Here is a 115,343-nt window from a genome sequence, read left to right as displayed (position 1 = left end):
CTTCTGGATCGATCCTGTCCGGGGCATTGGCGGTGTGTACATGACACAGATCTTGCCGTTTGCCGACACGAAATCATTGCCATTGTTCGAGGCGTTCGAGACGGAAGTGTACCGCGCACTGGGTTGAGCGCACGCAGGGTTTGTTCTGTCTCATACGCCCGTGCGCATTATCAGGTATGGAGGGCCGTCAATTGTCTAAAGAGCCGATCAGCCTGGCCAGCCATTCCGTGGCACGCGCTCATAGAGATTGAGCATTGGATCCGGTATGCGTCTCGTGCCGTCGGGCTCATGGAGATTGAGAATTATAGCGAAATGCAAAATGATTGAGCCACGTGCATGCCGGGTGCGCGGGCGTCCCGCTCGCATGACCGTATGAGGCGCGCAATTCCGGCGGTCAACTGTTTTGCGCTTCGCTATAAATCCGGTACGCGCCTCGTGCTGTCAGGCGAAAGCCCTCGGCTATGGAATGCGAAGCCCGCCTGCGCAGGCGCGACCAACAGGCCGCGACAGCGGCCTTCGTCCTGGCAGCCGAGCCCTTCAGGGCGACGGCCTGCCGCAGGACTGATGGAGATTGAGCATTAAATCCGCTACACCGCGCTAGCCGTGGGGCTGATGGACTTTGAAAAAATATTCCGTTATACTGATATCCATCCGTGTCAAGCCTTTCTCAGGAGGTTGCGATGCCGGCACGCCGGACCCTTCACGTGTCCGTCGAGGAGCGGGAGACCCTCGAAGACCTGCGCGATCACGCCCCCACGCCCTATGTGCGTGAACGGGCGGCAGCGTTCCTGCTCATCGCGTCCGGCGTGCCGCCCGCTGTCACGGCGCGCGCACGCGTGCTGCGTCCGCGCCATCCGGAAACCGTCTCTCGCTGGCTGAATCGCTGGGAAGCCGAGGGCATCGATAGCCTCCCCATCCGGGACGGACGCGGGCGCACGCCCGCTTGTTCCCCCTGACCGCCATGACCCTGAGACGGCGGCTACTGCGGGAGAGCATCTGGTCCGCCGTGACCCGCGGCAGTGCGGGCTGACCCAGACGCGCTGGACCCTGGACGCCATCCGCAGCCCGTTGGTGTGGGGACGCGACGCCTCGCTGAGCGGGATCGCCCGCATCCTGGATCGGTTGGGCCTCACCTGGCAGCGCGCCCGCAGTCATGGGCCTAGCCCTGATCCTCACGATCAGGCCAAACTGCAGGAGATTGCGGACGTGGTGGAGGATGCCCGCGCGCACCCCAACCAGGTGGTGACCGTGTATCTGGATGAAGTCACGGTCACCCGGCGCCCGACCCTGGCCAACGGGTATGGACGGGCGGGCGCCGATCAGGTGCGGGCGGAACGGAGTCGGGCGACCGATGGTGACCTGCGCATCGTGGGCAGTTTGGACGTCGTGACGGGCCAAGTGGTCACCCGGCGGGCGACGACGATGGGCCTGGCGACGCTGGCGCCGTGCTTCCCGGACCGGCGCGCTGCCTATCCTGAGGCTGAGCGCATCGATGTCATTCTGGATAATTGGCCGGTCCATGGTCATCCGGATGTCCTGGTGGCGCTTGAGCCGCAAACAACCCGCTGGGCGTTTTCCCGTCCTGGCAATTGGCCGGCCACCCCCAGTGTGCGGGCCGTGCGCCGGGCTGGAGATGTCCGCCGGCCCATCCAACTGATGCCGTTGCCGACGTATGCGTCGTGGCGCCGCTTGATTGCGAGCAGCTGGGGCGGTGGATGCGTCAGGAGGTCACCCGCGTGCACCGCTGGGCGACGGATCGCGATCAGGTGCGCAGCCATCTGGATGCTTTCTTCGCGTCGTTTGCAACCGGCTCGCCAAAGCTTGTACCGTATGTCGGTCTCGGATAGCGGATTATTTATTCAAAGACCATCAGCCCTCGGCCAGGCAAGGCAAAGCCCGCCTGCGCGGGCTATTCCCGACAAACCGTCATCCGCGCCGATCCGCGTTCTATTCCGGCGTCCGGGACCTGCGCGGACCGGATTGGGGCACGGCGATGCCACGCCGAAGCGGCGCCGTTAGGGCACGGCATGCCGTGCCCCGACCTGCAACCGGAAGCGGACGCCTCGCGCAACACGGCAGGCCCAGACTATTCCAGACAAAACTTATCAACATCCGCGCCCATCCGTTGCATCCGTGCCGATCCGTGTTCTATTCTGCCATCAACACCCCCTTGCAGCGCGAAACCGGCACAGCTACGGCAGTACAGCGGGCGCAGCGCAACACACAGCGACACACAATGCGCAGGTTCTCAGTTCTCAGTTCTCAGTTCTTGGTTCTCAGTTCTCAGTTCTTGGTTCTTGGTTCGTAGTTCTTGGTTCTCGGTTCTCATCCCCTTCGCATTGTGTGGACGAACGCAGCGAGTCTGTGGTACTATACCAGCACTATGTTGTGCTTTCATTCACAAGCTCAACGGTGGCTTGCAGTCGGTGCGCTCGTCGCACTCCTGGCATTGACCGTCGCGCCGCCCGCCTCGGCGCACGTCGGCGACGCCGGTCCGGTGCAGACGATTGTGATGGATGCCGGTCCCTACGAACTGGCAGTCACAATGACCATTCCGCCGGCGCTTCCTGGTCCGTTGCTGGTCGATATTGCGCCGGACGGCGAACCATTCCCGGAGACGGCTGAGGTGCGCCTGACGCGCTACGGCAGTCCGTTTCCTGAACAACCCGCCGCGCAAGTGTCGTTCGCCGGTGTGCTCAGCGCAACCACGCGCCTCGACATCGACGCTCCCGGTGATTGGGAAGTGGAAATCATTGCGCGAGGCGTTCCTGGCGAGGGGAGGATGCGCATCCCCGTCACCGTCTTTCAGCCGCCGTTGCCGCCGACAACGATTCCGCTGGCGGTGGCGCTTGGCGTGCTGATCATCAGCCTGCTGGCTGGCGCCGCAGTCGGGGCTGGCGGTCGCCACACCCGCCCTGGCTTCGCCGGAGCACTGCGGTTGCTGAATTACACTGCATTTGCGTCGGCGGTTGCGTCGGCAGTGCTCGCCTGGTTGCAGTTCACACCGCTTGAGGCGTCATCCCCGTCGGTTCCCATGTACAGCGGCGGCGCTCCGCATGTCAATCTCCTGCTGGCGACGGAACCGCCAACGTTGACAGCAGGCGAGCCAATGATCCTCACTCTCGATCTGCGTGATGGCGCTACCGGTCTGCCTGCTGATGATCTCTCGCCGCACCACGATGCGCTGCTCCACCTGGCGGTAGTTGATGAGAGCGGCGGCTTTTTTGCCCATGTGCATCCTGCCCGTCTCGCGCCGGGATTGTACGTTGTCACGATAACGCCTGATCGCCCCGGTGCGTACACGGCATATGCCGAATTGATGCGGCATGGCGGCAGTTTGCAGGTCGTCGCCGGGCGTTTTGCGGTTGGCGGGGTGATGCAGGTGCGCGACGACCGGGCGCCTGGGCTGGGGGTGCGAACCGTGGATGATCTGACGGTCGAGGTGCACGCGCAGCCGGCACCGTTGCGCAGCGGTCAGTTGACGACCCTCTCATTGATCGTGAGCGATGCGAACGGTCCGGTGCGCGATCTGGAACCCTGGCTCGGCATGGGCGGGCACCTGATGATGCGCCACACTGAAGCAGCGCTGTTCAGCCATATCCACGCCGCAGCGCCGATAGCGACGCCGGGCAGCGGGGTGCGCTACGGTCCCGAGTTGCGCTTCGTACACAGTTTCCCGCGCGCTGGCGTGTATCAGGCGTGGTTCCAGTTTCGCCGCGCCGGTCGGGTCATAACCGTGCCGGTGACGCTGGATGTGGCTGCAAACCCGGGCCGTTGAGGAACGGAGCAGGACTGCCCATGATCCACCGTCTGTCACGCTGTCGCACATTCATCGCTCTCACACTCATCGCAACGCTGATCCTCGCGGCATGCGCTTCTGGCGGTCCTTCGACCGTTCAAACCTTGAGTTATAATGTCACGCTGACCCTGGACGAGCGTCGGGTTGGCGAGTATCCTGCCATCATCACCATCGAGCGTCGTGAGGGAATGCAACCCGGTCCCATCGAATCGGTCAGCATCGTCCCAATGATGCGTCAGCATGGCATGGCATCACCGGAAGTCGTGGCGCAGCCGTTGCCGGACGGACGCTACCGGGCGGAGGGGTTGCTCTTCTCGATGGATGGCGACTGGCAGATCGAAGTGTATATTGACCGGAGCGATGCCCGCGAAATTGCTACGTTTCAGGTGCGAATCTGGCCCTGAGCGACTGGTTCCTTGCCCGATCAGGGTTTACAGGTCGGGCAAAGGCGCGCCGGAACGCAGAACGTCGCTGATCGCTCCCAACTAACGCTCCCCTTGAACAGAGACCTGTCTTCCTAATCTCCGTCTGATCTGGAAAGGCTCGACCTATGACCAGGACCGTCGTACTTGCAGGCGCACTGGATACCAAAGGTAGAGAGTTCGCATTCGTGCGCGACCTGATCGCGCAGCGCGGGTTACAGACACTGGTGATCGATTTCGGCGTCATGGGTGAACCGGCATGTTCGCCTGATATTTCGCGCGCCGAAGTAGCAGCGGCGGGGAATGGCGATCTGGCGACGCTGGCGGATGGCAACCACAAAGATGAAGCCATGCGGGTGATGGCGGAAGGGCTGGCAAAGATCGTGCGGCGTCTGTATGACGAAGGGCGGCTGCACGGTATGCTGAGCATGGGCGGCTCGGGCGGCACATCGATTGCAACGGCTGCAATGCGTACCTTGCCGGTCGGCGTGCCCAAGGTGATGGTTTCGACCGTCGGCGGCGGTGATGTGTCTGCGTATGCGGGCACGAAAGATATCACCTTCATGCCCTCGGTTGTCGATGTAGCAGGCATCAATCGTATCAGTCGCACGATTTACACGAACGCTGCCGGCGCCATCAGCGGTATGGTGAGTATGGAAGCGCCGCAGACGCAGCGTGATGCGCCGTTGATCGTTGCGTCGATGTTCGGCAACACCACCGCAGCAGTGGATCACGCCCGCAGCCTCCTCGAAGAAGCCGGGTATGAAGTCCTCGTCTTCCACGCGACCGGCACAGGCGGCAGAGCAATGGAAGGTTTGATTACTGATGGGTATATTACTGCATCACTTGACATAACAACGACAGAGCTTGCCGATGAAGTCTGCGGCGGTGTATTGAGCGCCGGACCGCAGCGCTGCCTGGCTGCGGCGCACGCTGGCATTCCGACGGTGCTGGTTCCGGGGTGCGTCGATATGGCAAACTTCTGGGGCATCGACACAGTTCCTGAAACGTATCGTGGGCGCAGACTCTACCGGTGGAACCCGAACGTTACCCTGATGCGCACCAGCGTCGAAGAAAATGTCGCCATTGGCGCCATGATTGCCCGTGCCGCGAATGAGTCGCGTGGCCCGGTGGCAGTCCTGATCCCGCTCAAAGGGGTCTCGATGCTGGATAGTCCCGGCGGCGAGTTCTGGGATCCTGACGCCGATCAGGCGTGTTTTGCGACGATCAGGAAGAATCTCAGACCCGACATTCCGTATATCGAAATCGATGCGAATATTAACGATCCAGCGTTTTCCGGTCAGGTCGCGCGAACGCTGCTGGACCTGATCGCACAGAGCCGTCAGGAGGCATAATAATGGCATTCACACGTGAGGAAATTCTCCAGCGCTTGCGCGCACAGATCGCTGCCGGTAAACCGATTGTCGGCGCAGGCGCTGGTACAGGGATTTCTGCCAAATTCGCAGAAGCAGGGGGCGCGGATATCATTATCATCTATAACTCAGGGCGCTATCGCATGGCGGGACGGGGATCACTGGCAGGGCTGATGCCGTATGGTGATGCGAATGCCATTGTGGTTGAGATGGCAAACGAGGTGTTGCCGGTTGTGAAGCATACGCCTGTGCTTGCGGGGGTGTGTGGCACCGATCCGTTTCGCCTGATGCCGGTGTTTCTCAAGCAGTTGCGTGAGATTGGCTTTTCGGGCGTGCAGAACTTCCCCACCGTCGGGCTTATCGACGGCAATTTCCGCGCGAACCTGGAAGCCACCGGGATGGGATACGACAAAGAGATCGAAATGATCCATCTGGCGCACCAGATGGACCTGTTTACGTCACCGTATGTGTTCGATCCCGATCAGGCGCGCGAGATGGTGCGCGCCGGCGCTGATCAACTGGTGGCGCATGTCGGGTTGACCACTTCAGGAAGCATTGGCGCTGGCGTTGCTCTGACTCTCGACGAAGCCATCGAGCGGGTGATGGAGATCGCTGAGGCTGGCCGTCAGGTGCGATCCGACATTATTGTGATCTGTCACGGCGGACCGTTCGACGAACCCGAACAGGTCGGCATGGCACTGCGCCGCATGCCGGGGATTGCTGGATTCTTCGGCGCTTCGAGCATCGAGCGCCTGCCGACGGAACGCGCCATCCGCGCGCAGGTCGAGGCGTTCAAGCATCTGACTCTTGCCCGGTAAAACACGCTCAATCCAACGGCAGGTGATTAATGAAACATCTCACTGCTCTCGTCGTGTGCATCGCTCTGTGTATCAGTGCGTGCGGATCGCTTCCATCGCCCCTCTCCCAACCGACCGCAGCGCCGGTTAGAGGATAATGTCGGATCATTCACCTAATGAGATGCGATCCGATCAGCCAGTCACGTTGTTACCATGAATGTTCCGTATTCTGCCGCGCCCGTATCCCTTGTTCTCCAGCACCCTTCTCCTACAAGGGGAGAGATCTTCTATCCGAGGCGAGGGGGTGAGGGTCGCTTTTCTGGTTGCTTTCGTCGTGTTGAGCGACTTGACAGATAGAGAGGCAGCAGTGTATAGTAGACACCGCGCTGACCCCGGCACAACTGAATAAGCGTGTATGAGGGAGCTCGGAGGACCGGGCTGAGAGGATGGTCAAATCCACCATCGACCTCATGAACCTGATCTGGGTAATACCAGCGAAGGGAATACACGGTAGTAAAGCCAGCTCATGTCTGGCATTCACGCCACCCTTCGCAGGTGGCGTTTTTAGTTGGAGGAAGAGTATGTCACTACAAACTCGTTTCTACAAGTGGCTACCGCGTCTGCAAGCTCCACCAACATGGGGAATTGATCCTGTTCCTGCCGAACATCGTCGCCTGCGATGGTTTGACATCTTCGTATTGTGGTCGAGTCTTGGCGTCGGATTGCTAGTGTTGGAAGCCGGTGCACTGTTGGTTCCTGGCTTGAGTTTGCCGCAAGCACTACTTGCTATTTTAGTCGGTACCGCAATTGGCACACTCTTGTTGGCATTAGTTGGGGTGTTAGGGAGTGATCACGGCGTGCCTACAATGGTTTTGCTCCGCCCCGTGCTTGGGCGACGAGGTTCTTATCTGGCGACAATTTTCAATATCGTGCAGTTAATTGGCTGGACGGCCTTCGAGCTGTGGGTGATCGGTTTGGCTGCCGATCAGGTGGGTCAGGCGCTATTTGGTTTTAGTAACCATTATCTCTGGGTGGCGGTCTTCTCAGTCTGGTGCACTCTGTTGGCCCTTGGCGGACCGCTGGTGGTCGTGCGGGAGTGGCTCGAGAAATTTGGGATTTGGATCGTCTACAGTGTGACCATTTGGATGACAGTCTACCTTTTTACCCGCTACGATATCATTGCGCTGCTTAATCGGCCAGGAACGGGAGAGATGCCGTTTTGGCTCGGAGTGGATTTGGTAGCGGCAATGCCAATCTCGTGGCTCCCGCTCGTTGCCGATTATAACCGGTTTGTGCGTCGTTCGCGGGATAGTTTTTGGGGCACATATTTCGGCTTTGCCCTGACCAATGTCTGGTTTTATACGCTTGGCGCTCTCTTCTTGTTAACGGCGAATGTAAGCGAACCTACGCCTGATCATCTCATCACCGCAATTATGACCATGACCGGTGGCATTGTAGCACTTGCGGTCATCCTGGTTGATGAAACCGACAATGCGTTTGCTGACATCTACTCGGCGGCTATTTCGATTCAGAACATTTTCCCACAAATCGGTCAACGTCTCTTGATCGTGATTATTGGTGCAGTTGGCTTCTTATTTGCAACATCTCTCACAATGGGTGAATACTTCAACTTCTTGCTCCTCATCGGTTCGCTCTTTGTGCCGCTGTTTGGCGTTGTACTGGCCGACTATTTTGTCATTCGCCAGCGGGCGTCGGATCAGACTGCCCTTGTGGGTGATCGGCGCCTGGAGTGGCAAGGGGGCGGATTGGCGGCGTGGCTGGTTGGGATACTGGTCTATCAGGCGATTACACAATGGGCACCACAGATCGGGGCAAGCATTCCGAGTTTTGTCATTACCTTTCTGCTTTACACGGGTTTGCGCCTGGTTCGACAACAGCGCCTGACTCGCGTCCCCTATTGAGTGGCACAGGAGGTTCGGATGTTTCGCAGATGGGTTTTGATGCAGGCGATTCTTCCGGTAGTGATGGTGGTGGCGCTGGTGGCGTGTGGTGGTTCTCAACAGCCCCAGGTTCAGCAACCCACGGCGCCAGCAGTGCAGGCAACCGATGTACCGCAACCAACTGTAGCGCTGGCTCCAACGAACGCGCCAACCGCAGCCCCCCGGACTGGAGGGAAACTCACAATTCTCTCCTGGCAGGCGGTAACGACGCTTAACCCGCATCTGGCGACCGGCGTCAAGGACTTTAACGGCGCTACGGTTATGCTTGAACCACTGGCTCGCTACAATGAGCGGGACGAACTGGTTCCATTTCTGGCGGCTGAAATTCCGACCATCGAGAATGGTGGTATTGCCGCCGACGGTACCAGCGTGACCTGGAAGATCAAGCCGGGCTTGAAGTGGTCAGACGGCAGTGATTTCACGATTGACGACATCATCTTCACCTGGCGCTACTGTGTTGATGAAGCGACTGGCTGCACCAACAAAACATCATTTGACTCGATTGCCAGTATCGAGCCAATTGATGCTACGACCTTCAAGATCACGTGGAAGGAACCGAACCCCAATCCATACATCTCCTTTGTTGGTTCGTCGGGTATGATTCTGCAACAGAAGCAATTTGCGAACTGTATCGGCTCTGCTGCGAATACCAGTGCCGAGTGTCAGGCGGCGAATCTCGCTCCGATTGGGACCAATGCCTGGAAATTACGCGAGTTCCGTCCCGGTGATACGGTGATCTACGAGCGCAACCCCTTTTATCGCGATGCCGATAGCGTCTTCTTTGATACGGTCGAGATCAAAGGGGGTGGCGACGCCGCCTCGGCAGCGCGTGCCGTCTGTACGACGGCGGAAGCCGATTTTGCCCTGAACCTGCAAATTCCCAAGGCGGTCCTGGAGCCGATCCTGGCCAGTGGCAACTGTGATGTGATTGCCGGTGGTTCGACCGGCGGTGTGGAGCGGATTGTGATCAACTTTGCCAATCCCGATCCGGCGTTGGGCGATAAGCGCAGCGAGCCTGATCAGCCCCATCCGTTCTTGACCGATCCGGCGGTACGGCGGGCGATTGCCCTGGCGATTGATCGCAAGGCGATTGCCGAACAGCTCTACGGTCCAACCGGTGCGCCGACCTGTAACCTGCTCGTTGTACCCGCAAGTGTCAATTCGCCCAACACGACGTGTGAGCGCAATGTCGAAGAAGCAAAGCGCATTCTGGATGAGGCTGGCTGGGTGCTCAAGGGTTCAGTGCGCGAGAAGGATGGTATCAGGCTGATCGTTACTTTCCAGACCAGCGTTAATACCTTGCGTCAGAGCACGCAATCAGTCATTAAGGCGAATCTGGCTGAGATTGGGATTCAGGTTTACCTCAAGGCTATCGATCCTGCCGTCTTCTTCAGTGGTGATCCGGGTAATCCTGATACCCTGAACAAGTTCTACGCCGATCTCCAAATGTATACCTTTGGCCCAGCCTCACCTGATCCGCAGTCATATCTGGAGGGTTGGATCTGTGCCCAGGTTTCATCGGCGGCTAACCGCTGGAACGGTAACAATGTCAGTCGCTATTGCAATCCGGCATACGATGCGCTCTTTGAGCAACTGAAGACCGAGTTCGATCCACAACGTCGGGCGCAATTGGCTATTCAGATGAACGACCTGTTGGTGAACGACATCGTAGAAATCCCGTTGATCAACCGGTATACGCCAGCAGTCAAGCTGAAGAACCTGACCGGTCCAACGTTCAACACCTTTGACAGCAGTCTCTGGAATATTGCTTCCTGGAGGCGAATACCGTAAGCAGGCGCATGTATTGTTTCTCGAGTCGAACGCCAGCAGACCGCCTGCCAGTCCCCACTGTGGAGGCTGTTGTCTCTTGCGGGAGCAGGTTTTTGGGAAGTCCCTGTGTTTCTTCTTTCGTTTTGGGCTTCAGGACGCTCAAACGCCCCCTTCTCCCCTTGTGAGGGAAAGAGGTTGGGGGATGCTCACAGGGGCAGGTTTTTTGGAAGCCCCTGCGTGCCATCTCCCGTTTCAGGCATCGGGACGCACAAACGCCCCCTTCTCCCTGTGTGGGAGAAGGGGGTTGGGGGTATGAGAGGCAAAAGCGCATAGGAATGCAGAAAACCGCTCATCTCAGACAAAGGCAGGCGCCTGCCGGAAAAAACCGCCTCTGGAAGCATTCCTTCCAGAATCACAACCTGAACGTCACCGTCAGGCGTCCGAACTGGAGGCGTGCGCCATCTTTCAGCGGATGCGGCGCCCCCGGCTCGATCCGCACGCCATCGACCCGCGTATAGTTCGTGCTGCCGAGATCAACAATGGACCACTGTTCGCCGCTTCTGATCAGCCGCGCGTGCTGACGGCTTACGCCGCCGCTCTCGCCGCCAAACGGAGTCAGGTCGATCTCCGGGTGGATGCCGCTGATCGGGTCTTCCCGCCCGATGGTGATCTCCGGTCTGTCCATGGGAACCGGAATTTCGCCTACCCCGTTATCGAAAACGAGGCGTGGTCCGGCTGGAGGGATATGCATTGTCGCGCCTGGTAGAAAATCAGCCGGAGGCGAGGTCACCGTTGCAGCCGTATCGGGTGTGGCGGCGGGAGCAACCGGCGGCGGAGCGACCGGTTCTGCGGTGAACGGTGGCGGGGCGGCGATCTCCATTGCTGCTGGCGCAGGCGGCGCAATGGGCGTCGGAGGTGGCGGTGCAACCGGTGGAGGCGGTGCAACCGGCGCAGATGGTGCAGCGGATGGCGCCGGTGCAGCAGCAGGTGAAACGCCAAGCGCTGCCAGTTCCGCTTCGGCTTTGGCGAGCGCCTCACGCGCTTCCGCCAGGGCAAGCGTGACGGCGTGGGGCGTCGCAGCGCCGAAGGTCGCCTGCAACTGCTCCAGTTGCTCGATAATCTTCTGCTGCTTTGCGATTTCATCGTTGAGCGCCGCAACGACCGCCGGATCGACGGGCGGCGGCGGTGGTTGCAGAGCGTCGAGTTCCGTCTGCGCTCTGGCGAGCGCCTCACGCGCTTCCGCCAGGGCAATGGTGACGGCGTGGGGCGTCGCAGCGCCGAAGGTCGCCTGCAACTGCTCCAATTGCTCGATAATCTTCTGCTGCTTTGCGATCTCGTCGAGCAACGCCTGGCGTCTGGCTTCATACTCCGCCTGCGCATCGGCGGGGGCAGGCGATGGCGCTGCCACTTCGACCGGCGGCGCAGGTGGAACCGGCGCAGGGGCTGCTTCGACCGACGGCGCGGGTGGAATCGGTGCGGGCGCTGCTTCGATCAGCGTTGGCGGCGGCGCAGGTGGCTCGGCAGGCGGGGGCGCAGGAACCGACCACGGCGGTTCAGGCGCCGCAGCGGTCGGTGCATCGGCGATTGCCACTGATGGCGCCGGTGCGAGCGTTGCGCCGCACGCATCACAGAACCGGTCGCCCGGCATGGTTTGATGACCGCAGGATGGGCAGATCGAACCCGCAACCGGCATCGACGCAGGCGCGATCATGGTTGGTGCATCCACACTGACCGGCGCTGCTACAGGAGGCGCCGCTGCCGCAGGAGGCGCCACTGCGGTCAGGGCTGCGCCGCACTCTTCACAAAACGCCTGTCCGGGGAAGACGGTTGCACCGCAGTTGGGACAGGTCTGGGCTGTCGCTACGGGTGGCGCCTGAAACGTGGGCGCTGATGCCTGCGGAATCGGACCACTCGGTTCGAGCCGCGATCCACACTGGTCACAGAAACGATTGACCGGGTCGTTGAGAGCGCCGCACGTTGGACACGTTATCATACCGATCCTCCGAATGCTTCAAGAGGCTATTCCTCGAGTTTTTGCGTCAGGCGACGGGTTGCATAGCGCAGTTCTTTCTGATTTTCGGCGCTGATCGCCTGCCCCTGTTCGAGATGCGCCGCCTGCTCGGAGACTTTCTGCGCCAGTTCAAGTTCTCCAAGATCGAGCAACCGTGTCGCAGCCGCGCGCAGTTTTTGCGTCGCGCCCGACAGGTTGCCGGCTTCTGCTTCAGCCAGCGCGCGTGTTTGCAATTTGAACGCCGTCACCTTTTCGACCAGATTCATCACACGCGGATCATACGCCGACGCAGTCGGGTCGGTCACGAACTCGAGCAGCAGGTCCTGTTTGACGACCTGTTCTGCGCCGCCAACCGGCGTGTAGTGAAGTTCCGCCTGGGCGATGCGAAAACTCCCCGCGTCGCGCGCCGGAACCATCAGATCGACAACGATGCTCGACGGTGTCTCCGCCTCGATGGCGCCGAGCCGCACGGCAATCTCACTGTCGCCGATTGGCTGGTAGCCAAGATTGGCGATCACAGGACTGGCGCGATAAACCGCGCGCGGCGTTGCGTCACGCACCAGACGCAACAACAGACGTGCGTCGCGGGCAACCGTTCCCTGTGCTGTGCGGACTGCATGCTGGAAGAACGTCGTGATCTGCGCCGGATCGGCGATGTAGTCTGAAATGCCGCCGGTCGCTTCGGCAATATCGTCGAGCAACGCTTCGTTCCATTCAGCGCCGAGACCCAGGGCCGTGATCCGCACCCCATCACGGGCGAGTTCCTGGGCGAGTGCGCGGCAACGATCCTCATCACCCCATGTCTGCCCGTCGGTCAGCAGCAGCATCGCCCCGACACGTCCGGGGTCATGGTTCTTGCGCAGTTCCACAATACCCGCCGCCATCCCGCCCGACATCGCCGTGCCGCCAGCTTCTTCGATGGCATCGACCTGTGCAATCAGCGTCGCTTTGTCGGTGGCAAACGTCGCAGGAACCAGCGTTTGCACGGTGTCGTCGAACAGCACAATCGCAACAATGTCCTGCGGGGTCAGGGTTTCGATCACCCGTTTGACGGCATCCTTCAGCGCCGCAAGTTTGGCGCCCTGCATCGACCCGGAGCGGTCGAGCACCAGGCAGAAATTGAGCGGCATTTTCTCGGCAATTGCCGCAGCCTGCGCTTCGATAAGCAGATAGGCGACCTGTGGAACCTTGCTGGCAACCAGCGGTGCGCGTCCCCAGGTGCACGTAAGCGTTATGCCGGTATTCATCGTCCTTCACTCCCTCTCCGCAACGTTAACCGCTTAGACGCCATGCCATTCTGAATCGTTGCACCCCTAGCCATCGAGTGCGGTTTAGCTGCTTCCCCCTCCAACGATGAAAATGACGCAGCAGAGCAAGCCGGTCGCCAGTCCAGTAGCGACAGCAATTGTTGCGTGTTGCCGCCCCTTGAGCGTTTGTGCTGTCGCAGGGGAGAACAACGCGATCAAACCGAGCAGGAAGGCAATCGGTCCCGTTGCAAATGGCAGGAACGCCATCAGAACGCCAAAACCTGTAAGCGCGCTATCGGAATCTTCGGTTGCAGCGCCGGCGACCACAATCACGGTAGCCAGTCCCATCATAAGCACACTGGCGATGCCGATCCAGCGCCCGACATTCGCAACGCCGGTTGTCGGCGAAGGGACGGCTGGCGGTTGCACTGCGGCTGAACCGGAAATTGGGGAAGACACTGGAATCGTTTGCCCGATCGCCTCTGGAATCGCCATTCTGGATTGCACTGCCTCTGTCACCGGTGTCTGAAGGATCACCGGTTGCCCGCCGAGCAGCGCATCACGGAAGGCCCGCACGTTGGAGAAACGAGCGTCAGGGTCCGGGTTGACCGCCCGGGCGATGGCGTCGGAGATATGCTGCGGGATCGATGGGTTCACCTGGTTGGCTGGCGGCAGGCGGAAGGGGGTGCTGGTCGGGTCGTAGCCGGTCAACAGTTGATGCAGCAGGACGCCGAGTGAATAGATATCGGATCGCGGATCGGTCTGACTCTGCCCATACTGCTCCGGTGCGCTGTAGCCGAGCGTACCGAACGCCTGCGTGTCGCGCTCTTTGCCGGGCTTGAACAGGCGCGCAATGCCAAAATCGACCAGTTTGATGCGTCCTTCAGGCGTGAGCATCACATTTGCCGGTTTCAAGTCGCGAAAGATGATGGGCGATGGTCGGCTGTGCAGGTAGTCCAGCACCTCGCAGATCTGTTTTGCCCAATCGAGGACGCGCGGCAGGGGGAAGGGCAAACCCTCACGGCGCGCCAGCGCAAGCAGCGATGAACCCGGCACGAACTCCATCACCAGGTAGGCTTTTCCATCCTGCTCGAAATGATCGACGACTTTGGGCAGCCCCGGATGCGAAAGACCGGCAAGCAGTTCGGCTTCATGCCGGAATGCCGCGCGCGCCTGCTGGAGTTCCAGCGATCCGGTGATCTGTGCCTGGCTCATCTCTTTGATCGCCCAGTTCACCGTGCTGAGCCGCAGATCACGGGCGCGATAGACGGCGCCCATGCCGCCCTGCCCGAGTTTTTCCTCGATAATATAACGACCCTGCAGAATGGTTTGCTGCAAAGGCGTGCCAGTGGGTGGTGCAACCGATGGCGACGTGAGGGTATCGGTCAGGCGCACGCCACATTCAGCACAGAACGGAGCGCCGTCGGGGTTGGATGCGTTGCAGACAGGACACCGCATAATGATACTCAGTATGCTTCTACATGCACCAGAATCACGGTAATGTTATCATCGCCGCCGGCGGCATTCGCAGCGTCGATTAACGCCTTGCACGCCGCCTGCGGATCGTGGTGCGCAGCGATGATCTCTGCCATCCGCTCATCGCGCACCATTTCCCACAAACCGTCGCTCATCAGTAGCAGGGCATCGCCTGGACGCAACCGTTCGACGAAGATATCAACCTCAATGTCGCGTTTGTCGCCCAGTGATCGGAGGATTGCATTGCGCTGCGGATGCGTGTACACGTCGTCAGGCGTAATCTGACCGAGATCAACCAGGCGCTGCACCAGCGAGTGGTCGCGACTGACGCGCCGCAGTTTTCCTTCCCGCATCAGGTACGTTCGACTGTCGCCAACGTTTCCGATGATTGCGCGATCACCTGCGACCAGCGCCATCGTTATCGTCGTGCCCATGTCGTTCCCGCGGCTGCGCGCCTCGCGCACCACATACTCATTTGCCTGGAGAATGGCGCGGCGAACGACGTCGCGGAGATTCTCCTCTTCATCATGCGCATCGGTATCAACGGTTGGCATCAGGTATTCGCGTTGCACCACTTCCAGCGCGCCGCGCAACGCCAGATCCGAGGCTACCTCGCCTGCGCTGTGACCGCCCATCCCATCGGCGACAATGAACAGACTCCAGGTACGCGGTTGGTTGCGGCGGATCAGGCGGAGATCGAGCGCCAGCAGACTATCTTCGTTCAGATCACGCACCATGCCAGTGTCGGTGGCTGCGCCAAACCGGACGCGCAGCGGCGCAGGCGCGGTATGGTACGCAATGAGGAGATCAAACCGTTGCGCCAGTTCTGCCGGATCGGTCAGGCGCCCTGTGCGTACTTCGCGCAGCAGATCGGCAAGGTTTGGCATTACGTCCAGGGTGATGTCTTCCTCATCGAGCCGCCTGGTCGTGCGCGGCGTTGCCGTCAGCGCTTCGAGCAATGTTGCCAGGTGGATCAGATCGGTGGTCGTATCGCCTTCTGCGGCCCGGTGCAATCCAGGGGCATTACGCAGCCGCACAGTGTGCGCCGGTGAGATGTCGAGATCGTCCGGTTCGAGCGCGCCAAGCGCAAGCCCCTGACCGTGCAGAAGGGTCAGCAACCGCGCCAGATCCCGTCCGATGACGAGCGCCTGAAGTTCGCTGAGTGGCAGCGAAGGAGGCGTCGAAGGGATATCCGGGGTGAGGGTCAGCGTTTGATCACCGTCGCTGACCTGATCCCAGATCGGCGGGAGGAAGGCGCGCGCAGCAGGATCGGTCACCTGCGGAACGAGTGCAAGCCCGGCAGGCGTGGCGCCTGTCAGCAGACCACGATAACGACGACCGTCGAGCGCGGCGCCGCACTGGGTGCAGTATGCCTCGCCTGGTTCATTCAAGGTTGTATCGCACGACCAGCAGCGTCGCCAGGGCTGGCGATCCAGCGCCTCGACCGTTTCGCCGGACGCAGCGATGATTTCGTACCGTCCTGCAAACAACGACGGCGTTTTCGGGTCAACAGGCGGCGCATTCATAGCAGACTCCTCATCTAAGCGCACCGGAGCGGCGAGGACTGGAACATCGTACACGTGCGCGGAAGATAGCGTTACGCCAGGGGTGGGCATATCCGCTGGCGGTGAGACTGAAACGGACGGATCGGCGAGCAATCGCGCCGTCAGCCAGGCCTGATCATCGGGTGACGGGCGGGCGGGTGCAAGCGGTTGCGCGCAGTGCAGACAGTAACGCGCGTTATCACGGTTGACTGCGCCGCACGACTGGCAAATGACAGGCATGGTTACGTTACCATCACACGCAGAAGCCGAACCAATACGCATTTACCGTTCACCCGAGACGCGCACCATCACGACGCTGATATTGTCGCGTCCGCCGCGCTCATTTGCCAGGCTGACGAGACGCATCACCGCACGATCCAGGTCGGTTTCGCCAAGTGCGATCTGAGCGATCTCTTCATCGCTGACATGGTTGACCAATCCATCGGAGCAGAGCAGAACGATGTCACCCGGTTCGAGCGCTTCCGAGCGTGTATCAACATCGACCGACGGATCGGTGCCAATCGAGCGATACAGGATATTCCGTTGCGGGTGCACCCGCGCCTGCTCCGGCGTCAACTGGCCGATATCCACCAGCCGCGCCACCAGGCTATGGTCTGATGTCAACTGGGCAGAAGGAGCGCCATCGTCGGTCACGCCGTCGGTATTCAGCAAATATGCCCGCGAGTCGCCAACCGATGCAATATGCAGGCGATCACCGACCAGCAGCGCAATGGTCAGCGTCGTTCCCATCCCGCGTCGCGCCGCATCAGTGCGCGCGGCATTGTAGATCTGGCGGTTGGCGGCACGCACTGCATCGCGCAGCAATGCCTGCCAGGCTGCATCGGTCGCAGGCGGATGACTGGCGGATTCCTGTTCCAGGTAGGCGCGACTGACATCGGCTGCCAGTCGACTGGCGTACTCACCGGCGGCTGCGCCGCCCATTCCGTCCGCAACCAGGCAGAGATACGCCTGTTGACCGTCGGGTAGCGGGATCACGCCGGTATACACCGAATCCTGATTCTGGTGGCGCACGCGACCAGTGTCGGTGCGCGCTGCAAATGTGAATGTAAGTGTGCGTGATTGCACGTGCCCGGCTCCATACCCTGGCGCTGTGTTGAGTAGCGCGCCGCAACGCTGGCAGAAACGTGCGCCAGCCCGATTACCGCTGCCACACGATGGACAGGCGATATCGAATCGGCGCAGCGCCGGCAGTCTTCTCGTGATGCGGATGGTCGAACGTCCATGCGCCAGTTGCTGAGAAAGGCTGCGCAGAATGTGCGACAACTCGTCAATCGCGTGCGCCGCCTGATCGCGAGTCATCGCGTCGCTGCTCTTCAACCCGCGCTGCCACCATCGCACACTCGATTCTACCACGTTTATCAGCTCACGCAGATCAAGTGCATCGCCGGTGACCTGCAATCGCTTTCCATTGGCTAATGCACCCTCGACTGGCCAGTTGTCGATAGGTGGCGGCGGAGATGCAGCAGGCAGGGAAGATGGCGGCAGCAACTGCCCGCACATCGAGCAGAAGCGTGAACGCATCCCAACTGGTGCGCCGCAGAATGGACAGTGCGTGTTCAATACGTCCTCCGTCCTGACGCATACAGTCCAGGCTCCAGTATAGCATGTCGGTCTGGTTTTGACATCTCTTGGGCACCGGCTACAATGGGGAAACCTGTTTTCGGTGAATCACAGGAAAGCCAGGTTGAGTATGAGTGCAAAGCGACATGTCTACATTGGCACCGATGGCGGCGCCACCACATCGAAAGTCGGCGGCGTATGGGACGATGGAACGGTGATTTCCACACAATTGGTGCAGCGTCCGACCGGTGCGCTCAACGGACCGGTCGCGGTTGTGCGCGGGTGGGTTGACGCGATCACCGATTATCTGGCGCTGCACGGGTTGGAATGGGATCAGGTTCAGGGCGTTGGTCTCGCCATTCCTGGTCCTTATGAACGCTTTGGCGTACTTGGACGTTCGCCAAACCTGCCGGAGAGTTTTGCCGGCTTCGACCTCTATACCGCCTATTGCGACGCGCTTGCCGATCGCGCCGGTCGTCCAATCCCGCTGGCATTCGGCAACGATGGGAATATGGGAGGGGTTGCCGAGGCGCAGCATGCGCGCGGCGATCAGAGCGCTACCGTCGTCATGCTGGCGCCGGGCACCGGGCTTGGCTGTGCGTATGTCGGGCGCGATGGCTTGCCGCTCGACGGTGATTCACTGAACGGCATGGAGGGCGGGCATATGCCCGCGCCGCTGCATCTGCTCGGCGCACAACCGTACCCCTGCGGATGTGGTCGGACGTGGGGATGCTTCGAAGTCTATACGACGCTCTCCGGTCTGCCCTATCTGCTGGAGGAACGATTGCCGCGCTATCCGGATCACGAGCTGGCAACCTCGCCTCTCAGCATGCGCGAGCGCGCGTTTCGGTTGCGCGGTCTGGCGCAGAAGGGCGATCCACTGGCGCTGGAGATTTTCGACTTTCAGGCGCGGGCGCTGGGGTTGCTCGTGGCGACGCTGGCAATGGCGCTGGATATGCAGTACGTCGTTATCGGCGGCGGGTTGATGGATCCCGAAGCGACGACAGCATCGTTCCGCGAGCGTTACCTTCGTATCGTGCGTGAGACCGCCGAACCCTATCTCTGGTCGCCGCAGCGTGGCTTTTTGACGATTGTTCCGGCAGCATTGGGCGATCTGTCGCAGGCGATCGGGGCAGCGTTGACGATCCTCTACCAGCAACGCGCGCGCCATGCCGGATGATGGTTGTGACATGTTCTCGCTCAGTTTCTTGACAGTCATCATCGATAATGCTATGCTATGAGCACGATCTTCGGGGCAGGGTGAAATTCCCGATCGGCGGTGATGTGCAGCATGCTGCACCAGCCCGCGAGCCGAAAGGCAGGAGACCGGTGCGAAGCCGGCGCCGACGGTTACAGTCCGGATGGGAGAAGATCGGCGAGCATAGCGCCTGAGGTTGATCGCGATGATGCGCGCGTCATCGCAGTCGTCCTCTTCAAGGCGTTGTTATAGGCGTCACGCTCTGCGTGAACGTCTTGTTCGCTGTCATACATGCCCCGAAGCCTGCTGGCTTCGGGTTTTTTGTGCGGCATGACCGGCCGGCATGCTGCGTGCATGATCGCCTCCCATCCCCCCTGCCTCGCGTCAATACGCGAGGTGCCTTATGGTCAACGAACAGGGTTTTTCGCTCCGATCCAATCAGGCGATTCGTCCATACAGGAGAACGGTGCGTCGCCTCTCACTGCGTCTGCCATCGTGGCTAGGCCTGACTGTGTCGCTGGCGCTGGTGCTGCTCGTCTGGCAGACGGTGGTCATCGTACAGGACTACCCGCCGTTCATTCTTCCTGCGCCAACGCTGGTGATCCAGCGCCTGGCGACTGAACTTGCCGGTGAAACACTCCAACGTCACATCACGATAACGCTATCTGCCGCCTTGAGCGGCTTCAGCATCGCGCTCGCGCTGAGCCTGTCGCTTGGTTATCTGCTGGCGCGCACACGAACGTTCGACCGTGTGCTGACCCCGTTGCTGGCAGCGAGTCAGGCGGTGCCGATCGTGGCGGTTGCGCCGCTGATTGTGCTGTGGGTAGGAGTCGGGCTTGAGTCGCGGGTGCTGGTGGCAACACTCGTGACCTTCTTTCCAATCCTGAGCGCTACCATCGTCGCCTTCCGCAGCGTACCGCGTGAATTGATCGATATGGCGCGCATCAGTGGGGCAAACCGCTGGCACCTGCTGCGCTATGTTGAGGCGCCGCTGGCGCTGCCGGGCATCTTTGGCGGCGTAAAAGCCGGGCTGGCGCTGGCAACAACCGGCGCCGTGGTTGGTGAATTCATCGGCGGGCGCGACGGTCTTGGCGCGCTGATCAACATCGCGCGCGGTCTGTTCGATACGCCGCTGATGTTTGTGGCGCTGACCGTCCTGGCTGGAATCACGTTACTCCTGTTCCTTCTCGCCCTGTTGATCGAACGTCTGCTGATCACATGGGAGGCATAACCATGCGTCGTCTGTCGCTACTCCTCGTGCTTCTGACCGCCCTGATCGGCGCCGGATGCGGCGCGACGCCGGCGGCAACGCCGACGCCTGCCGCCGGACCCGGACAAACCGCGCCGACGGGGCTGCGCCCGGTCATAATGGGCTTTCCGTACATTCCGAATGTTCAGTTCTCCCACTTTTATCTAGCGCATGCCAGGGGGTACTATGCCGACGAAGGGCTGGACGTGACCTTCGACTACAACTTTGAGACCGATGTCGTTCAGCGGGTGGCGCAGGGCACCCTGCAGTTCGCGCTGGCGTCGGGCGACTCGGTGTTGCTGGCGCGTGCCCAGGGATTGCCGGTTGTCGCCGTGATGACCAATAGCCAGCGCTTTCCAACTGTCTTCTTCAGTAAAACCGAAGCGAATATCACCACGCCGAAGGACCTGACGCGCGACGGAGTGACCGTCGGTATTCCCGGACGCTTCGGCGCCAGCTGGATCGGTCTGCTGGCGCTGCTGTATGCAGAAAACATCCCGCGCGAAGCGGTGAATGTCCAGGAGATCGGGTTCACCCAGGTGGCGGCGATCAGCGAAGGGAAAGTCACGGTTGCCGCCGGGTACGGCAACAATGAGCCAATCCAGCTCGAACGGCAGGGCATACCGGTGAACGTCATCCGTGTTTCCGATTACTTCCCGCTCGCTTCCGACAGTGTGATTGCGAGCGAGCAGTTGATCGGCAGCAATCCGGATGTTGTGCGCCGCTTCGTGCGCGCAACACTGCGCGCCATGGCGGAAGTCATCGCCGATCCCGACACAGCCTTTACCGTTGCGCTCGATTACATTCCCGAACTCAAGAGCGCCGATCAGCCCACCCGCGATCTGCAACGCGCCGTGCTCCAGGCAACGCTGGATTACTGGCAGAGCGACAAAACCAAAACCGAGGGGCTGGGTTTCTGCGACGAAGCGAACTGGCGTGAAACCCACACCTTTCTGCGCGAAAGCGGACTGCTGACGACCGATGTGGACGTGATGAAAGCGTTCACGAACCAGTTTCTCAAGGATTGAACAGCTGGCGTACCCCGGGGGTTTGTGAAGGAGAAGAGCAAACCCCCAGTCTTTCCTGGCGTGCACGATGTATTATCGTTGACACTTTCCCCGCCTCAGTGTAGGATAGTGCAGCAATGACCGCTGTGGATGGATTGCTGAGTCGAACGAGCGAGCAGAGCGCACTATGGCAGCACGACGAACTGAGGCATTCACCAGCGCCGATGCCGCGTGGCTGCGGATGGAAGACCCCACCAACCTCATGATGATCACCGGCGTCCTGATGTTCGATGAGCCGATCAACGTCGCACGGCTGCATCGGGTCATCGAGGAGCGGTTGCTGGTCTTTGATCGTTTTCGGATGCGGGTGAAACCAGGGCGAACGTCCAATGTTCTGCCGGAATGGGAGATCGATCCGTATTTCAATCTCAACGCGCACATTCATCGAATTGCACTGCCGGCGCCCGGCGGCAAGCGTGAACTGCAGGCGCTCGTCAGCGATCTGATGAGCACGCCGCTCGATTTCAGCAAGCCGCTGTGGCATTTTCACATTGTCGAAAATTACAACGGCGGCAGCGCTGCGTTGTGCAGGTTGCACCACGCCATCGCCGACGGTATTGCGCTGGTGCAGGTGCTCCTCTCGCTGACCGATGAACAACGGGATGCGCTGTCGGCTGCCGGTGGCGTCAGGCAGGATACGCGCGCTGCAAATCCGATCGAGTCCTTCCTCCTTCCCGCAGTCAGGTCGTTGAGCAATGCATTGACGAGCGCAGGGACGATCATCGATGAAGGTCGTGAACTGCTCAGCGATCCAGCGCGCGTGATCGATGTGGCGCGCACCGGAGTGAGCGGGGCGCAGGCGTTGAACAAACTGCTCTTCATGCCGTCCGATCCGCTGACGCTCTTCAAAGGGGCGCTGGGGGTCCAGAAACGCGCTGCCTGGTCAGAACCCATTCCGCTCGATGACGTCAAGCGGGTTGGCGGCATGTTTCGCTGCACGATCAACGATGTGCTGCTCAATGCGGTTGCAGGAGCGTTGCGACGGTACATGATCAACCGTGGCGCGGTCGTCGAGGGTCTCAACATTCGCGCCGTTGTGCCGGTGAATCTCCGCCCGCCGGGACCGATCACCGAACTGGGCAACCGCTTCAGCCTGGTCTTTCTTGATCTGCCGATCGGCATCGAGGATCCGTTCGATCGGCTGCTGGAGTTGAAGCGCCGGATGGAAGGGATCAAGAGTTCGCCTGAAGCGCTGATCGCCTTTGGCATCCTGAATACGATCGGCGTCATGCCGCAGCAGATGGCGGAACTGGTCGTTGATATCTTTGGCAGCAAGGCGACCGCAGTAATGACCAATGTTCCCGGTCCGCGACAGCGTATCTATCTTGCCGGCAGCCCGATCCGCCAGATCATGTTCTGGGTACCGCAGGCGGGTCACCTGGGTCTGGGGGTCAGCATCTTCAGTTACGCCGGTGATGTGTTGATCGGTATTGCGGTCGATGCGGGGCTGGTTCCCGATCCGGACACGATTGTTGCCGCCTTCCATACCGAGTTCAACGATCTCTTACGTCTGGCGTGCATTGTCACCGGCGATGCGTCGGAGCGTGCACGCGCTGCGGGGGGATAACGCGCTATGCGTCGATGGCGAAGGGTGAACGACTCCGTGCGCGTGGTATCCTTGTTTCTGTTGCTGATCGTTGCGATGGCGTGCGGTCAGCCCCAGAGAAATGACCGCCCCATCGCCACGCCGGCAGGTGCAGGCGCCCCTGCGCCGACGGTGATCGTCGCTGCGCCGGAACCATATCCGGCGCCGGGCGGAGCATATCCGACGCCGGGAGAAGCATATCCTGCGCCGGTTGCGACGGCGGCTGCAACGTTGGGGGCGCCGGAAGCGACCGTTGTTCCTGATGCGACGATCGATATCGTGATTGGAACGCACCGCCTTGAGGCGGAGGTTGTTGCCACGCCAGAGAAACGCAGTGTCGGGTTGATGTTTCGGGATGCGCTCCCTGAAAATCGCGGCATGCTCTTCGTTTTTGCCGGTCCGTACACCGGCACGTTCTGGATGCGTAACACCCGTATTCCGCTTTCGATTGCGTTTATCAGTAAAGAGCGGCGTATTCTCAATATCGAAGATATGCAGCCGTTTGATGAGATCACGCAGCATGCCCCGCGCGGCGAGGCGTTCTACGCGCTCGAAGTGAACCAGGGGTGGTTTGCCGCGCGGGGCATCAAGCCCGGCGACGAGGTAATGTTCGAGTTGCCGCCAGACCTGGTGATCAGATGAAGCGGAGGTGGAGCAGTGACGCAGAAAGCGGAAGACAATGAGAAAGAAAAAGCCAGCGTTGTGCGTCGCATGGTGCAGTCGGGCGCCGATCTGCCGGATGACAGGCGTGAGGCGCTGCTGCGACTACGGCAGAAGGTCGAGCAACTCTGGCAAAAACGCGAGGGATCACAGACAAAGCAGTCCGGTGAAAATACCACGACCTCTGCGCCGAACTCGTGACCTCTCCTCTCACTCCTCTGCCACACGTCGACTGATCACGCGCTAATTTGTCTGCCGCCCGATAGCCCCGGATCTGATCTTGTGCTCCAGTTCCTCGTCGGGCGTCTGGCGCAGTAACGTTATCAGGCGGTCGGCGGTGATTGGTCCTTCTTCAAGCAACGAGCAGATCAGCGTCGCCCGTAACTCACGCACATCACGCGCGACCACGCGAAACATTTGCGCAAATTGCGCGTGGTACCAGTCGTTGTGGCGCCGCAATTCCGCCAGTTCGTCCTGGAGCTGGGCGATGAGGATTGTCTGATGATTGAGCGCACGTTGCATGTCGAGCAATGCAGATGCGATCAGGCTCATCTGGTCGTCGGTCAACGAGTGAGACCGGGGTGGATGACTGTTGCAGGATGATGCGGATTGCATAGGCTGCTCCGGCGGAAATTGGGCAAACGCGCCCCACCAGGGCGTTACATCTGTAGGATATACCCCCTGTCGGGGCATAACAATGTGACTATAGTACTACTTTGTGAGAAACTGGTTAAGAAAATGACATGCCCATTATCGTGGGATGCGCCCATGCGACGCAAGCGCATCAGCGGCGCGGGTCGTCTCCGGCAGTCGATAGCGCGTAACACACGCCATCACGAAGCGGATCGCCGTCTCCAGCGCCACGCGATGACCAATGGAAACGTACACCGGGCGCACTCCCGGACGGGTGCGCAGCGCTGCTCCGACAACTTCCCCCTGGTCGTGCAGCGGCGTCCAGGCGCCACGCACATCGGGCGGTGGTTCGTGCGTGCCGACCAGCAACGATTTTGCGCATCCGATCGAGGGGAGATCGGTGAGGACGCCAAGATGGGAAGCAATACCGCAACGCCTGGGATGGGCAAGACCGTGGCCGTCACAGATCAGCAGATCAGGCGCAATGCGCAGGCTGGCAAGCGCATCGAGCACTGCGGGCGCTTCACGGAACGAAAGGTAGCCAGGGACATACGGGAAGTCGATCTGCCGTCGCGCCACTGCATAATCGAGCACCTCCAGCGACGGAAATGCCAGCACGACAACGGCTGCGAGCGCGCTATCACCACTGTACCCGGTATCGACACCGGCAACCGTGCGGATCGGTCCGTGGGCATCGTGGGTAATGATTCGTGTGCGTATGTGTTGCTGAATGGCCCGTGCCTCTGCCAGGCTTGTGGGCCACGGTTGGTCGAATGATTGGTCCATGAGCCTGGTATCACCAGCGGCGCAGATCGTCCGGCAGGCGTTCAAGCCAGCCTATCTCCAGCACGCCCCATAAGCCGATCAGGATCGCCTCGGCTGTATCGTGACGCAACGCGGTTGGGCGGGGCGCGCCCGACCACGCAATTACCCGACGTGCCAGTGTATCCGCGACACGCTTCGCCTGCTCGCCGTTCCGCTGCTCACGCTCGTAGAGGATGGCGCGTCGCCATGTTTCGGCGCTGACCAGACGGGCGGTTATGCCGCGTCGTTCGGCTTCACGCATCCAGATATCCGCCAGCGGTCCGCCGCCTTCGATATAGACCCATTCCAGGTCGCCTGGTTCAGCCAGCACGGCGGGGGCGCCGCGCCGCAGGCGGGCTGCGCTGCCAAAATTGTGCGATCCGTAACGGCGTAATCGTCCATCGCCGCCATACAACGCCAGACCGGTTCGCAACCCAAGATCGACTGCCAGAAGTGCAGGCATGGCGACATTATAGACGCAAATCAGCAACAATGGATCTTGACACACATGTTTCGATGTGGTATACAGAACATAGAGGGTTCATATTCCTGGTTCTCTGTTCTCCGGTTCTTACAGGTAAGAGGCGAGCATGCTGGCGACGAGTGATATTCCCCAGGCGGACGTGCTGTGGCACGTTGCGCGCGTACCGGAGGCAATTGTGCGCGGGCACGCTACCCACGAAGCAATCGGCGCCTACCTTGGTGCGAAAGGGCAACGGCAGGGGCTGTACTATGCACAGGCTGCGCGTGTGCTCGGTCTGGTTGGCGAGCCAGAGGCGGATGGAACGGTTCCGCTGACGCCCTACGGTCGGGCGTTTGCGCAGTATGATCGTTCGGCGCAAAGCACTGCGTTGCGTCGTCTGCTGCGCGAACAGGAGCCGACACGCTCGGTTTTACGCGCAATTCGCGAGCGTGGCGGTCTCGATTATGATGGGATCGCCAGCGTGTTGCAGCAACTGGCGCCGCTGGCGGAAAGCACGGCGCGGCGGCGTGCACACACGGCGGCGGCATGGCTGGTGTCTGCCGGTCTTGCAGCCTGGCGCGATGGGAAACTGGTGGCTGCGAGCGCGCCGCCGGAGAGCATGGGATGGGCAATCGTGCGTCGTCGTGCTGGTAACGCCGCACGCTAGCAGGGGCGCAGCAGCGCTGCGCCCTTACGGGTTTATCTGATCACCGGTGGCGGGTTCTACGGTGCAGGGGCGCAGGGGCGCAGTAGGGGCGCAGCTGCTGCGCCCTTACGGGTTTATCTGATTACCGGTGGCGGGTTCTACGGTGCAGGGGCGCAGGGGCGCAGTAGGGGCGCAGCAGCGCTGCGCCCTTACGGGTTTATCTGATTACCGGTGGCGGGTTCAACACCCGGCGGTGGTGGCGGTTCGGTCGGTTGTTCTGGCGGCGGCGCGGGTGTGGGCGCCGGTTGATCGCCCTGTGGGAACGGAATCAGCGGCTTACCGTCGGGACCGATATCGGCAGGGTTCAGGGTATAGATGTTAGGCCACGGGCGAAAACGGGTGCGGAACAACTCCGGCGGGCGCGGAGCGCCATTTTCCACAACCAGACGATACACATCTATCGTCATACCACCGCGTGCTTTATCGGTATGTTTGATCGTTCCGCGTGGCACTTTCGGATCGGCGACGAATACCGGTTCCGAGGGTGCAGGCGTGTGATCGTACACTTTATGCGTCAGATCGACCGTGCGATTGGGCTTCGTGCCGTATAGCTCAATCTGCGCCACACCGGTCTTCGGGTTTGACCATGCCTGGATCAACAGCCACGCACCGGTGTCGTTGATAAACTTCAGGTCTGGTCCGCCGGTGAAGATGGTGGCATCGAGTCCAGGACCGTTGCCGCGAGGACCAAGCGCGTACTTGTCGTACCAGCTGATATAGAACGAGTGCCCCCATCGCTCGGTAATCGGTAATCCGGCCCAGAATGCAGCGCGGAACAGGGTCGTTGAGTCCTGGCAGATGCCGCCGCCGAACTCCTGTTGCGTCCGGTTCTGAATAATAGCCGCGCCTTCGACGAACCCATTGGCCGCGTTGATCTGCCCGATATTCTTATTGAAGGAAAACTCCTCGCCTGGCGCAATCAACAAACCGTTCAGCAGTTGCATCCCAACGCCGATATTGTGGATGCGATAGGCTGCTGAGCCGGTAAAGTCGCTTTTGCCAATGCTGACCAGTTCACGAATGCCAAGTTGATGGAGGTTTGCTTCAGTCACCGGCGGATCGGTAGGAACCATTGGCAGTTCGAGCGTTCGATCACGCCCCATCACTGCGGCGATCACCATATCGCGCGCGCGCACTTCGTCGAGGCGCAGCCCCGGCTTGCCGGGCTTTATGATCTTGAGATCCCCGTTGTTCCATGCCACCCGTGGTCGCGTTCCCGGTTTTTCCGTCTCGTCGGCAATCTGGCGAATACGGCGCGCGATCATGTCCTGGTCGAGGGTCACCGCGATACGGTCCCCTTCTGCGGAAGGAACACGGTTTATGATGATCATGTCCGCAAGATCGGCGACCGTCCACTCATACTCATTCTTACCCACCCGCAATGTCAACGGACCTTGCAGGATGGTTTCGATCTGCGCACGCGCCGCAGCGACGGTGGCATCGTCGAGGCGGGGCGGGATCTCGCGGGTTTGCAACGGGATCGTGGCGGGAACGAAGGCTTGTAACTGCTGCGACACGTGCGCCAGGGTTGCGTCGACCAGCACCTGCCGCCCAATGACAGCGCCAACAATCGCAATCTGTGCGCCATCGAGTCGTACCTGCGCATCGGCGGGCGCACGCTCGATCTCACGCGCCAGTTGCGTCAGGTATGCCTGCGCGCGCGTTTCATCGTAGGACACGTGCAGCGGTACATCGAGACCGTGCTGCCATATCGCGGCAAGTTCACGGACGTCATCGACCACTCCACGACCACGACCGGCATTGTATGCCGCATCGACCGCGCCACGAAAATCGAATGTCATCCCCAACTCGTCAAGCGTCGGCGTCCACTGACGGTCACCATACGTAATGACCACCGGTTGACGGAGGAATGCCGCATAGCGCGAGCGCAGCGCAGACTCGGCCTGTTCGGGCGTCATTTCGCCAACGGCAATGCCCTGGATCGAAACATTGGGATAGATCCGCCCTTCGTATGACCGGTAGAAGGACGTGATCCCGCCTGCAACGCCCAGTGCGACAAGCGTAATCACTGCCAGTGCAAACCAGAGCCACCCATCACCACGACGGCGCGGCGGTCGCACGCGTGTACGTGCTGTGACCGGAAAACCTTCACGCTCCGCCGCATCGGCTACCGACGAAAAGTGAACCTGTTCAGCCGACACGCAAACCTCCAGCGCAACAATGGTGCCAGGAATGGATAGAACCCGGCATGGGACGTCTGAGGAACCTGTTTAGAATGCGCGAAGAGATGCGTGATTACATCTCAGAGCAACGCTGTACCACTATACTGCAAACAGATATGCGCTGTCAATGATCAGTGACTGATAGATGTGGTATACTCCTCGCACACCTGGAAAAACAGGGGCGATGCGGAGCATGTTGTTCGGTGAGGAGCGGTGCGTCTTCACTCCAACCGGCGGATCCGCTTGCTGGATGCATGAGCGGCGCTACTGCAAAAACTCACCGCTGGCTCCCCGGAAACGCGGCGTTTTCCATCAATCGCTCACTGCGCTGCTGTGGTGAAATGGCCTCCTGGACGTGTATTATCGTAAAGGACGAATGGATATGCCTGACAATGGAATGACCGAACTGGACCTTCTGGTTGGGTCGATGTTTACCGCTCTGCCCGACGAGGACCGTGAGCGCTACGAAGCGGAGCGGGCATGGTTGATCGATGTGCAGCGTCTGCTGGCAGAAGAAGGTGTCGAGGTGGATCTGCTGGCCAACCCAGGCGCCGAGATCTGGGAAGGGGGCATCGAGCGCTATCACGATCTTTTTCTGCTGCGTCTCATCGCTGCATACCTGGAGCAGGGGCGGGATATTCAACCCCTGCTGGCGCCCGATTTCGAGTTCGATGAAGAACCAGACCCATTGCTGGCAGCCATCTGGGAGGACGAGCAATCAACACGTTTTCCGCACCTGATCAAGCATCAGGGCGAGGGCGGGTACTATTTGCCGGTCGATTTCCCCGAGCCGATCTGGATCGAGGAGGAACCGGAAGGTGATGAAGACGAGCCGATCGAAGAGACCGTCGTCAGTTTCGGCTCGTCACCGGCGCTTCAGCGCGAACTGACGGATCTGGAGGCGATGATCGATCAGGCTGGCATCAAACCCGGGCACCCGGTTCGGCGTTGTCTGAGCGTCCTGCGCGAAGCTGCCGATGTCAGTGTCGCAAATGGCTTGCCGATCATTGTGTGGTAGCCTTACCCGGTATTCATCAGCCCTGCCGCCAGCCCGCTGATGCTGAGCAGGATGGCATCCTCGATGGCGGCATGCTGCGGTCCGTCGGGTGCGGCACGCAACCGGCGCAACAGTTCGATCTGCAGGTAACTCATCGGATCGATATACGGGTTGCGACGCTGGATCGAGTGTTGCAGCACCGGGCTATTGTCGAGCAGGCGTTCGATCCGGGCGATCTGGCGGATCATCCGGTCGGTGCGTCCATACTCGTCGCGGATGGCGGCGAAAATGGACGCCGCCGCTTCTCGATCCGGCGCAAGTTCGGCGTAACGTGCAGCAATATGGAGGTCGGCTTTGCCCAGAATCATCTGGGCATTGTCGATCATGACCCGGAAAAAAGACCACCTGGCGTACATCTCCTGCAGCAGCGCGAGACGGTCGATGGCTGACCCCACGTGGTCGGTCGTTCCGTCGCCGGTCACGTTCCCGCTGTCGCCGCTCATGTCCAGATCGATGCCATCCCCTTTGTACACGAACGTTTCGAGTGCAAACCCCATACCGTACCAGCCCGGAAGGGTGTGGCGACTCTGCATCCAGCTGAATACCCACGGAATGGCGCGCAGGTCTTCGATGCGCCCGGTATTGCGGCGGCTTGCCGGGCGACTGCCAATGTTGAGGCGGCTGATTTCGGTGATCGGGGTAACGTTGTGGAAGTATGGAACGAAATCGTTCCGTTCATACACAAGCGCGCGATAGTGGCGCTGCGACAGGTCTGCCAGACGTTCGAGCGCCTGCATCCACTCCGCCGGAGGGTCGTCACGCTGCAGCAGACCAGCGCGCAGAACGGCATTCATCACCTGTTCGATATGACGGTGCGCCAGCAGGGGCAATCCGTACCGGTCGGCGATGACTTCGCCCTGCTCGGTGATTTTGATCTGGTTGCCAATGCTGCCGGGCGGTTGCGCCAGGATGGCGTGGTTCGCCGGTCCGCCGCCGCGCCCAATGGCGCCGCCACGCCCGTGGAACAGGCGCATGTGGATGCCGTACCGTCGCCCAAAATCACGCAGTTTGCGCTGCGCCTGGTAAAGCGCCCAGTTGGCGGCGACATAGCCTACGTCCTTGTTGCTGTCGGAGTAGCCGATCATCACTTCTTGCAGGTTGCCGCGCAGCGCCAGATGATCGCGGTAGACCGGCAAACTCAGACATGCTTCAAGTATCGTGTCGCAACACGTGAGGTCGGCGCCGGTCTCGAAGAGTGGCGCGATGTTCAATCGGCTGAAACGGAAGGGGCGGAACAATCCCGCCTCTTTTGCCAGCAGGAGTGGCGCCAGCAGATCGCTCGCACCGCGCGTCATGCTCACGATGTACGTCTCGATGGCTTCCGGGCTGAGGCGGTTGAGGATCGCTGCGATGGTGCGGAATGTTTGAATGACTTCGACCGTGTCGGGTGAGTAGTCGAGATGAGCGGGAATGAGTGGACGCGGGTTTCCGATCTCGCGTGACAGGAGATCGATCCGTTCAGTCTCGTTGAGTGCTGTGTAGTCGGCGCATACGCCTGCGGATGCCAGCACCTCGGCGAGCGCAGCGGTATGCCGCTCACTATGCTGGCGAATATCGAGGGTGGCTGTGTGCAGACCGAAGACTTCAACCTGGCGGATGAGGTCGCGCAGTGCGCCATCGGCGACCACTGCGGCATTATTGGCGCGCAGACTCTGTTCCATCACCCGCAGATCGGCGAGCAGATCGTCGCTTCTGAGATATGCGCCGTTCGGCGGCGGATCTGATCGTCCCCAATCGAGCGAAGCGGTATTGGCGTCATTGAGGGTGCGCAGCAGTTTTTCGCGGATGTAGGTGCATTTCTGACGGTAGAGTTCGTAGGGATTGCGTTGCGTGAGCATATCGGCGACATCGGGGAAGAGGGCGGCATCGTTCGCCAGCGATGCGCGCAGTTCCTCGCTGACAGGCGCCTGTCGCGTCGATTGACCAAGACGATGGCTGAGTTCTTCGATGGTGGTTATGTGGCGCTGCACGGCGGCGGCGCGCAGCAGGCGAACCGTCTGAAGGGTCACGGCGTGGGTGACGTTCGGATTGCCGTCACGGTCGCCGCCCATCCACGCTCCGTAGCGCAACAGAGGCGGCACACGCCACTCGTGATCCGGGTACGCTGTGCGTAACGCATACTCCAGTTCGCGGTAGAGGCGCGGGATGAGATCGAACAGTCCGCTTTCAAAGTAGAACAGGCCGTTCTTGACTTCGTCGATCACGGTTGGCTTCACGACCCGCACCTCATCGGTCTGCCACAATGAGACGATCTCTTCACGAATGCGCAGCGTGTTCTCTTCAAGTTCAAACCCTTGTAAACCGCCTGATCGCCGGTCGAGCAGGGTTGCCAGGCGACGAACCTTTTCCAGTGCGGTGCGGCGGCGCGCCTCGGTCGGGTGGGCGGTGAATACCGGCTGAATACGCGCGGTTTCGAGCCACTCCTGCACCGTGACTGCGGACACGTTGTGGGCGTGGATCTCCGCAATTGCGGCAGCAATCGACTCGGTGCGTGGCGCCGTCGGGCTTGCTTGCTCGCGGTCGCGCAGAATCCAGACGCGCTGCATCTGTTCGGCAAGGTTCACGAGGAGAAAGTAGGCGTTGAACGCCTTGATGACTGTCTGAACATCGGTGACGGTCATCTGCGACGCCAGTGCGCGGAGAGATGCGTCGGCGCGATCAGGTTCGCCGTTGCGCAGTTCTTTCCCCAGCGTCCGCAACTGTTCGACCAATCGAAACGCCTCTTCGCCTGCCTGGTTGCGAATGACTTCGCCGAGCAGGTTTCCCAGAAAACGGATCGTTGCTGAAAGACGCTCGTTTTCACGACGGGTCACGTGTGACATAGTCTATCCATTGGGCTATGCTGCGGGGTGGTGATGGCGCCTGGAATTAAAGCGGCGGGGTCATGCCTGCAACTCATTATACTCTGTTTGCCGTATCAGTTCGCCAACCGACTCGATGACATAATCTGGTTGAACAGGCGAATTGATCAGCGCACAGCGATCAGTTGCGCCGGTGAGGGTCAGCGCCGTTGCCATCCCGGCGGTGCGCCCCATTACAATATCGGTTTCGAGTCGGTCGCCAACCATGAGGCACCGTTCAGGCGGCAGTTGCAGGATATCGGCAACGGTTCGCGCCATGATCGGCGATGGTTTGCCGACCACCACTTCGACCGGATGTGAGGTGCACGCTTCAATGGCGGCAATGATTGCTGCAGCGTCAGGTTCGCCGCCGGTTGGCGTCGGACAGTAGCGGTCGGGATTCGTGGCGACGAAGCGCGCTCCGGCGCGAATGGCATCGAATGCGATCTGCAACTTGCGATAGGTGAAGGTGCGGTCGAATGATGCAATGACGAATTGAACACCGCCAGCATCTGTCGCCAGGTCGAAACCGGCGGCAGCCAGTTCGTCGCAGAGCGGTTGCTCTCCAATAACGAAAATCCGGCTCCCTGGCGCTTCTGCGCGTAACCAGCGCACCATCACATACGATGAGTTGATCACCTCGTCCGGCGTTGTCGGAATGCCGAGCGCGGTCAATTTTGCCGCGTATTGGGCGCGCGTGCGGGTCGGATTGTTAGAGAGGAACAGAACCTTCGATCCGCCAGTGCGCAGACGGGCGATGGTTTCGGCGGCGCCGGGCAGGAGCGCGTCACCCAGGTAAATCGTTCCATCAAGATCGAAGACGTATGCGCTGTAGCGTGGGAGTGGCATCGTGCTGTGTTTCACCGTTTACCCTCAACCTTCCGCCTTCAACCCCTGCTGCACCGGAGCTGGCGTCAGGTACCAGATGAAGACGGCGATGTTAATCGCCAGGGCTGCACCAAAGGCGGCGATGTAGGCTTCCACAGGATAGCGTCCTGCCTCATCCGGCGTGAATGCGCCGATAATGACGCCCATCCCCCACTGGATCGCCGTGGCGCCGGTGAAGCCGAACAGGTTGACGGCCGTCACGGCGCGCCCGACCATGGATGGTGGAAACAGGATGCGTACTTCGGTGAGCATCAACAGGTTGAATGCTCCGGTGAACCCGAACATGAAGAACGCGACCGCAAGCGCAGGCGGCGGCAGTGGTATGGGTAACAGCAGAGGTGTTTGCGATGCGAGAAAGAGCGCCATGCCCCCCTGCACTGTGCGTCGCACGCCAAAGGTGTCAGCCAGCGCGCCGCAACTCGCATACCCGGTCGCCACACCGGCGCTGATGAGCAACAGGAGGTTGCCAGTTTCGATCTGCGGCAGGCGCAACACATCGAAGAGGTAGGGTCCCGCCCATAGGGTCTGGACTGCGAGCACCGTGCCGAGCCAGACAAAGTTGAGCAGTGCAATGCGCCAGAACTGGCTGTTTCGGAAAATCCGGCCAAATCCATCATCGGCGACATCGGACGTTGCGCGCCAGACCACGCCTGGCGGTGCATTTTGGGCGCCGAGGGCGATGCCTGCTGCACTCAGCAGAACGACGCCAGCGCCACCGAGAAACACAGCCCGCCAGCCAAACTGCTGGTTCAGCCACGCGAGCGGCGTTGCCGCCACCAGTGCACCCAGCGCCCCAATGCCAACCATCAGGCTGGTGAATGTCGCCACCCGGTTTGGTGGGAACCAGACGCCAAACGCCTTGACAGCGCCCATCAGGTTGCCTGCCATGCCGATACCGATCAGGGTGCGCCCGACCGCCACCTGTGGCAGCGCCGTTGCAGTGGCGAATAACAGGCATCCAACGACGGTCATCAGCATCAGGGAGGGCACAGCGATGCGCGGACCGATGCGATCCAGAGCAACGCCAAGGGGCAGTTGAACCGCAGCAAATCCGGCGTAGAACAGACTGGTCATCATTCCCAGGTCAGCGGCGCTCAGTCCCAGGTCACGCATGAGGTCGCCAGCAATGACCGCATTGGCGGCGCGGAAGAAGTTCGAAAGGAAGTAGCCGATGCCAAAGAGGATAAAGACCGCAAGTGCGCGATTCATGGCGTCTCGTTCTCAGAGCGGATGGCAGTATCGAGGTCGTTGATCAACCGCGCCAGTCCTTCTGGTCCGACACCGCGCGCTGCCGCTGCCTGATTCAGCGGCTCCCAGAACGGAACCTCCACCGTTTCCCACGGGATGCCGTATGCGTCGAGGACGGCGCGGGTTGCGGGCCAGGCTGCGGCGATAGCGGCGACCGGCGTGGTTGCTGTGACGGGAAGGTGCGGCAGGGTTGGGGTTTTCTGGTGTGGTGCGGGGTTTTCCGGTGATCCGCCGGCAGGCGGCATCAATCCCAGCAGGCGGGCGGCATTGCGCCCAAGAAGATCATCCCGGATGTCAGGGGCGATGTCCAGTGCCATGATTTCGTTGAGAAAGGCGGACATATCGGGTTCACGCGATCGGCGCGGATAGAGCGGCAACGGATAATCACTGCCAAACAGGATTTTATGGGGCGACAGGCATCGCAGCGCCACCGCCACAACATCGGCAGTCGGATAGAGAAGCGGCGATGCTGCCGTATCGTACCAGACATTGCGCAGTGCGCGGCGCACCGACGGTATCAGTTCGTAGAAGAACAGCCCGCCGCCCCAGTGCGCCAGAATGAGTTTGAGTTCCGGATAGCGTACCGCCAGGTCGTAGTACTGCACCAGGGGCGTGACGGCTTTGCCGGGGTAGTAGCGTCCAACCGGTTCGTTCACGTGGAGCAGGATCGGCAGATTGAGGTCGATACAACGTTCCGCCAGGCGCAGGAACGCTGGTGAGTCGAGCCGGAAGCCCTGCGCGTATGGGTTGAGTTCGCCAATGCCGACTGCGCCTGCCGCAGCGCAGCGTTGCACTTCATCAAGCGCGCGTTCATCGGTGGGCTGTACGGTTGCAAAGACCAGCAACCGTTCAGGGTATCGGCGTTGCAGCGCCAGCGCGCGGTCGTTGGCGGCAACGCACGACTCATGCTGACGGTAGTATTCGCCCTGGATCACGGCACGATCAATGCCAGCGTGATCCATATCGACGAGCATGCGATCGGCGTCAGGAGCAACAGGGGGGCGCCCCGTTGTCGGGTCGGGCGCCAGCAACAGCGCCCAGTAGGGTTCACGTCCTGCGTGCGTTGCCAGGTACGCGATCAATTCAGGCGGTTGAAAATGGATGTGGACGTCGATGCGCACGGCTACCTTAATGCAGCAAGCAACTTCTCCACTTCCGCAAGGTCTTCGGTGCGCCCCTGTATGCGGTACAACTCGGCGGCACGCTGATAATCCGCCCGTGCCCTGGCGACATCGCGCAGCGCCTGGTGCGCTCTGCCCCGTTCTCGATAGGCATCGGCGTTGTCGGGGTCGCGCGCAATGACGACATCGAGATCGGCGATGGCGGTGCGATAATCTCTGAGGGCAACCGCCGCTCTGGCGCGGCAGAGGTAGGCGTCGATCTCGGTGGCGTCGATTTCGATAGCGCGCGAACAATCGCTGAGCGCGCCGCGTGCATCGCGCTGTTCCAACCGCAACAGTCCGCGACCGACGAACGCCAGGCGATACTCTGGTGCGATGGTCAGTGCACGGTCGAAATCGGCGCGCGCGCGGTCGAGTTTGCCGGTCGCCTGGAACAGCAGCGCCCGGTGGTAGTAGGTAAAACTGACATCCGGGTTCAGTTGCAGCGACTGATCAAAATCTGCCAGCGCCTCGTCGTACTGTCGATTGTCGCGGTAGGCAACGCCACGCCGCATCAGAATGACATCATTGTTGGGGTCACGCTCCAGCGCCTCGGTAAAGTCGCGAATAGCTGCATCGTACTGGTTCAGACGGTAGAACGCGCGGGCACGCTGATGGTACGCTTCGACATTGTCCGGATCGAGAGCAAGCGCTTTGGTGAAGTCATCGATGGCGCTCTGAAAGAGCGACAGGTTGAAGTTGACCTGAGCGCGTCCGAAGTATGCCTCGAAGGAGGATGGATCGGCGCGAATCGCCTCGGTGTAACGTTCAGCCGCCTGCCCAAGGCTGCCGATCGCAGCGAGTTCGCTGGCTTCGCGGATCAGTTCGCGGACGTCCGCTGGCGTTGGGGTTGGAAGGGGCGTTGCTGTTGGAATGCTCGTCGGTGTGGGAACCGGTGTGGGTGAGGCTGGTTCGGGTTCCGCAGTTGGTGCGGACGCTTCTTCAGGTGATCGCAACAGCGCGAGCAGTTCGGGATACAGATACACACTGCCGACAATCAGGAGCGCAACCACCACCAATACACCCAAAAGGGCGATGATAAGTGTGCGCGAGCGTTTCTTCGGCTGAACGGTCGTTGTGTCTGTCGGTGTTGCGCTGGTCTCAATCTTGCCGGGTACGCCGGGACGACGCAGCAGCGAGCTGCGTTTTGCGCCTGAACCGGGACGCAGCGATGCCAGCGGATCGACGGGTGACGCCGCAGGGGGCGACTCTGGCAGGCGTTGCCGTGGTTCTGCTGGCTTCGGCGTTGCAGGGGGAGCGCTGCCAGGAAGGGGGTGCGTGCTGGCAGCGCGTCTGGCGCTTTCTGCCGACTCTTGCGTTCCGGTTGCAGCGCTGCCGGTTGCCTGAGCAGATGGTCGCGGCGCGGGGGGAGGCGACGAAGCAACGGATGCAGCTGGCGAGGGCGCACTGGTTGGTCGGTCGCGTTTCGCCGTAACATCTGGCGCGAGCGGGTCGAAGACGGGTTGTGAGCGCGGAGGCGTGACCGGTTTCGGTGCACCTGCAGACGGCGCTGCCGGTGGAGCGGCGGACGTAAGGCTTGCCAATCCGCGTTTTGCCACTTCGTTCTGCGGATTAATGGCAAGCACGCGCTCCAGGCAATAGCGGCGCTGGGCGGCATCCGGCAGTGCACCGGAAAGCCATAACCATCCACGTTCGTTCTGTGGGTCGAGTTGCACTGCCTGGCTGAGCAACTGGCGGGCGCGCGTCTGGTCGCCAGCGCGGATCGCCGCAATTCCTTCGTCGATCAACTGCGCGGCGCGTTGGCGGGGGTTCGCAGGTTCACTCATGGTCGTTCGGACAACAGCGGGCATGCTTCAGCCCAGGATCGGATCGCAGTATAGCACGATCCCGGCAGTGAAACAATAGGACAGGTTGTGTAACTGTTCACACCTGGGGGAACACACGCGCTTCGGGATGAGGGCGTCCCGCCCTCTGATGGGTTGCACCGCTGTGTGCAGGCGCGACGCCTGCGCACCCGGCATGCGGGCACGACGCCTGCGCACCCGGCATGCGGGCTGGAAGCCCGCGCACCCAGGCGGTGCAGGGGTGATGGGGTGTATTGCTGTATGCGGGCGCAATGCCTGTACACCCGGCATGCGGGCTGGAAGCCCGCGCACCCAGGCGGTGCAGGGGTGATGGAGTGTATCGCCGTATACGGGCGCAATGCCTGTGCACCCGGCATGCGGGCTGGAAGCCCGCGCACCCAGGCGGTGCAGGGGTGATGGGGTGTATCGCCGTATACGGGCGCAATGCCTGTACACCCGGCATGCGGGCGCGACGCCCGCGCACCCAGGCGGTGCAGGGGTGATGGGGTGTATCGCCGTATACGGGCGCGACGCCCGCGCACCCAGGCGGTGCAGAGGTGATGGAGTGTACGCCGTATGCGGGCGCAATGCCTGTGCACCCGGCATGCGGGCGCAATGCCTGTACACCCGGCATGCGGGCTGGAAGCCCGCGCACCCAGGCGGTGCAGGGGTGATGGAGTGTATCGCTGCATGCGGGCGCGACGCCCGCGCACCCAGGCGGTGCAGGGGTGATGGGGTGTATCGCTGTATGCGGGCGCAATGCCTGTGCACCCGCACCCGGCATGCGGGCGCGACGCCCGCGCACCCAGGCGGTGCAGGGGTGATGGGGTGTATCGCTGTATGCGGGCGCAATGCCTGTGCACCCGGCATGCGGGCGAGACGCCCGCGCTCCCAGGCGGTGATGTTCTCTGGGGCGATAGGTTCAGATTGTGGTAGAAGCGGTGCGACGCTCGTGTTCTCAGGGGGGGTTGAGATTGTGTGATCCGGCACACTACATCCGGCGGCATGCCGGACGCCCTGTGATGTCACAACGAACATTTCGGGCATTCTTCGTCGGCGTATGGTCCGTGATCGGGGCAATCGCCACCCGGTGCATCGTCTGGCAGATCGTCGTAGTCCATGGCGCTGAGTCCTCCCTTTGACTAATCACATGTGGGAGTACCATACGCGCCGGGGAGGATTACGACCAAGATCAGGACATGACCGGAAGATTATCAGGACATGACAGGAAGATTAATGGTGGTTAACTGGAAGATGTCACGCTTCTTCCCATCATTCGTCGCATAAGCGCCCGCTCTTCAGGTCCAAACGCACCAAGCGCCCAGAGCGCCGCGAAGTAGACCGGCATCCCGACTACGATCGCCGCTACTGGCGAAAAGGGGAGCGTCACCCACATTGATGCCCCCATGACGCAAGAGGCAACTGCCGGGCGCCAGGCAAGGCGCAGCAGTGGCAGTGCAACGCCTTCGCGTCGCAATGTGCGCAAAAACGGCAACAACAGGACTGCCTCGGTTGCCACTGTGACCGTCGCAGCCGCCAGGTAGCCATACACGGGGATAAGCGCCAGGTTCATGCCCAGATTGAACAGCGCGCCGGTCGCAAATGCAACCGTGATCGATTGCTGGCGTCGGAGGGCGATCAGGACGTACTGAGTTACGCCGTTGGCATACGAAAGCGGCAGGTACCAGATGAGGATCGCCAGCGCCAGCGCCGCCCCCGGCAGGAACGCCTGCCCGCCGATAATGGTGATAATCGTTGGCGCCAGCAGCGTTCCGCCGACTGCGCCGGGCCAGGCGAGGAGTTGCAGGAAACTGAGCGCGCGGTGATACATTCGTTCGAGTGCAGCGCGATCCATCACCGCATACCGCGCCAGCAGCGGAAACAGTGCTGCCACGAAGTATGGCGGAATGATCTGGGTCATATTGATGACTTTATAGGCTGCATCGTATAAACCGAGCGCTTCGGCGCCAGCCTGCGCCCGGAGCAGCACGACATCGAAACGAAAAAAAACCGCCAGCAGCAGGCTGTTCAACAGTAGTGGAAACCCCTCGCGCAGCAGTTCGCGTCCGGTGGGCCAGTCCCACACCAGCGACGTGCGAAACAGCATGCGCCGTTGCAGGACGAAGAACACCGCAGCATTCAGGGTTGTCGTTCCCAGCGCCACTGCTGCCAGCGCCACCACCCGCGCGGGGATGTCGGGCGCGATGATCAACGCTCCGACGCCGACGAGCGTCTTCACCACGTTCGTCAACAGCAGAACCAGCGCCGTCACTTCCATTCGCTGATATGCCTGAAATGACGCCGAACACGCTGCGGCGAGCGCTGCCGGGTAGAGGTGGATCATCAGCAGCGCCAGTGCGAGCATTTCAGCACTGCTTAACGGGCGTTCGATCAGCGAGTATCCGATCACCAGGATCGCAGCAACCGGCATCAGCAGCGTGGCGATGCCAAGGCGGAGGAGGAGCGTGATGCTGAACAGACGCGGCGCGCGTGCAAGATCAGGGGCTGCCTCGCGCACCGCCAGGTCGTTCAACCCCCAGTTGGTGATGGTCAAAAAATAGAGACCGGCTATCAGGGCGACGAACGCATACGCGCCATTCCCTTCCGGTCCCAGAAAGCGGAGTGCGACGACCGCAAAGCCAAAGTCGACGACCTTGTTGATCAGATTTGCGGCGATGGGCAGCAGGCTGTTTTTAGCAACCGTGCGCGCGGGGTCGGTGTGATCATCCCGGTAGAATCGACGCCATAGCCAGGCTGCAATCAGCAGCAGAGGGATCAGGGCGGCGACGACGACCAAAAAAATCCGTGCATTTGCACTCAGCATGCGGCATATGATACCACACCCGTGCGCCTGCCCCCGATAGCATTATCGCCGCACAACGGCAACCGCCAGAAAGGTTGCGCCAGCAGCGGCATCCTCGGTATGGGCGATTGCGAGGAGTTGATCACCGTTGCGCCACCCGGCGTAACTGATCGTATCTCCTTCGACCAGCAAGCGGGCGTCGGCGCGCCACCCGTTGGGTTCGAGGCGTCCGGCGTAGAACTGTTTGACCTGATCCCAGGCGATGCTGCCCGGCGCCCGGAAGAGCCGGATTGCGGAAGCGTTGCGCTCGCCGACGATTTCGGTTGTGAAGCCGCTCATCATCGCATCTGCCAGCGGCGACTCGCCGCGCGCGGCAGGTGTGGCATCAGGATAGACAGGCGGTTCCGCCAGTGGCGCGCTGCCGCACGCAGCCAACACAAGCGCCAGGAACACGAGAAGTAATCGAGCGTTCATGATCGATCCCGGAATGTATGGTTATCATTCGTGTGAACTATACGCAGGCGGGTGGAAGGAGGATGTTGGCTGTGTTGGACGAGTGCAATACAGCTCTCGCCCGCGCAGGCGGGCTTCGCCTTGCCTGGCCGAGGGCTTATGGTCTTTGAATAAATAATCCGCCATAGCCCGCGCAGGCGGGCTTCGCCTTGCCTGGCCGAGGGCTTATGGTCTTTGAATAAATAATCCGGTATAGCCCGCGCAGGCGGGCTTTGCCCTGGTTAGCCGAGGGCTTCAGCCCCACGGCTAGCGCAGTATAGCGGATTTAATTTTCAATCTCCATTAGCCCGACGGCACGCGGCGCATACCGGATGTATTTCTCAATCTCCATTATTTCGGTCGCCGCGTGGGACGCGGGGAATGACCGGCAAAGGCGCATAGCGGCGGATGCTCTTCGATGAGGATACTTCCTCAGGTTAACTCGACGGGTTCGAGAGCCGCCTGTTCCCTCCCATAATCGATGATAACAGTGGCAAAACGGGAGAGGAGTTGCATCCCGATCGTTGCGCGCGAGCGTCGCCCCAGATCGCCAGCCCACGTCAGCGGCGCATCGATATCGACATCCTTCAGCGTAAACGGTCCCAACCGCACCTGATCGAAACGACGACGCACGACTTCTCCGCCGCCGCCAAATCCTTCTCCGTGCACAATCCGCACATCAGTCCCATCCCGATGCAACCCCAGACGCATCGCCAGGTCTGGTCCGACGGTGATAGCAGTGTTCGAGCCGGTGTCGATCACCGCCGTGGGAAGCGTCACACCGTCGATGACCAGATCGCCGATTGCCGGGAAGTGTTCGAAGAATGAGACAGGAATGATGGCGCCTGAATCGCCAACCGGCGGAAACCCCAGGTCGGGATGCGCCAGTGTCAGCGTGCGCGCCCGGACATCGATCCGCAGGGTCAGGTGGCGGAGCACGCTGTAGCCGATCACCACGTCGACCGCAAAGGGGAGGCTGCTGAGGTCGAGAGCCGGAGCGTAGAGATCGCGGATGGTCAGCGCCTGATTGCCAGGGGCGTCCGGGTTGCCCAGGCGCAACCAGGGGAAGATGGTCTCGGTAAAAGCGACGGTATCGCTGGCAGCGCCATGCCCGACGCCGCTGCCGCCGGTGCGCAGCGCCAGACGACGCGCGAGCCGGGCATCAACGGCCGACGGGTCGGTGCCGGTGTCGATCAGGACGCGCAACGGGTGACCGCCGGGACCGGATGCGCGGCAGCACAGAACGCCAAATGGCTCACACAACGCGATTGTGGTGACGCCTTGCGGCGGAAATTCGATCTGGGTGCGATCCTCGACCATACCTGCGGTTCAGAAGAACAGATCGGCTCACCCGCGCGCGACGGATGAGCCGACACAACCCCTTCGGACTCAGACAAGCAAGCGATGCTCAAGCGATAGACTTCTGAAAGCATGCGCGATGATGGTACGTCTTGTTGCGCCGCCGCCCATCCATCACAACCACCATCTCGCGGTCATTCATGATGCGCTCTCCGCAGTTTGCGCAGTTGTGGTTGGTCGGCTTGCCGCTCTTATCGCGCGCCGTAACGTCGGTTTTCGATTTCTTCTCTGCCATGATTCTGGTCTCTCCGTTGCCTGATGCCAGGTTGTGGATTGTTGCTGTTCCTGTGCGTATTATAGCATACCTTGCATCGGTGCGCGCCGTTTCGCGTATTGAACGGACGTCGGCAACCTGCTGCTCGTCATCTTGCCAGGTCTTTGCACGGGTTACATCCATTACTTGCACAGAATCGTAATGTATGGTATGTTGCAGATACACACCCTTTGCAACCTCACTACGTGCAACGCTCGTCGTATTCGTGGCGATGGCGGCAGCCCGCCGCATGGAGGCGCACAATGAGCATGGTTCGACCCGGTGATCTGACATGGAACAAGACGAAAGAAGCAGCGACCAGAGGCAGTCTGGTGGTGACTGTCGAGCGGAGCCGACACATTGCAGCGAGCGCGAGTCGCGTTTTTGCGACGCTTTCCGATCCGCAGACTCTGGCGGGGTTGTTGCCGCGCGTGAAGAGAGTCGAGGTGTTGCAGCGTGGTGAGTCCAGTGCGCGCGTCGCTACCCATATGGCGATGGGTCCGTTCGCTACCATTCGCTCTGAGGGAGATGTGTTCTGGCAGCAGGACCAGGAAGTAGTCTTCACCTCGCGCCATCCGGTCAGTGTCGAGTCGCGCTGGTCGTTTGTGCCGGATGGCAAAGGAACCGATCTGCGGGTGATGTTGACCATCGATCTTGCACCGATGCTTGGACCGTTCGCGGCAATGGTTCCGTCAGATCAGGTCGCTGCAATGATCGGACCGGACCTCGACCAGGCTTTGACTGCGATTGCCCGGCGGATCGAGGGAATGCGCTGATCCTGTGGTATGATGGATGGCGTCTCGATCCTGCCATCTGTCGTTATGGTTGATATTCCTCGTATTGCTGCCGGATTGGTGTTGAGCGCCTTCATTGGGGCTGTGGCATACCGACGCCATTCGCTTGATCGGAGCGGATGGCTGGGCGCCATCATCACCGGGACGGCGACCTTCGGTTTTGGTGGTTGGACCTGGGGAAGCGTACTGATCGTCTTTTTTGTGACGTCCAGTGCGCTTTCTCATTTTCGTCAGGCGCAGAAGCAGCGCATTGCCGGTGAGAAGTTCGAGAAGGGTGGGCGACGCGATCTCTGGCAGGCGCTTGCCAATGGCGGCGCAGGTGCGGCGCTTGCCCTGGTCTATGGGTTGACCGGTGAGCCGGTGATGCTGTTAGCGGCGTATGTCGGTGTGATGGCGACGGTCACTGCCGATACGTGGGCAACCGAAATCGGGGTTCTCAGTCCGCATCCGCCGCGCCTGATCACCTCCGGCAGGATCGTCGCGCCGGGCACATCGGGCGGGGTGACGCTGTACGGGATTGGCGCATCGGCTGGCGGCGCACTCCTGATTGGCGCTACAACCCTGCTGTTCATGGTTGCTGAACGCGGGGTCTGGCTGGTTGCGCTGCTGCCAGCCGCACTCGTCGGCGGGGTTGTCGGAAGCCTGGTCGATAGTCTTTTGGGGGCGACGGTGCAGGCGATGTACCTGTCGCCGACCGGCGAAACCGAAAAGCGCGCCTCCCGCGATGGGGTGCGCTATCCGCTGCTGCGCGGCTGGCGCTGGATGAACAACGATACGGTCAACTTCCTCAGTTCACTGGCGGGCGGCGCCGCTGCTTTCGGCGTGTATGCTCTGACGAGTGGCGGGTAAGCACTATACCGCCGGAACCTGCTGCGTCAGACAGTGCCAGGCGCCAAGTCCCCACACCATGTCGGTGCAATCGATACCCACGATGTCACGGGTTGGAAACAGTTCCGCCAGGATTGCCGCTGCGCGTTCGTCATTCGGATGGTTGAAGGTGGGCAGCAGCACAACGCGATTGGCGATATAGAAATTGGCGTAGGACGCTGGCAGACGCCGTCCTTCATACACAATCGCCGGCGGCATCGGCAGTTCGACGATCCGCAGCGCGCCGCCGCGTAGATCGGTCATCCGCTTCAGACGGCGCAGATTCTCCTGGAGTGCGTCGTAGTTTTCGTCGGTGGGATCGCTTTCAACAACGGTCACAACAGTATCGGGAGCGACGAAGCGCGCCAGATCGTCGATGTGCCCGTCGGTATCGTCACCCACGATGCCATCGCCAAGCCAGAGGATGTTCGAGACACCAAGGTAATCGCACAGGCGCTGCTCGATCTGTTCACGGGTCAGATGCGGGTTACGGTTGGGGTTGAGCAGGCATGCCTCGGTGGTGAGCAGCAACCCTTCACCGTTGACGTCGATCGAGCCGCCCTCCAACACCATGCCGCCGTCGAAACAGGGCACGCCCAGCGCCTCCGCCATGCGCTGCGGTATCTGGTTATCCAGGTCGTACGGCGGATATTTGCCGCCCCATGCGTTGTATTCCCAATTGATTGCAGCCAGGGGATCATCGCCTGCGCGCACGACGAAGATCGCACCGTGATCACGGCACCAGGCATCGTTGGTTGGAACATGGTGGAAGCGAATGTCGCCCTGCGCCCCGGCTGCGTGCAGCAACCGACGCGCCTGTTCTTCCATTGCTTCATCGTTGACATTGATATGCACGGTTTCGGAGCATGCCAGCGCCGCGACCATGCGGGCATAGATCGGCAGGATGATATGCAGTTTGCCGGGCCATGACTCCTCGTTGTGGGGCCAGGAGAGCCAGGTGGCCTGGTGCGGCGCCCATTCTGCGGGCATGCGGTATCCGAGTTGCGTCGGTGTTGGTTGGGGCGTTGTCATACTGCTCTATCACTCTTCATCAATGTAGCGGCGGGTGATCTCGCCATACGCATCGATCCGTCGGTCGCGCAGGAAGGGCCAGTGGGTGCGTTGCTCGTCGATGCGTGCCAGATCGATCGGCACAACCAGGATCTCCGGTTGATCGACGGCCGCCTTTGCCAGAATTGTTCCCCCTGGATCGGAAACGAAACTCTGCCCCCAAAACTCGATGCCGCCATCGGGATCGCCTTCGTGACCGGTGCGATTGACGCTGACGACGTAGCACCCGTTGGCGATACCATGAGAACGCTGGATGATCTCCCAACTCGCATGCTGCGCCGTGCCGTACTTCTCCTTTTCTGCGGGATGCCAGCCGATGGCTGTCGGGTAGAAGAGAATATCGGCGCCGCGCAGTGCGGTGAGACGCGCCGCTTCGGGGTACCACTGATCCCAGCAGATAAGCACACCGACCCGCGCATAGCGCGTGGCGAACACTTTGAACCCCAGATCGCCAGGTGTGAAATAGAACTTCTCATAGTAGAGCGGATCGTCGGGGATGTGCATCTTGCGGTACTTGCCCAGATAGCGCCCATCGGCGTCGAGTACTGCGGCGGTGTTGTGGTACAACCCTTCGGCGCGCTTCTCGAACAGACTGGCAATGATTACAACGCCGAGTTCGCGCGCCAGTGCGCCCAGCGCCTCGGTTGAAGGACCGGGGATTGGTTCCGCCAGTGCGAAATGCCGGTGATCCTCGCTCTGGCAGAAGTAGAGTGACCGAAACAGTTCAGGCAGGCAGACAATCTGCGCGCCACGTTTTGCCGCTTCACGGATACCCTCGACGGCAACAGCGAAGTTCCGCTGCGGGTTGTCGGTCATTCGCATTTGTACGAGACCGAGAGAAACAATACGTGACATTGAATGCTCACTTTCGTGGAATGATGTTCAGGGCAACAGGTCGCGCACCGGGAGACAGGCAACCTCCACGCCATCGAGCACAACCGGGATCGTGCCGTCTTCAGCGACTTCCTGACGCTGTGCATAATCGGCTTCCCCTTCAGCCGCGAAAGGCTGCGCGTACCATTCGATCGTACGCTCGACAAGGTTGATGATCCAGTAGACCGGAATCATTGCGCGGGCATACATCCGCTTCTTCAGTGTTCGGTCACGCTGGAGCGTCGTATCAGCCACCTCCACAACCAGTGCAACATCCTGCGCCTGCGGGTGGCGGTCGTGATACTGACGGCGCTCGCCGCGGACTACCAGGACATCCGGTTCTGGCTCGCTGTCGGCGGTGGTGAATGGTTCCTGCGCATCGACATACCACTGCGCTGGCACAACCCGCGCAAGCGCGTCGCGTGTCAGATGGGTCGCAAGGCTGTGCGGCGGATTCTTGGGCATTTTTGTCACCAGCAACCCTTCGAGAAACTCGACAGGATCATCGTCGGTCAGAATGCCGGTCTGGATCATCCGGTGGTACTGTTCGAGACTCAACCGCCAGACCGGTGCGCCTGGAATGGTCATTGCCAGCGCAAGACGCTGATCGGTATCGATTGCCATAACCTACCTCGTTTGTCTGGAGCGAAGCCACTCATCGCGCAGCGTTGCAATATCCTGGCGCCACGCCGCCACCAGCGAGTCGGTTGCCGGGTTGCCGCCTTCGCGCGCGACGTGCCATTTGCGAAACGCCAGTTCGTTCTGCGCCAGCGCGAGACGCCAGGGTATGCCACGGCTGCCGAGCGCACCAAACATGCGGTCGTTCACAATCGCGGCATACTCCTCAGGGGTAATGCTGATCCCGACTTCGTCCGCCAGATAGGTGCGGATCACATCACGTTCCCAGCGCGAACTGAGCGCCAGCAGCACCAGCAGGGCAATATACAGCACACCCTGCACCACGATATTCATTGCCGCTGCCGCTCCCCATAGCGCAAGCGGCGGGATGCTCTCCAGTCCGCGCTCGACATCATACCCCATAAGCACCACGAAAATGCCGAGCAGGAACACCCCGACCGAATTGTTGAGCGCGTGTCCGAAGGTTGCCGCCAGGTACCCGGCAACCGGTGCACCGAGCCGGGTGCATCCTTCGCGCGACTGACGGGCAAAGCCAACGCCGGCGCCGCAGATTGCGCTCCAGAGCATATGCCCGTTGAATCCCAGAAAGACGAAACGCCCGGCAAACTGCTGAGCGAACGGAGCAACGCCGGTTTCGGCGTACCCCTGCATCACGTACAGCGCATACTCAGCGATGTTGAAGCCGATGCCGACCAGCGCCCCGTAGATGATTCCGTCGCGCACATTATCGAACTCGGCGCGCAGAAACCAGAACAGCACCAGAACGGCAAGCCCCTTGAAGGCTTCCTCGACCGGCGGCGCGATCAGCGCAGCAGCGAGCAATTGCCCGATGAGTTCGCTATCGACGCCGCCGACGATCTCCAGGCTGACAGCGACGAACCCGAAGCCAAGCGCGTTGAAAATGGCGGAAAGACCGGTGCTGATCACCGCCCCCCATACCACGGCGCCGATCGCCAGCCAGAGCGACTCGCGCTCGCGCCGATCCAGCCAGCGCAGCAACGCCAGGAGCGGCAGTGATGCGACCGTACCGATCAATGCAGCGGTCAGGAAGATGCCGATACGCGCAGCTGGCTCCAGGACCCAGAGCGCCAGATGCCCCAGAAACGCAAAGCCAAGGAGCAGCAGCATGCCGCCGACGAACAGACATCCGCCGAAAGGGCGCGCAATTGGCGACCCGACCATGGCACGCGCGACCAGTTTTGCCGAAGCAGGCATAGCAACCTCTTACATATCCCACGTAGCATCACCGAAGAAATCAGCCGGCGCGTGCGCCAGAAAGCGTTCAATCGCCGCGCGGCGGTCTCCCAGGCGGAAGGAAGGACCATGGCCGGGGTAACAGATCGTGGCGTCGCTCCAGGTCAGCGTGATGGTGCGCAGCGTCGTCAGGGTGGTGCGAAAATCCTCCGCCGACCAGGTGCGCCCCGGTCCCCCATCGAACAGCGTATCACCCACAATTGCAATTGGTGCACCGTCGACCAGGTAGGAGATCATGTCTGCGGTATGACCGGGCGTATGCCAGGCGCGGAGCGTCGAAGCGCCCACTGTGATAACCTCTCTATGCGCCAGTGTGCGATCAACTGGCAGCACAACGCCGCTGGCGTGCGGTCCGGCATGGGCGAACACCGGGACACCGAGCCGGTTGCGCATCTCGTCGAGTGCGCCTATATGGTCTGGATGGGTGTGGGTGAGGAGAATGGCAACCGGCGTTGTACCGTCGAGCATTGCTATCAGTTCGTCTGGCTCTGCCCCTGGATCGATCAGGACGCTATGGCGGGTCGTCGGGCAGACCAGCGCATAACTGTTCATGGGCCAGGGACCAACAGATCGCATGCGTAGTTCCATGGGCGCTCATTCGCTCCCCGGTGATTGAGCCTCGCGCTCTCGCAAGCGTTCGATGTGCGTCGTGCACCGGCATACTGCCGTTTGTGAGCTTCTGTTTGCATCTTAGCGCACTGTGATAAGGACTGTCAAACTTCAGTATTCGCATTCAGGATTGTTTTGCCGGATGCATTGGTAACAGATGTGGCAATGGTGTAGCGTTCCCCATCATTGCGGTGCAGCGCTGCGCTCCTGGATTGTGCCTGCGCCATCGCTGCCAGGCGCGCTCACTTCCGTTGCTGGCAGGAACAGGCGCACCTCGTGCCGCAGCCCGTCGTCGTGCAGCGGGATGGTCAGTTCGCGCGCAGGAACGCCGTCGATTGTCAGCGCATACCCATCGCTGCCGCGCTCGACGACGATATGGCACTCACTCGAACCGTAGCGGTACCACGCCTCATAACCTGGCCAGTCGGGCGGCAGGCAGGGCGTCAGAGTCAGGTGATCGCCGTGGCGCTGGATACCCAGGATACGCTCGATGCCAAGCCGGTAGAACCATGCCGCCGAGCCGGTGTACCACGTCCATCCGCCGCGCCCCAGGTGCTGCGGCGCGCTGTAGATGTCTGCCGCGATGACATACGGCTCGACGGCGTAGACGCGACCACGGGATTGTGCGTGGTGAACTGGATTGAGCATCCGCAGCAGTTCACCCGCGCGCGCGTATTCACCCAGCATTGTCCATGCCCAGGCGACCCAGATTGCAGCGTGGGTGTACTGCCCGCCGTTTTCACGGACACCGGGCACATACCCTTTGATATAGCCGGGATTGCGCGGCGTCTGGTCGAACGGCGGCGTGAACAGTTTGATAATGCCATTGTCACGGTCAACCAGGTGGCGGTCGACTGCCTCCATCGCCTGCCGCGCCCGCGTCGGATCGGCGGCGCCGGCAATGACCGCCCACGACTGACTCAGGGAATCGATGCGGCACTCATCGTCACGCGCCGAGCCGAGCGGCGTGCCGTCGTCGTAGAAGGCGCGCAGATACCAGTCGCCATCCCAGGCGTGGCGATCAATCGCCTCGCTCAACCGGCGCGCTTCGGCGCGATAGCGCGCTGCGCGCTCGATGTCGCGCCGCTGTTCGGCAATCGGAGCGAAGCGGTTCAGGATAACAATCAAAAACCAGGCGACCCACACGCTCTCGCCGCGTCCGCCGTGTCCTACCAGGTTCATACCATCATTCCAATCCCCCGATCCCATCAGTGGCAGCCCATGCGCGCCTGTGCGCCTCAACGCACGATCAATCGCGCGAATGCAGTGGTCGTAGATACTGCCCGCCTCGTTCGCCTGCTCGGGGAGATCATAGTATTCGGCTTCGTCCTCCGCGAGCGGTCGCCCTTTGATGTACGGCGCAACTGCATCGAGCAATGCCCGGTCGCCGGTCGTTTCGACATAGTGACACACAACGAAGGGCAGCCACAGGTAATCATCGGAGAATGCGGTACGGATGCCGCGACCGAGCGGCGGGTGCCACCAATGTTGCACATCGCCTTCGACGAACTGGCGCGCTGCGGCGCGCAGGATATGGTCACGTGCAATCGATGGCTCGATCATGGTCAGTGCCATCACATCCTGCAACTGATCGCGGAAGCCGTAGGCGCCGCCCGACTGGTAGAATGCCGAGCGCCCCCAGATACGGCAGACGAGGGTCTGGTAGATCAGCCATCCGTTGAGCAACACATCGAGCGCCGGGTCGGGGGTGCGCACCCGCAGCGTGCTGACCAGGGTGCGCCAGCGTGCGATGGTCTCTTCGATGGCGCCGGTCGCAGCGGCAGGATCACGGTAGCGGTCAATCAGGGTAAGCGCCTCAGCCTCATCTGTTCCCTGACCCAGCAGGAAGAACAGGTCGCGTGTTTCACCAGGGTTGAGGGTGAATGTCGTTGTAACAACGCCGCATGGGTCAAGACCTGCGCCGATCCGATTGTCGAAGGCGCCATCGTGTGCGCCCGCCAGCGCAATCGGGCGCGCCAGATCGCCGTTGCGCCCGATGAATGCTGCGCGATCGCCACAGAATGCGACCTCTGGTTCGCTGCACGCCAGGAATGCAACCCGACCGACGAAATCGTGGCTGTAGGCGTTGCGCGCCAGCAATGCGCTCCGCTCCGGCGCCGTCGATGTGACGATGAAGAGCGCCGTTTGTTCGCGCAGCACGCCAAGCACCCACTCAACATACATGGTCGCGCTCAGGCGACGCTCGTGAGCGGAGCGGTTGCGCAGGCGCAGGCGAATGATTTTCACCGGATCGTCAGGCGCAATGCTGAGGGTGGTTTCGCTCTCGATGCCATTGGACTGTTGCAGGAAGCGGGAGTATCCCATCCCGTGGTAAACGCGAACGCGCCCGCTTGCGCACGGACGCGGCAGCGGCGACCAGATCACGCCGCTGGCTTCGTCGCGCAGGTAGATCGCCTCGCCGGGCGGATCGCTGACCGGATCGTTCGACCAGGGGGTCAGACGGTTCTCGCGACTGTTTTCCGCCCAGGTGTAGCCGCAGCCACTCTCTGAGACGATGAAACCGGCGCGTGGGTTGGCAACGACATTGACCCACGGCAATGGCGTGGAGTTGCCGGGTGCAACCTCGATGACGAACTCACGTCCATCAACGGTAAACCCGCCATACTCCGTGGTCAGCATCAGATTCTCTGCAGGCAGCGGAGCGTCATCGAACGGCGGCATCGTGAGCGGCGGCGGAGGTGGCGCTTTATCGGGCAGGCGACGGCGCAGATGGTAGGACAGGTCGCCACGCCGACTGTGGAGTGTGATGCGGCTCACCGCCTCGAAGAGAATCTGATCGGCTTCAGGCATGATCCCGGTGCGCAGCACGAAGACCCCGCCACGCTGGTTGAGCCAGCGACTCGACCGGCTGCTGCGCACCAGCGCCATGATCTGCTCATACCGCTCCTGGCGATAATCGGCGCCATCCTCGACCAGCAGCACCAGATCGATGAGCACCCCCTTCAGGCGCCAGTACTCGTGCGCCTGGATCAGCGAGCGCGCCAGTGATGTATCAGAAGTGGGCGCAATGCGCCCGACAACAATCGGGTAATCACCGGAGACGCCGTATGCCCACAGACCTGGCTGCCCTTTGGTGTTGCGCAGCAGCGCCTCAGATGCGGCGCGGCGCACCGGATCGGGGAGGAGAGTGAGTGATGCCAGGCGCTGGAACTGGTGCGCCTGGTCGGCGTTGATGCCCAGATGCATCAGTTCGACCTGCGCCTGGATGCGCGCCATATCGAAGGCACGCATTGCAATGACAGCATCGCGGTAGTGATCCGCCAGGCGGATCGCATCCTCGCGTGTCGCCGCAACCGCCATCGTCATGATGACCTGCGCCTGTCCGCCCGGCACGATCCGCACCCGGCGTCGCTGGCTGAAGATCGGGTCGAGCACTGCGCCAATGCGACCGTTCAGCGGGCGGTCGAGCGCCTGTGGACGTGAAGGATCGCGCCCGCGCCCGATGAAAGTCATGCGGTCGGTTTCGTACTCCGGCTCACCCAGGGCGCGCCCACGCACGCCGATCGTCTGAGCAACCCACAGGCGTTCATCGTTCGGCGCGCGCGGTCGGCGTGTCGCCAGCAACGCTTCGCTTGTGGGATCGAACGATGTCTCGACGAACAGGTTCGAGAAGACCGGATGGGCGGCGTCGGCGGCGTCGGGCGCAAGCACAATCTCGGCATAGGTGGTAATTTCCAGTTCGCGTGGTTGCGCCGTCGTGTTCACCAGAGTCAGAACCCGCACCTCGACGTGGTCTTCGGGCGATACGGTCATCTCCAGGCGCGTGTCGACGCCAGCGTAGTGCTGGCGGAACTCGACCCGTCCGGCGCCGCAGGTGACGCGGTAATCGTCGCCAAGTGTTCGGAGCGGCTGGTACGTCGGCGACCAGGTGACGCCGCTGCGTACATCGCGCACATAGACGAAACTGCCGGACGCATCGCGGGTCGGGTCGGGTCGCCAGCGGGTAAGCGCAACGGTCGTTGTGCGTTCGGGCAGGGTAAAGCGACTCCCGCCGCCGCCAGCGTTGGTGACTATCGTGGTCAGGACGCCGTTGGAGAGGATGTAGGCATATGGTGCTGCAGTATGCGGCGTTGTGAAGTGACGTTCGAGCGCGACGTCCGGTGTGGTTGTGATTTCGCTGACGGCGCTCTCCTGCGGCAACGGCAGGGGCCGGTCGGCAGGGATCTTCTCCTGGAGCAGCAATTCAGTGGCCTGCACGATTGGCTCGGCATGGAAGCGACGCTGCATGATGTTGTCGTGCAACAAATTATCGAGCGCCAGCAGTCCCATCCCCTGGTGATGCACCATATAGGTTTGAACGATGGCGTGCCTGACGCCAGGCGGCAGGCGTTCGGGCGTAAAGTCGATCGCCTCGTAGAAGCCATACGCGCCGAATGCGCCGTACTCCATCAGAGTACGGAGGTTGGCGATGGCTTCGTTGGGTGCGACCTGCAATGCCAGCAGCGTCGCATATGGCGCAACGACCAGATCGTTTGCCAGTCCGCTCTGCAATCCCAACCCTGGCACGCCGAATGCGCGATACTGGTAGTTCATCTGCGAATCGCGCAGATTGAACGCCGATTCGGAGATGCCCCACGGAATACCGCGCCCGGCGGCGTAGGCGATCTGACGTTCAACCGCCCCGCGATAGGTCGAGTCGAGCAGGGTTTCGGGAAAATTGCGCATCACCAGCAGCGGCATAAGGTACTCGAACATCGTGCCGCTCCAGGCGAGCAACGTCGGGGTTGCCACCGCTGGCGAAATCTTGCGCCCGATATAGAACCAGTGTTCCTGCGGCACTTCGCCAAGCGCAATGGCGATGAAACTTGCGAGTCGAGCTTCAGACGCAAGCAGATCGTAGTACGAATTGTCGCGCCGTCCTTCGCTGACATTGTAACCAATGGCGAACAGGCGGCGACGCTCGTCGTAGAGGAAGCGGAAGTCCATCTCTGTGATCAGAACGATGCACATGTCTGTCAGTCGCTCGACAGCAGCGCGGAACTGCGGATCTTCCGCCGCTGACGGCACATCATCGTGCGGCATATCGTCGAGGAGGCTGTACACCTGACGTGCCAGCGCTTCTGCCCACTCAGCCACACGCGACTCGCGCGCCAGGATGATCGCCAGGTCGGCAGCCTGCAGCAACCGCGCGCGGTACCCTTCCAGCGTCTCCGGGGTGGCATCGAGCGCCTGAAGGAGCGCAACCAGCGAGGTGCGCCCGCGCGCATCGGCGGGCAACCGTTCCTGGATGATTTCCAGGATGTCACGCAGCCCTTCGATGATCCACGGTCCGTATGCCGGGCGTTCGATGAGTGCGCGCAACCCGTGGCGCAGAGTGAGCAGGTGACCGGCAAGATTGCCGCTATCAACGGTCGAAACATAGAGCGGCGGCAAGGGATGCAGGGTGCGCGTATCGTACCAGTTGTACAGATGTCCGCGGAAGCGCTCCATCCGTTGAATCGTGTCGAATACACGCTCGACGCGTTCCACCAGACTGCGCGCACCCAGGTAGCCAAAATCGACGGCAGCCAGGTCGGCGAGCAGTTGCAACCCGATGTTGGTTGGCGAAGTGCGCTCCGCCACCACCGGTCGCGGCGTTTCCTGAAAGTTATCCGGCGCCAGGAAGTTCTGCTCCGGCACAACGAACCGGTCGAAGTATGCCCAGGTTGCGCGCGCCACGCGGCGCAGCATCCGGCGATCATCGACGCTCAGCGGTGCAACAAGGCGCGGGATGTACTCCTGATCGAGCCAGCGAGCGAAGAAGGGCGCCGTAACCCACGACGCCACAACCGGCAGCGCGGGAAGCCACGACGCGCGCAGGCGATCAATGCGCATCACTACCAGTGCCAGCGCCACAACCGCCGACGGCGCCATCCGCCTGACGAGATAGTCGAACGAATCGGTGAGGCGTCGCTGCGCCTGTGCCGCCGTCTCCCATTCGAGCATCCGCCGATGGGTCACTCCCATGCGCCAGAGAGTGCGGACAATAGCGTCCACATTCAGCCATGCCTGATCGGGAAGCATGGCAACGTTCAACAGCAGTTGCAATGCCGTCCAGCGCAGGCTTCCGATCGTCGTGATCAGATGAGTGCGCAGGTAGCGCCAGTCGGCTGGCATCAACCGCAGGCTTATGACGGCAAAGGTCAGCGGCGCAAGGTAATGCCCAAGCGCCAGCAGCGTCCAGACGGCAGGGCGACCGGGGAGAACGAACCATCCGGCGACCAGGAGAGCGAGCGTTGCTGGCGGAGTCAGACTGCGACGCAGATTATCGGCGATTTTGAAGCGACTGATCAACGGCAGGATGTTCGGTGCGCTGCTGCCCGATGCACGTGGAACGCGCGGCAGGAGCCATCCTGCAATCTGCCAGTCACCGCGCACCCAGCGGTGCTGACGCGCCGAGTAAGCCGCATATGTCGTTGGGTAACTGTCGAGCAGTTCGACATCGGAGAGGAGTGCCGCGCGCGCATAACATCCCTCGATCAGGTCGTGGCTGAGGAGCGTATTCTCCGGGAAACGGTCGTGCAGCGCCGTCCGCATTGCGACCGGGTCGTAGATGCCTTTCCCGGCGAAAATCCCCTCGCCGAACAGGTCCATGTAGACATCGGAGACCGCAGTGGTGTAGGGATCGACACCGACATTCCCCGATGAAATACGCGCGAAGCGACTGCGCAACGCACTCGGCAGGTCGATGCCGACACGCGGCTGAAGAATGCCGTAACCCTGCACCACACGCTGCGTCTGCGGGTCGATCACTGCCTGGTTGAGTGGGTGTGCCAGTGTGCCGATCAACGCGCGCGCCGTATCGCGCGGCAGTTGCGTATCGGCGTCGAGCGTAATGACATAGCGGATCTGTGGCAGAATGCTGAGATCGCCGATGAAGGTCTCGTAGGTGGTATCGTGTGCGCCAGCGAGCAACCGGTTGAACTCTTCAAGTTTCCCGCGTTTGCGCTCCCATCCCATCCAGCAACCCTGTCGCTCATTCCACACGCGGCGGCGATGCAGCAGGAAGAAGCGGTCGCTGCTGTAGCGTTCGTTCAACCTTTCGATACCGCTGACTGCCAGGGCGAGCAGGCGCTCATCTTCCGGCATATGCTGTTGAGGCGCATCGGCGAAATCGGTGAGCAGTGCGAAATGCAGGTGCGGGTCCTGATTGGCAAGCGCCAGCACTTCCAGCGACTCGATCTGCGTGCGGATGCTATCGGGTGTGAGCAGCAATGTCGGCACGACAACGATTGTGCGCAGTTCGCGCGGAATGCCATGACGAAAATCGAGTCGTGGCAGGGTACGCGGGGGTATCAGGCGCGTAACTGCGCGATCAACCAGTTCTTTCGCCAGCGCGAATGCCGGAATGACCGCCGTAAGCGAAAGGGCGGCGGTAAGGATCGGTGGAACGGCGGAAGGCTCGCTGCGCGCAGTCGGGCGGGCAAAACGAATGCCGGCAGCGGTGATGGCGACAGTTCCTGCCGTAATCGCGCCAAGATAGACCACTTCGGGATGACGCAGAACTGCACGACGCACCACCTCGCCGGGCGTCAGGCGACACCCCAGCGCCGCCTCAAAGGCAAAGCGCCCTTCATCGACCAGGTAATACCCGATGTGCGTTTCGCGCAGTGGACGTCCCTCTTCCCGGGCGCGTGCAGCAATGTGGATCAACCGTCGCGCAATGGCGTCTTCGCTCAATCCACTACGGCGCGACAGACGCTCCAGTTCGTGTCGGTAGCGGTCGCGGGTGGCAAAGGTGCTTTGCCCATACGCGCCAGCCGGGTCCTGACGCAACACCTGTTCGACCAGACTGACGCGCTCGAACCAGTCGGGCCAGTCGACCGCGTCCATCGTCCGCATGCTGGTGATCGTATTGGCGACCGATACCTGATTGGCGGATTGACGCCGCTGTTCGGCGAGAATGATTTCCTCGGCGGTGTTATAGGGGATGGAAGGTTGCTGTTCCAGCCAGACCATCAGTTGGGCGATGTCGAACTCCCCTTCCTGGTTGCGCAGGCGCTGGATCAGTTCGACGGCGAGCGGCAGCGGAAGTTGGGGGTGCATCCGCGCCAGTTGTCGAAAGGCAGTATTTCCCTCGAAGGAGCCAACATGCTTCTGCGCCAGGATCCGTTCCGCCCACGCTGCTCCTTCGAGGCGCAGGCGACGCTCATCGATCATCAGGCGCGCCAGGCGTCCCAGGTTCTGGATCAACCCGACACGCAGCATGATCGGGATTGCCCAAATCTCACCGATCGAGAGCGGCGCCCCTGCTTCATATGCCAGGACAAAGCGCGTCAACTGTTCGAGATCGATCCGACCGTCGGTATGCTCGATCAGTTCGAGCGCCAACGCATAGACGCGCGGTTTACCGTCGTGGGGTCCGCCTTTCAGTTTCGGAAGTTCGTGGTAGTACCCGCCGGGCAGGTCCTGACGAATTTCGCGGATCTGACCGACAATAACGTGGTAGTTGTCCACCAGCCAGGCAGCGGCAGGAGTGAGCGGCTGGCGTTGCGCAGCATCGGCGGCGAGCGTCTGGTACGCCAGGCGCAGCAGGCGATGATTGCGATCCACCGACGCGAGCAAAGCGCGCGCTTTGCCGGGTTGCAGAACGACCGTGTGTTCGGCGGCGAGCGCCCGCGCGCGTTCTTCGAGTTGCCCGGTCGTCAGGATCACCCCGCGGATCGGGCGATCCGACAGCGGCTGGCGCCGTCGGATGAAGGAAAACGTCTGCTGCACGGTACGGGTCAATGTGTCAAACCGGTGCGAGAGATCGCTGGTCAACGTGGCAAGGTTCATGGAAACACTCCGACAACAATGTCACAATCGCGCCCGGTTGCGGCGCACAGGACCCTGTCTGGAAGGATCGGGAAGGGTGCGCGGAAAACTGGCGCTCTGCGTAACGGTGACGCATCTGACGAGCGCCAGTTGCCGGACGGCAACAGCTAGCGCTTGATGATCGGCGTGCTGCGTCGCTGCACCATAATCCGCGCTTCGTTGGGAGGCAACATGCGTGTCATACCTTCAGCAGGACCGAGATCGACGATCTGAACATGGAAGGTATGACTGGGATTGGCTAATTCTGCGTTGTAGGCAAGTTCGTCGCGCAGCACTTTGGTGATCACATCGTTGCTCAAGCCTTCCGTCCGCGCGCGATTGATGAGTGCGCTGATCTGCTCGGCAAATTCACGCACACTGAATGGTGCACGCTGTTGCCTGACAGCAGTCGCCTCGAAGTGGTAAAAACAGACCGGACAGGTGATGTCGGCGCCGGTGATAGATGTTGTCGGGCGCCACTCTGCGCCACAATTCGGGCACCGCTGCACGTCGCGCTCAGTCTGAGTCATCGTCCCCTCCTTAAAGAACTGGATTTCGCAAGCCGCGCCTTCCCTGCATCAGCGACCACAGTCGCTGACGCGCTTCGCCACCCAAACAATCGAGCGTGAAGTCACCAGAAACGCGGCGAGGAACGATACCGACGTTGGGATCGTGGTTTGGGTCACAATTGGTAGTATAGCACAGAATAGCAGGTAAATCTACATATAAAATTGCGCAAATGCGAATAATATGCAGGAGGGGCGCAGCGTTGCTGCGCCCCGCGGAAGGATGCCGGGCGAAAAGCGATCAACCGACCCTTTCCGCTACGAATGTATAATTGCCCGACGCCACCCGGTACACAGCCGTCTCCTCGTCGCGCTGGACAAGGGTGACACCTTCTGATTCCTCTGCCGGGCGACCGCTTTCCTGTACGATGGTTCCTTCAACAGCAGGAACATATGCGGTGGCTGTTGTGTTGGGCGGCACGACAATCGTCCAGACGAAACGATCTCCGTCAATGTGCCAGTCACTCACTGCGCGCCCATACATCGTATCAAGCGCCGCGCGCGCCGAGGTCAGCCCGCCGCCAGGACGCGGGCGCAGCACCAGATGACGGTAGCCAGGACATTCGGGGTCGACGTCGATACCGGCGACGGTGGCGTACAGCCATTCTCCGATTGCGCCATACGCATAATGGTTGAACGAATTCATGCCCGGATCCTGGAACCCTCGGTCGTGCGTCCAGCCATCCCACCGTTCCCAGATCGTGGTTGCGCCCTGGGTCACCGGGTACAGCCACGAGGGCCAGGTTTGTTGCAGCAGAAGCGCATAGGCGAGATCAAGGCGTCCGACAGAGGTCAGGACATGTGGCAGATACGGAGTGCCGACAAATCCGGTTGAGAGGTGAACACCGCGCGCCAGGATGTCGCGCGCCAGCGCATCTGCGGCGGCCGGGCGCAACTCCGGCGGCAGCAGGTCGAAGTGCAGCGCCAGGACATAACCGGTCTGTGTTTCGCCTGTCACCCGACCTGCTCCTGTCACAAAGCGCGTGATGAATGCCTGGCGCACCCGCTCGAACAGGCGACGATAGCGGGTTGCGTCGCGTGAGCGCCCGATGATCGCTGCGATACGACTGAGCAGCCGGGCGCTGTGGGCAAAGAAGGCCGTGCCGATCAGGTCTTTCGCGGTACCGCCATCGGTTCTGCCACTCCCATCGAGCGCCAGCCAGTCGCCGAATCCGCGAAAACCGGGATACTCCTCGTAGCAGCGGATGAAGTCACGACTGCTCCGTTCCAGATACTCGACAAAACGCTGCATTGAAGGATAGTGCTCTTCCAGCAAGCGCGTGTCACCATAGCACAGATAGATTGTCCATGGACAGATAATGCCCGCGTCCGCCCAGGCCGGTCCGCCATCGGTCAACCCGCCGATGCCCGCCAGTGGCGCAACCGGCGGGTATGCGCCTTCAGGGCTTTGTGCATCCTCCAGGTCGCGGATCCATTTGGTGAAGAACGGCGCAACGTGCATGTTGAAGGCAGCCGTGCGGATGAACACCTGCGCGTCACCCGTCCATCCCAGGCGCTCGTCGCGTTGCGGGCAATCGGTTGGAACTTCGAGAAAATTGCCCTTCTGCCCCCAGACGATATTGTGTTGCAACTGGTTGATCAGCGGGTCGGAACAACTGAACTCGCCGGTCGGCGGGGTGGCGGAGTGGATGACAATACCGGTGACAGCCTCCATGTCGGGGACGCCGGGGTACCCGGAGAGTTCGACATACCGGAAACCATGGAAGGTGAAGCGCGGTTCCCACACTTCCCCATCACTGTCGCCGCGCAGCGTATAGTGATCCGTCGCGCGGGCGCTGCGCAGGTTGGCAGTGTAGATCGTGCCATCCGGGTTGAGCATCTCAGCATGCCGGATCGTTACCGTCACGCCTGCCGGACCCCGGACACGCAGGCGGACCCGGCCAACCATGTTCTGTCCCAGATCGAAGACCCAGCGGGTCGTTTGATGAGAATGGAAGGCGGTCGGCGGTGTGATCGGACGCAGTTCTTCGTGGCGCCGGACGGTCGGACCGCGCATTGCGACCAGGGCGATGTCGGGCGCGGTGAAGAGTTCCACAGGCTGCCAGGAAGAATCATCGAAGTCGGGTGTGTCCCATCCGGGGATCTCCAGTCTGGCATCGTAACTCTCGCCGTGCAGGATATCGCTTTCCAGGATCGGACCGAAGGCATACCGCCAGGAACGGTTGCTCACAATCGTCTGCGTTTTGCCGTTGGCGAGCGTTACAACCAGTTGTGCCAGCAGTTTGGGGCGATCGCCGTACTGCTGCCGACCAGACCATGCCACATGCCCGCAGTACCATCCATCGCCGAGGATGACTCCGATGGCATTCTCACCGGTGCGCACCAGACCCGTCACATCGTAGACCTGGTACTGCACTCGCTGGCGATAGTCGGTCCAACCCGGCGTGAATACGTCCTCGCCGACGCGCTGCCCGTTGATCGTACACTCGTACAACCCTGATGCCGTGATGTACAGGCGAGCCTGAACAATCGGCGCATCGAGCGTGAATGAGCGCCGCAGCAACGGCGCCGGAATGGTCGTCCAGCGTCCGCCGACAAGTGTTGCGCCGATCCAGGACGCCGACCAGTCGGTGCGGCGCAGCAATCCCATCTCCCACCAGGCAATCGGACCCACGGCAAGGCTGCCGGTTTCGTCCCACACCTGGACGCGCCAGAAGACGCGCTGACGCGAGCGGAGACGTTCGCCAGCATAGACCACGTGGATCGATTGATCCGACTCAACGCGACCACTATCCCAGATCAGGTTCCGCTCCGCCGTCACATCGTCGGCGGAAGGTGCGGCAATGATACGATACGCCGTTTGCCGCGCGCCGCGCCGATCACTGAACAGTCGCCAGCTCAGGCGCGGGTTGAGCACATCGATGCCAAGCGGGTTTTCCTGGTACTCACAGCGGAGATGTCCGGCGTTGAGATGTGTCATGCTTCCCTCGTATCGTACTTTTGTTGTGCGAGCGCCCGTGCAATCGGCGCCAGTTCCAGCCACCATTGATCTTTTGGACGACGGAAGGCGGCATCGACCATATGCGGCAATTCGCCCAGGTCGAACACGCGCACCTTGCCGTTGACAAAGCCGATAAACGCCGCAGCCGCCGTGCCGCGGTCGAGTTCCTCGCTCAGGAAGCGAATGCAGCGTGCCGCCAGGCGTGTCGCCTGGATGCGGTCGTAGGGTGACGGACTGCCTCCCTGCTGCAAATGACCCAGCACGGCGCGGCGCACATCGAACAGGTCCTTTCCTTCTTCCTCGAACAGAGCACAGATGACGTCGGTCGTATAGAGACGGTTCGCATACTCGTTGCGAATGATCAGGCTGAGACGTTTCCCGTGGCGAAATCCCTCGATCATCATCTGAATGTCGGTGCGCAGATCGTCGAGCGTTATACCCTCTTCGTGCAGATAGACCCGTTCCGCACCCGATGCCAGCCCGCTCATCAACGCCAGATAGCCGCAGTAGCGTCCCATCACCTCAACCACAAAGGTGCGTCGCACTGCCACCGCCGATTGCTTAATGCGGTCGAGCGATTCGACGATTGCATTCAATGCCGTATCGGCGCCAATGCTCAACTCCGATCCTGGCAGGTCATTATTGATCGAGGCAGGCAGACATATAATCGGGATGTTGAACGATTCATACGCGGCGCGTTCCTGATAGAGACGATGCGCCGCCTGGTAACCGTTCCACCCGCCAATGACGAGCAAGCCGTCGATGCGATGCCTGGTTAGCGCCTGCGCAACTGCCGCCAGGTCCTCACCGGCAGGCACCCGTCGGCTGGTTCCCAGCTCGGCGCCGCCCATCGCCCCCCAACCATCAACCGTCTGCCACTCGCACTCACTGATCTCTCCGGCGATAAGACCGTCGAAGCCGTTGCGCACCACCAGCATGGTATGCCCCTGATCGAGACCAAGGCGCACTGCCGCGCGGATGGCGGTGTTCATACCGGGGGCGGGTCCGCCGGCATGCAGCAGCGCTATCCGGCTTTTGCGCGCACGGGTGACGCTTGGCAGGGCGCTGCTGAGCGCCTGGAAAGTCTGGAACATCTCTTTGAAACTGCCGCTGCGCAGTTCCATCGCACGCTGATAGTCGCCAGCATTGATCGCCGTCGCCACCTGTCGCGTCTGCTCCACGCAGTGCATCAGCGGTTGACGGGTGATACGATGGTAGCGCATACCGATCAACTGCGGCTCACGTTCGGGTGTGGCGCTCAACAATTCTTCGACAGCCGCATACCCGACCAGCGTGCTCATCCAGCGGTCGAAGGCGCTCGGTGTTCCGCCGCGCTGCACGTGTCCCAGGATTGTGACGCGCGCATCTTCACCCATGCGCTCCTCCAGCACCCGCCGGACATAGTCGGCTGAGATCGGATTGCCATCACGATCACGCGCGCCCTCAGCGATGACAACGATACTTTCGCGTCGACCGGACGCGCGCCCGGCGCGCAGCAGCGTGCACATGCGATCTTCCCAGCCCGGTTCAGGTGGATTTTCGGGGATGAGCACATAATCGGCGCCACCGGCAATTGCCCCCATCAGTGCCAGATACCCGCAGTGCCGTCCCATAACCTCGACGACAAAGGTGCGCTGATGGCTGGCAGCCGTGCTGACGAGCGCATCGATGGCAGCAGTAATGCGGTGCAGCGCCGAATCGGCGCCGATCGTCATGTCGGTGCCGTAAAAATCGTTGTCGATCGATCCGACCAGTCCAACCAGCGCCAGGAAGGGGTACTGCGCGGCGGTGTCGCGTGATAGTTTGCCGGTTTCCACCAGTTCCGCCAGCAGACTGGACCATTCGCGACGAAACGTATCGGCGCCGGTCAGGCTGCCATCGCCGCCGATGACCACCAGGCGATTGATCCCGTGTGCGATCAGGTTCGCAGCAGCCTGCAACCGTCCCTCGCGGGTACGGAACTCGCGGCAGCGCGCCGTGCCAATGATCGTTCCGCCACGATGCATAATGCCGCCGACATCATCCCAACCAAGCGGGCGAATACGGTCGCCGCCTTCCACCATACCGCGGTATCCTTCATAAATGGCGTACACCGGCACGCTGCGGCTCAGCGCGGTACGCACAACCGCACGTAAAGCGGCATTCATGCCCGGCGCATCGCCACCGCTGGTCAGCACACCGATGCCTGTTGACCGCACCATACAACTCTCCTTCTCTCACTGCGCATGTTGAGCATCTCGATACGATCCGCAGATTTTTCCGCCCCCTGGAGGCGTATGATACCAGCCTTTCACTATCACTTTTTTGCGCCCTCAAATGCGTAATGTATGTTCATGTCAAAGGGGCGTGGTTAAAATTCGTGGTATGATGAAAGAACACAGAAAATTGCAGGTAAGGTGGAGCAGACAGGAGAGGGGGCGTGCATTTGCAGGGAGGGAACCCGTTCTCGTATCATTGCTGAGCGAGGGGAGGAGAGCAATGGCGCCGATACTTGTGATGGGATTGGGGAACGTACTCCTGCAGGATGAGGGGTTAGGAGTGCGTGCATTGCGTCGTCTGACGGAACGCTACATCCTGCCCGACGACGTCGAGGCTATCGATGCAGGTGCGCTTGGATTATCACTCCTCTCGTTCCTCGAAGGCGTCGAGGATGTGCTGATCATCGACGCCATTCATCGTGGTCAACGTCCTGGATCGCTCATACGCCTCGAAGGGGAGGAGGTTGCCTGGGCAGAAACCATGCACCTGTTGCCGCAGGATGTCCGTCTGCACGAACTGATCGCCCTTCGTGGCGCAGCAGGTTCATCACCGCAGCGGGTCGTGCTGTGGGGAATGGAACCGGGAACCTCTGAACCAGGGCTGGAACTGACCCCTGAGTGTGAAGCCCATCTTGATGATCTCGTGGATGCCGTCGTGCGCGAACTGCGCGCCTGGGGCGCCGATGTGCGACCGATCCCGGAGCGCTCCGTGAAGTAGCGGTTTCTTTCATTACGCGCCCTGCACGGCGACCGAAATACATTTCGGTCTACGAGAGAAGCCATCCGCCATCGTCCGTCGTCAGGCGCGCGACTCCGCTCGTGCGGGCTCAAGCCCTCCCTGAGCGCGTGGAAGCCCCTGCAGGGCTGGTGTGTCCGTCGCGCTTCCCTATGCCGGGGGGCGCCGGGCTCTCAAGGGTAGAGTTCTTAGGAGCAATGCGCGGTTTGCAGCATTCCTGCGCCTTTTGCCCCTCATCCCCCCTACCCCCTTCTCCCACAAGGGGAGAAGGGGGAGTTCGGGTGTTCTGATGCCTGAAACGGAAGATGGCACGCAGGGGCTTCCCCAAAAACCTACCCCTGTAAGGGGGGCGCCGGGTTGATCCAGCCCGCAGGGCTTGCCTGACCTCAGCCAGGGCTTATGGAGATTGATCATTTATTCCGCTCTACCGCGCTAGCCGTGGGGCTGAAGCCCTCGGCTATGGAATGCAAAGCCCGCCTGCGCGGGCTATACCGAATTATTTCTTCAAAGACCATCAGCCCGCTGCGGCGCACGACGATAGAACGCTCTAGCAATCCAGGCACGGGTCAACGTATCTGAGAACTGCTATAAATCCGGTATGCGCCTTGCGCCGTCGGGCTGATGGAGATTGAGAATCTAATCCGGTATGCGCCGCGTGCCGTCGGGCTGAAGCCCTCGGCTATGCAGGGCAAAGCCCGCCTGCGCGGGCTATACCGAATTATTTCTTCAAAGACCATCAGCCCGCTGCGGCGCACGACAATAGAACGCTCTAGCAATCCAGGCACGGGTCAACGTATCTGAGAACTGCTATAAATCCGGTATGCGCCTTGCGCCGTCGGGCTGATGGAGATTGAGAATCTAATCCGGTATGCGCCGCGTGCCGTCGGGCTGAAGCCCTCGGCTATGCAGGGCAAAGCCCGCCTGCGCGGGCTATGGCGGATTATTTCCTCAAAGACCATAAGCCCTCGGCTATCCAGGGCGAAACCCGCCTGCGCGGGCGAGAGCGGATTAGTTCTTCAAAGACCATCAGGGACGCTGCGCCCCCGCGCCCCCTGCACGGGTGCAGCGCTGCTGCGCCCCTCCGTATGCGCCTCGTGCCGTCGGGGTAACCCCCCCCGGCTAACCAGGGCGAAGCCCGCCTGCGCGGAACGCGAACTCCAGCGGTGACCCTATCGACCATCGGCTATCGGCTATCGGCTTCCCGGTGAACCGTTGTCTGGGGAGTGTACACCTGCTGCGGAACCGACGCCGCCGCTGCCTGACGCGCCGTTGCGAGATCAGGGAGATGACCTGTCGCAATCGCCTGAACCAGGATATTTCCCAAAGCCGTGCCCTCGGCAGGACCGGCGACTACCGTGCGCCGACATGCGTCGGCGGTCAACTGGCAGAGCAGCGCATTCTGGCTCCCACCCCCCACAATCCGTACGGTCGAGATCGATTGACCGGTGAGATGTTCCAGGGCATCGATCACCTGGCGGTAGCGTAATGCCAGGCTCTCCAGGCAGCACCGCGCGATTTCGCCCACTGTCTCGGGAACTGGTTGACCGCTGCGCTGGCAATAGTCACGGATGCGCGCGGGCATGTCGCCGACGGGCAAAAACTCTGGTGCGTCGGGGTCGATCAGGCAACGCAACGGCGGCGCTGCTGCCGCCTGAGCGACAATCGCATCCCAGGTGAGATGCAGTCCCTCTTCATTCCAACGCCGCTGGCATTCCTGCAAGAGCCATAGTCCGCTTACGTTTTTCAGCAGACGAATCGTGCCATACACGCCACCCTCGTTTGTGACATTGAACTGGCGCGCCTCCTCGTTGATAAGCGGTTCGGTTCGTTCAACACCGACCAGACTCCAGGTGCCGCTGCTGATGTAGGCGCTGTGCTCGTCAAGACCCGGAATAGCCGCCACAGCGCTGGCAGTGTCGTGGCTGCCGACGGCAATCACTTCTGCCGGGGAACGGAACCCAACCGCCTGCTGAACGTCTGGCGACAGCGGACCAAGGCGTGTACCCGGCATCACCAATGGCGGCAGAATATGGGCTGGCAACCCCAACCGCTCAAGCAGGTCGGTTGCCCATGTCCGCCTTCTGGCGTCGAGGAACATAGTTGTCGTGGCGTTGGTGTACTCTGCCACCTGTTTGCCGGTCAGGCGGTAGTGGAAGAAGTCGGGGATGAGGAGCAGCATTGCTGCCGCCGCCAGGCGTGGATCGTTCCGTTCGGCGTACAACTGATAGAGCGTATTGAAGGGCAGACGCTGCAAACCGGTGCGTTCGTACAGTTCTTGGGGCGGGATAATCTGGTCAACCAGTTCCGCCATCCCTTCGTTGCGCGGATCGCGATAGGCGTAGGGATCGCCGAGCGGCGCACCGTGGGCATCGAGCAAGACATAATCGACCGCCCATGTGTCAATGCCGATGCCTTTCAACCGCGCATCGTCCTCACAGGCGGCATAGCGCCGCATCCCTGCCTGAATTTCGCGCCAGAGCCGGTCAACATTCCAGAACAGGTGACCATCCCGCTCCTCCATACCGTTGGCAAAGCGATGGATGTCCTCAAGGGCAAAGCGACTTCCATCCCAGCGACCCAGGATCACCCGACCGCCGGAAGCGCCGATGTCAATCGCCAGAAAATGCGCCTCTTCGCTCATGGTCGCACCTCTTCAGCGCAGGAATGCCTCATGCAATCCGCCATCAACCGTGATGATCTGTCCAGTCGTTTGCCCCAGACGCCGGGTGAGCAGGAGGAAGAACGCTTCCGCCTGATCGGCTGGCGTCACTGGTCGCTTAAGGAGCGAACGATCGGCGTAGAACTGAGCCAGTTTTGCCGTCAGCGACTCGGTTGGTTCATCTGGTGCGAAGGGGATGCCATACTTTGTGAGTGAGGCGATCACCCGTTCGCGGGGGAACATACCGCTCCCCTGCACGACGGTTGCCGGAGCGACACCGTTGACCCGTACCAGCGGCGCCAGTTCGATAGCCAGTTCGCGGATGAGATGGTTGGCTGCCGCTTTGCTGGCGTCGTAAGCCAGTGATCCCTTCTTTGCCACCACCGCATTGACCGAGGTGGTCAGCACCAGACTGGCGGGCAAGCCCTGTGCGCGCCAGATCGCCGCTGCTTCGTCGGCAACGATGTAGTGCCCGGTAACGTTGATGGCAAAGGTCAACCCCCAGTGCTCATCGTGGATGCGCCCGCTGGCATCGGGTGCGACGAAAATGCCAGCAGTGACGGCAACAGCGTCAAGCCCGCCATAGGCAAGCAGCAGTTGCTGGATCATCGCCTGCACACTGGCGCGATCAGTAATGTCGGCAGTCAGCCCAATCGCCGGTCCGCAGGCGGAAATGTCACTGCCAGCAACCCCGATCCCCATGCCATGCCGTTCGATTATCATCTGCGCGGTCGCCTGCGCTGCCGCGCCATCTTTATCGACACAGACGATGTGCGCACCTTCGTTTGCCAGACGCAGCGCCACTTCGCGTCCAATACCGCTGCCGCTCCCGACAACGGCGATCACCTGGCGCGCCAGTTCCTTCTCCGGCGGCATCCGGCGCAGTTTTGCCTCTTCCAGGCGCCAGTATTCGATGTCGAACGCTTCTTGCAGCGGCAATGCGGTATACTCGTCAATCGCCTCCGCGCCGCGCATCACTTCGATGGCAGCCGTGTAAAACTCCGCCGTCACCCGCGACTCGCTCTTGTCCTTGCCCCAGGCGATCATCCCCAAGCCAGGGATGAGGATGACCGTCGGATTGGGATCGCGCATCGGCGGCGAGTCGGGTCGGCGGAAGGTTTCGTAGTAGCGGGCGTAATCGGCGCGATACCGCTCAAGCCCGGAGGACAGCTTGCGTTTCAGATCATCAATGGTCTCGCTGTGCGGGTTCCAGTCGACATAGAGTGGCTTGATCTTGGTGCGCAGGAAGTGGTCGGGGCAACTTGTGCCCAGTTCAGCCAGGCGCGGGGCATCGACGCTGTTGACAAAGCGCAGAGTGGCGTCATCATCCTGAATGGTCGCAATGAACCGACGCTGCTGGCTGATCTGTCCCCGCAACCAGGGCAGAATGCGTGCGAAGATCGCGCGCCGCTGGTCGAACGGCAGGGCGGCATACTTCGGTCCGCCAAATGTTGCTTCACCCCGGTCGTGCGCTTCGATATAGCGCGCCGCACGCTCGATCAGGTCGAGCGTGCGCTCGTAGCACTCCTGATCGTCATCCGCCCAGTTGATCAGCCCGTGACCGCCGAGAAGAACGCCTTTCGCCTGCGGATGCTCGCGGCAGATGCGTTCGAGTGTCAATCCAAGATCGAAACCGGGGCGCTGCCACGGCGTCCAGATGACCTCATCGCCATAAATCTCGCGCGTCAGACGCTCACCGTGGCGTGCAGCGGCAATTGCGATGACCGCATTCGGGTGCATGTGATCGACATGGCGGTAGGGAATGAACGCATGGAGCGGCGTATCAATCGAAGAAGCGCGTGGATTGAGGTTGAAGGTGCAGTGTGGGTAGAGATCGACCATCGCATCTTCGATTGCAGACTTCGGTCCGCGTGCCGGGTCGCGCAGATAGATAGAGCGCAGGGTGTGCAGTTTTCCCAGGTCCAGCGATGCAAAATTGGCGCGCGTGCTGGTGCGGAGATCGCCGCCCGAACCCTTCACCCACAACACATCGACCGGCTCGCCGGTCAATGGATCGCGCCCGGTTATCTTGGCGGACGTGTTCCCGCCGCCGGTGTTTGTGATGCGCTGATCGCTTCCCAACAGGTTAGAACGATACACCAGACGACCGACCAGATCGAGTGTGGCGGCATAGGCGGCGTCCCAACCATAATGGACATGGCGGAAGCGCGTTGAGTTGCTCATCAGGGTTCTCCCTGCGTTGAAAGGCTATCGTCTTCCCTCACCATGATACACGCGAGCAATCAGGTACGCGCCGCGAGCACGTCGGTTTCATAGCGACGCACCTCATTCAGGAAACTGGCGCCCACCGGCACGTCATGGCGGTAGCAGCAGGCATCCCACACTGCCCCCCACGGCATGCCCTTCAACTCTTCGAGCAGGGCGAGGCGCGCCGTGAAATCCCCGGCGCGTTCCAGTTCGCGCAGGCGTTCGGTCGGTTCGAGGAGCGCAATCAACAGCGCGCGCAGGGCATTGCGGGCGCCGATTGTCCAGGCAGCAACCCGATTGATACTGGCATCGAAGAAATCCAGCCCGATGTGGGTGCGGCTCAGAAAGCCGCCACGCACCACCTCCTGCATGATGGCGTGCGTCTCGTCACTCAACGTCACGACGTGATCACTGTCCCAGCGCACGCCGCGACTGACATGCAGCAGGATGTCGTCTACATACAGCAGCACGGACGAAATTTTGTCCGAGACCAGTTCGGTCGGGTGAAAATGCCCCGTGTCGAGGCAAAGGATCACGCCAGGGCGACGGACCGCATACCCCAGGTAGAATTCGTGCGAGCCAACGACGTAGCTTTCGGAGCCAATGCCGAAGAGTTTGGCTTCCACCGCGTCACGGTTATGCGCCGGATCGAGCGGTTCAGCCAGGATGGCATCGAGTGATTCGCGCAGACGCTCGCGTGGTCCCAACCGATCAACCGGGTTATCCTTCATGCCGTCTGGAATCCAGATGTTTGTGATGCATGGCGTGCCCAGCGCCTGCCCGAAGTGGGCGCCGATGCGACGACATGCGATGCAGTGGTTGATCCAGAAGCGGCGGATCGCCGGATCGGGATGGGAGAGGGTCAAACCATCGGCTGCCAGTGGATGCGAAAAGCATGTCGGATTAAAGTCGATCCCGTGCCCACCCGCTTTTGCCCAGTCGAGCCAGGCTGCAAAATGCTCAGGGCGCAGTTCGTCGCGCCCGACCTTAACTCCGCCCGTTTCGGCATAGATGGCGTGGAGGTTGAGACGGTGACGACCGGGTAACAAGCGGTACACCATATCGAGATCGCTGCGCAATTCGTCGGCGTTGCGCGCCTTGCCCGGATAGTTACCGGTCGCAGCAATTCCGCCTTCGAGCGGTCCTCCGGGATTCTCGAAACCGGCGACATCATCCCCCTGCCAGCAGTGCAGGCTCAGGCTGATCGTCGCCAGGGTCGCCAGCGCCGCTTCGGTATCGACGCCAAGCGCCGCATACCGTTCACGGGCGGCGGCGTAAGCGGCTTCAATCTGTGCGGGAGTCGGCGCTGTGAATGTCATGCAAGCCTCCTCGCCGGAACTGCCGGCTCAATCCAGGTGGAACACTTCTTCCAATTCAACCATGCTCTGGTCGGCATAGGCGCCGCTCAGGTTCTCGAAGTATGGCGCCATCATCGCCTGCCAGCGTGCATTGACCTCTTCGGTCGCCATGCCAGCCAGCGCGGCGGCAAAACTCTCCGGTACTTCAACATAGCCGAAGAGCAGGCCGTCATCTCGCATGAACAGCGTATAGTTGCGCCATCCATGCCGACGCAGGGCATCGAGCATGTCGGGCCAGACGCTGGCGTGGATGGCTTTGTACTCGTCAATGAGTTCAGGTTTGACTTTGAGGGTAAACCCGACCCGTTTCATGGATCGTCTCCTCGCACTCAGGGAGCGCGGCAGGGTGTGCCATGCCCCGCCGCGCTGCGGACTGCTATTTGTTGACGTTCTCCGCCGTGTAGACCGTGAAGGGACCCATCAGCACCCGCAGCCCTTTGGGGCGGGTCGGGTCTTTTTCAATGGTATAGGTTCCCATTCGCCCTGCGGTGAACCGCTCCCCCTCGACCCCCTTCAACTGTCCGGTCGCCAGTCCATAGGTCAGGTAGTAGGTCAGGTAGCCGAGGTCCTTGAAACTCCAGAGGGCGAACTGCGGCGCGCACCCGCTCAGGGTGTAATGGCCATCTCGGCTGGCAAGCCCAACCCGGAGACCTTCACCCGGTCGCACAACCCTTCATCGGTCATCGCCTTGGCGGCCGCTGCGATGCCGACCGTCGTCGGCGCCATAATCAACTTCAGGTTGGGATGCTTGTCCACCAGCGCCAGCGCCTGCTTGTAACTCTCTTCCGACTGGTCGTTGCCGTAGACTGTATCGACCAGTTTCAGGTTGGCGTACTTCGGCTCCTTCAGCACCTCCTTCATCGCGGCGATCCAGGCGTTCTGATTGGCGGCGTCGGGCGAAGCGGAGAGAATGGCGAACTCGCCGCCCTGCGGACCGAGGATCGAGAGCGCCATATCCGCCATCACCCGCCCGGTCTCGTTGAAGTCGACCTGCGCGACGAAGACGGTCTCACCCTGCGCCGAGGGGATGGGAGAGTCCCAGGTGACGACGGTGACGCCCGCCTGTTGAGCAGCTTGCGCAGCAGCGGCGATCTGGTCGCCAGCGTTGTTGGAGAGCATCACGGCTTTGACGCCCTGAGTGGCGGCGTTGGTGAGGGTTTCGATCTGCCCCGCCACCGAGTTTTCGGCGGTCGGACCGGTGAAGATCAGTTTGCCCTGATTGCGCAGTTCGGCGTGGGCTTCCTGCGCGCCCTCATTCGCCTGGTCGAAGACGGCGATGCCGAGGAACTTTGGCAGCAGGATCATGTCGATATTCAAGCCGGGTGTTGCCGTAACAACCGCACCGTCGGGAGCGCGGGTCGGCGCTGGCGCGCTGGTCGGCGCTGGCGCGCTGGTTGGCGCTGGCGCGCTGGTCGGCGCCGGTGCAACCGTAGGCGTCTGGGTCTGTGGAGCGCCGCATGCCGCGATCAGCAGCGCAATGATCAAACCGATACTGACAGACACTTGTCGTTTTGTTGCCATCATGGCACACTCCTCTGGACAATGAGAACTCACACGAACCGCAACGTTCACAGGAAACGGTTACGAAGACACCGAAGACTCAGTTTCGATAGGCGCCTCCTTTCGTGGCGCTATGCGCCGTTGCAATCGTTCACTTATCATCTGCACCAGGTTGGGAACAAGCACCGATAGAATGAGCAACATCCCGATAACGCCGGTCTGGACATTGCCGGTCACATTGAGCAACGACATCCCATTGCGCAGGTTGAGAATGACCAGGATCGCCAGACCAACGCCAGCCAGGTTGCCTGTGCCGCCAAAGATGCTGACCCCGCCGAGCAACACCATAGTGATAATGTCAAGTTCGAACCCCTCGGCGGTATTGCCGCGCACTGCGCCGAGACGCGCTGCCAGCAGAACGCCAGCAAGTGACGCGATCAACCCGGAGGCGATGAAGATACCCAGTTTGAGACGTCGTGTATCAATACCCGAATACCGCGCCACGGCGGCATTGTTGCCGACCACATAGATCAGGCGTCCGACGCCGGAGAATTGCAAGATCACGAACGCCAGGACGAAGAGAAGGGCAAAAAGGATCAGGCTCAAGGGAAATGGACCGATAAGCGGTTGTTGACCCAGAGCGGTAAACCATTCAGGGAAACCGCCGATCGAGCGATCCTCGATCAGGATGCGCGCCACACCTCGAAAGCCAATCATGCCAGCCAGGGTCACCGCCAGCGACGGCAATCCAACGTATGCCACCCAGAAGCCATTGAATGCGCCGCAGAGCGCGCCGACGAGCAGTGCTGCCAGGATCGCCAGTGCCATCGGCGTGCCGCTCTCGAACAGCACAGCTACCAGGCATGCCGCCAACCCCATCACCGAAGCGACAGACAGATCGATCTCGCCGTTGATGATCACAAACGTCATCACCAGCGCCACGATGATCTTTTCAATCGAAAGATGGAAGAGGTTGATCTGATTTGCCAGGCTCAGGTACGCTGGCGCGAGATTCGTATTCATCACAACAACGAGCGCGAGAATGCAGAGAAGCAACCCCTCCCAACCGATCAGGCGGCGCAGGTTAGTGGGCATGACTCACCTCCATGCGCCTTTCCCACAACCGACGGAGCCAGCCCATGATGACGGCATCTGATGCAACTGCCAGCAGGATCAGGAGACCCAGCAGTGCATCACGCCAGAATTCGCTGATCCCCAGCCAGCGCAACAAGCCCTGACCAAGCAGATCGATCAGGAACGCGCCAAGCAGCGCACCGAACACTGTGCCCGATCCGCCAAAGGTGTTGACGCCGCCGACCACAACAGCTGCAACTGACTCGAGTTCGATGCCCTGCCCGGCAACGGCGGTGATATTGCCAAAGCGGGCGAGAAAGAGGAATCCAGCCAGCCCTGCGAGCATGCCGCAGAGGGTGAAGGCGGTCAGAACGATGCGTTGGGCGGGCAACCCGGCAAAGCGCGCCGCCTCGGGATTCGAGCCGATCGCGTAGAGGCGTCGTCCGAAGACGGTGTACCCAAGCACCAGTTGAAACACGACCACTGTGACCAGTGTTGCCACGATCAACGGGCGCACGGCGAAGTCGCCAATCATAAACAGGTTCTGTCGGCTCAGTTCGACCACCCACGGCGGCAACGAGTCCACGGTGACAGTGCGCGCATTGGAGTAGTTGATCAGCAGCATACGGTAGATCGCCAGCGTTCCCAGGGTGGTGATGATCGCTGGCGCCCGTCCATATGCCACGATCAGCCCATTGACCAGTCCCATCGCTCCCCCAACGGCGGCGGCGAGCGCCACGGCTGCCAGCGGCCACATATCGTTGTTCGCCGCCAGTTGCGCGCCGACGAAGTACGCCGTAAAGCCAACAATCGACCCAACCGAGAGATCGATATTCCGGGTCAACACCACCAGCGTCTGACCGATCGCCACCATGCCGATGATTGCGACGCTCCCGGCAATCCGATTGAACGTGCGCGCCGACAGAAAGTTCTCGATCTGCCAGGCGAAGATCAGCAGCGCTGCCACGATCAACACAACCAGGCTCAGTTCACGGATCTGTTCCGGGCGTATTCTTTGCCGCCACGTTGCCATCGTGCTCACCCTTGTTTCTGCTTTCCAGGACGCTTACCCGGTCACCAGCGCCGACTGCCCCATCGCAGCCGCCAGCACCCGTTCCTGCGTCGCTTCCTGCCGGCTAAAGATGCCCATTTGCCGCCCTTCGCGCATCACCAGCACCCGGTCACTCATCGCAAGCACCTCCGGCAGGTCGGAGGAGATGAGGATGATTGCAATTCCTTCGGCGGCAAGATCATCGATCATCTGATGCACTTCAGCTTTCGCGCCCACATCGATGCCACGTGTCGGCTCATCGAGGATCAGAAGCCGTGGGCGGGTGTTCAGCCATTTGCTCAGCATGACTTTCTGCTGATTGCCGCCGGATAACCGGCTCACTTCGACATCGACTGATGGAGCGCGGATAGACAGGCGTCGGCGGTACTCTTCGGCGGCGGCGATCTCGGCAGTGCGACGGATCAGCCCAAGCGGCGAGAGGTAGCGGTGTAATGCTGGAAGTGTGATGTTGGCAGCAATCGACATCGGCAACGAAAGACCCAATCCACGCCGATCTTCGCTCACATATGCAATGCCGTAACGCATCGCCTGTGTCGGATTGGTGATACGCACCGGGTGTCCATCAATGGTCATCGTTCCTCTATCTGCTGGTGCAATGCCGAAAAGCGCCAGCCCGACATCGGTGCGGCGCGCGCCGACCAATCCGGCGAACCCTAACACTTCCCCTTCACGCACGTCGAACGAGATGCCGCTGAAGACGCCAGTGCGCCCAAGATCACGCACCTGCACCAGGACGCGATCGCGCACCGTATCGCGGCGTGGGAAGAGTTGCTCGATTGATCGCCCGGCCATGTCGCGGATCGCCTGTTCAGGCGTGATCTCATTTCTCGGCGCTGATGAGATCAATCGCCCATCGCGGAAAACGGTGATCCGGTCGGCAAGGCGGAACACTTCCTCCAGGCGGTGTGAGATGAAGAGGACGGCCACACCCTGATCACGCAAGCGCTGCACAATCGCAAAGAGTTGATCTACCTCGTGCGCCGATAGCGCCGCCGTTGGCTCGTCCATGATCAGTACACGCACCTGCAACGACAACGCTTTGGCAATCTCGACCGTTTGCTGGGCAGCCACACTCAAACCGCGCGCCGGTTGACGTACATCCAGACGCACGTCGAGCTGCGCCAGAATCTCCTCTGCGTCACGGTACAGGCGCCCCCAGTCGACCCAGAGACCCCGATCAGCGTGAGCAATGAAGATATTCTCCGCCACACTGAGATCAGGGTACATCAGCGGCTCCTGATAGATCGCCGCAATCCCCAATCGTTGCGCCTCCAGTGTGCTTCTGATACGCACGGGCCGCCCATCGAGCAGGATCTGACCGCTGTCCGGTTGATGCACCCCGGTCATGATTTTGATCAGGGTCGATTTACCGGCGCCATTCTCGCCCAACAGCGCGTGGATCTCACCCGGATACAGGCTCAGACTGACACCGTCGAGCGCCTGGGTGCTGCCGAACCGGCGCGAAATATCGCGCATCTCCAGAACAGGTGCAGCGTGCATGCTCTCCTCGCTAGACGATCATCACCGGGAAGAGTTCGATAAAGGGTGCACTGCGCTCATCGGCGTCAGGTCCGGCGGTGATCAGGCGGTGGATCGCCTCAACCGGACAAAAACTGGTCAGTGAACTGACTCCCAGTTTGCTGCTGTCGAGCACTGCAATAACCTGATCGACATGGCGGATCATTTCCGCCTTCAGCAGACCTTCCGGGATGGAACTCTCGGTCAGCCCTTTCGCCAGCGTCAATCCGCGGGCTGAGAAGAAGCCTTTATCCGCGTGCAACCGCTGCAACATTTCTTCGGCGAGCGTACCGGTCAGCGATCCGGTGTCGCCGCGCACCTGCCCGCCGATGACGATGGTGGTAATGGCGGGATGGGCGCCAAGCGATAGCGCCAGGTGCATGCCGTTGGTGATGACGGTAAGGTTGCGCCGGTCGGCGATCTGACGCGCAATCGCATAGGCGGTGGTGCTTGCGTCGAGCATGACGGTATCGCCATCGTTAATCAGCAGTGCTGCTGCGCGTGCGATTCGTTCCTTTTCTTCCGCCCGGACCTTCAATCGTGAAGCGAAGCTTCCTTCCGGCCACAACGGTCGGTCGAGCACGGCGCCGCCCCAGATGCGCCGGAGCAAGCCTTCGCGTTCGAGCAGGGCAAAATCATTGCGGATCGTCACCTCGGAGACGCCAAGCTGTTCGGCGCACCGTTTGACGGAGATCTGCCCGTAACGCTGAAGGAGCGCCATGATCTGATCGCGTCGCACCTCTGGCGGAAGTGCGTCATTGCCAATATCGGTCATACGCTCGTAAGCCGGATATGCGTTGTGCGGAAGCGGTTGCGCTAGAGTGTAACGTGATTTTCGAGTGTTGTCAAGTGCTTTCGAGATGTTTCGATTTCTGGTTCGCAAGCTGCGCTGTTCGCCACGGAGCGAGGGCGTCCCGCACTCATAGGCTTTTGCAGGGTAGGTTTTTTGGGAAGCCCTGTGTTCCTTCTCTTGTTTTGTGCTTCAGGACAACCTGTCTCCCCCTGCTTCCCTTGTGGGAGAAGGGAGTTGCTTACAGGGGTAGGTTTTTTGGGAAGCCCTTGCATTCCTTTTCTCGTGGTCTTTGAATAAATAATCCGGTATAGCCCGCGCAGGCGGGCTTCGCCTTGGCTAGCCGAGGGCTTCAGCCCCACGGCTAGCGCGGGATAGCGGAATAAATTCTCAATCTTCATTCATTCTGGGCTTCCTGAAGCCCAGACTCCCCCTTCTCCCCTTGTGGGAGAAGGGGGTTGGGGGGATGAGGGGCAAAAGCGCATGGCATGCAAAAAACCGTTTATCTCTCTCAGGAACTCGCCTCTTACGAGGAAGGAGGCAGGGGTAAAGTCTGGTGTCAGACGACAGCGCCGTCCCGCGCGCTGTTGGAACGTTGCTCCTCCCCAACTTCTGTCAGATGCCGCAGTGCGTCTTCGAGCACCTTGATCGCGCGCAGGTACTCGTCGATGAGAATGTGCTCATCCGGTGTGTGGTCGAGGTTCGAGTCTCCCGGTCCGTAAGCCAGGATGGGGCAGCGCCAGATCGGACCGACAACGTTCATATCGGATGTACCGGTTTTGAGCAGGAATCCGGGCGTTCCGCCAGATGCCCGGATGCTCCGGAGAAATGCGCGCACCAGCGGGTTGTTCTTGTCTGCCCGGTATGCCGGGCAGAGATCGCGGAAGCGTAACCTGCCGCCGTGAGAATGCCCGGCGATGGCGGATGCCAGCATGTCGGGGGGGACATCCGGCGGCAGGCGCACGCCGATGGTCAGTTCCGCCTGCTCGGTCAACCCATCGCTCCGGCTGCAGATCGTGCGCAACGAGGGGAGTAACTGGTCGAACAGTCGCTCGCGCCCCTGGTTGTACGTTGCACAATAGGCGGCGACATCGTTCCAGCAGGCGACGGCGCGTTCAGCAGCGGACGACTCGCGCCCGGCGCTGTGACTCATCGGCTGCTCCCAGAATCCGTCCACCAGCAGGCGCCCCTTGTACCCGAGCGTGATCCGATCCCACCCGCTCGGCTCGCCGATAACGCAGGCGATAGGGCGATAGCGTTCAGCAGCATGGCGGGCGCCTTTCGATGAGGCGGCTTCTTCTTCCACGGCGCCGATCAGCACAAGGCGGAATGGCAGACGCTCCCCCGACGCTGTCAGACGCGCCGCAGCGCAGATGAACGTGGCGAACGGTCCTTTGGCGTCAACCGCGCCGCGACCGTAGAGCCTGCCGTTCTCAATGCGCACCGGGATCTGCCCCGGAACGGTGTCGATATGACCGAGCAGCACCAGATCGGGACCGGCACCAGCGATGCCGACCGCATTTCCCGCTTCGTCAACGAAACTGTCGAACCCCAGGCGCGCCATTTCCACCGTCAGAACGTGCGCCAGTTCCGCTTCCTGGGTGGAAACAGACGGGATTTCCAGCATACGGGTGAGCAGGGCGACGGGATCGAGCGTCATGCCAGCACCTCAGCGATTGCAGCGATCACGGCGTTGATCTGCTCGTGCGTGATGACCAGCGGCGGAAGCAACCGCAGCACATTCGGTCCGGCGGGCAACGCCAGCACGCCACGCTCCATCAGCGCAACCAGGAAGGGCTGCACCCGCTCTTTCAGTTCGATGCCGATCAGCAACCCCTGACCGCGCACAGCGCGCACGCGCGGAAGACGCAGCGCGCTGAGGCGTTCGAGGAAGTATGCACCCTTCTCCGCAGCCTGGCGTGGCAAATCCTCATCACGCAGCGTGCGCAACGCAGCACGCGCGGCGGCGCAGACGAGCGGCGATCCGCCGAACGTGGTTCCATGACTGGCTGGCGGCAGCGGACCAAGGACGGTATTGATAGCGATGGCGCCCATCGGCAACCCGCCAGCGATCGATTTCGCCAGACAGAGGAGAGCCGGTGCAATTCCATGATGCTCGATGGCGAACAACGCACCCGTGCGCCCGAAACCGGTCTGCACCTCGTCGATGATCAGCAGCGCGCCGCGTTCGCAGCAGATGCGCTCGACCTCCTGCAGATACCCTGGCAGCGCAGGATGAACGCCGCCTTCGCCCTGTACCGGTTCCAGCAGAACCGCTGCGGTCTCCCCGGTGACGGCAGACTCAATCGCCGCCACGTTGTTGTACGGCACGTGGGAGAAACCGGGCACCAGCGGCATAAACGGCTCGCGGTACTTCGGCTCGAACGTTGCCGAAAGCGCCCCCATCGTGCGACCGTGGAACCCGCGCACAGCTGCAACGATCCCGGTTCGTCTGGTCTTCAGGCGCGCGATTTTGATTGCGCCCTCGATCGCCTCCGCGCCCGAGTTGCACAGAAAAATCCGCGCGGCAAAGGGCAGCGCGGCTGCCAGTTCCGTCAGGTACGCGGCACGCTGGTCGTTGTAGAAAATCTCCGGGCAACTGATCAGGCGCTCCGCCTGTTCACGAATGGCTGCCACAATCGCGGGATGGGCATGCCCCAGGTTCGCAGCGCCCTGTCCGCCAACGCAGTCGATATACATGCGTCCATCGGCATCCCAGAGCAGCGCCCCCTCGCCGCGGACAATCGCAACCTGACGTTTGGGGTAGACGCCGGAGGTGTATGCTGCCTCGGCGGATATGATAGACTCACTGAGAGGTAGCGTCATGATCAATCATCTCCTGAATGGCGGTGTGTGACGACCGGTTGGGCAATCAGCAGTATCATACCTGAAAATGCACAGGGAGTCGCTATGCTTCAAGAAGAACTTCCATTCGTGGCACGGCTCATACGCGGTCAGCGTGTCGCCTCACTGGGAACGCTGGCTGAAGGTGCGCCGTTTGTGTCGCTGGTGGCGTATGCTGTCGAGGATGATCTGTGCGGGTATCTGCTCCATTTGAGCGATCTCTCGCCACACACCCGTCACCTGCGCGCCGATCGACGTGCAGCACTGCTGATCGCCGAGCCGGAGACTCCCGCAACGGCGGATGTGCAAACGCTGGCGCGCATCACGTTGAGCGGCGTCGTTGACCTGGTGGCAAAAGATACCCCGGAATATGCAACCGGACGCGAACGCTACCTTGCGCGTCATCCGGCGGCGGCGATGCTCTTCGATTTTGCCGACTTCAATCTCTACCGTTTCACTGCCGACGGCGCGCGGTATGTCGGCGGCTTCGCACGCGCCTATACGCTCACCGTCGATCACCTGCGACGAGCGTCGTCGCTCCTCGATGCTCAACCGTCGGGCGAATCACACGCAGGATGTTGACGCCCCCTGTGACAACCTTCCACCCTCGGCGGATTTGACGCTCGATCACAATTCAGGTATAGTTGTACTGTCTGAATGTTGTATGGTACATCGTTTTCCATGTCTGCCTCCGCTTACGAATGCGCAGCGCTGCTGCTCGATACTGTTCCAGGCTTGATGCGCACCATTGCCAGCGCCATGCGCCAGCGCTACAGCGACGATGATGACATGCCGACGCTGGTGCAACTGCGCATGCTGGCGATGCTTGCAGCGCGCCCGTGGAGTTTGAGCGAACTTGCCGCAGCGCATCAGGTCACGCCATCGTCGATGTCGCGCACAGTTGATGTGCTGGTGCAACGCGAATGGGTGGCGCGCACCACTGCGCCGGATGACCGCCGTAAAGTCGTCCTGCACCTGACGCCTGCCGGTCATGCAGCGCATGCGGCAATGGTCCACGCCGCCAGAGATGTCGCCGCTGCCCTGATCGCGCAACTCGACGCCCATGATCGTGCGCGCCTGTATGACGGACTGAGCGCCCTGCACACGCTGCTCAATACTTCCTGTCCGCTATCGGTTGGTTCTGTCTCAGGAGAAGTTTCATGAGTCCGCTTCGCCGCTCGCTGACGTTCTTGAAGCCGTATCTCTGGCTCGCTTTTGGCGCATTTGTAAGCCTTGTCCTGGCGGCTGGCGCCAACCTTGTCACGCCACAAGCCCTGCGACTGCTGATCGATCAGGGCATCGCAGGACGCAATCCGGGTGCGCTGGCATGGCTGTCGGTTGCACTGGTGGGGATCGCGATTATTCGCGGCGTGTTCAGTTTCACGTCCGGTTTCTGGTCTGAAAAAGCGTCACAGGCGGTTGCCTACGATCTGCGCAACGCGCTCTTCGCCAAAATTCAGGGGCTGAGTTTTTCCTATCACGATCGGGCGCAGACCGGGCAGTTAATGACCCGGATCACCAGTGATGTCGAACAGGTTCGCACCTTCATCGGCATGGGTCTGTTGCAGTTATTGAACGCCGCTGCGCTGATTATCGGGTGCATCACGGCGATGCTGCTGATGAACTGGCAACTGGCGCTGCTCGTGCTGCTGACCGTGCCATTGATGGCGGGAGTCATCGGCTTCTTCATGAATGTGGTGCGACCGCTGTTCGATCAGATCCAGCAGCGGTTGGGCGCGCTCAACACGGCGTTGCAGGAGAATCTTGCCGGTGTGCGGGTGGTGCAGGCATTCGCCCGTGAACCGTATGAGTGGCAGCGCTATGGTCGCCTGAATCAGCGTCTGCTCGACGCCAACCTGCAATCGATCCGCGCCATGTCGCTGGCATTCCCCCTGATCTTCTTTATCGGCAACCTTGGTACGCTGGCGGTGATCTGGTTTGGCGGGTATCAGGTGATCGGCGGAGCATTGACCATCGGCGAACTTGTAGCGTTCAACACCTACCTGGCGTTGCTGATCATGCCGCTGATGATGCTGGGCATGATCATGGCGCAGCTGGCTCGTGCAGCGGTGAGCGCCGAGCGCATCTTCGAAGTGCTCGATGTCGAAAGCGAAGTGCATGACCGTCCCGGCGCTCGTCCGCTTCCGCCGGTCAAGGGGCGCGTTGTGTTCGATCATGTCTGGTTTGGCTATGGCGTCAGGGCGAACGACCATCCGGCGTCCGATGCGCGGCGCCCGATACGCGAGGAGAAGTACATCCTCAAAGATGTCTCATTTGTTGCCGAGCCAGGACAGACGGTGGCAATCCTGGGGAAGACCGGCGCCGGGAAGAGTACAATTATCAATCTCATCCCGCGTTTCTACGATGTCACCCACGGTCGCGTCACTATCGACGGGATCGATGTGCGTGACGTAACGCTCGAAAGTCTGCGGGCGCAGATCGGAATCGTGTTGCAGGATACCACGCTGTTCAGCGGCAGCGTGCGCGACAATATTGCCTACGGTCGCCCCGATGCGACCGATGCCGAAGTCGAAGCAGCTGCACGCGCGGCGCAGGCGCACGAGTTCATTACTGCCCTGCCCAACGGATACAACACGATCATCGGCGAGCGCGGCGTTGGATTGTCGGGCGGTCAGAAGCAGCGGATCGCCATCGCGCGCGCCCTTCTGCGTGATCCGCGCATTCTGATCCTCGATGATAGCACCTCGTCCGTCGATGCGGAAACTGAGTATCAGATTCAACTGGCGCTCGAACGACTGATGGAGGGGCGCACCTCGTTTGTGATTGCACAACGCATCAGTACAGTGCGCCGTGCCGATCTGATCCTGGTGCTCGATAACGGTCGCATCGTCGCGCAGGGTGCGCACGAGGAGTTGCTGGCGACCAGCGCCCTCTACGGCGAGATCATCGACTCGCAGTTTGGCGGTGTGCGAGAAGAGGTCGAGACCGTGGAGGAGGAAATGTTGAACGTTGAACGTTGAAAGGTGAACGTTCAACGTTGAACGTTATTACGTCTTTGATCGTGATTTCTATGGCAAAACATCACCCACTCTTTGTTCAACTGGTCAAAGTGGCGACAGCGACGCACGTGGCGCTCTATCGGTTGACGCGCGGCGCATTGCCGCATCCGTTTCTGGGGCGCCACTGCATTCTTCTCGTCACGACCGGGCGGCGCAGCGGAAAAAAACGCATTACCCCTCTGCTGTTCGTGCGTGACGGCGGCGACTACGTTGTGGTTGGCTCGTGGGGCGGCAGCGATACGCCGCCGCACTGGTATCTCAATGTGCGCGCCGATCCGCGCGTCGTGGTTGAGGATCACGGGCTTGTGACCTCTGCTGTCGCTATTGAGATCGATGATCCGGAGGAATATGAGCGATTGTGGCGGCGATTGGTTGCTATCTATCCCGCCTATGAGGAATATCGGCGGCGCACAACGCGACGCCTTCCGATTCTCAGGTTGAGTCCGGTCAGAACGTTGAAAACGATCAGGGAGCAACGCATATGATGCATATGTTGCAGCGGGTCGCCGAGTTGCCGCAAGAGCGGGCGGAACAGCGGGGCGCGGTCGCGCGTCGGCTCCTTGGCTATCTGCGCCCCTACTGGCGGCGATTACTGGCGATCCTTGTGCTGGTTGTGATTGCAGCAACGTCTCAGGCGCTGGGTCCGTTGCTGATCGGCGTGGCGATTGATGGCGCAATCGCACAGCGTGATGGGAACGAATTGAATCGCCTGATGCTATTGCTCCTGGTGGTGTATGTCGCCGGTCTGGCTGCCGGACGGTATCAGTTCATGCTGATGGGTGAGGTGGGGCAACAGGTGCTGGCGCAGCTGCGCAGCGAAATCTTCGCTGCATTGCAGCGGATGTCATTGCGCTTCTTCGACCGCCGCCCGGCTGGTGAGTTGATGTCGCGTGTGGTGAACGACACCGAAGTGATCACCCAGTTGATGGGTCAGGGTCTGGTACAGGTGCTCGGCAGCCTGTTCGGATTGATCGGCATCCTGGTGGCAATGATCGCCCTCGACTGGCGACTGGCGCTGGCAAGCTTCGTCGTTATCCCGGTGATGATCTGGATGACCGGTCTGTTCTCGCAGTTGTCGCGCCGGGCGTTCCGACGCACCCGTGCGACGATTGGCGATGTGTCGGCGGATATTCAGGAAGAAATTGCAGGCGTCAAGGTTGCGCAGGCGTTTACGCGCACTGCGCTCAACCAGCAGCGCTTCGCGGAGCGCAACGCGGCGAACCGTGATGCAAACGTGAATGCGACCGCGATTACGTCAGCGTTTATGCCAGCTGTGGATATACTCTCGACCGTTGCTGTCGCTATCGTGGCAGGGTTTGGCGGCTGGCTGGTTCTGCAAGACGTGGTGACCATCGGTGTGGTTGTGGCATTCCTGACCTATGTGCAGCAGTTCTTCCGCCCGGTGCAGGCGCTTTCGGCGTTTTATACGACTGCTCAGTCGGCGCTGGCGGCAGCGGAGCGTATTTTTGCGCTGCTTGACACGCCCCCCAATCTGGTTGACGCTCCCGATGCGCAGGAACTGCCACGGATCGAGGGACGGGTCGAGTTCGATCACGTGTGGTTCAGTTATGGCGCTCGCCCCGGAGATCAACCGGTGGATGAAGAGCGCTACGTGCTCAAGGATATCTGCCTGGTTGCCGAGCCAGGGCAGACGATTGCGCTGGTTGGTCCGACCGGCGCTGGCAAAACGACGCTGGTTAACCTGATCGGACGTTTCTACGATGTCAGCGCCGGGGCGGTATTGATCGACGGCGTTGATGTGCGCAGGGTGACGCGCGCCAGTCTGCGCTCCCAGATGGGAGTTGTGCTCCAGGATAGTTTTCTCTTCTCCGGTACAATCGCCGATAACATCCGTTATGGACGCCTCGACGCGACCGATGAAGAGGTTGAAGCGGCTGCAAGGACTGCAAATGCGCATGATTTCATCATGCGACTGCCGGATGGGTACCAGACGCACCTGAGTGAACGGGGGAGCAACCTCAGTCAGGGGCAACGTCAGTTGATCGGGATTGCACGCGCAATCCTGGCAGACCCACGCATCCTTATTCTCGATGAGGCGACCAGCAGCGTCGATACGCGCACCGAACAGTTGATCCAGCAGGCGCTGCGTCGTTTGCTGCGTGGGCGCACCAGTTTCGTCATTGCCCACCGTCTCTCGACCGTGCACGATGCCGATCTGGTGCTGGTGCTCGATCAGGGGCGAATCGTCGAGCGCGGCACACACAAAGAACTGCTCGCGCGCGGCGGATTGTACGCCGAATTGCATCGCCGCCAGTTCCGCGATGAACCGCTGCTCTGGGCAGCGTGAACGGTGCAGCGGCGCAGCAGGCGCAGGGAGATAGATGGAATGGGACTCTGCGCACCCGGCGTCTCAGCGGTGCATGTTTGCAGTGACGTCGTCGTTGAGACCGCTGCAAAAAGGGTAGGGCACCACTGAGGCGCAGCGTTCGCAGAGGAAAATGCTATATCGAGTCGCTCAAACGCACGCTTCACCGCACACACATTATCATGTTTGAGGTTCTCTGTGCCCTCGGCGTCTCGGCGGTGCGTGTTTGCAGTGACGTCGTCGTTGGAAAAGGAAACGGCATGCGGCGGGGAAAAGACCAGACGCCGTCGGATGCGCTTAACGCCGATCACCATTGACCATCGCGAACGACGAGCGACGCAGCATCTTTACCGCATATTCCAATCCCTCGCGTAGTGTGGCTCTGGTCACCAGATCGCCCAGGTCAACGCCACTGGCAACGAGCGCCTGCGACACTTCGGGATTGATGCCGACCAGAATGCAACGCGCTCCCAGCAATCGCGCTGCGGTTGTCGCCTGGATCAGCCAGATGCTGACCTGAGCATCCACCACAGGCACGCCGGTGATGTCGAGGATCGCCGCCTGTGCGCGTTCCGCGACGATCCGTTCGAGGAGACGGCGCTGCAACAGGCTGGCGCGCTCCGCATCGATCTCCCCAACCAGCGGCGCAACCAGCACCCCTTCCATGATTGGAATGATTGGCACGCTCAACTGTCGTACTGTTGCGCTGAGTTGTTCGCGCGCTGCGGTTTCCTCGTGCAGTTGCGCCAGCGCGCGTTCGAGTTCAGTTGCGCGCTCTGCCAGCAGTGTGTTCTGATAACGCACCTCGGCGCGCTCGCGCTCAAGTTCAGCAGCCATATCGTTGAATGCATGCGCCAGCAGCACCAGTTCGCGCCCTCCCCGCGGTCGAACGCGAGCTTCTCCCTCGCCGCGCGCCAGACGGGCGGTAGCAGCGACCAGTTCACTCAGCGGACGGGTGATCAGCGACGCCAGCAATACGCCGAGCGCAATGCCAGCGACCAGGAGGATGGCGAGCACGCCGCCGCCAATCGTTTGAGTACGAGCGGTCTCCTGATCGATCTCCTTCGTGGCAACCGTTAACTGCAACAGCGCCGTGTCCGAGAGCGCAGACGCTTCACGTGACAGTTGACCCGCCTGAGGTCTCAGGCGACTGTTGATCAGCGTTTCGGTGCGAATGTAGGCGCTCGACAGGCTGGCAATACTTTTGAGCGAGCGATCAAAACTTTCAGAAACGCTCTGCAACCGTTCGAGATCGTCCGGTTGGACGACTCGTGTCTGACTGTTCAAAACGAGATAGCGACGCAGGAAGGTGCGCGCCTGACGCAGTTCGGCAATCGCGTTATCGGCGGCGCCTATCGTATTGTCGCTCTCCATCTGCCCGACCCAGACATACGCCAGTTGCAGGCGCGTACTCGCCCGGCTCAGATCCATCAGCGCCAGATAATCGCCTGACGTCACCGGTCTGGCATTGCTGATCGCCTGCTCAATCGTCTGGTATTGCTGCAAGAACATGGTGTACAGATCGTCACGCATGCGCTGCTGAGCAGTGATGCTGGTGCTGGTCTCGTCGAATATCTGGCGGTAGGTTGCTGCCTGCGCCTGTATTCGTTTCAGATGCTCGCGCATTGCCGGGTTGTGCGCGTCTCGTTGCAGGCGCTCAATTGTGCGTTGCAACGTATCGAACTGGCGTACTGCATCCCGGTATCTGCTCTCGTCCGGTTGCAGCAGATACCGATCCACCTGGCGTTGCGCATCGGCGATAGCAGTGAATGCCTCAATGCTGTAGCGCGTGTCGATGGTGACATCGGAGCTCAGTTGCTCCAGGCGGTTGCGGATGGCGCTCAGGTGAACGAACATGAAGAGACCGAAGATCAGCGTCAGGGAGACGACAATGCCGTATCCCAGGATGAGACGCGAACGAAGCGACAGGTCGCGTCCGAGAACAAGAGGTGTGATTGTGCGGGCAGACGAGGCCATATGCGTTCATTCTGCTCGTTCATAGTGATGCTCTTCTGGCATCATCATACTGTATCGGTTGAACCCGAACGTTGTAGAATGGTTAACAAAATGCGATCAATTTGCTTACAATACGGGGCGCGTTCGCAGGTTGCCAGCGTCTTCCTGCACCGTGATTGTCGTGAAACCTTCAGTGCGGGATCGTGTACAATAGGCGGGCGGTTGGTTTTCTCTGGCGGCACGTCCGTCGGATTTGTAGAACTGCACAAAAGGATGCTCTCATGACAAGTCCGCTTCGTGATTTTCTGGAAATTCCCTACGATGAACTCGAGGAACTGAACCTTCAGATGAAGGCGTTACGCCTCGCCCGCACGCCGGTGGACATCCTGCGTGAGGAGCGCTGCCGGTACCTCGCCGATGAAAAGCGCATCAAGGCGGTGACCGTCTGCTTCGCCGATCTCGAAGGTCGGTTGCATATGCTGGATTACGACAAAAAGTTCCTGCTCAAATCCGCCGATAATTTGACGTTCGACGGTTCATCGATCCGCGGTTTTTCGCGCCAGGCGGAATCCGATCTGCGCCTGGCAATCGATTGGGCGGCATTTTACTGGTTGCCGGCGGACGTGTTCGGTCCGGGCAAGGTACTGGTGTTCGGTGATGTACTGGAGCCGGATGGAACGCCGTACAGCGCAGATATCCGTTCACGGCTGAAGCGGTATGTGGATGATCTGTATCGCCGCGATGGTCTGGTGTGTCACGTGGCGACGGAAATCGAAGGCTTTCTGTTCCAGGGGCAACGTGCCGAGCAACGCTTCCGCGAAACCGACCGCTTCGAGTTCATTACAACCAGCGGGTACTACCACTCGCTGCCGGGTGATGCGCTGCGTCTGTTCATCGATGCCGCTGCCGAGGCGCAGCGCGCGATGGGCTTTGCCAATGAAAAAGACCACCCGGAAGTCGCCCCGTCACAGTTCGAGATGAACTACTCGTACACCGAAGCGCCGATTGCCGCCGATCAGGTACTGCTCTACAAACTGGTCTGTCGCCAGGTGGCGCATAAGATGGGAATGACGGCAAGTTTCCTTCCCAAACCGGTCACCGGCGTCAACGGCAGCGGGATGCATACCAACCTGTCGATTGCGCGCGGCGATACGAACCTGTTCTACGACTCCGCCGGACGTGACGGCATCTCGTCCTTCGGCTGGAGTTTCATCAACCGTATTCTGCATCACGCCAGGGATCTCTGTCTGATCCTCAATTCGAGCGTCAATGCGTACCGGCGCCTCGATCCGCACTACGAAGCGCCGAACGAGATTAAGGCGTCGCCGGTTGATCGCGGCGCCATGATCCGCATTCCGATCGGGAATGCACGCTCGGCGCGGATCGAGGTGCGCTCGATTGCACCGGATGCCAATCCGTACCTTGCCATCTACTCGCTCTTGAGAACCGGCCTCGAAGGCGCAGAAGTCCCGACAACCGATCCCTATCAACCGCTCGGCATCCTGCCCGATAACATCTACGATGCACTCGATCATTTCCGTGCCAGCGCGTGGATCAAGGAAATTATAGGGGGGGATGTGGCAGAACGCTTTGCAGCCGCCAAACAGGCATCCGCCGATCGGTGCCCGCGCCTGCTTGGGACGATCATCAAGCGCGCTGAGATTCAGTTTCACCACGAAGTGACCAATCAGCATTTGTGGAACTTCTTCTGATGCAATCTACCATCAATGACTCGCTTCCCATGCTCTTCATTGCCGGCAGGAAGAGTTGGGAAATGCCCGAATTAACGGCGCTCAATACGCTGCCGCCGCATGCTCTGACCATTCCTTTTCCAGCCCACGGTCCGATTGATGCCGATCCACTGGCGTCGCCGTGGCGCCAGAGTCTGAACGGCGTCTGGGAGTTCCTGCTCTTGCCGCGCCCCGACCATGTGACGGGTGCAGCGCTGGCAGGCGGCGATTGGAAGCCGATCCAGGTTCCCGGCAACTGGACAATGCAGGGGTTCGGAACGCCGCACTATACCAACGTGCAGATGCCCTTTCCCCAGATGCCGCCATCGGTTCCCGACGATAATCCGACCGGCGTCTATCGCCGTCGGTTTACGCTTGCTCCCGACTGGCGCGGACGGCGGATCGTGCTGCACATTGCCGGGTGCGAGGGCGCGTGTTATGTGTATCTCAACGATCAACCCGTCGGTTTTCATAAGGACTCACGCACCCCCGCAGAGTACGATGTGACCGGCGTGGTGCGCTTCGATGCGCCGAATGAACTGATTGCCGTTGTGCTGCGCTGGTCCGACGCCAGTTTCATCGAAGATCAGGATCACTGGTGGCAATCGGGCATTCACCGTGATGTGTTTCTCTATGCCACCGATACCGTCTATCTGGCGGATCTGTCAGTACGCGCGGATGTGAGCGATGATCTGCAGGAGGGCATACTTCGGGTGCGCTGCACCCTTGATGCTATCGGTGAAGCCGGGGAGCATACCCGCGTCGAAGCGCAACTCTATGATGCGCACGGGACGCAGATGTTTGCTGAGCCGCTCGGCGCCACCTATACGCAGACCCATCCACGCTTCGGGGTGCGTCGCTTTGTGCGCCCGGAACTGCTTCTGGAGGGACATGTACCGTCGCCACATCTGTGGTCGGCGGAAACGCCATACCTGTACACATTTGTCGTGACCGTGTATGGACCGGCTGGACCAGAGAGAAGTGCGTGCCGGGTTGGTTTCCGCTCGATAGCCATTCGTCACCGTCAACTGCTGGTGAATGGTCGGGCGATCACCATCAAAGGGGTCAACCGTCACGATCATTCCGATACGACCGGCAAAGCAGTCAGTCGGGAATTGATGGAACTCGACATTCAACGCATGAAGCAGTTCAACATCAACGCTGTGCGTGCGTCGCACTACCCGAATGACCCATACTGGCTCGATCTATGCGACCGTTATGGTTTGTATGTGATCGATGAGGCGAATATCGAGGCGCACGCATTCTACTTCGACCTTTGCCGCGATGCGCGCTACACGCGGGCGTTTGTCGAACGGGTGCGGAACATGATCGAGCGCGACAAAAATCATCCCTCGATCATCCTCTGGTCGCTGGGGAATGAGAGCGGATACGGTCCGAATCACGATGCTGCCGCCGGTCTTGCGCGTCGTCTCGATCCGTCACGACCGCTGCACTACGAGGGCGCCATCTCACGCTGGATGGGCGAGTCGTGGCATGGTGGACGCACTGTGACCGATGTGATCTGCCCGATGTATGCCTCCATCGAGGAGATTGTTGCGTGGGCTGAGCAGGAAACCGACGATCCACGCCCGTTGATCCTCTGTGAGTATTCCCATGCGATGGGAAACAGTAACGGCAGTCTGGCAGATTACTGGGAAGCGTTCGAGCGCTATCCAGCGCTACAAGGCGGTTTCATCTGGGAATGGGTCGATCACGGCATCCGTGCGACCGATGCGCAGGGGCGCGTCTACTGGGCATACGGCGGCGATTTTGGCGATGTCCCCAACGATGCCAACTTTGTGTGCGATGGTCTGGTCTGGCCCGACCGCACACCCCATCCGGCGTTGTACGAGTACAAGTATCTGATCCAGCCGGTGCGCGTCGAACTGGTCGATCCGTCTGGAACGATGCTGCGGATCGTCAATCGCCACGATTTTGCCAGCATCGATTGGTTGGACGGGGTGTGGGAAGTGATTGCTGACGGCGTGCCGGTGGCATCTGGCAGGTTGCCCGAACTTCATGCCGCACCGGGCGAAGCGCAGGTGGTGAAACTGGATCTCGACGCAGCGCATGGAGCGGGCGAACGTTTCCTGACGGTGCGCTTCTACCAGCGTGAAGCGACTCTCTGGGCGCCTCCAGGGCACGAGGTTGCCTGGCAGCAACTCCCGCTTCCAACGGTCGCCGCGATGCCTGAACCGGTTATTGCGGGCGAATCTGTGGTGGTGGAGCAGCGTCCGGATCGTATCACGCTGCGCGCTGGCGCCACGCACGCCGTGTTCGACGTCAGGAGCGGGACTCTGGCATCGTTTGGGCGCGATGAGCAAAACCTGATCGTTCGTGGTCCGTTGCTCAACGTCTGGCGGGCGGCAACCGATAATGACGGCTTGAAACTGCGGGACGAACCGGAGAAGCCGCTGGCGCGCTGGAAGGCGTTGGGTCTGCACCGGTTGCACCATCGCCTGAACCACATACGAGTGGTTGCCGTTGACAACGGGGCGGCGTCGGTTGAAATCGAGCACGCCGCCACCGGTCGCGACCGTTGGGGCGATTTTATCCATATCCATCGCTACACCCTGCACGCCGACGGCGAACTATCGGTAGAGAACACCGTCATCATCGGCAATGCCATCAGCGATCTCCCGCGCGTCGGGGTATGCATGCTACTGACGCCTGGTTTGGAACATCTCGAATGGTATGGACGCGGTCCGTGGGACAACTACAGCGATCGCAAGGCAAGCGCCTTAATGGGGCGCTGGCGTTCGACCGTGACCGACCAGTACGTGCCGTACATTATGCCGCAAGAGCATGGGCACAAAACTGATGTTCGCTTCCTGCTGCTGACCGATCAGGACAGGCGTGGGTTGTTCATCGGCGGACAGCCGACCTTCGAGTTTTCGGCGCTACACCACAGCGACGATGACCTGTTTCGCGCCCTGCACACTATCGACCTGACGCCGCGTGCTGAGGTCTTTCTCAATCTCGATGCAGCGCATCGCGGTTTGGGAACCCTGAGTTGCGGACCTGACACGCTCGAACAGCACCGTTTGATGGACTCAGTGTATCGGTTTGGGTATCGGATGCGGGCAGTGTCGTCGGATGTTGGATAGATTTCTGCAACGCCTGGCACACTCTTGCTGAGGATCGCTGGCAGGGGATGGGGTAATCGGAAGTGGGTCGTATGGGAATACTATCGCATGCCCAAAGTGCAGGACGATTGTTCTTGAGCGTTCAGCGCCGCTGGCATGTTATGCCGGTTATCTCACCACTTATAGCACTTTACTTTGTTGCGGTTATCGGTTTAGCGATCGTGTACCAGTTCAGCCCAGTTGTTGTGCTGAACATCGGTGACTCATACGCTCGACCGTATCTCCATCATTTCTATGAAAATGAAAGAAATACGCAATTTGATTTCGTCTATACGCGCGCACAGTCAACAATAGTTCTACCGGGGGTCGCTTCAGGACCTTACCTCGTGCGCTTGCGGATGAGCGGCTGGCGCCCTGAACCGCACCATGCACCGGTGCTCACCATTGGCTCGGGTGACGCGACAGTGACGTTTCCAACGTACAAGATGCCTGCGAATTATGACCTGCTTCTTCCGCCGACATGGGGCGATCTCAACATAACGTTTACAAGCGATCTGTATCGGCCTTCTGATGATGACCCCCGGCTTCTGGGCGTCGCAGTGGATGTAATTGAGGTGCAGGACGAGGGAAGATGGCCGCCACTGACAACAACCGTGCAGATGCTGATGGTGATCACCCTCGTCTGGTGGTTCTGGCGCCGTGTGGGTTTGCGGGGCGAAGTATCAGCCTTACTGACGGGCGGTATACTGCTACTGGGTCTTGTCGGACTATTTCACGCACGGTTGTTCGTCACAGTTGCGCTGCCTCACTGGCTTGCCACGGTTGGGCTCCTCCATCTTATTCTGTGGCCATGTGAGCGTCTGATACGGACGGTTCTACAACGTCATAGCCTCACTGTCAGCCGCGTCGGCTGGACATGGTTATGGTGCATGTTCGGTGCTGCCCTGCTGTTCAAAGTTGGTGGCGCGCTTTATCCGCACGCTATCTTTATCGACGAGCAACCTCATACGCAGCGGGTGCATATGGTGCTCGACGGACGATTTATCGAACTGTATCGTCCGGGTTTTACCTCGTTCCTGGGCGACACTGTTGGTCTCGAAGCAGGGTATCTACCCTACTCGCCGCTCTGGTATCTGATCATTGCGCTAATCCATTGGTTGTCGGGCATTGCGATCGGCGATGTCATGAATGGATTAAATGCTCTGCTCGATACCAGTAAAGGATTGATGATCTTCCTGATCGTCCTGAAGACACTTCAACGCGAACGGGCAGCGTTGATCGGATCGGGATTGTATCATCTGTTACCTATGCCTTACTTCTTAATGTCATGGGGAAATTATCCGACACAGTTTGGGTTGTGGGCTTCCTTGTTAGTTTTGACATTTTTGGTGCTGAATTATCATAAAATGCCAGAACTGCGCGATAGGTGGAGATTTGGCGTTTGGTTTGTGCTTCTGGTGTTATCTATTCTTTCTTACACTATTATCGGTTTTATGACATTTACTATGCTTTTCATTCTAATAGTATTCGGTATACTACAATGTTTTGATAAAAATCGTAGATTGATAACTGTCTTGTTTATTGGAATGGTATTGGCAGAAACATTTGTTTTTGCTATCTATCACGTGCAATTTACTTCATCTTTCGTAAATTCAACCATCCCGTCTATTTTCAATAATATCGTTTCTATGGCTGGTTCTGAGTTGAGAACCGACGTAGAACCACGTGAAAGCCCTTTAAGCAATTTTCTTGCCAATACCATTTTTCTGCGCAATCATACCACTGACCTCTTGTTAATCTTGATAATTGCCGGTATCGGATTGCTCTATCTTGATCGTCACGGTCGTCGGTACGCAGGACTGTGGAGCGCATGGTTGGGTATTTTCGTTCTTTACACCTTTGTCAGTGCATATGTGGCTGACATGGTGCTCAAGCATATCTTATTCGTCATGCCGCTGATGTGTATTAGTGCTGCCCTGGCGCTGGATATGCTTTGGAAACGGTGGCGATATGGCGGATCTATCACCATAATGGTGATACTGTTCTTGTGTGCTGTGACGGTCGAGCGCTGGTGGTTCTACCTCTTGATTAAGCGGCATGACCTGTTATAAGACCGGGCATATGAACAAACCCTCTCGGTCTTCATTCCTGTCGGACGCGAACCGGGAAGCGTGGATGTTCCCCGGAATGCAAGCGGCTTTGGACCGCAATCATTTGCAGTTGATCGCCGGGGGAACACGTACATCTGTGATACGATCAATCACCGGATTCAACAATTTGCTGCCGATGGATCCCATCGAATGACAATCCCTGTGGCTGAACCCCTTGTACCCTGGGATGTCGCCGTTGATGATGGCGGCAATATCTATGTGCTGGACGATACACAGGGAATGCTGGATCAGTATGATCATCAGGGACGGCTGAAGCGGCGCATATCGGTCGTTGTCACCCATCCACGAGGTTCGATGCATATCGTCAGCGGGATGCTCTACCTGTCACCGGTTCTCACCGCAACAATACCACAAGCGCCTGCGCCAGCAGAATCTTGGTGATCATCGCCATCGGGTAGACCGTCGTATAGCCGATGTTCGGCGCGTCATTCTTCGTTTGTTCGAGGGCGAAGGCAAGGACAGCCGGTTGGGTCTGCAAGCCGGCAAGCATTCCTATCAGCAGACTCATCGGAATGCGCAACAGTTTGTGACCGATCCACAGTGTCATGAACGCAATGCCGCACGTGATGCCCGCCCCGGCGCCAAAGAGCGCAATCCCGCCGCTCTGGGTGAATGTGCTGACGAACGCATAGCCGGAGCGCGTGCCAACGCCTGCCAGAAACAGCACCAGACCGATCTGGCGCAGGGTCAGATTGGCACTGTAGGGGATGTTCCACACCAGTGGCCCGGTGCGCTCACGTGCCCCAAGGATCAGCGCCACCACCAGTGGACCGCCAGCGACGCCGAGTCGAAAGACGGTCCCGCCTGGAAGCGGGATTGGGATCATGCCGATCAGAAGCCCCATCGCCAGTCCCAGGCTGAACGTGAGGATGTCGATCTCGCTCAGCGCACGGTATGAATCGCCGAAGAACTCGCTCACTTCGTCCATGCGTTCCCGCAGTGCCACGACCCGCACGCGATCACCGAGTTCCAGCACGGTATCGCCGTGGGGCAGCAGTTCTATGTCGCCGCGTCGCACGCGCGTGACGAGTGCACCGTAGCGTTGTGGCAATTGCAGGTCGCGCAGGGGGCGCCCAACGACCCGCGGATTGGAGACGAAGATCCGCCGGAAGTCGAGTTTGCTGCGATCCAGTTCCAGGCGTTCCGTTGTCATCTCGCCAAGGAAGGCTGCCGCTTCGGTCACTTCCTCCTCTGTACCGATCAGACTGACCAGATCGCCGTGCTGCAAACGGGTTGATCCATCGGCGAGGATCATTTCGCCATTGCGCAGCGTTCTGCCAAAAATGACCCGCCACTGTTTGGCGCGCAGCAATTCATCGATGGTCAATACACTGATCTCCGGGCGCATGATACGCACCGTTCGGTTGACCAGCTTCTGCCCTACCGCGCCAAGATCGCGCAGACTCTGAGTTTCGGCGGTATAATCAACATGCCACATACGCTGGAGTACGGCGATCGTGATGATCATCCCGATCACGCCGATCGGGTAGGCGATGGAATACCCTACCACCGGGTCTGCCAGCAGCCGATCACGTGTGTCGGCAGGCGCGATGATCTTGATCTGCTCCAACACGGCAGCCAGCGCTGGCGTATTGGTCAGGCTCCCGGCAAACAAACCGGCGGCGACGGTTGGACGCAACCCGAAGGCGTACTGCACACCGACGACTGCCAGTGCTGCAATGATCAGCATCCCGACGATCAGCAGGTTGTCGCGCAACCCTTTTCGCCGGAATGAGGCAAAGAATCCTGCGCCGCTGCTCAATCCAATCGTGTAGACAAACACGACCAGACCAAGCGTATAGATGACCTCCGGCAGTTTCAGGTCTGGATCGAGCGCGCCGATTGCCAGACCGGTGAACAGAACGGCAGCGACGCCGAGACTGTGTCCGAAGAGACGGACGCGACCGAGGGGATAGCCGATCGCGGCGACGATGAAGAGCAACAGCAGCGTATTGCTTTTGAGCAGTTCAATCAACCAGGCCATTGCCGTGCAACTCACACAAAAAGAGCGCCGCCCGCTTGTGCGGCGGCGCACAGGGAAGCATGCAACCAGTCCGCGCCGATTATACGCCGATTGTCGACTCTGGACAAGTAAATCCAGAGCGGTGCGCTTCTGATGGAGGGTCCCGTTGTTGCCAGAAGAACAGAGGAATTGCTATGCCAGAAAAATCACCAGGTTGGGAAGGAACGATCCTGGCGTTCGTCATGATCGCAACCGTGCTGATAGGAGTCGCCTACAGCATTGCGCTTGTCTATGCGATACCGGTTCCATGGGCGATTCTGCTGATTATTGCAGCAATTGCCGCACTCTGGTTGCGGCGTCGGGGGAGAAAGTAGTGTTGCTTACGAAGGACTTGCGCCGATTTCGTTCTCGATAGCAGGGAGCAGATTGCGTGCGAGGGAGACGAAATCTTCGATCAGGAATGGCTTGGCAATATATCCGTTGATCCCGACGCTCTGCGCATCACGTTGCAACTTCGGGGTATCGTATGCCGTGAACAGCACCGTCGGCAGATCGGGTTTTGCCTGTCTTATCGTTATAAGTAATGACAATCCATTCATCCCGCGCAAATTATAGTCGCTCATCACCAGGTCATAGGCATGCTGGTTGAACAATTCCAATCCTTCTTCGGCGGAGTAGGCGATGTCGAGCAGGTACGGCACGCCAAGCGTTCGCAATCCAAGTGCAATGACGCTGGCGATTGTGCTGTCATCTTCGACGAGCAGGATGCGGAGTGGTTGCCTGACCATGGTAACACCCCTCTTCGGTAATCGAGACGGGTATGATGTGTGTTCTGGCGCGATGAAGGCGGGGATGTAACGATCTGAATTCTACTTCTCTTCTTTGTATGGTACCATAGAAAAAGTAAAATACAAGTGACGATGTTCTCATATGTTTTCATTCTCTTTTGATCCTGCTGTTGATCCCGTTGATCTGGAAGTATTCCGCAATCGCTGTGCCGCGATTGCCGAAGAAATGGGAGCGGCGCTCGGTCGGAGCGCACTCTCAACAAATATCAAGGAGCGACGCGACTTTTCGTGCGCGGTCTTTGACGCTCAGGGGCGCATGGTGGCGCAGGCGGCGCACATTCCTGTGCATCTGGGGGCGATGCCGCGCTCGGTCGAGGCGGCGCTGGCGCGCGGCACGCTCGCTCCGGGTGATGTCGTGGCGCTCAACGATCCCTACCTCGGCGGTACGCACCTGCCCGATATTACTACCGTTGCTCCGGTGTGTGCCGACGGCGTGCTGATCGGCTATACGGCGACGCGCGCTCACCACGCCGATGTCGGTGGTATGACCCCCGGTTCAATGCCAATGAGCCGTGAGGTGTACCAGGAGGGGTTGATCATCCCGCCAACCCTTCTGGTGCGTGGCGACACCCCCGATGAGTCGGTCATCGGGTTGATCTGTCGCAACTCACGCACCCCCGATGAGCGACGCGGCGATCTGGCAGCGCAACTTGCCTGTCACCGCATCGGCGCACAACGCCTGGCGGAACTGGCGGAACGTCACTCCCCCGCCTGGGTAGCGCGCCACATGGAGGCGCTCCTGGCGTATGGCGAGCGCCATATGCGCGCAGTGATCGCGGCGATCCCAGATGGAACGTATACGTTCGAGGATATGCTGGACAACGATGGCGTTGACCTCGACCCGCTCATCATCCGTGTGCGCATCGACATCCATGGCGAGACCGCAATCGTAGACTTTTCAGGAACAGCAAAGCAGTGTCGTGGTCCGCTCAATGCCCCACGCGCCGTCACCGAGTCAGCAGTGATCTACTGTTTCCGCTGTCTCGGTCCGCCTGATATGCCGTTGTCCGCCGGCGCATATGCGCCTCTCGACGTTCGGATTCCCGAAGGGTGTATGCTGGCGCCGCGCCCTCCGGCGGCAGTTGCAGGGGGAAACGTCGAAACGGCGCAGCGGGTCGTCGATGTGGTGTTTGGGGCGCTGGCTCAGGCGTTGCCCGACCGTATTCCGGCTGCTTCGGCGGGAACGATGAATAACTGGACGTTTGGAGGAGTCGCGTCGAATGGCGCATCGTTTGCCTACTACGAAACGCTCGGCGGCGGAATGGGCGCCCGCCCGACGCTTCCCGGTCTCAGCGGCGTGCAGGTGCATATGACCAACACCCTCAATACGCCTGTCGAGGCGCTGGAACGGCAGTTCCCGCTCATCGTTCGTCGCTATGGATTGCGACACGGATCAGGCGGCGCAGGACGAATGCGTGGCGGCGATGGTCTGGTGCGTGAAGTTGAGTTCTGCGCGCCGGTGACGGTCAGCCTGCTGAGTGAACGGCGCGTCTACGCCCCGTATGGCTTGAACGGCGGCGCTGCCGGGTTGCGTGGACGCAATGTTCTGATCCGCGACGGGGAAGAGCGTCTGCTGCCTGGCAAAACGACGGTCGAGATGCTTCCCGGAGATGTTCTGCGCATCGAAACGCCTGGCGGCGGCGGGTTTGGCGCGCCTCTACGGTGACCAGACGTACAGGAAGAATGTCATGGCGCTGTACGGATTGCGCCATTCGCGTATGCGTTTGAGTTCAGGGAAGCGCCGTTCGATATCGAACGCTACAATCTCTTCGGCATCAAGCGCTATGTAGAGCGGGCGCTGTGCTGCCAGATCGCTGAGTTGTTGTCGGGCGTCGGTTGCCTGCATATCGATGTCAATGAATGCAATACGCGGATCATCGTTCAGATAGATCGTGGGTCCGAGGTGAATAAGGCGCGTTTGCAACGGGCTTGCCAGAATGATGCTGCCTGATTGCTCTGCCTCGGTACGCAACTGGTACACAATCTCTGCCACATGGTAGCCTGCTGTCCACGTTTCGACATACTGATGGCGATCAGCGGTCGTCAGGGGAGCATATGCCGGATTGCGGATGTACTGGAAGGCAAAGAAGGCGCCCCACAGGCACGTGACCAGGGTCAGCGCCGCGCTGATGCCGCGCAGGGCTTTGCGACGTTGTCGGTGTTGACTCAGGCTCAGTCCTGCGGCAAAAAGGATCGGAACCCACACGGGCAGGATATAGCGGGGATAGAGGACGCTCCCGATAACGGCAAGCGCCAGACAGAACAGACCGGCGGAGAGAAAGAGAAACAGGTGCTGTCGGCGTGTCTGGGATGTCGCCAGACCAATGCCAGCAATCATAAGCGCCGACAGTGGCATGGCAATCGTGATCCACTCGCCGATTTGATACAGGTTTTGTCCCACACGCTCAATCTGGAGCATCAGATTGAGCGCACCAACTTTGTGGCTCTCAGCGCCGCCATAGTTGAAGGGTGCAAATGCAGCAGGCGCCAGCAATGTGACGATCAGCGCGGTGCGCACCATCTCCCACCGCCGATGCTGCTGTTCAGGCGGCATCGTGTGTATGAGCATGGTCAAAGCCGGGAGCGCGAACAGGAACACTCCAGGTAGTTTGACCAGACTGGCAAGCGCCACGAGTGCGCCGACACCCGCCGCATGCCAGCGGTGTGGGTTTGACATCTGATTGAGGCGCAGACTCAATGCCAGCACAAAACTGGCGACGCTGGCAAGCATCGCGTCGGGAATCGCCAGCAGGTCGTGGACGATAGCCAGCGGTGAACAGATGTAGAGAAGACCGGCAAGGATGCCTGCGCGCTGATCGGCGACCATCTTTCCGCTGAGCCACAATCCGATGACGGTCAGCCAGCCGCACACGACCGAAAGGAGCCTGCCGCTCACGAGCGGATCCAGTGGCAGATGCGTAAGCGCGGCAAGCAACAGTTCATGAATAAGTTTGCCATCGTGAATCGTAGACAGGAATTGGTCGGGAAAATGTTGGGCACGGGAGAGATACACCGCTTCGTCATTGAAAAGGGGAATCGCCATCAATCCCGGCAACCGTGTGGTGAGGAAGAGTATGCAGAGCAAAAGGAGTGCAGATCGTTCGTTGCGTTCGCTGGTATCTCCGTCCATGTCACCATCACCTGTGTTTCGGATGCTGTCCCTGGTGTGTTTTTTTGCGTACTGTGCCGTATTTCCCGGTTCGACCGTCACCGTTGCGCTCGATGCCGTTCCAGCGTGGGGTCTCTGGATGGGCGCTGCGATGCTGATTGTCCAGGGGTTGGCGGTTATCTTCTGGGCACTGGGGATGTATGGCGCGCGTGGCGCACTGGCAGTCGGGCTGGCGGCGGTACTGGCATGGGCGGTCGAGCATATCGGTGAAACAACAGGATTGCCGTTCGGTCGCTACCAGTATACCGATATGCTACAACCGCAGATACTGGGAGTCGTGCCGGTTCCAATCACGCTTGCCTGGTTGATGGCAGGTTTCGGGTCGTGGCAACTGGCGCGCCTGACCCTGGGTGTACGCGGCGGACGTATCGGGCTTGCGACGCTCACCGGTGTGTTGATCGTTGTGCTTGATCTCCAGATCGAAACGGTTGCTACACTCATTAACAACTACTGGTTCTGGATCGACGGCGGTCTGTACTATGGTGTGCCGCCACAAAACTTTGCCGGTTGGTGGGTGGTCGGGTTCCTGATTGCGCTTGTCGTTGCAACGATCCTGCCCCAGAACGGCGAGAACGAGTCCGACCGCGTGCCGCTGTCGCTCTTAGCGCAGCGCGAGCGCATCGTCGCATTCGTCTGGCAGTATGTACCCGCCCTGCTCTTTATCCTGAGCAGCATCTTCTTCACTGCTGCGAATCTGGCGCGCGGGTATCCGCTGGCCGGTCTGGTTGGCGTGATCTTCCTGATAGTCGCTGTATGGATCGGCGCCACACGGCGACAACGTCATCCCACACGCGGTTAATGCCGCGTCGTCCGCGAAGCAGGGTGCGGTAGGCTTCCAGACGTTCTTCGTTCACCTCGTCGCGCAGTGCGTCGACTGCAATGGTCAGACGCGTCTGCACCAGACTCACGATCATCTCTTCGGGGAGTGTCGGATCGCAGGTATGGGGCGGACCCACGCGAATGAATGCTTCGGGGCGCTGTTCGCCGCGAAACTCGTAGCGCAGCGCGATGGGCCAGAAGATCACATCCCCCACCTGCCTGGCGATGCGCGCTACTCCGGGATAGACCTTCAACGGACGACGATCGTTCGGCACGATCCGTCCCTGCGGCAGTATCCAGAGCATGCGGTCACGTCGTTCGCGCAACAAACGACTGATGTAGGCAATCGACCGCTCCGCCTCGCCGGGGCGGCGCCGGTCGACCGAAAATGCGCCGCACCAGGTGAAGAACCGGTACACGCGCAACTGCTTCTCTTCCATCATGATATAACTCTGGAACCGCTCGTTGAGCACGATCTTGTCCACCAGGAACGCCATATAGCCGTCCCACCATCCTGGATGGTTCATGTAGACAATAACCGGGCCCTCGGCAGGATGGGGAACAGGACCCTCAATGGCAATCCAGACCCGATCGAACATCGAGCGACAGGCGGGCAGCACCAGTGTGCGATAGATCAATTCCTTCCCGACTGCGTTGCGATTCGCAGGGATGGCAGGAGTGGCGTTCTGCAGGACAGTCGCCTGCGGTTCAGTGGTGCGCATATGAAACGCTGCGGAGTGTGAAGGTGTCGATATGACAGTTCAATTGAATAATACCATATCCGGCTGGCGTTATGTGGAAAACTGGCTGTAGAGACAGGGGAGTGGTATCGCACGCTTTCAGCGGGTGAAGCGCTGCGGTAGTCGTAACCACCCACGCCGTAGCGCGATCTCAATGATCCAGAGAAACGCCGCAAGACCGATCAACCAGGGCCACAGCCCGGTATCCGGCGCCCGTTCAGCGCTAAGAGGAACGACGCCCGGCGTTACGAGCGGTCCGCCGCGGAGCGCTGTTCCGCCAGTGATGGCGCTGATGTCGTTCAACAGCCGCGCGCCGGCCTGCGGATCGGCGGGAGGCAGGTATTCATCGGGGTAGCGTTGCACATAGCCGATCTGCGCCGAGCGCACCTCATTCCCCTTTTGCTGGCGCACTTCGATTGCATACGAACCGTCGGTCGTCAGGGTCAACGCCTGTTCGTAGCGTCCGGGCGCTGTCTGACGGAGTGTAATCAGTCGGGATGAACCATCCGGCAGCACGATCGTCGCCTGGGTATCCGCCAGGTCTAGCGGTCTGCCGCCCGGTGCGACGGAGTCGGCGACGATGCGCACACTATCGCCGTCACGGATGGCGCGCACTTGAAGCGGACCGCTATCCGGCTCAGGGAGAGTGTAGCGAATCAGTTGCGCCCAGAAACGACCGTAATCGGGCCAGTTTGACCAGTCGGCAGCCCATGGCGCTTCTGCACCAGGCGTCCACGCAGCGGCGCGCCCAAGCCCATACTGCCAGACAGCGAGCACCGGGTCGCCATCAGGGGAACGGAGCACCAGATCGGCGCCGGGCTTCAGAAGCGTGGCCACATATCCTTTCAAACCGGGGATCTGCTCCGGCGCGAAGTCGCGCAACATGGGATGCGGAGCGGTCTGCTCGGCGCGGAAATCGCCCTCAACCTGCGGTTCTGTGCGCACAATTTCGCTCTCGAGCAGCGTCAGGCGCGGAATATCGTTTGGTTCGGCGGCGTAGTGATACCGCCCCGCCCCCCAGCGCGCCAGTTCCTGGAGCAGATTGATGTCGGCGTCTGTGCCGATGGCAATCGTCGAGAGGGTGATATTCTGGCTGCGCGCTTCTTCGAGCAGCATCCGATATGCCTGTCGGTCGTCGGTGAACGAACGACCATCGGTGAGCAGCACTGCGTGGCGCACCCGTCCGGGTTGCTGCGCCAGTGCTGGCAATCCCTCCTGGAGTGCGTTGTAGATGTCGGTTCCGCCGCCAAGCGGCAGCGTGCTGATGCGGCGCTGCACATCAGCCAGGCTCAAACCAACGCCGACCGGCTGAAAATCAACCACCCAGCGGGTCGAGACATCGAATGCCAGCACGCCGATGCGATCCTCCTGGCGGAGCGACTCGGTCGCCATGATGGCGGCTTCTTTCGCCATCGTGAATTTGGAGATGCCGGTTTCGGGTCCCATGCTGGCAGATTGATCGATGATCAACAGCAGGGTCGTATCCGAGCGTTCTGGACGTGGGGGCGGGGTCATTTCGACCGGCAGTGTTTCTTCCAGGGGAGTGTTCTTGTAGGCGCCGAGCGTAAAACTTGATCGTCCGCCAATCGCCAGTAAGCCGCGCCCTTCGCTGCGGACAAATTCGCGCAACGTCGCCATCTGGTCGAAGGTCAGCGCGCTTGCAGGCACGTCGATCAGTACAATTCCTTCGTAGAGACCGAGCGCCGAGATCTGGGCGGGGAGCGCCGTCGGATCGGCTACATCCGCAATGACGCCTGCTTCACGGAGCGCGCCTCGCAATGGTGCGCTGATAGCGCCGTCTGATCCTTCCACCAGCAAAATACGTGGCATTGGGGCAACGAGCATAGCTGCACCGGCGCGATTGTTGCGCGCAAGCGTGTCGGGCTGACCGCTGATCGTCGCCTGGAGGCGCAGAATGCCCGGCTCACCGGCGCGACCGGTGTACAGGTAGGTGTTTTCGCCGGGCGATAGACGCACCTGCTGCGTCACCATACGCTCATTGCCAGCGGTGATCTCCAGTTGCACACCGGTAGCAACGGTGCTGACCATCACGATTCGGGCGGTAAACTCCTCCCCTTCGCGCAAGGTGGCTGGCGTCTCAACCGTTGCAATCCAGAACTCGGACAATGCTGGCGCCTGATACTGTTCCGTATCGACCGGGATACCGGCAAGCGCCAGCGCCCGCGCTTCGGCGAGTGCGTCCCCCCTGGTCTGAAGACCGTCGGAGAGCAGCACCACCCGACCGCCACTGGCGCCGATCAACCCGCGTGCTGCACGCAGTGCAGCCGCGATGTCGGTCTGATCGCTGCGTAACGTCCCGCCTTCTGCCGCCACGGTCGCACCAAAGGTGATAATCTGCACGGGGGTGCTGCTACCTGCGGCAAGCGCCGCTGCACGCGCACGGAGTGTCGCCTTCCCCTGATCGGTCAGGCTGTCCGATTGGTCAACCAGCACGACGATGAGCGGTGCAGCGGCGGTCTCAATTCGCCCGTGCAGCATAACGGGATTCGCCAGTGCAACGATAATGAGCGTGACAATGGCAACCCGCAGCACGAGCGCCATTGCCGGCAGGCGACCGCGTCGCCAGAGCCAGCCGCCAATGATCAGGGGCACGAGCATCAGGAACGCCAGAAACTGTGGATTGCGAAGGATCATCAGTGTCAACCTTTACCGGCGTCGTAACACATACACCCATTCAATCGCCAGAACGATAAGCGCAGCGCCGGCAAGCCAGGGCCACAGATCGATCATATGCTGTCCAGACGCGCTCCCGGGATCATTTCCGGGCGCGCGCAACGGCGGTGCGCTTTGCGGGCGCAGGTTCGATTCGATCGCTGCGCCCGCGTTGACGCCCACTATGCCAGCGAGAACGGTGGCGCCGCCACGCTGTTCTTCCACTGTATAGAATCCAGGTTCGATCAGGGTATCGAGTGTGACGACCGATGCAACCGGCGCTTCGATGCGTCGGTCGTCGGGACTGCGGATCACCAGTGCCGTTGCGCGTGGATCAGGTCGGATCATCAGCATTTCGCCAGCACGCACCGCCTGTGGCAACGGCGGTGGCGCCAGGTCGCGCACCGTGCGAGCCACCAGAAGCGGGAACGCCAGGCGTGTCGTCAGGTTGCCACCGGCAAGATCGAACGTCCAGATCGCAATTTCATGACCCTCGGTTCGCCCACGCAGAATCAGCGGCAGGTCGCCGGATGCCAGCAGCACTTCAGCCCATGGTGGTGGCTCGATCCGCCTGACAGCATTGAACACGACACCGCCAAAACCAAGCCCTTCCAGCGTGCTGCCGCGTTGACGCAGTGGCGCTCCGGCATCGAGGGGTTGAAGATCGGACGTCACGCGCAGCAACGATGAATCTGGCGGTGGTGCAATCACCAGCACCGATCCCTGGGGCCAGGCATCGGGGAGAAAACCATCGAAGATCGTCAGATCGGCGATCGCGCGCTCAGATGTGGTCGCATAAGCAGCAGGGGTCGTGGCGACGACAGTGACGCCGGGGATAACTTCAAGAGCGCGGCGGAGAGCCGCCGGTTGGTTCGATACCAGGATCACCGTGATTGGACGCCCCTGTGCCACGCTCAGATAGGCGGAGTCGTCCTGCGGCAGCGCGTCGCGTCCATCGATCACTGCGCGCAGCGTCTCCACGCCGCCCGGCAATGTCCAGCTGATTTCAGTTTCGCCGTTTGGCGCAATCGTGACCTGTTCCTCCGCCAGCACCTGATTACCAGAAACGATCCGCAGCGTCCCGTTGAATGGCGCGGTGTCGTAACTGGCAACCCGCGCATACACCTGGATGCGACCTCCCCAGGGACGACTGGCAAAGGCGATAATCGCGCGATTGGGAACCGCTGAACCGATCTGCACCCACTCCACTGGTACCGCGACATCGCGCGCCGGTTGTGGCGGCAATGCCCCATCGGTCACCACAACAATCCGTCGGCTGAACTGCGGGTCGAGAGCGGCTTCCGCCAGCGTCAGCGCCTCGTTGATCGCCGCTCCGACGCCGCCGGGTCGCAGGGTGTCGAGCGCTGCGGTGAGAACGAAGGGATCTTCGCCCGATACAACAATCTGCGCCCGGGGTCCGGCAGCGATCAGCGTGATCCGGTCGCCAGGAGATGTTGCTGCGATAAGGGTGCGAGCGCGTTGTCGCGCCTGTTCGAAGCGGCTTGCCCCCCCATCGGTGGCTGCCATACTGCTCGAAGTATCGATGATCAGCGCAGTATGACGTGCGTCGGGGGCGAGCGCACCCGCGATCTGCGGTCCTCCCAGCGCGAAGCCAAGCAGCGCAGCAACCAGAAGATGCAGCAACAACAACAGCGTCAGCGGCAGACGACGACTCCGCTCACCGTCGATCCGGCGAGGAAGATGTGCCCAGAGCAACAGACTCGGAACCGGCACGCGCTGACGTCGTTCGCGCAGCAGATGCAGAAGCACGATGATCGGTAGGGCGAGCAGCGCCAGTAATCCGAGTGGCAACAGAAAACTCATACGCTATGTCAGTATCTGGCGTGCGCGCAGATATGGAATAATCTGTCGCTCGAGCGGCCACGTGCTGAGCACACGCGCATATGTTGCGCCTCGTCGCCCGCAGATCGATTCGATCGTCCGCTGCCAGGCGGCAAGATTACGACGGTAGTGTGCAATTGTCTCATCATCAATAATCAATGGCAGGAGTTTACCCGTCTCAACATCTTCAAGCTCGATGGGACCGAGACGTTCAGGGTTCAGTTCGCGCGGATCGAGAAGATGGATCACGAGTGTCTGCCATGTCGGTGGTGGGTACGCGCGTAATCCCTCCTCAAGCCCTTCAGGCGCAAGCAGATCGGAACAGACGACCAGCAACCCTCCGCGTGGATGGTGGCGCGCATACGTTTCGAGCGCCGATCTGAGGTTGGTTTCGCCGCCCGGTTGCACCTGCTCGATGAACCGTAACATCTCAATCAGGCGCGATTTTCCCTGTGCCGGTCCGAACTCACGGCGCACTGCGGCATCGAATGACGTCACATGAAGCCGATCATTGTGCGCCAGCGCCAGATACCCAAGCGTTCCGGCAATCAATTGCGCAGCGCGCAGTTTGGCAGGAGACCCCCATGCCATCGAGCGCGATGCGTCCAGCAGCAGATGAATAGTAACATCCTGTTCGATCTCGCCCAGTTTGACGAAGAGTGCATCCTGGTGCGCATACACATTCCAGTCAACATAGCGATAATCGTCACCGACACTGTACGGGCGATGATCGCTAAAGATAGACGTGGGCAGCAGACGATGGCTGAGATGTGCGCCGCCAGATGGGCGACCGCGCAGGGTCCGCTGCGCCTGCAGGCTCAGCCGTTCCAGGCGGCGTAGAAAGGCTTCATTGAACAGCGGCGGTATCTCCGCCTGCGGTTTAGGGCTGAAAATATTCCCGAACCACATCGCGTTCGTCGAGGGGAATGCGCAACGGGTCGGCGCCGATTGCGCCGCCTGTGCCCGACTCCCCGCCAGAGACTGTTCCGACGCCACTTTGCAGGGAAGCGTCTGGATTGTTGATTACGCCAGTACCCTGCCCGCCGCCCTGCGCCTCAATTGTCACCGGTTGTCCTTCAACGCCGAGGCGTCCAGCAGGAGCGATGGGGCGTTGTTCGCCGGAGGGGTTGTTGCCCGCTGCACTTCCAGGCGCGCTCTGCTGGTTTGCGCCATCTGCACCGGATTGTCCCGGTTGACCGCCAGGGGTGTTCGCCTGCCCCTCGCCCGGCTCATTCGATGATGGAGCACTGGCAGACGAAGATTGCCCTAATCGATCAATTGCCTGCGCCAGTTCTTCGAGTCCCTGAGCAGCACGCTGCTGACCGGCAATATCGCGCGCCGATTGACGCACCTGCCCGGCGAGCGCCGGATCCCGCTGTTCGATAGTGCGCGCCGCGTCCTGCAACGCACGTCCAATCGCCTGCCGCGCTTCTTCGGACAGTGCGCCCGCCTGATCGGCAAGTTCACGCAAGCGTTGCGCTGCAGCTGCGGTATCGCCACGGTCAAGCGCATCGGCAACCGGTCGCGTTGCGCCCAGGTCACGCAGCGCATTTGCCAGCGCTTCGAGCGTCCTGGGGTCTGCGGCAGATTGTTGTGTCGTCTGAGCCGGGGTCGAAGCAGGTTGTTGATCACCGGCGGCGTTTCCTGGTCGGAAAGGCATCATCTCCTCGCCGGGATCGAGCGGGATGAACTGATCACTGCCGGCAATCGGACCGCCGTCGTCCGCCGGGAATGGCAAAGGGAGCGTGCCTGATGGAGGCAGCGCCGGCAACGATGCCACCGATGGATTGAGCGCCATCCCGCTGATGCCTGAGAGCAGCAATAATCCACCCGCCACCAGCGCCAGCGCCAGCAGAGTCAACAGATCAGTCCATGGTGCCGTCTGACGCTGATTAATGTACCACTGCACCTGCTGCACTGTGTGAGTCGATTGATCGAGCAGACGCACCGTCATTGGCGAGAGTTGCCTGCCGCTTTGAAGCATCTCGACCGCAGTCGCCAGTTGCTCATTGAGGCGGAAGCGTCGGTCGAGGCGACGAGCCGCGTCTGTCGGGCGCATTGGCGGGCGCAGCAGGGTGATGAGTGCAATACCCACAATGGCGAGGGCAACGGCTGTCAGCGTCTGCACATCGATCTCCAGGTTCCAGAGCAGCCGTGCACCCATTCCGACGCACCACACGCCGATCGCAACCGACACCGACTGAAGGACAGTGCGAAGAGCGCGTCGCGCCCAACGTTCGGTTGCCAGGCGGTGCAACTGTTCTATCAATGGATGATGGCGTTCCGGCATCACCAGACCTCCGCCTCGCGCACAACCAGGCGGCGCGTTACGCCGACAGTGATACCTCCCAGCCCGACAAGGAGCAGCACCAATCCGGCGAGAGTCTGCACACGGTCGATTTCAGCGCGCAGTTCAAGGGCGCGCGCAGCGTGTTCCTGGTTGCCGAGTGAGAGAAACTCAGACGCCGCCAGATCGGCAACAGCCCGCGCATCGGCGAATGTTCGCCAGTCTCCGGCAAGGGTCGTGGCCTGTTCGAGCAGTTGGGTGGCGCGCAATCCGCGATTGGCGATTGCCGCATAGACGCGCAGCGTCTCGATACGGTCGGCATTGTCGAGCGCAGTGTAGGCTTTGAGCGCGCGCTGCGCGAGATCAGACGCCTTTGCGTACTCCTGCGCCTCGAGCGCAGTGCGTGCCTGGCGTGCAAGTTCTTCGGCGGTCAGCCCCAATTCGCTTCGCCTCAGTAAATCCTGGGCGCGCGTCAATACATCGTTCTGTTGGGTATTGCGCAACCATGGGATCGCCAGTTCCAGTTCGCGCCTGGCTTCAGCATAGCGACCTTCCGCCACCAGCGTCTCGACAGGAGTGAGATCGTACTCAGTGAGCGCATTATGGCGAAACCCGCCTTCGAGGTACGACGGCAACCATTCGCGCCACATACGCTCCAGCTCAGTCGCAGGCGTGCCATACACCCGTTCGAGCGCCGAGCGATACCCGCTGCTGCGCCCGCTCACGGTTATAAACTCGCGCAGTTTGACGAACGAATAACGCTCGACCAGGAACGCAACGATGGAGAGGGTTTGCGGATAGCCGATCTGCGGACTGCCATAGATCTGATCCCGATCATCGAGCGCACTCCAGGGAAGCAGTTCATCGCGCTCCAGCGCCTGTCGCAATGCCGTTACCTTACGTTCCAGTTCCGGTGAAGGGCGCTCGACATACTGAGCGATGCCTTCGTGGAAACCGACATTCAGACGATTGGCGGAGAGTTCCGCCAGCACAATATGGGTCAACTCATGGCGCACATTGTTCTTGATCTCTTCCGGTGATTGTGCGTTTGTCTGATCAAGAATGACAACCACCTCGTTCCGGCGGAAGTCGGCATGCGCAATGATCCCGCGAATCGGCGCTGCCAGCGGATTGGCTGTATCATACGCGCGGCGGTTCGGGTAGAGACGCAACGTGACCGGCGTCGGTACGGCGTGACTGAAGATCGATGTTATTTCGTCGTACACCTCATCGACGAATGTCGCATACTCCTCAGCATGCGCAAGATCGCCATCAGCGTAGAGGATTGCGAAGCGTTGCGTGCGCAGCTCATACCACTGTGGCAGCGTCGCCTGAGCCTGAACCGGCGCTGGCAGCGCATAGATCGCCAGAGCCAGAAGAACGATTGTTGCTGTCAGTAGACGCGCCAGCACGCGCATACGCCTCTCCCCGGCATGGAACGTCGCGTGAGATCCAGCAGAAATGACTGAACATGAAGAAGTCTACCACAAGACAACGACTTCTGCCTGAGATGATGATGAGAAAGGTTGAAAAAAGGTGCATCGTGCACGTCATAAAGCGTACAGGAACACCCTGTCTCCTGGAGTCTGCATAGCAAACCATCTGTGATCGTTGCCGGTTACGTGCTATAATAGCGAGCAGGAGTTTCGAGGTGAAAGGTCGTTCCATGCCATCACAATCGCGTTCACAACGTCGTCGTCAGCAACAGCGCGCCCGGTCGCAACAGCGCGCGGCGCCTGGGCGAACCGTAGAAACACGTCCATTGCCCGATGAAGCTGTGACGGAAACCCCGGCTCTGACCGAAGGTGAAGCGGTGCAGTCTCCGGTTTTAGCGCACGTGCCGGCATCAACCGTCTCCAGGCAACTTCCGCCTGCTGCCGCTGCAAGTCGCGCGTCAACCGAACGTGAGACGGCACTGAGCGCCTCATCGCGTCGGCAGCGACGGGCAGCACGCCCTGCGCTGGAACCGGTCGATTACTCGCTCGATTACGAGATCGCCCGCCACGATCTTCGCCGGATCGCAATCCTCGCCACACTCCTGCTCGCCGCAATGGTAGCGCTGCGTCTGTCCGGATTGGTCTAGCAGTCTGGCGCCAGGCAGTCGCTGAACCGGACGTCGTCATGTCAGATCGGTCCCGGAGCAAAGCGGCGCGTTTGCGCCGGATAGAACATCTGCTCTACAATGCTATTGGTGGTTTGCGCGTCGTCGATCTTGCTGAACGGTGCGGTGTTGATCGGCGCACCATCTACCGCGATCTTGCTGCGCTCGAAGAAATGGGCGTACCGGTATGGCAGCAGGGGGGACGCTACGGCATCGAGCGCGAGACCTATCTCTCAACGGTGCAATTGAACCTCAACGAAGCGGTCGCGTTGTTCTTTGCGGCACGCCTGCTTTCGCATCATAGCGACGAGCACAACCCACATGTCGTGTCGGCATTGCAGAAACTCGCTGCGAGCCTTCCCGACACGACCGTTTCCACCCACATTGCACGGGTGGCCGATCTCATTCGCGCGCGAGCGCGGCGAACGGAGTATATTCGCATTCTCGAAACGATCACCCGCGCATGGGCGGATCGGCAGTGTGTCGATATCCGCTACCGTGCGATGAACGGGGAGACGACGCAGCGCGTGATTGAGCCGTACCTGCTGGAAGTAGCGCGCAGCGAACCGGCATCCTACGTCATTGCTCATGATCGACTGCGTGGCGCGCTGCGCACATTCAAACTCGAACGCATCGAGCAGGCGACGATCCTCGATGAAATATACACCATTCCTGAGAACTTCGACCCCTATGCGCACCTGGCCTCTGCATGGAGCATCATGAACGAGACCGAAGTGGAAGTGCGGTTACGCTTCACCGGTGAGGCAGCCCGTCGGGTGCGCGAGAGCGTCTGGCATCATAGCCAGCAGGTTATTGATCGCAGCGACGGCGACTGTGATATGATCTTGCGGGTGGGAGGAATTCGGGAGATTCGCCAGTGGATCCTGAGTTGGGGCGGGGATGTCGAAGTGCTGGCGCCCGCCGCGCTGCGCGAAGATATTCGGGAGCAGGCGCGGCGGATGGCGGCGATCTATCACGCCTCTTCGCCGTAGATTTCCTTCAACAGGCTGCGCTTCTTTGGTTCGGGCTTCTCGCGTTCCGCCCGGCGGCGCGCAATTTCCGCTTGCTGATCCTGACTCGTGCGCAGGCGGCGCATGAAGCGGTCAACCTGACCGGCAGTATCAACAATGCGCTGCTCGCCGGTATAGAACGGATGGCAGCGCGAACAAACATCGACACGCATGTTCTGGCGGGTGCTGATCACGGGCCAGACTGTTCCACACGTGCCGCACACCACCTGCGTGTTATAGTTCTGGGGATGAATACCCTTTTTCACGGATGCGCTCCTACTCTGTAGCGTAGACACTCACGCGCTTCTGGTTGCGCGAATGCTGCTCGAAGGTGACAACGCCCTCGATCAGCGAATAGATCGTATAATCGCGCCCAAGGCCAACGTTGTTGCCCGGTTTGATCTTTGTGCCGCGCTGGCGAACGATGATCGTCCCCGGTTGGACGCGCTCACCGCCAAAGCGCTTGACACCCAGCATTTTCGGGTTGCTGTCGCGCCCATTGCGTGAACTGCCGACCCCTTTCTTATGCGCCATTGGTCTCTCCTTCCATACTACCCGTCACATGCTGCTCATCGGCATCGACAATAATTTTGCTGATCGACACGCGCGTATATTCCTGCCGATGACCCGTGCGGCGGCGGTAGCGTTTCTTATTCTTATAGCGGAACACAACGATCTTGTCACCCTTTATGGTTCCCAGAACGGTCGCCACCACTTTCGCGCCATCGACGGTTGGCGTCCCGACTCGCGGCTGCTCACCGCCGATCAACAGCACATCACCGAGTTCGATTTCGCTTCCCGGCTCGGCGTCGAGCAATGCAATATCGAGCGCCTGCCCTTCCTCAACGCGGTATTGCATCCCGCGGTCGCGTACAATAGCGTACACTGCCCTGCTCCTCAACCTGTTGGGCGCGAGTATGGGCGCCCGTCGTCACAGACAAGAAGAAGAGAGTGGCGAATCCACTCTCTTACACTCGCTCGCGCTATTATACCAGAGTGAGGGCGCAGCGTCAAACACGTTGCATATCGCTCCAGCAGGATATACAATAGCGAGTGGAACGTGCAGGTTCGCGCGTTCGATTCCGCTCCTTTTGTGCGGTGGTATGACCGAACTGGCACACATCCTCGTGGTCGATGACGACGCCAGTGTGCGTCGTATGCTTCAGATTCTCCTGTCCAATGCCGGGTATCGCGTGTCGCTCGCCACCACCGGCGAAGAGGCGCTGGCGTACCTGGAACTCGTCACCCCTGATCTGGTGTTGCTGGATGTGGCATTGCCGGGGGTCAGCGGTCGTCAGGTGATGGAGCGCATTAAGTCCGACCCGGATCGTCCGTTTATTCCGGTCATCCTGGTCACCGGGCATAGCGATCCAGAGGCAAAAGTTGCGGCGCTCGATGCCGGCGCCGACGATTTCCTGGTCAAACCGGTCGATCTGGCTGAACTCCTTGCGCGGGTGCGCGCAATGCTGCGGTTGCAACGCAGTCAGCGCTCGCTGCGCGCCGAGCAGCGGAAAACCGAATTGTTGTTGCACCTGACGCGCGAACTGGGAACGACGCTTGATCTTGATCGGTTGCTCACCCAGTTTCTCAACCGGCTCGCCGATGCCGTCGGTGCGGTGCGCGCCAGCATTCTGGTGCTTGCCAGCGACCAACCGCGCCTTTTCTCCAGCACGCGCAACCGCCCAACCATTCCATTGACCGACATTCTCGGTCAGGGTGTGGCCGGGTGGGTGCTGCGCGAGCGACAACCGTTGATTATCAATGATACCCGTGACGATCCGCGCTGGATCGCGGTGAATGCCCAGCAGCGCGCAGTGCGAAGCGTCGCCGCTGTGCCGCTGGTGCGCGAAGGGCGCGCCCTTGCCGCGATTACGCTGGTGCACCATACTCCCGGCTATTTTGGTGAGGAGCATCTGGAATTGCTGAATGCTGTGGCAGCACAGAGCGCAATTGCGCTCGAAAATGCGGAACTGTTCCGACTGACCCGCATCCAGCGTGATCTGCTCGAGCGCCGCGCCGAGGAACTCCAACGCATCAATCAGATCAGTCGCTACCTGACCGAGTTGATGAGTCCGGATCAACTGCTCCGCCTGGTGGCGCACCTGATCCATCATACGTTTGGCTATCCGCTGGTCGCTGTCGTGCTCCAGGAGGAGGACCGTCTGGTGCTGCGCGCCGCCGCAGGCAACCGCGCCATCGAACAGGCAATCGGGCAGGTGACGCTCTCGGAAGTCAGCGCTGCCGGACAGGCGATTCTGCGCCGCGAACCGTATCTTATCGCCGATACGCTTCAGACGGAACTCGCAATGTCGGCGGCTCTTGATCGCAGCGTGCGCTCGGATCTGGCAGTGCCGATCCAGACGGCGCGCCAGGTCTTTGGCGCTCTGGCGGTCATGTCGCCTGTGCCTGAAGCGTTCGGCGACGCCGATATCCGGCTTCTTTCGACACTGGCAAGCCAGCTGGGCATTGCGCTGGATAACGCACGCCTGTTCGATATGGAGCAGCGGCGCGTGCGTCAACTCGGCATGGTGAACAACCTGTCGCTGGCAATGACGGCGCGCCTGGATGCAGCGGAAAATCTGACCATCGCCGCGCGCGCGATTGCTGCAATCTTCGACGTTGTCGGATGTGGCATCGTCCTCACCGATCCGGGCGCCCATGCCATGGATAGTGCGGTGCATGCCACCGATAGCATCAGGAATCGTCTCCCCTGGCGCGCGCTTGCCGAAACGATCTCGCTTCCCGCTCCCCGTGTGCTTCCGGTGAGCGATGAGCGCCTGGCTGGATGCGCAACCGAACTTGTGGCGGCTGGCGTTACGACGCTGGCAATCGCGCCGCTGCTGACAGGAAGCCGGCAGATCGGGCTGATTGTGCTCGATGTCAGCGGTTATGAACGGCAGTTCCAGGCGACCGATCTCACGCTGCTCGAGACGGTTGCAAGTTTGCTGGCGCAGGTGATAGAAAACGCTCGTCTGTATCACGAGGTGGAAGACGAACGCTCGACGCTGGGCGCCGTGCTGCGCAGCGCTGCCGATCCGATTCTGTTGATCGATCCGCACAACCGGTTGCTGCTGGCGAACCCGGCAGCGGAGCAACGCCTCCACCTGACAGCCACGTCTGGGAGCTCGCTCGATCAGTTAGTCGAGAATCGCGATCTGCTCCGTGCGTTGAACGGCGCTTCCGACAATGGTCAACCGATGGTGGAAGTCGCTCTGCCCGATGGCGCGATCTTCAATGTCAGCGTCGCGCCGGTGCGCGGCGCCGATAATGCGTTGATCGGGCGCGTGGCAGTCATGCAGGATATTACTGCGATCAAAGAACTTGAGCGTGCTGAACAGGAGCGCCTGCGCGCGACGTTTCGACGCTATGTGTCGCCCCAGGTGGTCGAAGAGGTCCTGGCGGGCGGCGGAGAGTTCGGCGCACCGCAGGAGTGCGATATTGTGGTGCTGTTTGCCGATATACGCGGCTATACCACGCTCGCCGAAGGTCTGGCGCCGCATATCCTCGTCGAGGAGATCCTCAATCGCTACTTTACCGCAATGACCGAGGCGCTCTACCGTCACGGCGGCACGGTCGACAAGTTTCTGGGCGACGGGTTGATCGGGGTGTTCGGGGTGCCTATCGCCCGTGATGACGATGTGCCCCGTTCGTTGCGCGCAGCGGTCGATCTTCAACTGGCGTTCCACGATCTGCGCAACATCTGGCGTCGCACCCTTGGTCTCGATCTGGGGATGGGCGTGGGGGTCGCTTACGGGTCGGCGCTCGTCGGGACGATTGGATCACCGCAACGCCTCGACTACACCGTGATCGGAGATGTTGTCAATACGGCGAATCGCCTGAGTGGACTGGCGCGCGCCGATCAGATTATTGTGTCCCATCGTCTGATCGATGCACTGCCGCCGGATTGTGACCTGCCGTGGCAGTTGCGTCCAATCGGTCATGTCCAGCTCAAGGGGAAGCAGGAAGCGCACCTGGCGTATGAAATCGTGTATGAAGTGCAATGCCACGTCTGATGATCGTGCGACCACATCCTGTCATTGTCGCCCTTCCCGCACCAACCGCGCCACAACCTCGACGATCAGACGGTGCTCCACGTCTTTGATGCGTTCGTGAAGCGTGGCTTCATCATCACCGGGCAGCACCGGCACTTCGGCGCGCGCCAGCACCGGTCCATCATCAACCGCCGGAGTGACCCGATGAATGGTGCACCCGGTGACCGGCAGACCAAGCCGGATCGCATCAGCAACGACGTGTGCGCCACGGAGCGCTGGAATAACGATGCCGCGCGATGTGACAAAGGTATCGCCGCCGTCGTCGGGGAGCAGCGCCGGATGTTGATTGATGACCCGGTCAGGAAATCGATCCAGAAATACCGGTGAGAGCACGCGCATAAAACCGGCAAGGACGATCAGGTCTGGCGCAAATGCGGCGACAACGTCCGCCAGGCGACGTTCCCAGGCGGCGCGCGCAGCAGGATCGCGCGGATGCCGCAGCGGTATGAAGGCTGCGGCGACGCGGCGCTTCAGAGCGCGCTGCAACCCGTAGGCGTCGGCGCGGTCGCTGACAACCAGGACAATCTCCGCATTGCCGAGGTCTCCCGCCTGCTGCGCGTCCAGCAGCGCCTGAAGGTTCGACCCGCTCCCGGAGATCAGCACAGCAATCTGGTAGGGTTGCGCCGAAGCGCTCATTGGATCGCCCTCGCGCCAATGTCGCGGCGGTA

General features: G+C 60.7%; 89 protein-coding genes and 2 riboswitches (2 of these 91 running past the window's edge). Of the genes, 35 read left to right on the top strand and 54 right to left on the bottom strand.

Annotated elements, in window-relative coordinates; all coding sequences use genetic code 11:
• The 9 genes from ROSERS_RS14300 to ROSERS_RS14260 all read left to right on the top strand — a co-directional run.
• Positions 1–127, top strand: partial view of a serine hydrolase domain-containing protein gene (locus ROSERS_RS14300; RefSeq protein ID WP_011957492.1) — the 3' portion only. The gene continues 1,043 nt to the left of window position 1, outside the view; the window shows 127 of its 1,170 coding nt (coding positions 1,044–1,170); the start codon falls outside the window, past its left edge; its stop codon occupies positions 125–127.
• Between the two features lie 553 nt (positions 128–680).
• Entirely contained in the window at positions 681–956 is a 276-nt protein-coding gene (locus tag ROSERS_RS26860; RefSeq protein ID WP_041333736.1) for a helix-turn-helix domain-containing protein, read from the top strand.
• Between the two features lie 115 nt (positions 957–1,071).
• Positions 1,072–2,019 carry a transposase gene (locus tag ROSERS_RS26855; RefSeq protein ID WP_041333734.1) on the top strand — a complete coding sequence of 316 codons (948 nt, stop codon included), beginning with the start codon at positions 1,072–1,074 and terminating at the stop codon, positions 2,017–2,019.
• 364 nt (positions 2,020–2,383) lie between these two features.
• The gene (locus tag ROSERS_RS14285; protein ID WP_011957491.1) at positions 2,384–3,778 is read left to right on the top strand and encodes a hypothetical protein; all 1,395 of its coding nucleotides are present in this window, start codon (positions 2,384–2,386) and stop codon (positions 3,776–3,778) included.
• A gap of 20 nt (positions 3,779–3,798) precedes the next feature.
• Positions 3,799–4,203: a FixH family protein gene (locus tag ROSERS_RS14280; RefSeq protein WP_011957490.1), complete on the top strand. Its 405-nt coding sequence runs from the start codon at positions 3,799–3,801 to the stop codon at positions 4,201–4,203.
• 146 nt (positions 4,204–4,349) lie between these two features.
• Entirely contained in the window at positions 4,350–5,576 is a 1,227-nt protein-coding gene (locus ROSERS_RS14275; protein ID WP_011957489.1) for a Tm-1-like ATP-binding domain-containing protein, read from the top strand.
• Positions 5,577–5,578: 2 nt separating this feature from the next.
• Positions 5,579–6,412 carry a phosphoenolpyruvate hydrolase family protein gene (locus tag ROSERS_RS14270; protein WP_011957488.1) on the top strand — a complete coding sequence of 278 codons (834 nt, stop codon included), beginning with the start codon at positions 5,579–5,581 and terminating at the stop codon, positions 6,410–6,412.
• A gap of 386 nt (positions 6,413–6,798) precedes the next feature.
• A riboswitch (TPP riboswitch) is annotated at positions 6,799–6,911 on the top strand.
• A 61-nt stretch (positions 6,912–6,972) separates the two neighbouring features.
• Positions 6,973–8,313 carry a putative hydroxymethylpyrimidine transporter CytX gene (cytX, locus tag ROSERS_RS14265; protein ID WP_011957487.1) on the top strand — a complete coding sequence of 447 codons (1,341 nt, stop codon included), beginning with the start codon at positions 6,973–6,975 and terminating at the stop codon, positions 8,311–8,313.
• An 18-nt stretch (positions 8,314–8,331) separates the two neighbouring features.
• Positions 8,332–10,143: a peptide ABC transporter substrate-binding protein gene (locus tag ROSERS_RS14260; protein ID WP_011957486.1), complete on the top strand. Its 1,812-nt coding sequence runs from the start codon at positions 8,332–8,334 to the stop codon at positions 10,141–10,143.
• A gap of 391 nt (positions 10,144–10,534) precedes the next feature.
• On the opposite strand, the gene ROSERS_RS14255 is transcribed toward ROSERS_RS14260, so the two are convergent.
• The 5 genes from ROSERS_RS14255 to ROSERS_RS24235 form a co-directional block, all read right to left on the bottom strand.
• Complete coding sequence (locus ROSERS_RS14255; RefSeq protein ID WP_011957485.1) at positions 10,535–12,115, bottom strand: double zinc ribbon domain-containing protein; 1,581 nt, start codon at positions 12,113–12,115, stop codon at positions 10,535–10,537.
• 26 nt (positions 12,116–12,141) lie between these two features.
• The gene (locus tag ROSERS_RS14250; RefSeq protein WP_011957484.1) at positions 12,142–13,380 is read right to left on the bottom strand and encodes a vWA domain-containing protein; all 1,239 of its coding nucleotides are present in this window, start codon (positions 13,378–13,380) and stop codon (positions 12,142–12,144) included.
• 84 nt (positions 13,381–13,464) lie between these two features.
• The gene (locus ROSERS_RS14245) at positions 13,465–14,838 is read right to left on the bottom strand and encodes a serine/threonine protein kinase (protein WP_011957483.1); all 1,374 of its coding nucleotides are present in this window, start codon (positions 14,836–14,838) and stop codon (positions 13,465–13,467) included.
• 8 nt (positions 14,839–14,846) lie between these two features.
• Positions 14,847–16,640, bottom strand: coding sequence for a Stp1/IreP family PP2C-type Ser/Thr phosphatase (locus ROSERS_RS14240; RefSeq protein ID WP_041333732.1), 1,794 nt, complete (start codon positions 16,638–16,640; stop codon positions 14,847–14,849).
• A 42-nt stretch (positions 16,641–16,682) separates the two neighbouring features.
• Positions 16,683–17,981: a Stp1/IreP family PP2C-type Ser/Thr phosphatase gene (locus ROSERS_RS24235; RefSeq protein ID WP_232282617.1), complete on the bottom strand. Its 1,299-nt coding sequence runs from the start codon at positions 17,979–17,981 to the stop codon at positions 16,683–16,685.
• A gap of 130 nt (positions 17,982–18,111) precedes the next feature.
• On the opposite strand from ROSERS_RS24235, the gene ROSERS_RS14230 reads away from it, so the two are divergent.
• From ROSERS_RS14230 to ROSERS_RS14205, 6 genes are all read left to right on the top strand, one after another.
• Positions 18,112–19,161, top strand: coding sequence for an ROK family protein (locus ROSERS_RS14230; RefSeq protein ID WP_011957480.1), 1,050 nt, complete (start codon positions 18,112–18,114; stop codon positions 19,159–19,161).
• A gap of 62 nt (positions 19,162–19,223) precedes the next feature.
• Positions 19,224–19,358, top strand: a riboswitch (FMN riboswitch).
• Positions 19,359–19,582: 224 nt separating this feature from the next.
• Positions 19,583–20,410, top strand: a complete 828-nt coding sequence (locus ROSERS_RS14225) for an ABC transporter permease (RefSeq protein WP_011957479.1) — start codon at positions 19,583–19,585, stop codon at positions 20,408–20,410.
• A gap of 2 nt (positions 20,411–20,412) precedes the next feature.
• The gene (locus ROSERS_RS14220; protein WP_011957478.1) at positions 20,413–21,456 is read left to right on the top strand and encodes an ABC transporter substrate-binding protein; all 1,044 of its coding nucleotides are present in this window, start codon (positions 20,413–20,415) and stop codon (positions 21,454–21,456) included.
• Positions 21,457–21,622: 166 nt separating this feature from the next.
• The gene (locus ROSERS_RS14215) at positions 21,623–23,062 is read left to right on the top strand and encodes a WS/DGAT/MGAT family O-acyltransferase (RefSeq protein ID WP_011957477.1); all 1,440 of its coding nucleotides are present in this window, start codon (positions 21,623–21,625) and stop codon (positions 23,060–23,062) included.
• A gap of 36 nt (positions 23,063–23,098) precedes the next feature.
• A complete protein-coding gene (locus ROSERS_RS26085) occupies positions 23,099–23,722 on the top strand; it encodes a DUF192 domain-containing protein (RefSeq protein ID WP_232282616.1) in 624 nt (207 codons plus the stop codon).
• A 15-nt stretch (positions 23,723–23,737) separates the two neighbouring features.
• Positions 23,738–23,941: a hypothetical protein gene (locus ROSERS_RS14205; protein ID WP_041333727.1), complete on the top strand. Its 204-nt coding sequence runs from the start codon at positions 23,738–23,740 to the stop codon at positions 23,939–23,941.
• A 42-nt stretch (positions 23,942–23,983) separates the two neighbouring features.
• On the opposite strand, the gene ROSERS_RS14200 is transcribed toward ROSERS_RS14205, so the two are convergent.
• From ROSERS_RS14200 to ROSERS_RS14190, 3 genes are all read right to left on the bottom strand, one after another.
• Positions 23,984–24,355, bottom strand: a complete 372-nt coding sequence (locus ROSERS_RS14200) for a hypothetical protein (RefSeq protein ID WP_011957475.1) — start codon at positions 24,353–24,355, stop codon at positions 23,984–23,986.
• 135 nt (positions 24,356–24,490) lie between these two features.
• The gene (gene nfi, locus ROSERS_RS14195; RefSeq protein WP_011957474.1) at positions 24,491–25,159 is read right to left on the bottom strand and encodes a deoxyribonuclease V; all 669 of its coding nucleotides are present in this window, start codon (positions 25,157–25,159) and stop codon (positions 24,491–24,493) included.
• Between the two features lie 10 nt (positions 25,160–25,169).
• Entirely contained in the window at positions 25,170–25,640 is a 471-nt protein-coding gene (locus ROSERS_RS14190) for a hypothetical protein (RefSeq protein WP_011957473.1), read from the bottom strand.
• A 127-nt stretch (positions 25,641–25,767) separates the two neighbouring features.
• On the opposite strand from ROSERS_RS14190, the gene ROSERS_RS14185 reads away from it, so the two are divergent.
• A complete protein-coding gene (locus ROSERS_RS14185; protein WP_011957472.1) occupies positions 25,768–26,307 on the top strand; it encodes a DUF7226 domain-containing protein in 540 nt (179 codons plus the stop codon).
• A 188-nt stretch (positions 26,308–26,495) separates the two neighbouring features.
• On the opposite strand, the gene ROSERS_RS14180 is transcribed toward ROSERS_RS14185, so the two are convergent.
• Positions 26,496–28,508: a VanW family protein gene (locus ROSERS_RS14180; protein ID WP_011957471.1), complete on the bottom strand. Its 2,013-nt coding sequence runs from the start codon at positions 28,506–28,508 to the stop codon at positions 26,496–26,498.
• Between the two features lie 403 nt (positions 28,509–28,911).
• Between ROSERS_RS14180 and ROSERS_RS14175 the strand changes: the two genes are divergently transcribed.
• Complete coding sequence (locus tag ROSERS_RS14175) at positions 28,912–29,547, top strand: hypothetical protein (protein WP_011957470.1); 636 nt, start codon at positions 28,912–28,914, stop codon at positions 29,545–29,547.
• Positions 29,548–29,549: 2 nt separating this feature from the next.
• Here the strand turns inward: ROSERS_RS14175 and ppc are convergent, their stop codons facing one another.
• From ppc to ROSERS_RS26850, 9 genes are all read right to left on the bottom strand, one after another.
• Entirely contained in the window at positions 29,550–32,408 is a 2,859-nt protein-coding gene (gene ppc / locus ROSERS_RS14170) for a phosphoenolpyruvate carboxylase (RefSeq protein ID WP_011957469.1), read from the bottom strand.
• A 60-nt stretch (positions 32,409–32,468) separates the two neighbouring features.
• Positions 32,469–33,275 (bottom strand): HAD-IIA family hydrolase, encoded by an 807-nt coding sequence (locus tag ROSERS_RS14165; protein ID WP_011957468.1) that lies wholly within the window; start codon positions 33,273–33,275, stop codon positions 32,469–32,471.
• A 24-nt stretch (positions 33,276–33,299) separates the two neighbouring features.
• A complete protein-coding gene (locus tag ROSERS_RS14160; protein ID WP_011957467.1) occupies positions 33,300–34,523 on the bottom strand; it encodes an MFS transporter in 1,224 nt (407 codons plus the stop codon).
• Positions 34,520–35,683, bottom strand: coding sequence for an amidohydrolase family protein (locus tag ROSERS_RS14155; protein WP_011957466.1), 1,164 nt, complete (start codon positions 35,681–35,683; stop codon positions 34,520–34,522). The genes ROSERS_RS14160 and ROSERS_RS14155 overlap by 4 nt, the downstream gene beginning before the upstream one ends.
• A 2-nt stretch (positions 35,684–35,685) precedes the next feature.
• Complete coding sequence (locus ROSERS_RS14150; protein ID WP_157041090.1) at positions 35,686–37,509, bottom strand: tetratricopeptide repeat protein; 1,824 nt, start codon at positions 37,507–37,509, stop codon at positions 35,686–35,688.
• A 1,261-nt stretch (positions 37,510–38,770) separates the two neighbouring features.
• Positions 38,771–40,351 carry a flippase gene (locus tag ROSERS_RS14145; RefSeq protein WP_011957464.1) on the bottom strand — a complete coding sequence of 527 codons (1,581 nt, stop codon included), beginning with the start codon at positions 40,349–40,351 and terminating at the stop codon, positions 38,771–38,773.
• Positions 40,352–40,393: 42 nt separating this feature from the next.
• Positions 40,394–40,804, bottom strand: coding sequence for a hypothetical protein (locus tag ROSERS_RS14140; RefSeq protein WP_011957463.1), 411 nt, complete (start codon positions 40,802–40,804; stop codon positions 40,394–40,396).
• 450 nt (positions 40,805–41,254) lie between these two features.
• A complete protein-coding gene (locus ROSERS_RS14135; protein WP_011957462.1) occupies positions 41,255–42,142 on the bottom strand; it encodes a retropepsin-like aspartic protease in 888 nt (295 codons plus the stop codon).
• Positions 42,143–42,230: 88 nt separating this feature from the next.
• A complete protein-coding gene (locus tag ROSERS_RS26850) occupies positions 42,231–42,620 on the bottom strand; it encodes a hypothetical protein (RefSeq protein WP_232282613.1) in 390 nt (129 codons plus the stop codon).
• A 77-nt stretch (positions 42,621–42,697) separates the two neighbouring features.
• Between ROSERS_RS26850 and ROSERS_RS14125 the strand changes: the two genes are divergently transcribed.
• Positions 42,698–43,210 carry an SRPBCC family protein gene (locus tag ROSERS_RS14125; protein ID WP_157041088.1) on the top strand — a complete coding sequence of 171 codons (513 nt, stop codon included), beginning with the start codon at positions 42,698–42,700 and terminating at the stop codon, positions 43,208–43,210.
• A 9-nt stretch (positions 43,211–43,219) separates the two neighbouring features.
• A complete protein-coding gene (locus ROSERS_RS14120; RefSeq protein WP_011957459.1) occupies positions 43,220–44,077 on the top strand; it encodes a DUF92 domain-containing protein in 858 nt (285 codons plus the stop codon).
• 3 nt (positions 44,078–44,080) lie between these two features.
• On the opposite strand, the gene ROSERS_RS14115 is transcribed toward ROSERS_RS14120, so the two are convergent.
• The 9 genes from ROSERS_RS14115 to ROSERS_RS14075 form a co-directional block, all read right to left on the bottom strand.
• Entirely contained in the window at positions 44,081–45,127 is a 1,047-nt protein-coding gene (locus ROSERS_RS14115; protein ID WP_011957458.1) for an agmatine deiminase family protein, read from the bottom strand.
• A gap of 9 nt (positions 45,128–45,136) precedes the next feature.
• Positions 45,137–46,021: a carbon-nitrogen hydrolase gene (locus tag ROSERS_RS14110; RefSeq protein ID WP_011957457.1), complete on the bottom strand. Its 885-nt coding sequence runs from the start codon at positions 46,019–46,021 to the stop codon at positions 45,137–45,139.
• A gap of 27 nt (positions 46,022–46,048) precedes the next feature.
• Positions 46,049–46,663: a Uma2 family endonuclease gene (locus tag ROSERS_RS14105; RefSeq protein WP_011957456.1), complete on the bottom strand. Its 615-nt coding sequence runs from the start codon at positions 46,661–46,663 to the stop codon at positions 46,049–46,051.
• A gap of 3 nt (positions 46,664–46,666) precedes the next feature.
• Positions 46,667–47,893 (bottom strand): PrsW family intramembrane metalloprotease, encoded by a 1,227-nt coding sequence (locus ROSERS_RS14100; protein ID WP_011957455.1) that lies wholly within the window; start codon positions 47,891–47,893, stop codon positions 46,667–46,669.
• 9 nt (positions 47,894–47,902) lie between these two features.
• Entirely contained in the window at positions 47,903–48,520 is a 618-nt protein-coding gene (locus tag ROSERS_RS14095; RefSeq protein ID WP_011957454.1) for an MBL fold metallo-hydrolase, read from the bottom strand.
• A 204-nt stretch (positions 48,521–48,724) separates the two neighbouring features.
• The gene (locus tag ROSERS_RS14090; protein WP_011957453.1) at positions 48,725–57,319 is read right to left on the bottom strand and encodes a GH36-type glycosyl hydrolase domain-containing protein; all 8,595 of its coding nucleotides are present in this window, start codon (positions 57,317–57,319) and stop codon (positions 48,725–48,727) included.
• Positions 57,320–57,465: 146 nt separating this feature from the next.
• Positions 57,466–57,867 carry a hypothetical protein gene (locus ROSERS_RS14085; RefSeq protein WP_011957452.1) on the bottom strand — a complete coding sequence of 134 codons (402 nt, stop codon included), beginning with the start codon at positions 57,865–57,867 and terminating at the stop codon, positions 57,466–57,468.
• A 277-nt stretch (positions 57,868–58,144) separates the two neighbouring features.
• Positions 58,145–60,844 (bottom strand): glycoside hydrolase family 78 protein, encoded by a 2,700-nt coding sequence (locus tag ROSERS_RS14080; protein WP_011957451.1) that lies wholly within the window; start codon positions 60,842–60,844, stop codon positions 58,145–58,147.
• Positions 60,841–63,066 carry a 6-phosphofructokinase gene (locus ROSERS_RS14075; RefSeq protein WP_011957450.1) on the bottom strand — a complete coding sequence of 742 codons (2,226 nt, stop codon included), beginning with the start codon at positions 63,064–63,066 and terminating at the stop codon, positions 60,841–60,843. Before ROSERS_RS14075 ends, ROSERS_RS14080 begins: the two co-directional genes overlap by 4 nt.
• Before the next feature lie 277 nt (positions 63,067–63,343).
• Between ROSERS_RS14075 and ROSERS_RS14070 the strand changes: the two genes are divergently transcribed.
• The gene (locus ROSERS_RS14070) at positions 63,344–63,841 is read left to right on the top strand and encodes a HyaD/HybD family hydrogenase maturation endopeptidase (RefSeq protein WP_011957449.1); all 498 of its coding nucleotides are present in this window, start codon (positions 63,344–63,346) and stop codon (positions 63,839–63,841) included.
• Positions 63,842–65,042: 1,201 nt separating this feature from the next.
• On the opposite strand, the gene ROSERS_RS14065 is transcribed toward ROSERS_RS14070, so the two are convergent.
• From ROSERS_RS14065 to ROSERS_RS14015, 12 genes are all read right to left on the bottom strand, one after another.
• Positions 65,043–66,500, bottom strand: coding sequence for a rhamnulokinase (locus ROSERS_RS14065; RefSeq protein WP_011957448.1), 1,458 nt, complete (start codon positions 66,498–66,500; stop codon positions 65,043–65,045).
• A 12-nt stretch (positions 66,501–66,512) separates the two neighbouring features.
• Positions 66,513–68,702, bottom strand: a complete 2,190-nt coding sequence (locus ROSERS_RS14060) for a bifunctional rhamnulose-1-phosphate aldolase/short-chain dehydrogenase (protein WP_011957447.1) — start codon at positions 68,700–68,702, stop codon at positions 66,513–66,515.
• Positions 68,703–68,761: 59 nt separating this feature from the next.
• Positions 68,762–70,045: an L-rhamnose isomerase gene (locus ROSERS_RS14055; protein WP_011957446.1), complete on the bottom strand. Its 1,284-nt coding sequence runs from the start codon at positions 70,043–70,045 to the stop codon at positions 68,762–68,764.
• Positions 70,046–70,072: 27 nt separating this feature from the next.
• Positions 70,073–70,396, bottom strand: coding sequence for an L-rhamnose mutarotase (locus ROSERS_RS14050; protein WP_011957445.1), 324 nt, complete (start codon positions 70,394–70,396; stop codon positions 70,073–70,075).
• Positions 70,397–70,460: 64 nt separating this feature from the next.
• Positions 70,461–70,751, bottom strand: coding sequence for a hypothetical protein (locus ROSERS_RS26845; protein ID WP_232282612.1), 291 nt, complete (start codon positions 70,749–70,751; stop codon positions 70,461–70,463).
• Positions 70,691–71,608 (bottom strand): substrate-binding domain-containing protein, encoded by a 918-nt coding sequence (locus ROSERS_RS14045; protein WP_232282611.1) that lies wholly within the window; start codon positions 71,606–71,608, stop codon positions 70,691–70,693. Before ROSERS_RS14045 ends, ROSERS_RS26845 begins: the two co-directional genes overlap by 61 nt.
• A gap of 57 nt (positions 71,609–71,665) precedes the next feature.
• Positions 71,666–72,679, bottom strand: coding sequence for an ABC transporter permease (locus tag ROSERS_RS14040; protein ID WP_011957444.1), 1,014 nt, complete (start codon positions 72,677–72,679; stop codon positions 71,666–71,668).
• Positions 72,669–73,691, bottom strand: coding sequence for an ABC transporter permease (locus ROSERS_RS14035; protein WP_011957443.1), 1,023 nt, complete (start codon positions 73,689–73,691; stop codon positions 72,669–72,671). The genes ROSERS_RS14040 and ROSERS_RS14035 overlap by 11 nt, the downstream gene beginning before the upstream one ends.
• A gap of 33 nt (positions 73,692–73,724) precedes the next feature.
• Entirely contained in the window at positions 73,725–75,230 is a 1,506-nt protein-coding gene (locus ROSERS_RS14030; RefSeq protein ID WP_011957442.1) for a sugar ABC transporter ATP-binding protein, read from the bottom strand.
• 10 nt (positions 75,231–75,240) lie between these two features.
• Positions 75,241–76,023, bottom strand: a complete 783-nt coding sequence (locus ROSERS_RS14025; RefSeq protein ID WP_011957441.1) for a DeoR/GlpR family DNA-binding transcription regulator — start codon at positions 76,021–76,023, stop codon at positions 75,241–75,243.
• A gap of 574 nt (positions 76,024–76,597) precedes the next feature.
• A complete protein-coding gene (locus ROSERS_RS14020; protein WP_011957440.1) occupies positions 76,598–77,698 on the bottom strand; it encodes a [LysW]-lysine hydrolase in 1,101 nt (366 codons plus the stop codon).
• The gene (locus ROSERS_RS14015; protein WP_011957439.1) at positions 77,695–78,864 is read right to left on the bottom strand and encodes an aspartate aminotransferase family protein; all 1,170 of its coding nucleotides are present in this window, start codon (positions 78,862–78,864) and stop codon (positions 77,695–77,697) included. The genes ROSERS_RS14020 and ROSERS_RS14015 overlap by 4 nt, the downstream gene beginning before the upstream one ends.
• A gap of 84 nt (positions 78,865–78,948) precedes the next feature.
• Here ROSERS_RS14015 and ROSERS_RS14010 point away from each other — a divergent pair, with 84 nt between their 5' ends.
• From ROSERS_RS14010 to ROSERS_RS13990, 5 genes are all read left to right on the top strand, one after another.
• Positions 78,949–79,464, top strand: coding sequence for a HugZ family pyridoxamine 5'-phosphate oxidase (locus ROSERS_RS14010; RefSeq protein ID WP_011957438.1), 516 nt, complete (start codon positions 78,949–78,951; stop codon positions 79,462–79,464).
• Between the two features lie 99 nt (positions 79,465–79,563).
• Positions 79,564–80,046 carry a MarR family winged helix-turn-helix transcriptional regulator gene (locus ROSERS_RS14005; protein WP_232282610.1) on the top strand — a complete coding sequence of 161 codons (483 nt, stop codon included), beginning with the start codon at positions 79,564–79,566 and terminating at the stop codon, positions 80,044–80,046.
• Positions 80,043–81,863 (top strand): ABC transporter ATP-binding protein, encoded by a 1,821-nt coding sequence (locus ROSERS_RS14000; RefSeq protein WP_011957436.1) that lies wholly within the window; start codon positions 80,043–80,045, stop codon positions 81,861–81,863. Before ROSERS_RS14005 ends, ROSERS_RS14000 begins: the two co-directional genes overlap by 4 nt.
• Before the next feature lie 50 nt (positions 81,864–81,913).
• Positions 81,914–82,387 (top strand): nitroreductase/quinone reductase family protein, encoded by a 474-nt coding sequence (locus tag ROSERS_RS13995; protein ID WP_011957435.1) that lies wholly within the window; start codon positions 81,914–81,916, stop codon positions 82,385–82,387.
• The gene (locus ROSERS_RS13990) at positions 82,384–84,210 is read left to right on the top strand and encodes an ABC transporter ATP-binding protein (protein ID WP_011957434.1); all 1,827 of its coding nucleotides are present in this window, start codon (positions 82,384–82,386) and stop codon (positions 84,208–84,210) included. Before ROSERS_RS13995 ends, ROSERS_RS13990 begins: the two co-directional genes overlap by 4 nt.
• A gap of 315 nt (positions 84,211–84,525) precedes the next feature.
• Here ROSERS_RS13990 and ROSERS_RS13985 read toward each other — a convergent pair whose 3' ends face one another.
• Entirely contained in the window at positions 84,526–86,205 is a 1,680-nt protein-coding gene (locus tag ROSERS_RS13985; protein ID WP_011957433.1) for an STAS domain-containing protein, read from the bottom strand.
• A gap of 260 nt (positions 86,206–86,465) precedes the next feature.
• Between ROSERS_RS13985 and ROSERS_RS13980 the strand changes: the two genes are divergently transcribed.
• The 4 genes from ROSERS_RS13980 (at position 86,466) to ROSERS_RS26080 (ending at position 93,552) form a co-directional block, all read left to right on the top strand.
• Positions 86,466–87,896, top strand: coding sequence for a glutamine synthetase family protein (locus ROSERS_RS13980; protein ID WP_011957432.1), 1,431 nt, complete (start codon positions 86,466–86,468; stop codon positions 87,894–87,896).
• Positions 87,896–91,021, top strand: coding sequence for a glycoside hydrolase family 2 TIM barrel-domain containing protein (locus tag ROSERS_RS13975; protein WP_083763301.1), 3,126 nt, complete (start codon positions 87,896–87,898; stop codon positions 91,019–91,021). Before ROSERS_RS13980 ends, ROSERS_RS13975 begins: the two co-directional genes overlap by 1 nt.
• A gap of 71 nt (positions 91,022–91,092) precedes the next feature.
• On the top strand, positions 91,093–93,111 hold the full coding sequence (locus ROSERS_RS13970) for a hypothetical protein (protein ID WP_011957430.1): 2,019 nt from the start codon (positions 91,093–91,095) through the stop codon (positions 93,109–93,111).
• 201 nt (positions 93,112–93,312) lie between these two features.
• On the top strand, positions 93,313–93,552 hold the full coding sequence (locus tag ROSERS_RS26080; protein WP_157041087.1) for a hypothetical protein: 240 nt from the start codon (positions 93,313–93,315) through the stop codon (positions 93,550–93,552).
• Here the strand turns inward: ROSERS_RS26080 and ROSERS_RS13960 are convergent.
• Positions 93,506–95,146, bottom strand: a complete 1,641-nt coding sequence (locus ROSERS_RS13960) for an aspartate:alanine exchanger family transporter (RefSeq protein WP_041335432.1) — start codon at positions 95,144–95,146, stop codon at positions 93,506–93,508. The genes ROSERS_RS26080 and ROSERS_RS13960 overlap by 47 nt on opposite strands.
• 182 nt (positions 95,147–95,328) lie before the next feature.
• Between ROSERS_RS13960 and ROSERS_RS13955 the strand changes: the two genes are divergently transcribed.
• The gene (locus ROSERS_RS13955; protein ID WP_041333714.1) at positions 95,329–95,508 is read left to right on the top strand and encodes a hypothetical protein; all 180 of its coding nucleotides are present in this window, start codon (positions 95,329–95,331) and stop codon (positions 95,506–95,508) included.
• A gap of 6 nt (positions 95,509–95,514) precedes the next feature.
• Here the strand turns inward: ROSERS_RS13955 and ROSERS_RS13950 are convergent, their stop codons facing one another.
• On the bottom strand, positions 95,515–95,922 hold the full coding sequence (locus ROSERS_RS13950) for a response regulator (RefSeq protein WP_011957427.1): 408 nt from the start codon (positions 95,920–95,922) through the stop codon (positions 95,515–95,517).
• Between the two features lie 142 nt (positions 95,923–96,064).
• Between ROSERS_RS13950 and ROSERS_RS13945 the strand changes: the two genes are divergently transcribed.
• Positions 96,065–97,648: a hydantoinase B/oxoprolinase family protein gene (locus tag ROSERS_RS13945; protein WP_011957426.1), complete on the top strand. Its 1,584-nt coding sequence runs from the start codon at positions 96,065–96,067 to the stop codon at positions 97,646–97,648.
• On the opposite strand, the gene ROSERS_RS13940 is transcribed toward ROSERS_RS13945, so the two are convergent.
• Positions 97,640–99,112 carry an ArnT family glycosyltransferase gene (locus ROSERS_RS13940; protein ID WP_232282609.1) on the bottom strand — a complete coding sequence of 491 codons (1,473 nt, stop codon included), beginning with the start codon at positions 99,110–99,112 and terminating at the stop codon, positions 97,640–97,642. The two genes, ROSERS_RS13945 and ROSERS_RS13940, sit on opposite strands and share 9 nt — an antisense overlap.
• Between ROSERS_RS13940 and ROSERS_RS25075 the strand changes: the two genes are divergently transcribed.
• On the top strand, positions 99,111–99,950 hold the full coding sequence (locus ROSERS_RS25075; RefSeq protein ID WP_011957424.1) for a carotenoid biosynthesis protein: 840 nt from the start codon (positions 99,111–99,113) through the stop codon (positions 99,948–99,950). The two genes, ROSERS_RS13940 and ROSERS_RS25075, sit on opposite strands and share 2 nt — an antisense overlap.
• Here ROSERS_RS25075 and ROSERS_RS13935 read toward each other — a convergent pair.
• From ROSERS_RS13935 to ROSERS_RS13910, 6 genes are all read right to left on the bottom strand, one after another.
• Positions 99,832–100,692 (bottom strand): lysophospholipid acyltransferase family protein, encoded by an 861-nt coding sequence (locus ROSERS_RS13935; protein WP_011957423.1) that lies wholly within the window; start codon positions 100,690–100,692, stop codon positions 99,832–99,834. The genes ROSERS_RS25075 and ROSERS_RS13935 overlap by 119 nt on opposite strands.
• A 117-nt stretch (positions 100,693–100,809) precedes the next feature.
• On the bottom strand, positions 100,810–103,365 hold the full coding sequence (locus ROSERS_RS13930; protein ID WP_011957422.1) for a VWA domain-containing protein: 2,556 nt from the start codon (positions 103,363–103,365) through the stop codon (positions 100,810–100,812).
• A gap of 12 nt (positions 103,366–103,377) precedes the next feature.
• Positions 103,378–105,207, bottom strand: coding sequence for a vWA domain-containing protein (locus tag ROSERS_RS13925; protein ID WP_011957421.1), 1,830 nt, complete (start codon positions 105,205–105,207; stop codon positions 103,378–103,380).
• A gap of 3 nt (positions 105,208–105,210) precedes the next feature.
• A complete protein-coding gene (locus ROSERS_RS13920; protein ID WP_011957420.1) occupies positions 105,211–106,134 on the bottom strand; it encodes a DUF58 domain-containing protein in 924 nt (307 codons plus the stop codon).
• Positions 106,106–107,515: a hypothetical protein gene (locus tag ROSERS_RS13915; RefSeq protein WP_011957419.1), complete on the bottom strand. Its 1,410-nt coding sequence runs from the start codon at positions 107,513–107,515 to the stop codon at positions 106,106–106,108. Before ROSERS_RS13915 ends, ROSERS_RS13920 begins: the two co-directional genes overlap by 29 nt.
• The gene (locus tag ROSERS_RS13910) at positions 107,515–108,930 is read right to left on the bottom strand and encodes a peptidase MA family metallohydrolase (protein WP_011957418.1); all 1,416 of its coding nucleotides are present in this window, start codon (positions 108,928–108,930) and stop codon (positions 107,515–107,517) included. The genes ROSERS_RS13915 and ROSERS_RS13910 overlap by 1 nt, the downstream gene beginning before the upstream one ends.
• Before the next feature lie 248 nt (positions 108,931–109,178).
• Here ROSERS_RS13910 and ROSERS_RS13905 point away from each other — a divergent pair, with 248 nt between their 5' ends.
• Both ROSERS_RS13905 and ROSERS_RS13900 read left to right on the top strand, forming a co-directional pair.
• Positions 109,179–109,595 (top strand): hypothetical protein, encoded by a 417-nt coding sequence (locus ROSERS_RS13905; RefSeq protein WP_041333712.1) that lies wholly within the window; start codon positions 109,179–109,181, stop codon positions 109,593–109,595.
• Positions 109,596–109,633: 38 nt separating this feature from the next.
• Positions 109,634–110,605 carry a helix-turn-helix transcriptional regulator gene (locus tag ROSERS_RS13900; RefSeq protein WP_011957416.1) on the top strand — a complete coding sequence of 324 codons (972 nt, stop codon included), beginning with the start codon at positions 109,634–109,636 and terminating at the stop codon, positions 110,603–110,605.
• Here the strand turns inward: ROSERS_RS13900 and rpmE are convergent.
• From rpmE to rplU, 3 genes are read right to left on the bottom strand one after another with little or no spacing between them, the layout of a single operon-like run.
• On the bottom strand, positions 110,587–110,889 hold the full coding sequence (gene rpmE, locus ROSERS_RS13895) for a 50S ribosomal protein L31 (RefSeq protein WP_011957415.1): 303 nt from the start codon (positions 110,887–110,889) through the stop codon (positions 110,587–110,589). The genes ROSERS_RS13900 and rpmE overlap by 19 nt on opposite strands.
• A gap of 10 nt (positions 110,890–110,899) precedes the next feature.
• Positions 110,900–111,157 (bottom strand): 50S ribosomal protein L27, encoded by a 258-nt coding sequence (rpmA, locus tag ROSERS_RS13890; protein ID WP_011957414.1) that lies wholly within the window; start codon positions 111,155–111,157, stop codon positions 110,900–110,902.
• A complete protein-coding gene (rplU, locus tag ROSERS_RS13885; protein ID WP_011957413.1) occupies positions 111,147–111,509 on the bottom strand; it encodes a 50S ribosomal protein L21 in 363 nt (120 codons plus the stop codon). Before rplU ends, rpmA begins: the two co-directional genes overlap by 11 nt.
• Positions 111,510–111,726: 217 nt before the next feature.
• Between rplU and ROSERS_RS13880 the strand changes: the two genes are divergently transcribed.
• Positions 111,727–114,636 carry a GAF domain-containing protein gene (locus ROSERS_RS13880; protein WP_011957412.1) on the top strand — a complete coding sequence of 970 codons (2,910 nt, stop codon included), beginning with the start codon at positions 111,727–111,729 and terminating at the stop codon, positions 114,634–114,636.
• A gap of 21 nt (positions 114,637–114,657) precedes the next feature.
• Here the strand turns inward: ROSERS_RS13880 and purN are convergent, their stop codons facing one another.
• Complete coding sequence (purN, locus tag ROSERS_RS13875; RefSeq protein WP_011957411.1) at positions 114,658–115,311, bottom strand: phosphoribosylglycinamide formyltransferase; 654 nt, start codon at positions 115,309–115,311, stop codon at positions 114,658–114,660.
• A protein-coding gene (purD, locus tag ROSERS_RS13870) for a phosphoribosylamine--glycine ligase (protein WP_011957410.1) crosses the window boundary here: on the bottom strand, positions 115,308–115,343 show its end. The gene runs 1,221 nt beyond the window's last position; the window shows 36 of its 1,257 coding nt (coding positions 1,222–1,257); its start codon lies off the right edge, out of view — the gene reads right to left on this strand; its stop codon occupies positions 115,308–115,310. The genes purN and purD overlap by 4 nt, the downstream gene beginning before the upstream one ends.

Origin of the sequence: Roseiflexus sp. RS-1 (genome assembly GCF_000016665.1) — a bacterium.
Taxonomy (GTDB): Bacteria; Chloroflexota; Chloroflexia; order Chloroflexales; family Roseiflexaceae; genus Roseiflexus.
Note: the sequence above shows the minus strand (reverse complement) of the source record. Positions and strands in the feature narration are given on the sequence as shown.

Bases quoted from the DNA above. Each gene is read 5' to 3' on its own strand.
- ROSERS_RS13920 (WP_011957420.1), bottom strand. From the start codon at position 106,134: ATGTGGTTCGGGAATATTTTCAGCCCTAAACCGCAGGCGGAGATACCG.
- ROSERS_RS13900 (WP_011957416.1), top strand. From the start codon at position 109,634: ATGTCAGATCGGTCCCGGAGCAAAGCGGCGCGTTTGCGCCGGATAGAA.
- ROSERS_RS14100 (WP_011957455.1), bottom strand. From the start codon at position 47,893: ATGCCTGCTTCGGCAAAACTGGTCGCGCGTGCCATGGTCGGGTCGCCA.
- ROSERS_RS13940 (WP_232282609.1), bottom strand. From the start codon at position 99,112: ATGGACGGAGATACCAGCGAACGCAACGAACGATCTGCACTCCTTTTG.
- ROSERS_RS14245 (WP_011957483.1), bottom strand. From the start codon at position 14,838: ATGCGGTGTCCTGTCTGCAACGCATCCAACCCCGACGGCGCTCCGTTC.
- ROSERS_RS25075 (WP_011957424.1), top strand. From the start codon at position 99,111: ATGTCACCATCACCTGTGTTTCGGATGCTGTCCCTGGTGTGTTTTTTT.
- rpmA (WP_011957414.1), bottom strand. From the start codon at position 111,157: ATGGCGCATAAGAAAGGGGTCGGCAGTTCACGCAATGGGCGCGACAGC.
- ROSERS_RS14050 (WP_011957445.1), bottom strand. From the start codon at position 70,396: ATGAAACGGGTCGGGTTTACCCTCAAAGTCAAACCTGAACTCATTGAC.
- ROSERS_RS14220 (WP_011957478.1), top strand. From the start codon at position 20,413: ATGCGTCGTCTGTCGCTACTCCTCGTGCTTCTGACCGCCCTGATCGGC.
- ROSERS_RS14275 (WP_011957489.1), top strand. From the start codon at position 4,350: ATGACCAGGACCGTCGTACTTGCAGGCGCACTGGATACCAAAGGTAGA.
- ROSERS_RS14030 (WP_011957442.1), bottom strand. From the start codon at position 75,230: ATGCACGCTGCACCTGTTCTGGAGATGCGCGATATTTCGCGCCGGTTC.
- ROSERS_RS14280 (WP_011957490.1), top strand. From the start codon at position 3,799: ATGATCCACCGTCTGTCACGCTGTCGCACATTCATCGCTCTCACACTC.
- ROSERS_RS13995 (WP_011957435.1), top strand. From the start codon at position 81,914: ATGGCAAAACATCACCCACTCTTTGTTCAACTGGTCAAAGTGGCGACA.
- ROSERS_RS14105 (WP_011957456.1), bottom strand. From the start codon at position 46,663: ATGGCAATCGATACCGATCAGCGTCTTGCGCTGGCAATGACCATTCCA.
- ROSERS_RS14005 (WP_232282610.1), top strand. From the start codon at position 79,564: ATGTCTGCCTCCGCTTACGAATGCGCAGCGCTGCTGCTCGATACTGTT.
- ROSERS_RS14020 (WP_011957440.1), bottom strand. From the start codon at position 77,698: ATGACGCTCGATCCCGTCGCCCTGCTCACCCGTATGCTGGAAATCCCG.
- ROSERS_RS14185 (WP_011957472.1), top strand. From the start codon at position 25,768: ATGCTGGCGACGAGTGATATTCCCCAGGCGGACGTGCTGTGGCACGTT.
- ROSERS_RS14135 (WP_011957462.1), bottom strand. From the start codon at position 42,142: ATGGTCGAGGATCGCACCCAGATCGAATTTCCGCCGCAAGGCGTCACC.
- ROSERS_RS14070 (WP_011957449.1), top strand. From the start codon at position 63,344: ATGGCGCCGATACTTGTGATGGGATTGGGGAACGTACTCCTGCAGGAT.
- cytX (WP_011957487.1), top strand. From the start codon at position 6,973: ATGTCACTACAAACTCGTTTCTACAAGTGGCTACCGCGTCTGCAAGCT.
- ROSERS_RS13925 (WP_011957421.1), bottom strand. From the start codon at position 105,207: ATGAGTTTTCTGTTGCCACTCGGATTACTGGCGCTGCTCGCCCTACCG.
- ROSERS_RS14230 (WP_011957480.1), top strand. From the start codon at position 18,112: ATGAGTGCAAAGCGACATGTCTACATTGGCACCGATGGCGGCGCCACC.
- ROSERS_RS26860 (WP_041333736.1), top strand. From the start codon at position 681: ATGCCGGCACGCCGGACCCTTCACGTGTCCGTCGAGGAGCGGGAGACC.
- ROSERS_RS14060 (WP_011957447.1), bottom strand. From the start codon at position 68,702: ATGAGCAACTCAACGCGCTTCCGCCATGTCCATTATGGTTGGGACGCC.
- ROSERS_RS14065 (WP_011957448.1), bottom strand. From the start codon at position 66,500: ATGAGCGAAGAGGCGCATTTTCTGGCGATTGACATCGGCGCTTCCGGC.
- ROSERS_RS14110 (WP_011957457.1), bottom strand. From the start codon at position 46,021: ATGTCACGTATTGTTTCTCTCGGTCTCGTACAAATGCGAATGACCGAC.
- ROSERS_RS14115 (WP_011957458.1), bottom strand. From the start codon at position 45,127: ATGACAACGCCCCAACCAACACCGACGCAACTCGGATACCGCATGCCC.
- ROSERS_RS13980 (WP_011957432.1), top strand. From the start codon at position 86,466: ATGACAAGTCCGCTTCGTGATTTTCTGGAAATTCCCTACGATGAACTC.
- ROSERS_RS14085 (WP_011957452.1), bottom strand. From the start codon at position 57,867: ATGACTCAGACTGAGCGCGACGTGCAGCGGTGCCCGAATTGTGGCGCA.
- ppc (WP_011957469.1), bottom strand. From the start codon at position 32,408: ATGTCACACGTGACCCGTCGTGAAAACGAGCGTCTTTCAGCAACGATC.
- ROSERS_RS14025 (WP_011957441.1), bottom strand. From the start codon at position 76,023: ATGACCGATATTGGCAATGACGCACTTCCGCCAGAGGTGCGACGCGAT.
- ROSERS_RS14010 (WP_011957438.1), top strand. From the start codon at position 78,949: ATGCTTCAAGAAGAACTTCCATTCGTGGCACGGCTCATACGCGGTCAG.
- ROSERS_RS14120 (WP_011957459.1), top strand. From the start codon at position 43,220: ATGATGGATGGCGTCTCGATCCTGCCATCTGTCGTTATGGTTGATATT.
- ROSERS_RS14285 (WP_011957491.1), top strand. From the start codon at position 2,384: ATGTTGTGCTTTCATTCACAAGCTCAACGGTGGCTTGCAGTCGGTGCG.
- ROSERS_RS13930 (WP_011957422.1), bottom strand. From the start codon at position 103,365: ATGATCCTTCGCAATCCACAGTTTCTGGCGTTCCTGATGCTCGTGCCC.
- ROSERS_RS13935 (WP_011957423.1), bottom strand. From the start codon at position 100,692: ATGCGCACCACTGAACCGCAGGCGACTGTCCTGCAGAACGCCACTCCT.
- ROSERS_RS14000 (WP_011957436.1), top strand. From the start codon at position 80,043: ATGAGTCCGCTTCGCCGCTCGCTGACGTTCTTGAAGCCGTATCTCTGG.
- ROSERS_RS14150 (WP_157041090.1), bottom strand. From the start codon at position 37,509: ATGAGTGAACCTGCGAACCCCCGCCAACGCGCCGCGCAGTTGATCGAC.
- ROSERS_RS14175 (WP_011957470.1), top strand. From the start codon at position 28,912: ATGCCTGACAATGGAATGACCGAACTGGACCTTCTGGTTGGGTCGATG.
- ROSERS_RS14270 (WP_011957488.1), top strand. From the start codon at position 5,579: ATGGCATTCACACGTGAGGAAATTCTCCAGCGCTTGCGCGCACAGATC.
- ROSERS_RS14240 (WP_041333732.1), bottom strand. From the start codon at position 16,640: ATGCCTGTCATTTGCCAGTCGTGCGGCGCAGTCAACCGTGATAACGCG.
- ROSERS_RS14015 (WP_011957439.1), bottom strand. From the start codon at position 78,864: ATGACGCTACCTCTCAGTGAGTCTATCATATCCGCCGAGGCAGCATAC.
- ROSERS_RS14160 (WP_011957467.1), bottom strand. From the start codon at position 34,523: ATGAATCGCGCACTTGCGGTCTTTATCCTCTTTGGCATCGGCTACTTC.
- ROSERS_RS14080 (WP_011957451.1), bottom strand. From the start codon at position 60,844: ATGACACATCTCAACGCCGGACATCTCCGCTGTGAGTACCAGGAAAAC.
- ROSERS_RS14145 (WP_011957464.1), bottom strand. From the start codon at position 40,351: ATGCTGAGTGCAAATGCACGGATTTTTTTGGTCGTCGTCGCCGCCCTG.
- ROSERS_RS14250 (WP_011957484.1), bottom strand. From the start codon at position 13,380: ATGAATACCGGCATAACGCTTACGTGCACCTGGGGACGCGCACCGCTG.
- ROSERS_RS13975 (WP_083763301.1), top strand. From the start codon at position 87,896: ATGCAATCTACCATCAATGACTCGCTTCCCATGCTCTTCATTGCCGGC.
- ROSERS_RS14225 (WP_011957479.1), top strand. From the start codon at position 19,583: ATGGTCAACGAACAGGGTTTTTCGCTCCGATCCAATCAGGCGATTCGT.
- ROSERS_RS14255 (WP_011957485.1), bottom strand. From the start codon at position 12,115: ATGATAACGTGTCCAACGTGCGGCGCTCTCAACGACCCGGTCAATCGT.
- ROSERS_RS14215 (WP_011957477.1), top strand. From the start codon at position 21,623: ATGGCAGCACGACGAACTGAGGCATTCACCAGCGCCGATGCCGCGTGG.
- ROSERS_RS14090 (WP_011957453.1), bottom strand. From the start codon at position 57,319: ATGAACCTTGCCACGTTGACCAGCGATCTCTCGCACCGGTTTGACACA.
- ROSERS_RS13915 (WP_011957419.1), bottom strand. From the start codon at position 107,515: ATGCCGGAACGCCATCATCCATTGATAGAACAGTTGCACCGCCTGGCA.
- ROSERS_RS14040 (WP_011957444.1), bottom strand. From the start codon at position 72,679: ATGCCCACTAACCTGCGCCGCCTGATCGGTTGGGAGGGGTTGCTTCTC.
- ROSERS_RS14035 (WP_011957443.1), bottom strand. From the start codon at position 73,691: ATGGCAACGTGGCGGCAAAGAATACGCCCGGAACAGATCCGTGAACTG.
- ROSERS_RS13945 (WP_011957426.1), top strand. From the start codon at position 96,065: ATGTTTTCATTCTCTTTTGATCCTGCTGTTGATCCCGTTGATCTGGAA.
- ROSERS_RS13990 (WP_011957434.1), top strand. From the start codon at position 82,384: ATGATGCATATGTTGCAGCGGGTCGCCGAGTTGCCGCAAGAGCGGGCG.
- ROSERS_RS13910 (WP_011957418.1), bottom strand. From the start codon at position 108,930: ATGCGCGTGCTGGCGCGTCTACTGACAGCAACAATCGTTCTTCTGGCT.
- ROSERS_RS13955 (WP_041333714.1), top strand. From the start codon at position 95,329: ATGCCAGAAAAATCACCAGGTTGGGAAGGAACGATCCTGGCGTTCGTC.
- ROSERS_RS14260 (WP_011957486.1), top strand. From the start codon at position 8,332: ATGTTTCGCAGATGGGTTTTGATGCAGGCGATTCTTCCGGTAGTGATG.
- ROSERS_RS14165 (WP_011957468.1), bottom strand. From the start codon at position 33,275: ATGCCACTCCCACGCTACAGCGCATACGTCTTCGATCTTGATGGAACG.
- ROSERS_RS13985 (WP_011957433.1), bottom strand. From the start codon at position 86,205: ATGGCCTCGTCTGCCCGCACAATCACACCTCTTGTTCTCGGACGCGAC.
- ROSERS_RS14140 (WP_011957463.1), bottom strand. From the start codon at position 40,804: ATGAACGCTCGATTACTTCTCGTGTTCCTGGCGCTTGTGTTGGCTGCG.
- ROSERS_RS14045 (WP_232282611.1), bottom strand. From the start codon at position 71,608: ATGATGGCAACAAAACGACAAGTGTCTGTCAGTATCGGTTTGATCATT.
- purN (WP_011957411.1), bottom strand. From the start codon at position 115,311: ATGAGCGCTTCGGCGCAACCCTACCAGATTGCTGTGCTGATCTCCGGG.
- ROSERS_RS14055 (WP_011957446.1), bottom strand. From the start codon at position 70,045: ATGACATTCACAGCGCCGACTCCCGCACAGATTGAAGCCGCTTACGCC.
- ROSERS_RS14095 (WP_011957454.1), bottom strand. From the start codon at position 48,520: ATGGAACTACGCATGCGATCTGTTGGTCCCTGGCCCATGAACAGTTAT.
- ROSERS_RS13950 (WP_011957427.1), bottom strand. From the start codon at position 95,922: ATGGTCAGGCAACCACTCCGCATCCTGCTCGTCGAAGATGACAGCACA.
- nfi (WP_011957474.1), bottom strand. From the start codon at position 25,159: ATGGACCAATCATTCGACCAACCGTGGCCCACAAGCCTGGCAGAGGCA.
- ROSERS_RS13880 (WP_011957412.1), top strand. From the start codon at position 111,727: ATGACCGAACTGGCACACATCCTCGTGGTCGATGACGACGCCAGTGTG.
- ROSERS_RS14200 (WP_011957475.1), bottom strand. From the start codon at position 24,355: ATGCAATCCGCATCATCCTGCAACAGTCATCCACCCCGGTCTCACTCG.
- ROSERS_RS14125 (WP_157041088.1), top strand. From the start codon at position 42,698: ATGAGCATGGTTCGACCCGGTGATCTGACATGGAACAAGACGAAAGAA.
- ROSERS_RS14190 (WP_011957473.1), bottom strand. From the start codon at position 25,640: ATGCCTGCACTTCTGGCAGTCGATCTTGGGTTGCGAACCGGTCTGGCG.
- ROSERS_RS13905 (WP_041333712.1), top strand. From the start codon at position 109,179: ATGCCATCACAATCGCGTTCACAACGTCGTCGTCAGCAACAGCGCGCC.
- ROSERS_RS13970 (WP_011957430.1), top strand. From the start codon at position 91,093: ATGGGAATACTATCGCATGCCCAAAGTGCAGGACGATTGTTCTTGAGC.
- ROSERS_RS14075 (WP_011957450.1), bottom strand. From the start codon at position 63,066: ATGGTGCGGTCAACAGGCATCGGTGTGCTGACCAGCGGTGGCGATGCG.